Genomic DNA, 115,343 nt, shown 5'->3' with positions numbered 1-115,343 from the left:
GAAGGGGCTTTTGTGGCAGGACATAATAAATGGAGTAAAATCAAACACACTAAGGGTGCTGAAGACGCCAAACGTGCCAAAGTTTTCCAAAAATTATCACGGGAAATTTATATGGCAGTCAAACAAGGTGGGCCAGAGCCTGAATCGAATCCCGCTTTGCGGATGGTGATGGATAAAGCGAAGTCCGCCAATATGCCAAAGTCTAATATTGAGCGCGCCATTGATAAGGGAACCAACCAAAACAGTGGTGAAGATTACGACGAAGTGACCTATGAAGGCTACGGCCCTAATGGGATCGCGGTATATGTCGAAACCCTAACAGATAATACCAACCGTACCCTGACTAATGTGCGGACTATCTTTAATAAGAACGGTGGCAGCCTGGGTGAATCAGGATCAGTAGCCTATATGTTCGACCGCAAGGGGTATATTGCTATTGAACGTGAAGGTTTAGATGTGGATGAAGACAGCATGATGATGGAAGCCTTAGAGGCAGGGGCTGAAGATTTACAAGTTTCGGATGACGTGTTCGAAATTTATAGCCAAGCTGAAGATTTCGGGGATGTTCGTGATGCGCTAAAAGAAGCAGGCTACGAACTGGCCAGTGCCGAGTTAACGATGGTACCTAAGACTTTGATTGATCTACCAGCTGATAAGGCCGAAAGCTTTGAAAATCTTATCGACAAGCTCGAAGACGATGACGACGTGCAAAATGTATACTATACAACTGAATTAGCAGAAGATTAGGTAAGCGGGCCTGAACCTGGCTAGTTACAGCTTGTAAAATCCAGGATTGACTTTCCAATCAAGTCTGCTTGTGAATAGAGACTAGGCATGAAACTGGGCGCTAAGCCCAGTTTTTTCTTTTTGTCCTAGCTTGAGACCGACTTGTAAATTTGCTATCCTAGGATTAATCTTTAACGAATAGAAGGGGAGTCAGCTGGCTATGCGTGTCATTGATGTGTTGAAAGAGAATAAGGGCCGGGCTTTGACGGGTTTTGTCTTTAAAAGCTTAGAAGCTATCTTGGAGCTACTGGTGCCATTCCTGATGGCCCATATCATTAATTACGGGATTCATCCAGGCAATCTAGACTATATTAAGAGCCGGGGCATCTTATTATTTGTTCTTCCTCTCTGTGGCTATCTTTTAGCCTTAGTCTGTCAATGGTTTGCCTCGATCGTTTCTCAGTCAACGGGGACTAAATTGCGGGCCCTCTTATTCGACCAAGTCAACCGCTTGGACTTGCAGCAGAGCCAGACTTTAGGGGCGAGCTCAATCGCAAACCGCATGATTAATGATACCCATAATATCCAAGTTTGTATTGCTATGGCCATTCGTTTGGCCTCAAGATGTCCGATTTTACTTGTCGGAGCTATGGTCATGTCCTTTGTTGTTAGCCCCCAGCTTGCTCCGATCTTTATTGTGGGCGGCTTAATCTTAGGAGCTATCCTTGCTCTCATTACCCTAGCTTCTAACCGTATCCTAGCTGTTATCCAAGATAGCCTAGACTATCTGGGCCAAGTCTTCGCAGAAAATTTATCGGGCATGCGTGATATCCGCTCTTTTGCGAGTCAAAAACGTGAAATTGAACATTTTGACAGGGCCAACCAATCTCTTGAAGACCAGCAGACTTTGCTTGCTCGTGCCCAGTCCCTGGCCAATCCAGCCAGCCTCTTTGTCGTCAACCTCTTAATTGCCTTGATTTTATATTTTGGTGCGCCCTTGGTTAACCTGGGCGCCTTACAGCAAGGGGAAATCATTGCCCTAGTGAACTATATGAATACAATCCTACTAGCCCTTAATGTCTTAGTTCAGGTGCTCGTCATGATCAGCCGGGGCTTGGCCGGCATCCAGCGTGTCGATGAATTATTAGCCCTCAAACCAAGTATCCAAGACCCAGACCAAGCTAGCCAGGCTTTGGACCAGTCCCCGACCCAAGCAGTGGCGGTTGAGATGAAGGAGCTTTCTTTTGCCTATGGGGAAACGGAAATCCTTAAAACGATTAACCTCAGCTTGGCTCCTGGCGCTTTCTATGCCATTGTAGGTCCAACAGCTGCCGGAAAGACAAGTTTACTGAATTTACTTGAACGCTTCTATGAGCCTACAAGGGGGCAGATTTATTTTAATGGACAAGCTATTCAAACGCTCAGTCTTGAAGACTTGAGGCAAATGGTCAGTCTGGTTCCCCAGCGAGCTGCCTTATTGAGGGGGACGATTCGCTCTAATTTGCTTATGGGCAAGGCGGATGCCAGTGATGACGACTTGTGGCAAGCGTTAGAGGAGGCCCAGGCGGCTGATTTTGTGCGCCAGCTCGATGGTGGGTTAGATGCTAAGGTGAGCCAGGGAGGAAGAAACTTCTCTGGAGGGCAACGCCAACGTCTGACCATCGCTCGCGCCCTAGTTAAAGATGCGGGCCTTCTCATCCTAGATGATGCTCTGAGTGCTCTGGATTTTGCAACGGAAGCCCGGATCCGCTCACAGCTGGCCCAAAAACCCGCAACGGTCTTATTGGTCTCCCAGCGCCTCGCATCCGTACTTGATGCAGACCAAATTATTGTCTTAAACTATGGCCAAGTCGAAGCCGTTGGTCATCATGAAGAGCTCTTAGAGACCAGCCCCAGTTACTATGCCATGGCTAAGTCCCAAAAATTAGTGGAAGGAGGGAGCCCAGTTGCTTAGTTCCTTACGTGCCTTATTGGCCTATTTAAAGCAAGAGAGACTGCTTTTATTCGTTATTTTAGTTTTAGCCAGCTTGTCTGTCGCCTGTCAAATTTTAGTCCCAATTCAAATCGGTCAAGCTGTTAACCAGGTCCTAGGCCAGGGGCAAGTTAACTTTTCCGCCTTATACCGTCAGCTGATTTATTTACTCGTCACAGCTAGTCTAGCAGCCATCTTCATGTGGGGGCAGAACCGCCTAATCAATCGAGTCTCTTACCGGCTTATGGGACGTTTGCGGACAGATCTCTTTAAGAAAATCCACAAGTTACCCTTAAATTTTATTGACCAGCACGCCCATGGGGACTTAGTTAGCCGGGCCATTAACGATGTGGACTTGGTTGGAAATGGGCTGATTCAAAGTTTTACTAATTTTTTCTCGGGCCTAGCGATGATTGTAGGGGTTCTTCTCATGATGCTTTCAATCCATGTGAAAACAGCCCTTATTGTTATTGTACTGACCCCTTTGTCCATTCTTGTATCTAGTTTTATTGCCAACCGCACCTACCGCTTCTTTCAGACGCAATTAGCTCTTCGTGGCCAGCTGCACGCTTATACCGAGGAATTGGCAGATAACCAGCTCTTAGTAAAGAGTTTTACTTACGAGAAGCAAGCCGATGAGGATTTCACACGGCTAAACCAAGAGCTCCACGAATCCGGGGTCTGGTCTCAGTTTTATGGTGCCTTAGTTAATCCGAGTGCCCGGGTGGTTAATAGCTTAGTCTATGGGGCAGTGGGCCTATACGGCGCCTTTGCAGTGGTTTCGGGTCAGCTTTCAGTGGGTATTTTTTCTAGCTTTTTGGCCTATGCTAACCAGTACAGCAAACCTTTTAATGATATTTCAGCAGTGGTTAATGAAATGCAGACTGCCTTGGCTGCTAATGAGCGTATTTTTGATCTGCTCGAAGAGAAAGAGTCAGCTAATACCTACCAAGTTGGCCAGATAGAAGATTTTCATGGTCAACTCACTTTTGACCAGGTCTCCTTCGCTTACCAAAAAGATCAAAAACTGATCGAAGATTTCTCTCTTGAAGTCCAAGCTGGGCAAACTGTGGCCATCGTTGGACCAACTGGGGCGGGCAAGTCTACCCTAATCAATCTTTTAATGCGCTTCTATGAAGTTGATAGCGGTCGAATTCTGATTGACGGCGTCGATAGCCGGCAATTAGATAAAAACTACTTGAGACAGCTTTTTGGGATGGTGCTTCAAGATTCCTGGCTCTTTGAAGGGACGGTTTATGACAATATTCGCTATGGTAAGCCAGACGCTTCTTATGAGGAAGTCATAGCTGCCAGTAAAAAAGCCCGCCTCCACCCCCTTGTCCAGCAGATGGACCAGGGCTATGAGAGTCCAGTTCATGTCGCCGGGGCTAATTTGTCAGCTGGTCAGCAGCAATTAATTTGTATTGCTCGCATTCTCTTAACGGATTTCAAGATGCTTATTCTTGATGAAGCGACTAGTTCGATTGATAGTTTGACGGAGTCCTTGGTTCAGGAGGCTTTTGACCATATGATGCTAGGCCGGACCAGTTTCGTCGTGGCCCACCGTCTATCGACCATTCAGAACGCCGATGTTATCCTCGTTCTCGACCAGGGACAAATTGTCGAACAGGGCAGGCATGAGGACTTACTCGCCCAGCGCGGCTTCTATTATCGACTCTACAATAGCCAGTTCAGTCAATTTGATCGACATAAAAGTTAAGAAAAGCCAGGTAATCAGCTTCAAGTACTGATTGCCTGGCTTTTGTCATAGATTCTAAAGGCTTGCTATTTATTTTTCTAGGATAGTTTTGTTAACAACGTTAAGATTTTCATCTAAATCGTAAACAATTGGTTCACCTGTAGCAATTTCAACGGAAGGAATGTCTTCGTCAGAAATATTTTCTAAGTATTTAGTAATGGAGCGGAGGCTGTTGCCGTGAGCCACAACTAAAACATTCTTGCCTTGTTTTAATTCAGGAGCGATGTGATCTTCCCAGTAAGGCAGGGTACGAGCTAAAGTATCTTTCAAGCATTCACCAGCAAGTAGACGGTTTTGGTCTAAGTCGGCATAGCGTGGGTCATCAATACCTTCTTCTGCTAATGGTGGGCGAACATCGAAAGAACGACGCCAGATGTGGACTTGTTCATCCCCATATTTTTCGGCAGTTTCAGCTTTGTTTAAGCCTTGGAGGCCCCCATAGTGACGTTCATTTAGACGCCAGTTTTTGTTAACTGGTAAATAAAGACGGTCCATTTGGTCTAAGACATTATAAGTGGTTTGAATGGCACGAGATAGCATAGAAGTGTGCACGGTATCGAATTCAATCCCTGCTTCTTTAAGGTCTTGACCAGCTTTTTGAGCTTCTTTAACCCCTTTTTCTGAGAGGCGAGGGTCTAACCAACCTGTGAAAACATTGGCTAAGTTTAATTCACTTTCGCCGTGACGGATGAAAACTAATTTCATTATAAAATTCCTCCTAAAATAATTAATGAACAAGCATTATTATTCATCAAAGCAAGTTTTGCTTTGCTATCCTATATTTTACGCTATTTGAAGGGAAGGGGCAAATGCTTTTCTTAATAAGCTTAAATTAAAATCGCTTTCATAAAATATTATTAAATTTTAATAAATTTCCACGTGAAAAGTGTAGCAATCTGTTTGGTAAGCTGTTATAATAATAGACAGATCTGTTATATTGTGAAAAAAATTACAAAAGGAGATGAATTAATAATGGATACGACTAAAGCATGGAAAGGCTTCACTGGTAAAAAATGGCAGGAAGAAGTTAATGTTCGCGATTTTATCCAAAATAACTATACAGAATACAAGGGAGATTCTTCATTCCTGGAAGGCCCAACTCAAAATACCACAGAGTTATGGGACCAAGTGATGGACTTAACCAAGAAAGAACGTGAAAATGGTGGCGTCCTAGACATGGATACAAAGATTGTATCAACTATTACTTCCCACGATGCAGGCTATCTCGATAAAGATAAGGAAACAATTGTAGGGGTTCAAACGGATGAACCATTCAAACGTTCATTACAACCATTCGGGGGGATCCGGATGAGTGAACAAGCGGCTAAGTCTTATGGCTATGAAGTAGATCCTGAAATCTCTCATATCTTCCGTGACTGGCGCAAGACTCACAACCAAGGGGTATTCGATGCTTATACACCAGAAATGCGTAAGGCACGCCACAACAAGATCATCACTGGTTTACCAGATGCTTATGGTCGTGGCCGTATCATCGGGGACTACCGCCGTGTGGCTCTTTACGGTATTGACTTCTTAATGGATGAAAAATTACAAGAATTCAATGATGGTGACGGCATGGATATGTCTCAAGATGTTATCCAACACCGTGAAGAATTATCTGACCAATACCGTGCTTTAATTGAATTAAAAGAACTCGGTAAGACTTATGGCTTTGACTTAAGCCGTCCAGCAGAAAATGCGCAAGAAGCCATCCAATGGTTATACTTAGCATACCTAGCTGCTGTTAAGCAACAAAACGGGGCTGCTATGTCATTCGGACGTACCTCTACTTTCTTGGATATCTACATCCAACGTGACCTTGAAAACGGTACTTTAACCGAAAGCCAAGCGCAAGAATTAATCGACCACTTGATTATGAAATTGCGTATCGTTAAATTCGCTCGTACCCCTGAATACAATGAGCTCTTCTCTGGTGACCCAACATGGGTAACTGAATCAATCGCCGGTATGGGCTTAGACGGACGTTCTCTAGTTACTAAGAACAGCTTCCGTTACCTACAAACCTTGAAGAACATGGGGACTGCACCAGAACCAAACTTAACTGTGCTTTGGTCTAAAGACTTACCACAAGGCTTTAAGGAATTCTGTGCGGAAATTTCAATTAAGACAAGCTCAATCCAATATGAAAACGACGAAGTGATGCGTCCACAATATGGCGATGACTACGGCATTGCTTGCTGTGTGTCTGCTATGGAAATTGGTAAACAAATGCAGTTCTTCGGTGCCCGTGCTAACTTAGCTAAGACATTACTTTACGCGATTAACGGTGGGGTAGACGAAATTTCTAAGGTTCAAGTTGGCCCACGTTACCAAGCTATCGACAGTGAATACTTAGACTACGATGAAGTGATTGACAAATTCGATGACATGATGGATTGGATTTGTAAACTTTACGTGAATACTTTAAATGTTATCCACTACATGCATGACAAGTATTCTTATGAAAGTCTTGAAATGGCGCTCCATGATTCTCATGTTAAACGGACTATGGCAACTGGTATTGCTGGTTTCTCTGTAGCAGTTGACTCCCTGTCAGCAATTAAATACGCTAAAGTTAAACCAATCCGCGATGAAAATGGTATTGCGGTTGACTTCGAAATCGAAGGCGACTATCCAAAATACGGTAACAACGATGACCGTGTTGATGAAATTGCGGTTAAACTCTTGAAGAAATTCATGACTAAGATCCGTAAGACACCAACTTACCGTGGCTCAGTTCACACCACTTCCATCTTAACCATTACTTCAAACGTTGTCTATGGTAAGAATACAGGGTCAACTCCAGATGGTCGTGAAGCAGGTGTTGCATTCGCGCCAGGTGCTAACCCAATGCATGGACGTGACTCACACGGTGCGCTTGCCAGTCTTTCATCAGTGGCTAAATTACCTTATACCTACTCAATGGACGGTATCTCTAACACCTTCTCAATCGTACCTAAAGCCTTAGGTCGTGACGAAGAAACTAAGATTGATAACTTAGTATCAATGTTAGATGGTTACTCTAAACAAGGTGGCCACCACCTAAACATTAACGTCTTCGACCGTGATACCTTGCTCGATGCTATGGATCACCCAGAAGAATACCCACAATTAACCATCCGTGTATCTGGTTATGCCGTTAACTTCGTTAAATTGACACGCGAACAACAATTAGAAGTAATTAACCGGACCATGCACGAAGGGATGTAAGCTCGACGACTTAAGTAATGAAATGAGGAATCATGATGACAGAAACTATTGGCTATGTCCACTCTCTTGAAAGTTTTGGTTCTGTAGATGGTCCTGGCATACGCTTTGTTTCCTTTATGCAGGGCTGTCGCTTAAGATGTCAATTCTGTCATAACCCAGATACTTGGAAGATTAATGCGGGGACGCCTTATACAGCTGAAGAGCTCTTCCGAGAAGCTGTCAAATATCAGCCTTATTGGGGGAAAAAGGGTGGCGTCACCGTTTCTGGGGGAGAACCCCTATTGCAGATTGATTTCTTAATTGAATACTTCAAATTATGTAAGAAAAATGGTGTTCATACGACTCTGGATTCTTGCGGGGGGCCTTTCACCCGCGAGCCAGAGTGGTTGGCTAAGTTTGAAGAACTTTTGGAGTATACCGACTTAATTTTGATGGACGTCAAGCAGATTAATCCTGAACGCCATCTAAAACTAACCACAGCACCTAATGAGAATATCTTAGACCTCTTCCGTTTCTTACAGGAAAAGGGTCAACCGATCTGGATTCGCCATGTCTTAGTGCCAACTCGGACGGATTTTGACGAAGACTTACAGGGACTCTCAGACTTTATCCAAAGTTTAGGTGATATTGTTAAGAAGGTTGAGATACTTCCTTACCACACCATGGGCGTTTATAAGTACCATGAATTAGGAATCCCTTATAAACTTGAGGGTGTGGAGCCACCAACAGAGGACCGGGTGGCCAATGCTAAACGTATCCTAAAAGTTGATGACTACCAAGGCTACCGGTCCATGTAATTGCTAGGATGCTTGCATCTAATCAATTCGTAAAGACGTCTCCAAGTAAACGTAAACGGTTTGCTTGGGGATGTTTTTATCTTTAGAGAAATATGATTAAATATAAGAATATTGAGTAAATTTAAGAGATTTCTTAAAATAATCAAAACAAATTGACAAATATCTGCTATAGTTAATAAGTAATGATTAATGAATAGGAGGAATTTAATGGAAAAAGGTAAATTATTTTATGGTTGGTGGATTGTCCTAGGAGCTATTTTAATCCTAGCTTGTATGGGACCAGCTTCTGTTGCAGTTGCTAATCTTTTCCAGCCACATGTAGTTGAAGAATTCGGAATTGCTAATAGTGCTTTCGCTATTGTCAATTCTATCGTACTCGGTATGGGAATCTTTGTATCACCCTTTGTTTCCCAAATGTTTGCCAAACGTGGCAATTTTAAACGTTTTTATTTGATTGGTATTTTGGTCTACGCTATCAGCTATGGTCTGTATGGTTTTGCACCGAATATCTATGTTTTTTATTTTTTGTCTTTATTTGTTGGCTTTGGCTATACGGCTACGACAATTATTCCGGTATCCATGTTGGTTAATAACTGGTTCGTTAAATCCAAAGGGACTGCCTTAAGTTTATCTTTTGCAGGACTAGGTGTAGGCGGCATTATCTTTAGCCAATTGTTAACCTACCTGATTCAAGCAATTGGCTGGCGGATGTCTTATTTAACTTACGCTGTTATTATGCTTGTTGTCTGCCTACCGATTGTTCTCTTCCTCTTCGTTGAGAAACCTGAGGATAAGGGCATGCAAGCTCTAGGTGCGGGTCAAGCTGATACAGATACTGCAGCGACTAGCAAGCAATCAGGCGTTGCCTTACCGATGGCTGAGATTGTTAAGAAGCCATTCTTCATTATGCTTCTTGTCGGAACAGCTTTTATCGGTATTTCTAATAATGGGGGACTGGGCCAATTCCCACCAGCGGTTCAGAACTTGCATGGGGCTGAAAAGATGGCCTTGATGGTTTCGATTTATTCCGGCGTGGGAATCTTAGGGAAGCTCATCTTAGGTATCGTTAATGATAAATTTGGTGTACGTTTAGCGACTATTTATGCTTCAGCTCTCTGTGCCTTGGCTTATCTTTTGATGATGCTAGGTAGCAATTATAGCTTTGTATTGCTCATGTCTGTTTTATTCGGCTTAGGCAATGCAATCGGTACGGTCCTACCACCGCTTATGGCTTCTGCAATCTTTACTTCTGAGGATTACCCTAAGGCTTATGGGTATATGCAGAGTGCCTTGATGCTAGGGATGACATCGGGCTCTCTACTAGCAGCTACAATTGCTGACTTGAGCGGGTCTTATAATTACTCCTGGTTAACCTTAGCCATCCTATCTGTCTTGATGGGTGTCCTTTGGGTAGGCGCCTATCAACGCTCACAAAAATTCATGACCAAGTAAATAAGCTATCAAAGTAAAAAAGCGTAACAAATGAACTTGTTACGCTTTTTGTGTGGGAAATTGTGCTTGTCTCTGGTCAGGCCTCTTCAGCCTTATTGGCTAAGATTGCTTTGACGACTTTCAAGCGGGTAAATTCTTCCCTTTCTTTCTCTTCCAGAGCAGAGGAGATTGCAACTTGGGCCTCTTCTAGTTGAGGAATGGTGATATTTTGAAGGGCGTTGACCCGCTTTTGCGTTTTTTGAATATTATTAGCTAAACGGTAGGCTGAGTTCTCAATTTCAGCTAGTTTAACTTGTAATTTTTTGACTCTTTCAAAGGCAATCCGTGCTTGATCAACCGCAATAGTCGTATCAAAGAGCGAATAGTGGGGTTCTAAGCTTTCTTCAGCAAGGCGGGTCTCCGGGATCTCTGTGCCCATGACGCTACGAATTTTAATATCGAGGGCATCGGATACAGGGACACCGTAAGCCGCCTGCTCAACATTGAACATCCCAATTTCTCCCGTTGCCGTGCTTAATTGCTTGTAAGCTTCTTCGTAAGCTTCTTTTAATTCTTCTTGAACTTGACTGGCTTGCTTAGATAAGGTCATAATTTCGTTCATGAGAATCATCCGCTTGCGGTCCATTAAATTGTAGCCGTTACGGGAGAGTTTGAGTGATTTCTCTACCTGCATCAAGTTACCCCGAGTGGGGGCAGCATTAATATCCATTAGGCCTCACCATTTTCTTCACTTTCAGTCTGATGATTGTTGGGGTCATAGTAGCGGTCCAAAATCTTAGTATCCATCCGGTTCAGTTCGTCACGTGGGAAGGCTCTTAGGAGTTGCCAGCCAAGATCAAGACTTTCTTGGATGGTCCGTGTCTCATCGGCCCCTTGTCCAACAAATTCTGTTTCAAATTTTTCGCCGAATTCCAGATATTTTTTATCGATGTCAGAGAGTTCTTCTTCCCCGATAACTGAGGCTAAGCTCCGAGCTTCGGCAGCACTGGAATAGGCGGCAAATAATTGGTTGGCTACATCTTCATGGTCTTCTCGGGTATAGCCTTCCCCAATCCCGTCTTTCATTAAACGAGACAAGGAAGGGAGGACGCCAATCGGTGGAAAAATATTCTTCCCATAGAGGTCCCGGTCAAGGACAATTTGTCCTTCTGTAATATAGCCCGTTAGGTCGGGAATCGGGTGAGTGATATCGTCGTTTGGCATAGTAAGAATAGGAATCTGAGTGACAGAGCCCTTGCGTCCTTGGACGATACCCGCCCGTTCGTAAATAGTTGCTAGTTCAGAATAGAGGTAACCTGGATAACCTTTACGAGAAGGGATCTCTTGTTTGGCAGAGGAGACTTCACGTAGGGCCTCGCAGAAGGAGGTCATATCGGTTAGGATGACTAAGACTTGCTTGCCGAGATCATAGGCTAAGTACTCAGCGGTGGTTAGGGCAACACGAGGTGTAATTAGACGTTCCATGGCTGGATCATCTGCTGTGTTGACGAACATGGTGACGTGGTCAAGGGCACCACTCTCTTCAAAAGATCTTTGGAAGAATTCAGCGATATCGTGTTTAACTCCCATGGCTGCAAAGACAATAGCAAATTCTTCATCACTATTATCACCTAATTTGGCTTGCTTGACAATTTGTGCTGCTAATTCATTATGGGGCATCCCATCTCCTGAAAAGATTGGAAGCTTTTGTCCCCGAATCAGAGTCATGAGTGTATCGATGGCAGAAAAACCGGTTTCGATATAGTTTCTTGGGTAGATACGGGAGACGGGATTTAAAGGGGCCCCGTTGACTTCGCGGGAAATATTCGAGTGGATGGCACCTAGGCCATCAATCGGTTCCCCAATCCCGTTAAAGACCCGTCCGAGGATCTCTGGAGCTAGTTCAATTTCCATACCGTGCCCAGTAAAGCTAGAGTGGGTATTGTCTAAAGACATGGAAGTTGTCGCATCAAAGACTTGGACCATGGCCCGTTCACCCTCAATTGCGATCACTTGGCCTTTCTTCAATTCACTGCGGTTCACCCGAAAGTTAACAATGTCACCATAGGCAGCGCCGCGTACCCCATCAACAACTACAAGAGGGCCGTCAATGGACGCTAAACCGAGATATTCTATTGGCATGTATATTCCCCCTTATCCATTTTGTTCGATTGCTTGGTCGTAGAATTGGTCAATGCTTTGATAGTACTGGTCAAAGGCATCTAGGTTATCATTGGGCACATTAAATTTCATGTTGATGACTTCGTTAAAAATGGCAGATTTTTGTAGGTAAGACATGGGCATGCCCCACTGGATCAGTTGTTTAGACCGGTGGTGGAGGTAGAGGATCACGTCTAACATTTTATCTTGCTTTTGGATAGGCACATCTCCATCAATATCATGGAAGGATGATTGTTGGAGGAAGCCTAGGCGGATGACCTTGGCCGTCTGCAAGACTAATTTTTGGTGGTCGGGCAAGATATCTGACCCGATTAATTTAACAATTTCGTTGAGTTGGTCTTCTTCATGCAAGAGGGCCATCATTTCTGCTCGATTTTTAATGAAGTTTTCACTCACATGTTTATTGTACCAGCCAGATAGTTCGTCCACATACTGACTATAGGAATTCATCCAATTGATAGCGGGATAGTGACGAGAATGGGCGAGGTTGGAGTCGAGTCCCCAGAAGCAGCGAACAAAGCGCTTGGTATTCTGGGTAACCGGCTCGGAGAAGTCGCCCCCTTGAGGTGAAACTGCTCCGATGATAGAAACGGAACCATTCTGGTTGTTCAAGGTTTCCATGTCTCCCGCTCTTTCATAGAAGGTTGCAATCCGACTAGCCAGGTAAGCAGGAAAGCCTTCTTCAGCAGGCATTTCTTCCAAACGACCCGAGAGTTCACGCAAGGCTTCTGCCCAACGTGAGGTAGAGTCCGCCATAATGGCGACATCATAGCCCATATCCCGGTAGTATTCCGCAATGGTTAGGCCAGTATAGATGGAGGCTTCCCGAGCAGCTACCGGCATGTTAGAGGTATTGGCGATTAGGACAGTTCTTTCCATCAGTGGTGCATTAGATCTGGGGTCAATCAGTTGACTAAAGTCTTCCAGTACTTCAGTCATTTCATTGCCCCGTTCACCACAGCCGATATAGACAATGACATCGGCATCGGCAAATTTAGCAATCTGGTGCTGCATGGTGGTTTTACCCGTCCCAAAGCCCCCAGGGATAGCGGCTGTCCCACCCTTAGCGATAGGGAAGACACTATCAATAATCCGTTGACCGGTAAGGAGGGGCTTGGAGCTTTTCAGGCGTTTAGCGACTGGACGTGCTTGGCGGATAGGCCACTCTTGGTAGGCTTTGATCTCATGGATCGTCCCGTCAAAACTACGCACTTTGACTAAACTATCACTAACTTTATAATTACCGCTTGGAAGGACTTCGGTCACTTCACCGATGATCCCAGAGGGCACCATCACTTTGTGGACCAAGGACCGGCTTTCAGGAATTTCGGCAATGATATCACCCGCACTCACTTGGTCTCCAACTTCAACTAGGGGTTTAACCGGCCATGCTTTCTCTTGGTCTAAGGCATCCACTTGGACCCCACGTTTAATGTAAAAGCCAGTTTGCTTTTCAATTTCCTTCAGTGGGCGTTGGATCCCGTCATAGATGTTGCCGAGCATACCGGGTCCTAGGGAGACCTTGATTGGCATCCCTGTTCCGTGGATGAGCTCGCCGGGTTTTAGACCTTCTGTTTCTTCATAGACTTGGATGGTGGTGTAGGCTTGGTCAATCCGGATCACTTCACCGATTAAGCCTTGTTCGCCAACATAGACCATCTCTTGCATGGAGAAGTTGGTCTTGCCTTTGACCCGGACAATAGGACCATTGATTGCAAAAATCTCACTAGCCATTAATTAATCACCTCTTTGATTGTAAAATTCTCATCTTCTAGGTTAAGCAAACTTGAGAAAGAGTAGTCGAGGAGGATGTTGCGTTCACGCATGACCCCACGAATCCCTCCCAGGAATTTGCGGTCGGAGAGGCTGATTTCATGGTCAACCGCTTCTTTTAGCTCAGCTTGTAGCTTGGCGTCGGATTGGTCGATATAGATATCGCATTTCTCACCTTGGGCAAAGTCAAGAATATTGCGAATGACTTCTTTGAGCTGGTCGAGATAGGCGGTGCTTTTTTTATATTCTATAATAGCCGCTTCAAATTCTTTAAAGAGAGCTTCTTTTACCTTATTTTCACTTAAGTAGAGTTCTCTTTGTTGCTTGATTTGTAACTCCGAAATATCTTTATTATATTCTTTATGGACAGCTTGCTTATTGGCTTGTAATTGCTCATCAAAGTCCTGGTCAGTCTTTTTGATGAAATCATTGAAATCAGCCTCTAAGGTTTGGCGATATTGGTCGACTTGGTCATCCACATGCTCTTTGACTTGGAGCTTAACTTGTTGGTTGAAATAGTCGATTTTTTCATTTAATTCCAAAGGGGACACTCCTTACTAGATTGATATGCCAATAGCTTGACGGATGGTTTTTGCAATTTGGTTTTCGGCGGTTCTATACTCATTGGGACCTTGCAATTCAACGATCAGAGGGGTAGCTTGGTTAAAACGAACCTCATCAATCGCGGCTTGATTTGCTTCAATCAAAGCAGGAGAAATCATCACAATACCGTAGTCCTTATTCTTAATGACTGCATCAAAGTTAGGACGAAAGGCTTCTGCTTCTTGGACAAGAACCCCATCGATCCCTGCCAAACGCATGCCCGTTAAGCTATCGAGATTATCACTTATAACGAATTGTTTCACAGGGCAGATCTCCCTCCTAGAGTTGACCTAAGATCATAAAGGAAATAATCAAACCATACAGGGCCACACCTTCGGCCAAACCAACAAAGATCAGTGAACGACCAAAGATGGAATCATCTTCACTAATGGCGCCCAGAGCTGCACTAGCTGCACTGGCAACGGCAATCCCGCCACCTACACAAGAAAGGCCAGTGGATAGGGCAGCTGCGATGTAGCCTAGGCCAGTTGCCAAGCCATCGCTAGCTGCAGCTGTCTCGGCTGCTGCCACGCTTTCTGGGTGATAGGCTAGGATTAAGGCAATGGCAACGCCAGAGACCAATGTTAGGATATTGCTAGCAAGGGTTTTTTTGTAGCGTCTGCGTGATGCTTTGCCAGAGAAGTAGTAAGAGAAAGGAAGGACAAAAGCTAGTACGAAAGTAGCAGTAAGGGTTACTTTAATCATCATTTCAATTGTCATTTGTAAAAACTCCTTTTTAATCTAAATTATTCCAGATGCTTCTAAATTCAATGCCGTTACCTTCATAGAAATGGCTGAAAATTTCATAGAATTCAAGCCGCAAGACTTGGATGAAGACAACGAGTCCTTCGAAACCAACGACAAATAAATTGCCGAGAATAAAGACCAACCAGTTGACTTGGTCTAAACCTGCTTCGGCATTAGCGAACATAAGCACGACCCCCATCATGGCACCGTGGCTGAGCGCAAAGGCGCCGACCCGGACGAAGGAGATGGTGTTGGAGAAGTAGGTCAGTAAGGTTTCGAAACTTTCAAAGAAAATTGAAAGTAAGGTAATAACAGGGCCATCTTGACCTTGACTTTTTTGTTTTAAGATAAAGTCTTTAATTTGTTCATTAAAGGCAATGGTGATAAAGCTGAGCGCTAAGATGACTAAGAGCAGGCCTAGGGCTGGTATAGCGTGACCGCTCATATACATAACCAACATAAAGACGAGGATCCCATAGAAGATGAATCCAGCAATCCCGTTGCGGTCGAGGATAGCTTCGAGCTTTTCGCCATTCTTTAATTGTTTTTGAATATTTAAAAGCATGGTCATTAAGATGAGGAACATCCCGAAGGCCACTGATACAATGAAGACCGTATTTAATTGGCCAAAGAAAGGAACTTGGGTCATAGCCCCCATAGGACGTAGCCAGATGGCGTCTAAGATATCTTCAAAGCCAAAGATTGTCCCGTAAAGGAAGCCGAAGATCATAGAGGAAAGGCCAATGGGGATAAACATCTTGGCTAAGGCCAATTTGGGCCGTAAATAACCGATCAAACCGAGCAACATCAGGAGGAAGCCGTGTCCAACATCCCCAAACATTGCTCCAAATAGCAGTGAATAAGTAACTGCGACTAACCCCGTTGGATCCATCTCGTGATAGTTAGGGACACCGTACATGCGCGTGATCAATTCAAAGGGTCTGACGAAAAAATTGTTTTTCATTTTGGTCGGAGGTGTCATGCTGGAAGAAGAATCTTTCTCATCTTCAACATACATAGTGACTTGGTCATCCTGTGCGACGGCATTCTCAAAACTCTGTGTTTGGTCGCTAGGCATCCAACCAATGAGCAAATAGCGGGTTTCTTTTTGGGCAAATTCTTCCCGAGTGATCGCTGCATACTTTCTCACGCCATAAGCTTGAGAGAAGTCTCTCAGCCGATGTTTGGCCTTGATTAAGCCGTTGATATAGGGCTTGGTTAGGTCATGAAGGCGGTGTTTGGATTGATTTATTTTTTGTTCAAGGATGCCAAGCTCTTGACCGAGGTCATCAACAATCTCTTGGATGGTTCCACTGCCTTCTGGGAGGCGAATCCGTTCCCAGGCTAGGGAGTAGTAGAGGGCGTCCACCCGTTGCCGGGCTTCGGTGGTGGTGAAGTAGACCCCGTAGACATAGTCAGCGAGCTCTTTTGATTGGACAAATATTGAGGGAACCATGGCATCGATATACTTTTCGAATTTGTAGAAATTTTCTTTAGTAAAACGCCCAAAACGGAATTTCAAATGGGTCATCTTTAGAATGTCTTCGAGGGGGTAGTCAATGCCAGTGAAAGGTTTAAAGATATCATAGTGGTCTTTTAATTCTTGATAGGACGCTTCATAGCGAGCAAGCTCTTGGCGTTGACCCGATAATTGTTCTTCCGTTTGCTCAATCAGGTCCTTAACCCCTTCAAAGGTAAGTTGCTTATCTTGCATATTGTGATAAGTTTCTTCTTTGTAATTGGCATTTTGTAAAAGCTTATCTACCCGGTCTTCCCATGGTTGGTAGGGGTTAGGGGAAGTATAAGACTTTAAAGTTTTTATTTCAGATAATTCTTTTAGTGCATTCACTAAATGGATATCATAGTGACTGAGATACTGGTCAGCCATGCGATCAATGTCATCGCGTGGTCCAGTAATGTTCACTAGATTCATCTGTGTGATCATCTATTTAGACTCCTTTCTTATGCGGTCAGATGAGCATAGCTGATTTTTTCTAGCTCTTGAATGAGTAAACGAGCCTCTGTCTCCTTATCCTCTAAGTATTCAAAGATTGTAAGCATGGAGTGGGGCAGGGCTCGGACATAGCGCCTAAATAACTGGTCCACGAGTTGATGTTGGGCTAGGAGAGGGAAGTAAGCCTGGGTAAAATCTAAAGTTTGGCCATAGCCTAGGTCATCAACAATAGCTTGGAAACTTGCCAGGTCACTGGTCAATAATAATTGGTCAAGAACCCGGTCTGTCAAGCGATGGTGGGTTTTGAAAAGGGCCGAGCGGATGTCGTCATTTTCGTAGTGGAAGAGGAATTTTAAGCGATAGATGATACAAATATTCATCAAATCATAACTTGTTCCATCCAGCTTTTTAAAGTAGCTGAGCTCCTTAGCCTTTAAAACCCGACGCGCCTTACGATCAACATATAAAGCAATAAATTGATCGAGTGCTGATTCTAGTTCATAGTGGTTGTAGGAATCCACTTGGTTATTGAGTGAAAACTTCTCAAAAAAAGGCGCATAGATGGTATCCCTAAAGCTATGGATGACATCGTGGATAGACTGAGCAAGCAGCAACTCTGCTGTATGAAAATGACGGCTTTTATCCAGGTAATCCGTAAAGGGATTGAGGCTTAGCTTCAGCTGGTGGAGATTGTCCACTTGGTGCATGACTTCCTTAATAAAGGAGACTTCATAGCGAACGCCAAATAGTTGAAGGGCCCGTCGCTGCTCAATACTTGCAAAGCGGTAGAGTTTGATAAAATCAAGCTGGACGCCATGCATGATGATGGTTTCAAGTTCATCGCGGGGCATTTGCCTTGGTAATTGTTCAGGCATCACTTGCCGGTATGAACTTTGACTTGAAAGAAAGCGGTAAAATTCATCAACACTATTAGCTGTCAAATCTTCCTGGATAAAAGAAGGTGTCAAAAGTTTAGCACGCATGGCTCGAATTTTGCTTTCAATAGCAGTGTAATCATTCATTACGGCTTCACCCCTAGTTTTTTCACTTTTTCCATGAAATCATTAACATAACTTGCTTGTTTTTGCTCAACTAAATTCTTAATGGTATTGACTTGTTGGTTGAAATGCTGGGTGAGTGCAGCTTTTTCGTCATCACGACGTTGCAAGAATTTTTGCCGGTAATTTTCCAACTCATCTTGGTAAGCTTGTTTTTTTTCGGCTTGGTAGTTAGCCTTGCGTTCCTCATAAGTTTGACGCAATTGGACTTTTTCTTCTTGAACCTTAGCCTCACTATTTTCAGCGTTTTTTTCAATCGCGACAAGTCGTTCAATGACCTGATTCACTTACTATCGCCTCCATTTCTATTTGAGATCAACTATTCTTTTCAGAACATGAGTATATTATAGGTAATCCAAGATATGATAGCTTTGTAAAAAGGAGATAAAAATGCAAAAGCAAGCAATAAATCTCTTAACCAATAGATTTTTGCACGAAGAGCTGTTTGGTGTTTTTATCCTAAAGAAAAAGAGCTAGCGCTTGCTAGCTCTTTGCCTGTGGTATGCTTGGCTGACCAGAAGGCAGATAATTGAGTCAAAGACGGGGTTCACTTAGTAGCTGAACTGATAGGTCTCGTCATTCTTATAGAGGATGACCCGACAATGCTTAGCTTTCTCTTCTTGTCTGAGTTCTACTTCTCCTAAGTTAAAGCGATACATAACCGCTTCCTTATCTAACTTGTCGAGCTGACTGAGCATTTTTTTCAGCTCTGCTTTCTTTGCCCGGGCCTCTTTTAAGTCTTTTTTGACTTGGTTGATGTCTTTTTCACTAGCTAGCTTCTCTTGCTTCCATTGCTCTTCTAGAGCCTGGACTTCCTTACGCTCATGTTCGATACTTTGGACGAGATCATCGTGGCTGGCTAGCCAATCCGACTCTTCTTCAGTATCTATAGGAGAAGAGTTGTCCTCTTCATCAACTATGTCTCTATCATAGGCTATCGCGCTGAAATAAGCAAATTCCATCTCCAATTCCTGCAATTCCTCGTTTAAAGCTTCGATTTTGTTTTCTTTTTCAAGCTGCGCCTCTTCAAATTGGTCTTCTTTATTATTTTTTTCTTTCTCCAAGTCTCTTATATTTTCTTTTAGTTTGTCTATTCGCTTTGACTCTTCTTCTAGGAGCTCTTGCGTATTTTCTTTTTCTTCGCGCCACTTGTCGGTCTGGGCTTCTTGGAAGCTTATGGCGAGAAGTGCTAAACTTTCTGCCTTTAATCCTTCTTCCATAGTTACCAAATTTTCAAGCTTGGCTTGGTAGAGCTGGAGATTGATATGATAGAGGAGAAGGATAGAGAAGAAACAGGTCAGACTAGTTAAGAAGATGGAGGCTCTTTTATTGACTGTCCGCTTCATCAGAGCTTCCTCCCCTAAAGTATAGCCGACTTTGATAGCTTTTCCCATTAGTGAAAGTGACTTGGATTTGAATGCTTTGTGGGCCGAGCCGTTGGCAGTTAAAATCTTGGACCTCCATAAGTTGGGGTTGGTGGCCTTGACGGTTAACACGCAAGCGGATCATTTGGCTAACAGCATTCTGATAATATTCATAGCGGTAAAAACGCCCATCTGGCAGACGAAAGCTGAAGGCCCGGTCCCGGCATGCGACCAGTTCTCCCTGGTAGCTCTGCCTTTGGACCTTAATCAGGAAAAAGGTCCAATCATCTACAAAGTTGGACTGCAAGCTATTGAAATAAGTCAATTCTTGGTCTATGATCGCAGTGAAAGCATGGAGGAGGAGGGAAAAGCAGAAGAGGCTTAGGCAAGCTTCTAGGAGGGTAAAAGCTTGGCGCGATCTAGTGGGCTTCTTTGGACAAGAGTTGAATATAGACGCTTTCTTCATAGCCAAGCTCCTCTCCCAAGTTATAACCCTCTTCCCTTAACTGCTCAAGCCAGTTTGGGTCCTGACTTAGGCTTTGAAGACTTTGAAAATGATATTCTGCGAACTCAACTTGCTCTTGTGCACGATGAAGCTGTTCAAGCTGAAGCTGTGTTGAAGTGACTAGATAATGGACTAATAAACTGAGCAGAAAAAGCGAAGCGGCTGCTTCAACTAATAAGTAAGCTCGTTGATTAGTCGAATTCTCGAATAACATACTGACTCCCTCCCATCTGAATACTCACCCGAATATGACCTTGGGGATGTATGAAGTAAAGGCTAGTGGGTGCAAGCTGGGTTTGGTAACCGTCCATCATGAAATAAGCTGGTCGATTTAGCTTAAGCCCGCCCTCCAATTTGAAACTTTTAATCGGCAGGCTTTGGGCCGAGTCCTGATAGAAGCTGACCTGGTCTGCCATGGCGACCAGTATAATCCGCTCACCGTTTAAGTAGGCCCGTTTATAGCAGCGGTCGTAGTAAGACATGATGCTTTGGATTTGACTCCTGGCGTGGAACTCATGGCGCTTTGCTTGAAGGCCATGCCAAGCAGCTAGGCTAATGACAGCGACTACCAATAAAGTCAGGGCCATTTCGACCAGGGTAAAGGCAGATTTAGCGTTGGATTTCATTGAGGCGGTCAGCCTGTTCCTGGCTGAGATAACCGGTTTCAACCAATTCCTGGATGCCGTTAGCCTCTCGGCCTTCATTGGTTAGGAAGAGGGAAGATTGGGTTTCATAGGTCGTGAGCAAGGCTTCATCCCCTTGGCTGCGAATATTGTCCCTTTGCTGGGCAATATTAGGGATAATCAGTAATAAAAGGACAGCAATAACGAAGAGCACAATTACCATTTCTAGGAGCGTAAAACCGCGCCGATCGCTGGTCTTAAGCCGTTTTAGATAGTTTTTGAATGTGTGTCTCATAGGTGTAAACCTCCTAATAAATTGAGCATGGGGAGCATAAGGCTGAGATAGACTAAAAGGATTAAAAGGGCGACAAAAACAAATAAGAGATTTTTAGCTATTTGGATAGCTTGCTGACTCTTTTCGAAGAATTCTTTAAGGCAACCTTGGCTATAAAGCCGCATCTTGACTGCCAATTGATTCAGGTATTCTCCTTGCAGGACGATAGCAGGAAATTCTCTGGTAAAGATCCCTGCTCGCCTTAAAATATCATTCGTCGCCCGACCCTCTTCCAAATGCTTGGCCATAAAATTACCGAAACTTTTAAGAAAATTTGATTCATTTTGTTTTTGAAAGCTGTGGATAATTTCCTGAATTGAAAAGCCAAGAGAAAATAACTGGCTGAATTCATAAGCAAAGAAATAGGTATAGTAAAGACGAAAATATTGACCGATAAAAGGGAAGCTAACAAATATTTGCGCGCGTTTAAGGGCAGTTAATTTTTTTAAGTATAGATAGCTAGCCATGGTCACTAAACTAAGAACTAATCCCGTATAAAGAAGGACGAGGGGCAGGTTCTCTAGAAAAAAATGGAGAAAAAGGACGAAGGGAGACGCTTGGCCTAGGCTCATATCTTGGATTTGAGGGAGGAGGAAGGAGCGGATGACAAAGAGCATGCCTAGGATGAGAAAAACTAAGAAAATCGGATAAGTTAAGGTTTGACGGATGCGCTTAGTATTCTCTTCTCTTAATTTCAGATAGTTAGAAACTTCCATCAACTTCTCCGCAAAGGCGCCATGGCCTTCAGCAATCTTAATTTGAAAGCGTTGATTGCCGTGAAGCTTTAGATGTAAGCAAGCTTCAGCAAAACTTTTTCCCAAGAGAATATCTTCCTCCATAGCCTGAAAAGTAGCGGCTTGTTTAGGATAGACAATACTCAAAAAGGGCAGGGTGTCTTGTAAGGAGAAGCCTTCCTGTAACATCTCTGAAATGTAGCTAAGGACATTAGCTTGGAGCTGGCTAGTCCACGCTGAAGTGATTTCATAGTGGAGAATTTTCTTCCAGGTAATATTCTTCGAAAGTGCTTTGGCTGATGACATGGTGATCAAGGGCCTCCTTTAATTTATGGTTCAGGGTGGTCATGGTCGGAGGAACTTGGCCGTGAATAGCGACGGAAGAAATAGCTTGGCCAGTCATCCATTCGATTAAACAGATGCGGTCATTATGACCTGAGTAGTCTTTTAAGCAAGGAAGTAAACGTTGGGAAGAGACAAGGAGCAGGGTTTGAATCAATTGCTCATTACTGATCCCTAATTCCTTTAAACGTCCGATAACACCCAGGCAATTTTTGGCATGGATAGTAGCTAGAACTAAGTGACCAGTTAAGGCTGCACGAATGGTCATCCGAGCAGTCTGACTGTCGCGAATTTCCCCAATCAGCAAAATATCGGGATGGTGGCGTAAACTCGCCTTGATGAGTTGGTCATAGTCTACCCCAGCAGCTCGATTAATCTGCGTTTGGAGAAAGCGATCATCCTTAATTTCGACCGGGTCTTCCATGGTAATGACAGACCGGCGCTTTTTTTCATAGCTTTCTCGTAAAAGTTCATACATGGTCGTGGTTTTTCCTGAACTTACCGGACCGGAGAAGATGATGAGTCCGCTTTGCTTTTGCATGGCTTTTGATAGTGCATGATAGCTAGCAGGGTCTAGCCCTTTAAGAAAAGCGTGATCCCTCTTTTGGGAGTAGAGCAGGCGGATCACTAAGGATTCCTCTAGGCGGTAATTGGCAATCGTCGAGAGTCTTAATTCAAGCTGTCCCTGGCGATCTTGGTAAACGAAGCTACCATCTTGGGGGATACGGCGCTCGCCGGTATCCATATTACTGCGGTATTTCAAAAAACGGATGAGCCGCAGTCCTTTTTCATTGGATAGTGTCATCACTTCTTCGATGCCCGCAATTGTTCGTAAGAGGACCTGGTAGTGGTCCCTCTGAGGAAAAATTTGGATGTCTTCTGACTGAACGTCGCGGGCTAAGGCAATCACCTCTTCAAATAAATTTTCCATAAGAAACTCCTTTCATTTTTATCGGTCATAGATATATAAACGGTGAGCCTCATAAATTCACTAAGTCATATAAAAAAAGTAAAAGAACGATTCGATTTTTTGTCGAGGAATGATCTATGTTATAATGAGCCTATAGATGTTTTAGAGAAGAAGGTGTCTTAATGGAGAGACGAATTAATCAATTACAAGACTTACTAAAAAGTGAAGGCATCCCCGCCCTCTATGTCAGCAATCCTTATAATATCCGTTATCTTAGCGGTTTTACGGGGACCTCAGCTAAAGTTCTCGTCAGCCAAGAGAAGGCCTATATTATCACAGATTTTCGCTACCGAGAGCAGGCTGAGAAGCAGTGCCAAGGCTTAGAAGTGGTGGTGGCGGGAGGATCAGCTAGTCAAGATTCCCCGCTTGCCTTTATTCAACGCACCCTCAGCCAAGCTTGCTATGACAAGCTAGCCTTTGAAGATGAGGATGTCTCTGTGGCAGCTTATATGGCCTTAGATGAAGCTTTGGATGTTGAACTTATTCCATTTTCAGGGGCCATTGAAGTCTTAAGACAATTTAAAGATGATGAAGAAATTGCCCTGATTGAAAAAGCTTGTGACATTGCTGTTGAAACTTATGATTTTATGCTGAATACGGTCAAAGCAGGCATGACTGAAATTGAACTGGCAAATGCCATTGACTTTCATATGCGCAGCTTAGGAGCTTCAGGCGTTTCCTTTGAAACGATTGTGGCTTCGGGCTTACGGTCAGCCATGCCACATGGTGTTGCTAGCCATAAAGTCATTGAACAAGGGGACTTAATCACGGTGGACTATGGCTGTTACTACCAAGGTTATTGTTCCGACATGACTCGGACCTTTGCCTTAGGGGACCCAGGTGATAAGTTGAAAGAAATTTATGCCATTGTCCAAGAAGCTAACCGCCGGGTGAGTGAGGTAGCGCGTCCTGGTCTAACTGGGCAGGAATTAGATGCTGTTGCCAGGGACTATATCCGTCAAGCAGGTTATGGTGAGGCATTTGGTCACTCCTTAGGGCATAGTTTTGGCTTAGAAATTCATGAAGCACCTAATGCGAGTCCGTCTTATGATGAAGAACTTCAGGCCGGACAATTGATTACCAATGAGCCCGGTATTTACCTCGAAGGAATCGGTGGTGTTCGGATTGAAGATGACCTGCTCCTAACTAAAGATGGCAACCGTATCCTGACCCCAGCCTCTCGCGAATTAATAATTCTCTAATAAAATAGGGATATTTGTTCGCTAGTTAGCTTTTATATGATAAGATTAATAATAAAGTATTTGAATTGGAGGACGAGTAATGATTACAACTAATGATTTTAAAAACGGCTTAACAATTAAAGATGGCGATACGCTCTACCGTATTGTTGACTTCCAACACGTCAAGCCAGGTAAGGGGAGCGCCTTCGTTCGCTCAAAATTAAAAAACCTACGGACAGGTGCCTTATTGGATAAAACTTGGCGTGCTGGCGAAAAGGTTGAAACAGCTCATATCGATAACAATGCCATGCAATATCTTTACGCTTCTGGCGACATGCATGTCTTCATGGATAATCAGACTTTTGAACAGATTGAAATTCCAAGCGAACAGATTGAAGATGAATTGAAATATTTGTTAGAAAATATGGAAGTTCAAGTGACCTCCTATGAAGGAGAAATCTTAGGCGTCAGCCTACCAACGACTGTGGAATTAGAAGTGAAGCAAACAGAACCTGGTATCAAAGGGGACACAGCTTCTGGTGGTAGCAAGCCAGCTACTATGGAAACAGGGCTTGTGGTTAATGTGCCTTTCTTTGTCAATGAGGGTGATCATCTGATTATCAATACCAATGACGGAGAATACGTATCACGCGCTTAAGCTTGTTAAAGAAAGTGGGGAAATGAGAACATGGCAGAACGTACTGGAATGGTGACAGCTGAAGACCAAGCGTGTCTCGGTTCTTTCAACATCGCACCGAAAGTTATCGAAGACATCGCAAGTCAAGCATGCAGAGACTTTAAAGAAGTCAGCTTGCTTTCTTCCTGGCGTGCTAATTTTAATGACTGGATGAACCGTGACCAGGCGGTACTTCTCTATCAAAATGAGGACCAGGAAATCTTTTTAGAAATTGCTCTTTCCTTAAAATATGGTGTGAATGTGCCGGAAACCATGACCCGCTTGCAGCAGCACGTATTCGAAGAAGTTTATTTTATGACAGATGTGCAACTTGACGCTATCAATATTAAAGTTACCGAGCTCACGATTTAGGATAGGGTCAGAAGGTTAAAGGATGAATAAAGGAATGAAATTAGGCACTTCACAAATTCGAGAAATTGCTCTCTTAGTTCTCTACCAACAAGCCTTAAATCCCGACTTATCAGCAGAAGATTGTATGACCTTTGTCTTGGCAAATGCCGATCAATTAAAACAGGTTACCAAGTATGAAGAAGTTGATGAAGAAGGACTGGAAGCGCTCAAGGATAAGGAACAGTTTTTCGAAAACAAGCAACAAAGTCCAGCCAAAAGGAAAGATTTTGGCTCGGTTAGTTTTGAAGAGGGAGATGAACTCCCACCCTATCTTCGACAGTTAGTCTCTGGCGTCTTAGCCAACCAAGAAGCGATTGATGCTAAGCTAGACCAGTGTATCTCTGGTAAATGGTCAGTCAATCGTCTTGAAAAGATTAATTTAGCTATTTTGCGTTTAGCTATCTATGAAATGTTCTATGTTGCAGAAGACCGGGTTCCTAAGGTGGTAGCTGTTAATGAAGCCATTGAGCTTGCTAAGCGCTACTCCGATGACCGGTCCCGACGTTTTATCAATGGTGTGTTGTCAAATACAATGGAAAAATAAAAATGACCTTGAGGATTAATTCAATCACTGGCAAGTCTCAGACTGCTTTTAAAACAAAAGAAATGAGGAACGGAAAATGATTGAAATTTATTCCAAAGATTATGTCGCAGAACAAAAAGCAAAAATGGCTGATCGCGTTGAGACCTTAAAGAAAAAGGGGATCCAGCCATCGATGACGACCTTCTTGGTCCAAGGCCGGTCCGCTAATGCGCAATATGCCAAGGTAAAGGGACGTTTTGCGGAAAGCATTGGTGTGGACTACCATTTGGTGGAATTGGATGCTGATACGACAACTGAAGATCTTATTCAAGCAATCGAAGAGAAGAATCAAGATCCAAATACGCATGGGATTATGATTGAAATGCCTCTACCTGAAACAATTGATGAAAGGCAGATTCGCATTGCGATTGATCCGGATAAAGATGTCGACGCCCTCCATCCTATCCATTTAGGAAATTTATTGCAGCAACGTCCTTCGACCATTCCCAACACCCCATTAGCTGCAATGAAGCTAATGGAATTGGCGGATACCGAATTTAAGGGGAAAGACTGTGTAGTTATTGGAAATAGTGCCGTTGTAGGCCGTCCACTAGCTGAACTTTTAGAACAGAAGGAAGCGACTGTGACGCTCTGTCATATCTTTACTAAGGACACCGCTAAATTTACGCGCCAAGCAGATATTGTTTGCTCGGCAACAGGAGTCCCTCATTTAGTAACCGAGGATATGATTAAAGAAGGCGCTACAGTTGTTGATATTGGAACGACTTATACAGAAGAGGGCAAGCTCCTTGGTGACGTCGATTATGAAAATGTCGCCCCCAAAACCCGTGCCATTACGCCTGTGCCAGGGGGAGTGGGGCCAGTCACTCAAGTGATGCTCTTTGACCAAATGATTACTAGATTAGAAAAAGAGGCGGATTAATGACGCAAAGTAAATACTTGACGGTGAGCCAGCTGACCCAATATATTAAAGCAAAATTCACACGGGACCCTTACTTAGAGACAGTCTACCTGACAGGTGAAATTTCAGGCTATCGATCGCGGGGAAAGGCAAGCAATCAGTATTTCAGCATAAAAGATGATAATGCGCTGATCTCGGCTGTGATTTTTCGCGGCCGATTTCAGCGTATTCCTTTTGATTTGGAAGAAGGGATGAAAGTCCTAGTAAAGGGGCGGGTCGGCCTTTATGAAAAGCAAGGCTCCTATCAACTTTATGTGGACGATATCCAACCTGATGGCATTGGCTCATTTTATATTGCCTACCAACAATTGAAAGAAAAATTAAGTAAGGAAGGACTCTTTAATTTTGAACGCAAGCCGATTCCTACTTATCCAAAAAAAATTGCGGTAGTAACTTCTCCTACCGGTTCTGTGGTTCGTGACATCATTACGACTGTACGCCGTCGCTATCCTATTGTTGAAATTGTGGTTTATCCGACGGTCGTCCAGGGCGATCGAGCCAAAGCGAGTATTATCAAAAATCTTCAACGTGCTGACCAAAGCGGTGCCTATGATGTGATTATTGTAGGCAGGGGGGGCGGTTCGATTGAAGACTTATGGTGCTTCAATGAGGAGGAAGTTGCTCGGACGATTGCTGCCTGCCGGACGCCTGTTATTTCTTCTGTTGGCCACGAAACGGATTATAGTCTGGCCGATGAAGTTGCTGACCGTCGTGCACCGACTCCCACAGCAGCAGCTGAACTGGCAACGCCGGTGCTCTTGGCTGACCTTATCTTTCGAATTCAGGAGCTTCGCAAGGGTCTCTATACCGTCCAAGGCCAGCGCTTGAAGTATTACAGGCAGCGCTTGGCTAATAGTCAACAATCCTACATCTTTACCCAGCCACAGAAGCTTTATGATGGCTACCGGATGAAGTTATTGGGATTAGAAGGGGACCTGCAAGAAAATATCCGACAAGCGCTTCACTCAAAGAAAGACCAAGTGAGGCGTTTGGAGGAAGTATTGGCTAAGTACAATCCACGCTACCAACTCTTGCAGGGCAAACACCTCTACCAGCAGGCCAACCAGCAGTTAAGGCAAGCTTACGCTGACCAAGTCAAAAAGAAGGGACAGGACTTGCACCAATTGATGACTCAATTAGACCTCCTGTCTCCTCTCAAGCGTTTGTCAGGAGGTTATGCCTATCTGAGTAAGCAAGGACACCATGTGCGAAGCGTTCAGGAAGTTAAGACAGGTGACCAGTTAGAAGTCCAATTATTGGATGGTCGCATCTATGCCCAAGTTGAAGGAACAGAAAGCAGCCCTTTATTGAAGAAAGACGATAAAAAGGAGGACTAGAATGGCGGTTGATTTAGAGAATTTAAGCTTTGAACAAGCAATGGCGAAATTGGAAGAAATCGTGGCGAAATTGCAGAATGGCGACATTCCTCTGGCTGAATCCATGACTTATTTTCAGGATGGTATGGCCTTAAGCAAATACTGCAACGACAGCTTACAAGAAGCTGAGGAAACCATGGTGAAATTGATGAATGATAATAATGAACTTGAAGACTTTGACAAGCAGGAGTAGAAATGAAATGAATTTAAAAGATTTTAGTCAGGCTTATGCCGAAGACTTTGAGGAGGCCTTACTGGCGGAATTTCCTGACCAGGAGGCGACCAGTATTCATCCCAGCATCCGTTACAGTTTGACCAATGGTGGCAAAAGACTCCGTCCTTTCTTTATTCTGGCGACTGTCCAAGCTTTTGGTCAAGATCCCAAGCGGGCTTTTAGCCTAGCTAAGGCAATTGAATACATCCATTGCTACTCCCTTATCCACGATGACTTACCAGCCATGGATGACGATGACTATCGGCGGGGAAAACCAAGCAACCACAAGGCTTTTGATGAAGCGACAGCTATCCTTGCAGGAGATGCCCTACAAGCTAAAGCTTTCGAGGTGGTTAGCCGAGATAGTGGTTTAGCTGCTGAAAGCCGGGTGTTTTTGATTAAAAAACTGGCCCAGGCAGCGGGTGATCGGGGGATGGTAGCTGGTCAAATGAAAGATATTGCCTATGAAGGGCAGTCAGTCAGCTTGTCTCAGTTGCAAAGCTTGTATGATGAGAAAACAGGGGCCTTAATCCGTTTTAGCCTCCAAGCTCCACTTGAATTGCTGGAAGTTAATGACCAAGTTAAAGAAGAGATGGCGAACTTCGCCCAATCCTATGCCTTAGCTTTCCAAATTCAAAATGACCTCCAAGAAGTCTTATGGACAGATGAGGCTCGCGGTAAACACTCACATTCCGATCAGAACTTGGAAAAGAATACCTATCCGGCGCTATTGGGCTTAGATGCCGCCAAAGAGGCCTTGGCAGCGGAAGTTAAGCGGTGTGAGGATAGTTTGAGTCGTTTAGAAGGAGTCATGGATACGCAGCTAATCCGAGATTTTCTGGATTATTTGAAGCTTTAAGTAAGAGGAGATAAGAAGATGGGCAAAGAACGTGTAGATGTCCTAGTCGTCCGTCAAGGCCTGGCTAATTCTAGAGAGAAGGCCAAGCGCTACATTATGGCAGGACAAATTTATAATGAAAAACATGAGCGCCTGGATAAGCCGGGAGAGAAGATAGCAGATAGTTCGATATTAGAATTAAAAGGCGAAGACATGCCTTATGTCTCACGAGGTGGGCTGAAATTAGTCAAAGCCCGGGATTGTTTTGGGATTGACTTCAAGGATTTGATCCTCCTAGATATTGGGTCATCGACAGGGGGCTTTACGGATGTCGCCTTGCAATCGGGAGCTAAACAATCCTATGCCCTGGATGTAGGCACTAATCAATTGGATTGGAAGCTGCGGTCTGATGACCGGGTCATCGTCATGGAACAGACGAATTTTAGGCATGCTAAGCCAGAAGATTTTGACCAGGGCCAACCTGATCTAGCAAGCATTGACGTATCTTTCATCTCGCTCGCCTTGATCTTACCACCCTTGGTTCCTATCCTTAAAGAGAGTGGGCGTGTTATTGCCTTGATTAAACCGCAATTTGAAGCTGGGCGTGACCAAGTGGGAAAGAAAGGGATTGTTAGAGATCCCAAGGTGCACTTGGAAGTTTTGGAGCGAAGCTTTGAAATGGCTCAAGGATTGGGTTATGATATCCTCAATCTGACCTATTCCCCGATTACGGGTGGATCAGGTAATATTGAATTTCTTGCTTTGCTTGAGAATAGTCGACGAAGTCAGGGTAAGAACCTACTAGAGCTATCTGTAGAGGAGGTCGTCCAGGCGGCCCATGAGCACTTTCATGCTTAGATCTTAGTCGGAAGGGAGAGGAAGATGACATCATGCTACAGCATCTCACCATTCGCAATTTCGCGATTATTGAAGAATTAGAGATTGACTTTGAAGAAGGGATGACCGTCCTAACGGGAGAGACAGGGGCTGGTAAATCAATTATTATTGATGCAGTAGGCCTCCTGATTGGGGGCCGAGGAGCCTCGGACTTTATCCGCTACCATAGTGATGCCTTCTTCTTATCGGGAATCTTCTTTATGCCGGACTTGGCCGAAGAGGCGCGCCACTTGCTGGAGGAATTGAAGATTCCTTTTGAAGATTCCCAATTGCTGATCAGCCGGGAGATGCACCGGTCGGGTAAGAATGTAATCCGTGTCAATGGTGTTTCATTGACTGTCGCCTTGTTGAAGCAGATTGGTAGCTATTTAGTGGATATCCACGGTCAAAATGAACACCAAACTTTAATGGATGCTAGCCGTCATATTGACTTTTTAGACCACTTTGCGAGTCAAGCTATCCAGAAAGATCTAACGGCTTACCAGGAAGAATACCAGCACTATCAAGAACTCCAAAATGAATTCGACCAACTCTCTTTAAATGAACAAGAACTCGCTCAACGCTTAGACTTGCTTCGTTTTCAAATCTCAGAAATTGATGCCAGCCAGTTGACGGTGGGTGAAGACCAAGCCTTAGAAGAAGAAAGGGAAGAGCTTCAAAATTATCAAAAAATTGCCGAAGTCTTACAATTTGTCGCGGCTGGCCTTTCCTATGAAGAGCTGAATGTCCTTGACCAAGTCGGACAAATGTCAGGCGAATTAGCGCGCTTAGCTGGAATGAACCAGCAATTTGACCAATTTATTGAGCAGATGGATGCCGCTTACTATGGCTTACAAGACTTATCTTCAGATATCCACCATTACATGGAAGACATGGTCTATGACCAAGACCGGCTCAACCATATAGAGGAGAGGCTCAATGCCATTCAGAAACTAAAGCGTAAGTATGGGCAGACGATTGAAGACATTCTAGCTTACGCTGACCAGGCCCGAAGTGAACTGGAAAGGCTAGACCATCAGGAAAGCCACCAAGAAGAACTGGAAGTCAAGCTCCAAGCCTCTAAAGATCGCCTGCTCGAGTTAGGCCATAGCCTGCACGAAGAAAGAAGTCAAGCCGCTAAAGAACTGGAACAAGTGATTATGGACCAGATGAAAGAGCTCTATATGGCTAAGGCCAAATTCAAGGTGCAAATTGATCTATCCAACCGCTTCTACCAAGATGGGATGGACCGTGTAGAATTTTATATTACGACCAACCCTGGAGAACCCTTTAAAGCCTTGACCAAGGTGGCCTCTGGGGGCGAGCTGTCACGCTTAATGTTAGCCATGAAAGCTGTCTTCCAAGAGGCAAAGGGCGTGACTTCCATCGTCTTTGACGAAGTTGATACAGGCGTCAGTGGTCGCGTAGCGCAGGCCATTGCAGAAAAAATGTATCAAATTTCCTTAGGTGCCCAGGTTCTCTGTATTAGCCACCTTGCCCAGGTAGCTGCTATGGCCGACCAGCAACTCTATATCCATAAGGCAGAGAAAGATGGTCGAACGCTCACTCAAGTCAAAGACCTCAACCGGGAAGAACGGATCGAAGAATTAGCCCGCATTTTGGCGGGGGAACAGATAACAGAAAGTTCGCGCCTAGCTGCAGAAGACCAGCTTGACCAAGCCTCTAAAGATCGCAAAACTATGCATGACAGTTATGAGGAGAGACTATGACCAAAGAAAAACTTATCGTCATTTGTGGGCCAACCGGTGTTGGAAAAACAGCATTAAGTTTGGATCTCGCTCAAAAATTTTCTGGTGAGGTGGTTAATGGGGACTCCATGCAGGTTTACCGCCATTTAGATATTGGAACAGCAAAAATTACGCCAGCTGAGCGAGGCGATATCCCCCACCATCTCTTTGATTTAAAGGAAGTCTATGAAGACTATAGCGTGGCTGATTTCAAGCGGGATGCAAGCACTGCTATCGCCAAGATCCATGAAAGGGGTCAGCTGCCTATCCTAGTAGGGGGGACGGGACTCTACCTGGAAGCTCTCCTCTATGACTTTGATTTAGGGGCAGAAGTTGACGATCACCCAGAATTTAGAGAAGAAATGGCCGCCTATGCAGCGCAATACGGAGCCTTGGCTCTCCATCGAAAATTACAGGACGTGGACCCTAATGCAGCTGAAACAATCCATCCCAATAACCAGCGGCGGGTGATCCGAGCGCTTGAAGTTTGCCGGTTTTCCTCAGGTAAATTTTCTGACCAAAAGCAAGCCCAAGACCATGACAGTCCCTATGACCTCTTGCTTATTGCCCTGGTTAGGGACCGGCAAAAACTCTATGAACAGATCAACCAACGTGTCCTTGAAATGGTCAAGCAGGGGCTCTTAGACGAAGCCAAGTGGCTTTACCAACAAGGCTTGCCAGAAGATGCCCAAGCAATGAAGGCTATTGCCTATAAGGAATTATTCCCTTATTTAAGAGGGGAGGAGGGGCTTGAGGACGGCATTCAACGCTTGCAAAAAAATACCCGTCATTATGCCAAAAGACAGCTGACTTGGATCCGCCATCGCTTACCGGAAGCTGAGATTTACGATCTTGTGGACGATCCTCAAAAGACAAACTATCAGCGTTTGCAAGAAGCAGTTAAAGCTTTCTTGCAAAGTTAAGAGTGACTAAAAGAGAAAGGAAGCTTGTATGCAAGAAGTCATTGCCGTATTATTAGAAGATAAGTCAGAGCCTGCTCGCGATTTTCAGATGCGGTTGGAAGAATGTCAAGAATTGATCAAAACGGCAGGTGGCAAACTCGTTGCGACCTTGACCCAGGCTCGTGAACAGCCTGATCCTAGAACTTATATTGGTCAAGGGAAGTTGCAGGAGTTGAAATCTTTAGCAGAGACCCTATCTGCTGATCTCATTATTTTTTATGATGCTTTGAGCCCTTCCCAAGTTCGAAACATCGAGTCTGCTTTGGATTGGCCGGTGATTGACCGCGTCCAGCTGATTTTGGATATCTTTACCCTGCGTGCCCATTCCAAGGAGGCTAAGCTTCAAGTCGCTCTTGTTCAGAATGAATACCTCCTTCCCCGCCTGGCCGGTCAGGGCTTAGCTCTCTCGCGTTTGGCCGGGGGGATCGGAACTAGGGGGCCAGGGGAGAGCCAGTTAGAGCGCGACCGCCGAACCCTCCGTGATGCGATTAGTCGGATTAAGAAGCAGTTGAAAGAAGCGGAGAAGCACCGGGAAGTTAGCCGGGAGCGGCGGACGACTAGCAGTCAATTTAAGATTGGTCTAGTTGGCTATACTAATGCGGGCAAGTCTACCATCTTGAATGGCTTGACCCAAGCTGAAACTTACGAAGAAGACCAACTCTTCGCCACTTTGAGCCCTCTGACCCGGAGCTTTACTTTAGAGAATGGCTTCCAGATGACCTTAACGGACACGGTGGGTTTTATCCAAGACTTGCCTCCTATGGTCATTGATGCCTTCCATTCAACTTTGGAAGAGAGTCGAGATGTTGATCTTCTATTGATTGTGATTGATGCGTCTTCAGCTCATGCCCAAGCGCAAGAGAAGACTGTCTGCCAGCTTTTAGAGGACTTGGACATGCTCCAAATTCCACATTTATTTGTTTATAATAAGATGGACCAAGTTGAGAGAACAGACTGGCTTAATCCGTCGTCGCCTAATGTGGCGATTTCTGCGCGGTCTCCCCAGGGTCTGCTTAAGTTAGAGGAAAGTATTGTTGAACGTTTGCGCTCAATCTATGATTATTTTGAACTTAAAATTCCTAGCCAGAATGCCTCTTACTTTCTGGGAAATGCCGATCGGATATATATTGAATTATTTGATTATGACGAGGTCTCCAATGACTATTTGATCAAGGGGTATAAGCGTCCCCACACCCATTTGAATCCCTAAGAAATGAGCGGCTTAAATACAAGGCTTTGGTTTGGAATAAATGCCCAAGGAGAAATAAATTCAAGCCGGCATATCTTGCACTTTATAGCAGTCAATGCTATCCTGAGTACAGCATAAGGAGTAGTTTTGAGAAGAGGAGTTATTAGACATGAAAGGAAAATTTAAAGCCTTTTCCACTTCACTGATGGGTTCCTGGCCGCGCAGTGAAGAATTATTGGAAGCAAGCCAGGCTTATCGCCAGAAAAAAATATCTGCGGAAGATTATTTTTCTTTAGTTAATCAAGAGACAGAAAAATTAGTCAGAGCCCAAGAGGCTGCTGGAATTGATGTGATTACTAATGGGGAACTAGCCCGGGATAACTATATCTCTTTTGTCGCAGATAAGGTTGATGGCATTGATTTGATGTCTGTTGAGGAAGTTATGGCCTTAACAAATGAAGATGATAAAGACCAATTACAAAGCAGCTTAGAAGAAAGAGATGTCCATAATACGGGAATGAATAATCCTATCTGTACTGGTAAAATAGTGACAGATGTCAAGTTAGATACGGATGAAATGCACGCTCTAAGGCAGATGACCAAGCAAGCCTTGAAAGCTACCTTACCCAGCCCTTATTTATTAACCCGGTCATTGTGGTTGGAAGGGGTCTCGGATAAAGCTTATGCTAGTCGTGAAGACCTGGGACAGGATGTTTTGACCCTTATCTTAAATGAGACGAAACGTTTGATTGATATGGGAATAGAGGTTATTCAAATTGACGACCCGATTCTTGCAGAGGTTGTCTTGTCTGAGGACATGAAACGGGGCTTTTACTGAGGGGTCTTGTCAGAGAAAGTCAAGTTTGACGAAGAATTAAAATTTGCCCAGTCCTTAATTAAACCTGTTTTGGACCTTATTCGATCTAGCCAAAGCTTAAGCATGTTGCATGTCTGCCGGGGTAATTATACGCGCGATGAGTCCGGCTTACTAGAAGGCTCTTACGCTCCCTTATCTGACTTTTTTGAAGCAGTGGCTCCTGATATGTTGACTTTAGAATTTTCAACGCCAAGAGCTGGGGAATTAAAGGATCTTTTCCGGAATGAACACTTAGCTGACCATGTGATGTTAGGACTTGGTGTGGTCAACCCAAGAACGGATGAGATTGAGAGCGTCGATAGTATTGTTGCACGTGTTGAAGAAGCCTTAGCTTATTTACCTGCTGAGCGCATTTGGTTAAACCCTGATTGTGGTTTCGCTACCTTCTCTAATCGCCCAATGAACCAGGACCAAGTGATTGAAAAGAAGATGCAAGCGCTTGCCCAAGCTAGCCAGGTGCTAAGGGACAAATACGCTTAGTTAGAAGCAGTGAAGATAAAATTGAATCCAATGGCTAAAGGCTTTCTAATAGGAATTAGGGAAGGACTTTAGCCATTTTTTAGAAATGAGGGAAATTGATGATTTATTTAGATAATGCTGCGACGAGTATCCAAAAACCTGCTTGTGTCATTGAAGCGGTGGTCGATGCCATGCATCATCTAGGAAATGCCGGTCGCGGAGCCAGTGAAGAGTCACTCGAAGGGTCGCGGACCTTATTTAATTGTCGGAGTCAGTTAAACCAATTGATGCATGGGGAGTCGCCTCAGCAGATTGCTTTTGCTTTAAATTCTACAGAAGCTTTGAATACAGCTATCCGCGGGCTCTTTCAGCCTGGTGACCATGTGATTACTTCTGTGATGGAACACAATTCGGTGCTCCGCCCCCTCTATGCCTTAAAAGACCAAGGCTTGGAACTCAGCTTGTTACCCTGCGATGACAAAGGCCGCCTCGTCATCGAAGACTTGCCCGCTTACATACGTCCTAATACGAAGGGCCTTGTGCTTACCCATGCCTCTAATCTCACGGGCAACCTAAACCCTATTGAAAAATTAGGTCAAATTGCCCATAACCATGGCTTGTATTTTGTCGTAGATGCTTCCCAAAGCCTAGGGGCCATCCCTATAGATGTCCAAGCTGCCCAGGTGGATGTGCTTTGCTTTACCGGTCATAAGAGTTTGCTTGGGCCTCAGGGAACAGGAGGCCTCTATGTGCGTCCAGGCCTTAACATCCGTCCACTCAAGGCAGGGGGAACAGGGATCGATACCTACAATCATTATCAACCGCAACGTATGCCCGAGGCTCTTGAAGCTGGGACGCAAAATGGCCATGGTCTAGCGGGACTTCGTGCAGCAGTTGAGTATATTCTTGACCAGGGAGTAGCCAACATTCATGACAAAGAACTCGCTTTAATCCAATATTTTTATCAGGCCTTAAAAGATATTGAAGGTCTTCATATTTATGGAGACTTTACAGCTGATCGGGCGCCAGTTCTTGCGCTTAATATCTGGGATATCGATTCTTCAGAAATTGCTGAAGACTTAGAAGAAGACTTTGACATTGCCGTACGCTCAGGGGGACACTGTGCACCACTCATGCACCAAGCTTTGGGAACAACTGAACAAGGGGCCGTACGCTTTAGCTTTGGCTACTTTACAAGCAAAGAAGAAGTCGACCAAGCCATCACAGCACTTAAAGTTTTAGTCGACCGTTATCGTCCTGAATAGGAGGTTTTTAACATGGAATATATCCGCTTATATACCCGGCAACATGAAAATTCGCTCTATGAATTAGAGCGCACAGGATCTATTCGAAACAAAAGCATCTACGTTCGTTTGCACATGGGGCCAGATGCTGATTATTTTGCTGAAAGGTATCGCAGCTTTGTCGAGATGGCAGAAGAGCGAATTCCTAGACCAGAAGGAGTGGAATACCCGATTTGGTGTGCTATAAGTAAGGATACCGCCCGGCTGCCGATTAAAGGCGAAGTGCTCTATTGCCTAAGGGTGCCCAAAGATCAAGTTATTTTTTTCGATGGACAAAAATGGGATTATGTCTTGAACTATTTGTATATTCCAAGTGACGAGGCTGATCAATCTGCCTTCAAAAAAGAGTTACAAGCCCGAGGCCTGCCATCTGCCTATAATATTATAAAGGGTAAATATGCTGGCTTTTATCCAGATCTTGAAGAGAAAATTCGTGCCTCTTGGACAAGAATATTTGACATTGATGAGCCGTCGCGCTTTAAGGTCCAGGCTAATCTTTGGGAGATTCAAGAAGAATGGATTGAAACAATTATTTATCCAGGGGAAGACTTAGCTCAAAAAACGCAAGAAAAATTAGATGCTTTTGGACAGTGAGGTGCCTTATGCAAACAATTGCTCTTTATACCCGACAGAATGAAAAATCTTTGCAAGAACTTAAACGGACAGGGGTGGTGCGTAATAAAGAGATTTATGTCAGACTTCATATGGGTGTGGATGCCGATCATTTCTCTGAACGTTATCGCTGCTTTGTTCAGATGGCGGAAAAATTTGTGCCCCGACCTAAAGGTGTTGATTACCCAATCTGGTGTACAGCAAGTAAAAATTATTGTAAGCGTCCTATTCAGGGAGAACTTATATACTGCCTTAAAGTTCCTCGGGAAGACATCATATTTTTTGACAGCCTAAAATGGGATTATGTCCTAAATTATCAATATTGTCCTAAAAATGAAGCGGATGCCCGAGCTTTCAACAAAAAATTAGAAGCTTTAGGTATCCAAAACATTGTCAATTTATTTCAAAGAAAATATGATGGCATGTATGATGAGATCAAACAAGAGATTAAGGATAGTTGGCAGAGGATATTTGATTTAGAAACGCAAGATCCAGGGATTATTGAAGCTAACATCTGGCAAATTAAAAAAGAATGGATTCAGCATATTGTGTATCCAGGAGAGCCATTTTTTGAAATCGTTAAGGATATAGAAGACATATATTAAATGAGTAAATATTAAAAATAATACAATAAAATGTTAGAGTACTAACATTTTATTAAGCAAACATATGGTTAAATATAAGTGTAGAGGAAAACATTCGGAAAAATGTAAGCGCTATATTTAATTTGAGCCTTGCCCAAGTGTTTACTTCTCGGAGGCGCTTTCGTAATGCTGTGATATCGGCTTTTGATTTTATTAGGAGGAAAACTAATGACTGAGAAACAAAATCCAGATTACAAATATGTTGATGAGTATGGCTTCGATGAAGCAGGTTTAAAAGAAGCTTTTGAAGAAGCACGTAAGATTTATAAAGAACGTGGTTTCATGCGTGAAATGGGTGTAGGGAAAGCGCCAGCCATTACAACAGTTGATATGGCTAGGGCTTGGATGACAGAGGGCCATCCCTTCACTTGTGATCACTCTGAAGAAGTCTGTGCTGAAGCACTTAAAGTATTAAATGCTGGGCGTAAAGCCGGCATTCCAATCTTCCATACAACGACTGGCTATTGGGGTGAACAGCAATGGGATCTACCACGTTGGGATGAAAAGATTCCTATGCACACCTTAGATATTCATGATGATTACTGGATGGCTATTGATCCTAAATTAGATCCTCAGCCAGAAGAACCAGTTATTCACAAGAAATATGCTTCTAATTTCTTCGGCACCCATTTAAATCAAACCTTGAATTTCTTAGGGGTAGACACTTTGATCGTAATGGGAGCAACGGCATGTGCCTGTGTACGTCACACCGTAATGGATTCAACAGGTTATGGCTATAAAACATTAATTCCTCGTGGCACAGTTGGCGACCGTGTACCTGGAGTTATTGAATGGAACCTCTTTGACATGGAGGCTAAATTTGCTGATGTTTGGGAAGTTGATGAAGTCGTTAAATATTTAGAAGGCATTGATCCTAGCGTTTATACCAAGCATGAACGTGCTAACGATTAAATTAAGACAAATTGCATAGCACTTGGGGCTGTGCCTTAACATATGAACCCGTAAGGCCCTTAAGGCATGCTTGCGGGTTTTCTTATCTAAATATATGGCAAGAAAGGAAGGCAGAATATGGCTTTACTAATCAAGAACGGAACAATTGTTTCTTCAACAGCTGAATACCAAGCAGATATCCTCATTGAAGATGAAAAAATTAAAGCGATTGCAGAACATATTGACCCAGCAGACCACGAATTGGTTGATGCCAGTGGGAAATATATTTTCCCTGGTGGGGTTGACGAACATGTCCATATGGGGCCTTTTGATACTTACGGTTTTGAAACTTCTCACGCAGCCTTGGTAGGCGGGACGACAACTATTGTTGACTTTGCTCCCCAGGACAAGGGTGATACGGTGATTAATTCTTTCCACCGCCATAAGGATGAAAAGGCTCAGGGCATTGCTTCTCCAGATTTTTCCTTCCATGGGATGGTAATGGATACTAGCGAAGCTCTATTAGATGAAATTCCTAAGATGGTTGAGAATGGTATTGTTAACCTCAAATTCTTTATGGCCTATAATGGCACTCCCTTCCATGTAGAGGATGATTTAATTTTTAAGGCGATGCAAATCTGTAAAGACTATGGCATTACGCCTTGGGTTCATTGCGAGAATGGGGATATGATTGAGGTCCTGAAAGATGAATTAGTGGAAGAAGGCGTGACTAAGCCGATTGGTCACTATCTCTCTTCACCTCCAACAGTAGAGGATGAAGCGGTTCAGCGTTTAATTTATCTAGCTAAGTTAGCTGACTCCCCTATTTTTATTGTTCACAATACGACAGCAGGTGCATGCGCTAATATAAAACGGGCTCAAAATGAAGGACAGTCTGTATATGGTGAAACTTGCACACACTATCTAGCTATTGATACTTCTTACTTGGAAAAAGATAACTTTGAAGGGGCTAAGTGGGTATGCGGTCCTGCTATTCGTCCAAAAGAACATATTGAAGCGGTCTGGAAGGCCATAGAAGATGGCACTCTGATGAGTATTGGATCCGACCATGCAGCTGTTGTAGGGGGATTTGAGAAAGCTAAAAAGCGTGGAATAGATGACTTTACGAAAATTCCTAATGGTGTCCCTGGTATGCAGGACCGGCTTTACATGGTATGGACACAAGGCGTCGAAAAAGGACGAATTTCAAAACAAGATTTTGTGCGTCTTTGTATGGAAAATCCGGCCAAACTATGTGGAATATACCCTCAGAAGGGAGCTTTGCTTCCCGGCTCTGATGCTGATATTCTCATCTGGGACCCAAGCTATGAAGGCAAAATTTCAGTAGAAAATAGCTACGAAGGCACTGACTATAACACCTTTGAAGGTTTTGAACAAAAAGGAATTGCCGACAAAGTTTATCTTAGAGGTCAATTAATGGCTGAAAGAGGGAAGCTAGTTGGTGAGAAAGGGCAAGGTAAGTATATCCGCCCTAAAGCTTATACGGTCTGCTATGACAAATACCATAAAGGAGAATAGCAAGTTAGGAGTTGCAATCCGTGAAATATATCATTGTATCCAATAATGAAAGCTTATTAAAGCATGTTGATTATTTGCATTTTGTAGAAGGTGGCTTTTGGGATGTATTAATTGAAGTACGCAATCTGATTCATATCGGTTGGCGTCCTCTGACACATCCCTTGCCGGCTTCTCTACGGATGATGCTATCTCCTGTACGATCCGTTATCTTAGCTGATGTGAGTCACGATAAGAGCTATGAGATCATTGAACAGTCAATGGATCTTTATCAAAGGACTCTGGGAGAAAGACAAGCTGACTTTAAAAATTTAACCGACTACCAGCGACTTGACCAGGAACTTTTGATGGCAGCCTTAGCTGACCTTTAGGCCGATCATCCTGTAAAGAGGTGTGAAAATGAAACTTGAATTACAAAATGTTGTTATTGAAAAAATTGATTTTGGCAAAAAAACAGAGATCAAAGACGACCAACTCTATATTAATCGAGATGAAATGATAGCTGAATTAATGGCGATTGACCAGGTCAAAGCGATTCAAATTGACTTGGCTCGACCGGGTGAAAAAAAGCGTTTAATTCCTGTCAAGGATGTGATTGAGCCTCGCTTGAGAATAGGTCGCGGGAATCAATTTCCCGGGATAACTGGAGAAATTGAACAATTAGGGCAGGGAACTACCAAAAAAATGCAGAACGTAGCAGTAGTTACTGTGGGCGATATTGTTGGCTTCCAAGAGGGAATAATTGATATGTGGGGTGAGGGAGCTAAGTGGACACCTTTCTCACAGACATTGAATGTGGTTGTTAATATTGAGCCAGAAGAAGGCCTTGAACCGCACGAACATGAAAAAGCTTGCCGGCTAGTTGGGCTTAAGGCCAGTGAATATTTGGGAGCTGCTTTAGAAGGCGTCAGTCCAAACTCAAGGGAGTCTTTTGAGATTGAAGATGTGAAAACTAGTTTGGAAAAATACCCTGATTTACCACGAGTTGCCTATGTGGAGATGTTAATTGCTCAGGGTCTCCTCCATGATGGTTATATATATGGAGTGGATGCTAAGCAAATTTTGCCAACTTTGTTGAACCCATTGGAGGAATTGGATGGAGCGGTTATATCGGGAAACTGTGTGGCGGCTTGCGATAAGATAACGACCTACCAACACCAAAATAACTCTGTTATCTTAGAATTACTCAAACGTCACGGCAAAGACTTGGTTTTCGTTAGTTCAATTCTTGTGCCAGAATTAACCATTCTGGATGGCAAGTTTAGAACAGCTGACTATACCGTGAAATTGTGCCAGTTGCTTGGTCTGGATGGTGTCATTGTCTCTGAAGAAGGCTATGGCAACCCTGATTCGGACTTAGTAATGATTGCCGAAGGATTAGAGAATTCAGGGATAAAAACAGTCTTGATTACGGATGAGTGCTCGGGTTGGGATGGTGATTCTCAACCTCTAGCAGATGCTAAAGAAGAAGCTAAGGCAGTGATTTCGACCGGAAATGTTTCCCATCTTATCCATTTGGAAGCTGCTGAAGAGGTTTTAGGAGATGCTAAAGCCATTGCTAATCTCTCAGGAGGTTGGGAAGGTAGCTTAGATGAGGCAGGAAATATTAGTTGTGAGCTAAATGCGGTAATTGGAGCTACATCTGAAATCGGTTACCATAATCTTACTGTCGAATTACACTAGGGAGGAGGCTAATAATGAAAAAAGTACTTTATTATTTAAACCAGTTCTTTGGTCAAATTGGGGGCGAAGATCAAGCTGATATAGAACCGCGTTTAGTTGAAGGTGCCATTGGACCAGCTATGGCTTTTTCCCAGCAATTAGAAGACGGGGAAGTGACCCATACGATTATTTGCGGGGATAATTACTTCAATGAAAATTTAGAACTTGCCCAGCAATTTGTTATGGAAAGCTACAATGAGCTCCAGCCAGACTTAGTAGTCGCTGGCCCTGCTTTTAATGCTGGGCGTTATGGGATGGCATGTGCAGGTGTCGTAAATACTCTAAAAGATAAAACGACGGTTCTTACTGGGATGTACCATGAAAATCCAGCGGTAGATCAATGCCGTAGCCACGCTTATATCGTTCCCACCGGTGATTCAGCAGCTTCTATGCGTAAGGCCTTACCTGCCATGGTTGAGCTAGCAACTAAAATCTTGGCTGGTAAAGAAATTTCAGCAGAAGAAGATGGCTTTATGATGCAGGGCCGCCGTTTAACGGTCTTTTCTAATCAAACAGGAGCTGAGCGAGCTAGCGAGATGCTATTAAAGCGCTTGCGCAATGAAAGCTATGAAACCGAGCTTCCCATGCCTGAATTCGATTATGTTCAAGCAGCGAGTCCAATTACAGATATGGCGCATGCAACAATTGCTCTTGTCACGACTGGAGGAATTGTTCCTGAAGGTAACCCAGACCACTTGCAATCCGCTTCTGCCCAGAAATGGGTTAAATACGATGTCTCAAATCTGACTCAGCTTGCAGGTGAATTTATTACTGTCCATGGGGGCTTTGACCCAGTCTATGCGAATGATAAGGCCGACCGTGTTGCACCTTTAGATGAATTGCATCGTCTAAAAGAGAAGGGGATTATCGGAGATATCTACAAGTACTTTTACTCCACAACAGGAACAGGAACTTCTGTCGGAAATTCTGAGAAATTTGGTCGAGAGATCGGTCAAGAACTTTCAGATGCAAAAGTAGATGGCGTCATCCTAACCTCTACCTGAGGGACTTGTACACGTTGCGGTGCAACGATTGTTAAAGAAATTGAACGTTTTGGAATTCCTATTGTGCATATGGCAACGATTACTACTATTTCGGAGTCTGTAGGTGCTAACCGAATTGTACCAACTGTAGCTATTCCTTATCCTGTTGGTAATCCTGAATTGGATGACAGAGAGGAAGGACTTAGGGACGAATTAGTAGATCGAGCGATACGTGCCCTATCAACGGATGTCGCCTCACCGACTGTTTTTAAGAAAGAATAACTTAGAGGGGAGAGTCTGACTCTTCCCTTATTTAAATTTATTTTTAAAAAATCTATTTATAATAATAATTCAGTTTTTAAATGATAAAATAAACTTATCATTTATAAAACATTATTTTTAAAACCGGCTTAGAGGTGTGAGGATGTACTATAAGGAATTAGCAAATTTTTCACTATTTCAAAATGTGAGTAAGGAAAGTGTTGACCTAATCAATGCAATGGATATAAGAGTAAAAAATTTTAAAGAAGGTGAACGAGTTAATTTTTTGGGGGATCCGATTCAATATATCTATGTCATTGCATCGGGCTGCCTTAAAACAAATGAATATTTAATGAATGGAAAGGAAATTGTATCGTCTTATTACTTTGGCTATGATGCTTTTCCCTTGTATTTGGTCTACGGGGGAGCAACAACTTACCCTTATAATATTTATTGTCATAAGCAGGCTCAAGTATATTGCTTACCCGTTGAGGAGCTGAAAGCTTGTATTGACGCTGATCCAAAACTTATGTCAAATGTATTGGTATTTGTTTCTAAATATTGTTTAAAAAACAAGAAAGTCATTCAAACAGTTAGCTATCCTAAGGTGTCACAGCGCTTAGCTTTTTGGCTACTGACTTCGAGCGACCAGAGGGATAATTTTAGGTTACCAGGAACCCAGGCCCTTTTTTCAGACATACTTTTAGTGAATCGGTCTTCTTTGAATCAAGAACTAAAACGTATGGCTAATAAAAAAATTATTTCTATCTATGGTCGACGCATCCACATTAATGACCGGATAGCTTTAAATGAGATTTTAGAAAACGCTTAAAAATAAGGCATTAAAAAACGACTCGAAAACGAGTCGTTTTTGTGCGTATGATCATGATTAATTTAAGTTACAGTGGTTAAGAACACTTATTCAAAAATCGTTTGTTCGCTAATTTCAGTTTGAAGAGCATCTAATGCTTTATCAACTAAGCCTAGGCGAAGTTTGTGTTCGTCTTCTGGACTTAAATCAGGATTACCGAGTGGGTGAGGGATGGCAATTGTAGGTACAATCCGGTTAGCCCCAACAGTTTGTGAAATTGGGGTTACTGTACACATGTGAACAATTGGAATGCCTGCACGTTCAATTTCTTTATACATCGTTGCTCCGCAACGCGTGCAGGTACCTCAGGTGGAGGTGAGGATAACAGCATCTACGCCATCCTCTTTCAATTGTTTAGCAATTTCTTCACCGTATTGACGGGCACTAGCTACTGCTGTACCATTACCAACCGTGGTAAAGAAAGTATTGTAAACCTTACCAATTTCGCCTGCTTCTTCTTTTTCGCGTAAGATATCTAATGGCAGAACACGGTTAGCATCTTCATCGGCATAAGTGGTGTCATAACCACCGTGTGCAGATTCATAGCCATCTTTAAAGCTCTTAACACCTTCAATATTGTAAGCACCAAACTTAGATGCTGAAGAAGATTCGATGTGGTCAGGGTTTCCTTCCGGTACAACCCCACCTGAAGTTACTAAAGCAATAGTTGCTGATTTCAGGTCTTTCAAGGCTGGAGCAGGATCCACATTATCAAACTCAGGCATTGGATATTCGGTTTTGAATTCTTCGCCCTTAAGTTTCTTGATTAACATATTGACAGCACGTAAAGAACCACGCTCTTCAGCCTGATAATTTTGGCGGTGACGTGGGAAGTAACCGTCTTCATCAGGAGTGACATCTTCACCTGCTAAAATTTTGTTAACAAGAGATGTAATCGCTGGAATAGCTTTACGCATTGAAGCAGCAGAGTTACCGGTTGGGACAATATAAGCAGTCTTGCTATACATTTCCTTCCCTGGGTTTTCTTCATACATACCGGTTACAGCAGGAATGCCTAATTCTGTAATCACTTCGCTAGCAACTGCGCCGGCAGCCATACCATAACGCCCAGCATTGAAGGCAGGACCTGCAATGACAAGGTCTGGTTCATAAGATTTAATCATCTCAATAACTTCTGGTAAAGCTGTATCAATATTTTCATTAAAGTAAGAGTCACCGCAGACTACAGTGCCGACAATTTCAGCATCTTGTAAAGGACCATTTAAGCCAAGACCTGGGCCTTTAGGACCATCTTCTTTAAATGGTTTAGTGTCTGCTTTTTCTTCGCCACCAATCCCAGCATAGAACTGGTTGATGTAGTGAACAACACGTTTAGTCATTTATAAACCTCCTTTTGAATACTGGTCAGACTTATACGTAACGAGCTGATTGTTTATTAAAGCCTAATTCATTGGTAGCGCCTGTAATGGCTTGAATTTCAACCGTAATTTCGCCGTTTTCCTTCAAGCTTCCTTCAGCACCACCGGCAATAATATCAACGTATTCTGTCGTACCAATAATGCGATCCATGGCAGGTAGGGTAATCACTTCGTTCGCATTCCCGCCTGTAACAGCTGCATCAGCAAGTGGATCAGCATCTGCTAGAGATTGGGAAGAACCGTCGCGACCAGCATATTCGTCGGTAACGATAACTGTTTTAACCCCAGCTTTTTCGAGCTTGGTACAGTTCATGATCAAGTCTGTATCTGGATTACCGAATCCTTCTTGGGAAACGATAGCACCATCAAGGCCGAGATATTGAGCAAGTTTCGCCGTAAAGTCGCTCGAACGTTGCTTATCAGCCAGGTAAACAGCTTCATTAGTAATAATGACACCCATGAAGTTAATGTCTTTACCGTGACGAGCATAGAGGTCTTTAATGATTGGATTATTTAAGTGGTGGTAGGTTGTGTTTTTGTCACAAGCTGACACACAGTTCCCTGAAATAATCGCACCATCCATGATTTCAGTAGGGTAAAGAATGGTTGGGACGATATGCTTAGCATCCGTACCGTAAACGTAGGTATCATGAAGTAAGCCTTGGGTTTGTAGCATATAAACGTAACCAACTTTTGGTAGGTCAGGGTATTCATTAGCCTGTTCAAAAATAGGTTTAGTTTCATACACTTCAACATTATCTGGCTGAACATCAGTCCCTAATTGGCCTAAGTAGTTAGCTACTTTCAAACCAGCCAGGCGTAATGCTTCTTCGTGAGCATGGGTTTCAATGCCTTCAACTGGTTGAGCAACTAAAACAATATTGATATTCTTAGAGAATGGTGTTAATTCTGCGCCAGGACCACTCATATCTACGATACCTTCTTGGAAGCGAACAAGTTTACCAGCTGTCATAACTTCACAGCCTTTAAGGGCAACTGTTTTACCTTCTCCAACAGTATCTACGCGATTAATTACGCCAGGGAATACACCTGCTTTAGAGTCAACTTTAGCACGTGGCTCAATGACATCTTTAACAGGAGTAATACGAACGCTTTCCCCAGGTTTAGCAATTTCAATTTCAACCGATGCGAAGCGGTCATCTTCAAGCACTAAGTCTTTGACTTCTTGCTCATTAATGGATAGAACAGAATTTTCAATTTTAGATTCATTTGTTAAAATGACATCTTTAATTTGAATTTCTCCAAATTCTAATTTCATAAACTCACCTCTCAATTGTGTTAAAAAGTTACATAAAATGTGGCGGAATTTGCATCCGCTCGAGTGCATGTTGAATCAGATCAAAGTCAATTAAACTAAAATCTCTAAGCGTTGCTTCATTCCATTCAGGTGTTTTTTCCTGAGATAAAAATTTATCATATACAGAAAGCGCATTCTCCATCATCTCTAAGCTTTCTAAATCTATGGCTGTTTTCGCTTTGTCTGTTAGGGCGATTGACTTATAAAAGGTTTCATTGGGTTTTAAACTGCTACTTAGGGGATGAGTTAATAAAGAGACCTTGTCGTCAACGACTACCTCCCTAGCTTTCTCCAAAACATCACGATAGTCACCATCGATATAGCATATAGTTAGAGACGGAGCAGAGATTTTTTCTTTGACTTGTGGATTGTTAGTAATAATTTGCATATATACCTCTCAAATTTTAAAATTTAGCCCTTCAATTATTGAAAGGTAGAAAACGCTAACAAACTTGTTCACAAATCTGGTCAACGTGCACGACGTTTTAAATAAGTATTATTCACGGTGAGACCTCCATAAAAGTTTTATTGGTGAGTTATGAGATTTATTTAATAAATAGAGATCATGTGCAAACATAATCATTCACATAGTTATTGTAACACGAAATAAAGAATATTCAATTGCTTTATCATTTAAAAATCAAGTAATGATTGTAAAATACAGAAAGAAACCCCTTACTTAAAGGTTTTTTAGGTAATAAAATAGATAAATAATATTATTAAAAGAATCACAAAAAGCAAAGTAATTCGTTTGAGTCTGAGTGAGAAAAGTGGTAAATTAATAGGTGAGACTGGCTAAATATTTAATTATTCGGCACGATGTCTGTTAATATTATAATCAAGGAGTTGATGCAATGGTCGATCATGTGAAATACGAAGAAGATAAACTTGAAACTTGCGGAGGTTGAGGGGCAAAAATAGGTGCGGGGCACCTTTCTGATTTGCTAAGTAAGTTACCGAAGAATCACGATGATCAGTTACTGGTCGGCTATGATTCTGCTGATGATGCAGCTGTCTATCGTGTCAGTGATGACCTAGCGGCGATACAGACCTTAGATTTCTTCCCTCCAGTTGTTGATGACCCTTATTTATTTGGTCAGATCGCAGCAACTAATGCCTTGAGTGATGTCTATGCGATGGGAGGACGAGTGGCTACAGCCATGAATATCGTGGGCTATCCACGGAATAAATCTTTTTCAGATTTAGATAAAATCATGCAAGGTGGTGCTGAAAAAGTTCTTGAAGCTGGCGGGGTTTTAGCTGGCGGACATTCTATCCACAATGATTCAGTTCTCTATGGCCTGTCGGTTATGGGCTTGGTGAGTCCAAGTCGGATTTTACAGAATAATCAACCGCATAGTGGAGATGTACTCGTTCTTACCAAAAAATTAGGTGTAGGAATTATTACTTCTGCCCACAATAAAGGGGAATGCAGTTCAGCTGCTTTCGATGAGGCGGTAGAATCTATGTGTACGTTGAATAAATATGCGGCAGAAGTGATGGAAAACTTCCCAATCTCTTCCTGCACAGATGTGACAGGTTTTGGCTTCTTAGGTCATTTAATGGAAATGGTAGAAGAAAATGTTACGGCTATAATCGATAGTCGGGCGATTCCTTACATTGAAGAAGCTTACGACTGTGCCAATAAGGGGATTCGTACGGGAGGCGCTAGCCGCAACTTCAACCATTTTGGCAAAGATGTGCTTTTGAAGACGGAAGATCGTCTTTTGACAGATATTTTATATGACCCACAAACCTCTGGTGGTCTTTTAATTAGCTTACCGCAGGATAAAGCTGAAGCATTTATGGCCAGTCTAAAAGAAGCCAGAGTGCCTGCTTGGCAAGTCGGTCATTTTGTAGAGCGAGAAGACTATGCCATAGTTGTCGAATAAAGTTTAGAATTTTGAAAGGAAGATATATAATGAGTGAAAAATATATTGTTGTTGTTTCTAGCGATGAAATGGGTCACGGCGAACCTGAACTCGGCAAATCCTTAATGAAGGCTTTTATTCATAACTTAACTGAACAAGAAAGCCTACCTGAAAAGATTTTATTTTACAATACAGGTGCCTTGTTAGTTGAAGAAGGGGCAGATACGGTCGAAGATTTGGAAAGCTTAGTGGAAAAAGGTGTCTGGATTGGGACATGTGGAACTTGTGTCAATTACTTTGGCTTAGAAGATAAGGTCGCAGTTGGAGATATCTCCAATATGACAGAAATTGTCAAGAACATGTATTCATACGACCGTGTAGTTAAACCTTAAACCAGCATATGAAAGTGTTTTTATTAACTTTTGATGGGGCTCAAGCAGCCATGTCAGGAGAAAAGGAATTCAAAGAAGCGGGCTTTTCAGCCCGCTTGGTTCCTACTCCCGAATCTATTTCGGCAGCTTGCGGTTTAGCCCTAAGAATAAAAAATACGAATGCAGAAGATATAAACCAGTTTTTCCCCGAGGAAAGAAGGGAAGGAACTGGTTTATATCTTATTGAAGGTGAAGGTCGATCCAAACATTATTCAGCTTTGGACTGGAATTAGGGGGGCACGCTTTGGAAAAATTTGTCATGGGAACGGCTGGTCATATCGACCACGGAAAAACAACTTTGATTAAAGCTTTAACTGGGATTGAAACAGATACAACCGATGAAGAAAAGAAAAGGGGCCTATCGATAAATTTAGGCTTTGCCTATATGGATCTTGCGAATGGGGAACGTTTAGGAATTGTCGATGTTCCAGGTCACGAACGTTTTATCAAAAATATGGTAGCGGGTGTGAGTGGCATTGATTTTGCCCTGCTTGTTATTGATGTCAATGAAGGTATCATGCAGCAAACGCGAGAACATATTGATATTCTAACCTTGCTCGGACTTAAAGATTTTATCATTGTTTTATCTAAGGTTGATGGCGTTGATCCTGACTTACTTGAAATTGTTAAAGAAGACATTCATGAACAATTTCAAGGTACTGTGCTGGAAGAGGCGCCAATTGTTGAGACAGATGCTGTGACAGGTTATGGCATCGAAGAATTGAAAGCATTGATTACAGAAAAATGTGAACACTTAGAAAATAATGATTTAGATCTACCAGCTCGTATGAATGTGGACCGTGCTTTCTCGGTCAAAGGTTTTGGGACAGTCGTCACAGGTACCTTAATTGAAGGTCGCATCCAGGTCGGAGATGAATTGACGGTATATCCTAGCGGTCTAAAAACAAAAGTTCGTACAATTCAAATTCATGAAGAGGACCAAGAATTTGCCCAAGCAGGAAATCGTACGGCGCTAAATCTCACAAAATTAAGTTTGGATGATATTTCAAGGGGAGATGTCCTTTCTGCTGGCCCACTTGAACTATCTTGGATGCTAGATGTTAAACTGAAGTGTTTAGAAGACGCAGAACAAAGTATTGAACTTTGGGATCGTGTGCATTTAAATATCGGAACCAGAGAAGTTCTCGCCCGTATTGTGCCCCTAGGCGTAGGCGCAATCCTTCCAGGAGAAGAAGCCTTTGTTCAATTACGATTAGAAGAACAATTGACGGTAAAAAAAGATGACCGTTTTATTATTCGCTCCTATTCTCCTGTCTATACAATCGGTGGGGGAATTGTATTGGATCCAAACCCCAAGAAGCATAAACGCTTTAATGAGGAAGTCATTGAAAGCCTTAAAATTAAAGAAGAGGGCGACACTGCTGATATTTTAATGGATTTTATGAAGCACCGTGCGCATGGCTTAACCACAGTTAAAGAAATGAGCGACTACCTTAATTTACCATTGGCTTCTTGTCAAGAAATTGTAGGCGGACTCTTAGATGATGGACAGCTCTTAGCCTTTGGTCATTTTTATATGGCGGTTGACCGATATGAAGAATTAGCCAATGAAATGTGCGATAAACTGAAACAATACCATGAAAAAGAAAGCCTGCGTCGGGGCATGCCTGTGGAAGAATTCCGTTCACAGTTTAATAAACTTTCTGCAAAAGAATTAGATACTATCACGAAACAGCTTGAAAAAGATGGCAGAATAAAAGTTGAAGACGATATTATTCGCCTAGCTGATTTTGAAATTCAATTAACTGCTGAAGAAGAGAAGATTAAGGAAGAAATTCTTAAGGTATTGCAGGAAAGTGCCATGGCACCACCAGAAGTAGAAGAATTGACGCATCAAGACCCAACTTATCAAAATGTTTTAAATATGCTGGTGGGAGACCAAGTTTTCCAATTAGATCGCTACACCTATTTAGATCGGACGATTTATGACAAGGCAGTTGATCAAATTATAGCGTTCATTCGCAAAAATGGCAGCATTTCCCTTGCTGAATGCCGTGACTTATTCCAAACAAGCCGGAAGTATGCGCTGAAACTTCTGGAACATTTAGATAAGGCAGGCGTCACCAAACGGCAAGATGATGTTCGGGTCTTGAAAAAGTAAAGGAGGCTATATGAAGTCTAAACTATCTAATCTACCAGCGATGAATCGCTTACTAAGTCTAGATCAAGTGGCTGAATGGCAGGAGAAATATCCATACTATCTCATTAAGAGGTGCTTAGAAGAGAGCTTGGACGAACTTCGAACGAGGATTCTAGCAGGCGAAGATCTGCCAGTAAGTGAGGCGGAAATCCTTAAGCGGACTAAGGAAGGCTTAGCTTCTATCTATGAGCCTAGCCTGAAGCGTACAGTTAATGCGACAGGTACAGTTATTCATACTAACTTAGGACGTTCTCTTTTGGCTCATGATGCGGTAGATGAAGTGCTTAAGGCCGCAAGAAGTTACAGTAATCTAGAGTATGATTTAGACGAGGGGCACCGAGGCAGCCGTTATCATCATATTCGACAGATCATTGTGGAATTAACAGGTGCTGAAGATGCGCTTTTAGTCAATAATAATGCTGCTGCCGTTCTGTTGATGTTAACGGCTCTTACCAAGGGCAAAGAGGTCTTGATTTCGCGAGGCGAGTTAGTCGAAATCGGCGGAGCTTTTCGCATACCAGATGTTATTCGGAGTTGCGGGGCCTATCTTGCTGAAGTTGGGGCCACAAATAAAACACACTTAAAGGATTACCAAGCAGGTATTTCTGAGCAAACAGGGGCTATTTTAAGAGTCCATACGTCGAACTACCGCCTAATTGGCTTTACAGAAGCTGTTTCAGACAAAGAACTGGTTGACTTAGCTAAATCGCACGATCTGCCTATCTTTAATGATTTAGGCAGTGGTTTGCTGGTGGATATGCAAGAATATGGTCTACCTTATGAGCCAACGGTATCCGAGATGATTGAAGCTGGCTATGATTTAGTTAGCTTTAGCGGGGATAAACTATTAGGTGGAGCCCAAGCAGGCATTATCGCCGGTAAGAAAGAGTATATCGATCGCTTGAAAAAGCACCCGCTCCTAAGAGCCTTAAGGACAGATAAGATGTCGATCGCTGCTCTTGAAGCAAGCTTACGGCTCTACTTAGATAAGGACCGTGCCTTGAAAGAAATTCCTACCCTGGCTATGATTACAGCTTCACAAGAGGAACTTTTGTCCAAAGCAAAAAGACTAAAAGAAGAGATTGATCAATTAGATCTTGGCTTTAAGGTGAGTGTTACTAGCGGTAAATCTCAAGTAGGAGGGGGCGCCTTCCCAGGTGTCTATCTGGATACTTCTCTTGTTTGCCTTCAACATGACCAATATTCTGGCACAGAGCTAGAAAGGCAATTGCGTTTAAGCCCAGATCATATTATTGCGCGTTTAAATGATGGCTTACTTTCTTTTGATGTTAGAACTTTACAAGAAGGCGAAAACGCTTTGATTACAGCTTGCTTAAAGGATATCGCAGCTAAAGGGTAAGCCCTTTCTTTCAAGTAAATAAGATAATAAATTAACTATTATTCCTGTGAAAAAGTTGACATTTTAAAAATGCACGTTATAATAAGATTGTAAGATAATTTAATGGTTCACATAATTATTAACTATTGCAAGTTATTAATTATTTGAATTAAGTTTTAAAGGAGGAATTGATATGGCTATTGATTGGAACGGCAAAAAAGTTCTTATCATTGGTGACCGTGACGGTATTCCTGGCGAAGCTATGGAAGAATGTTTAGCGGATACACCAGCAGAAGTTATTTTTTCATCTACGGAGTGCTTTGTCTGAACGGCTGCGGGAGCAATGGATTTGGAAAATCAACGCAGAGTTAAAGAAGCAGCTGAAAAACATGGTCCTGAAAACCTTATCGTGTTAATTGGGGGTGCGGAAGCAGAATCTGCTGGTCTAGCAGCTGAAACCGTAACCAACGGTGACCCGACTTATGCAGGCCCATTGACAGGAGTACAATTAGGTCTGGCATTCTGCCATGCAGTAGAACCAGAATTCAAAGAATCCGTAAATGAAGAAGTTTACGATGATCAAATTGGAATGATGGAAATGGTATTGGATGTCGACGCTATTTGTGAAGAGATGACATCAATTCGCGATCAGTTCTCTAAATACTAAGATTATCACTACAATTTTAAAGTAATTTTTTAAAATGGGTGACCGGCGTGAATCTGTCACACCGGTCACCATTTTTTATTCTTAGAATTTATTAGCTTTCGATAGCGAATCATTCCACTTATTGTGAAATAAGTAACATATAGTGCAAGGAAAAATTTTTAGTGCATTTTGAATGCGCTTACGATAAATCGGCTTTAAAAGATAGGAGAATGACAATGAATTATGCAAGTTTAAAAGCAGCTGGCTATGTCTTAGTACACACGCCTGACATGATTATGGCAAATGGTTCCACCCAAACGACAGAGCGTTTAGTCAATCCTGATAGTGAATATTTAAAGAAAGCTCCAGAGCATATCCGCTCCTATGAAGAAGTGGTTAACTATGCGCCAAACCAAGTCTATATTGGTAACATGACCCCAGACGAATTAGCTGAACTTGAGTTTCCATGGTATGACAAAGCTGTTGAAGGCAAGCGTCATGGTCGTTTCGGTGAAATTTTACCTGAAAAAGAATTTTACGGCTTACTGGAAATAGCTGATGTTTTTGAATTAGTCTTCTTAGAAGAAGCTTTTGCTGAAGAAGTCAAAGAAGCGCTCAAAGCGAATGATTTGTTCAAAGAAGATGCTGATAGCATTAAACAAGTCGATAGCCTTGAAAATATTCAAAAACATATTGATGAATTCGAAGCTGAGCCATTATATTATGAAGATAAATTAGTGGGTTGCGTCCATCGGGCACACGAGTATGACGTCAATTTAAATGCGCATACCATGCTTGAAAACTTGGTGGTTAAAGCTTCTGGTATCCTAGCTTTGCGCCACTTACTTGCAGATTCTCATATCAAGCCAGAAGATGTTGATTATGTGATTGAATGTTCTGAAGAAGCCTGTGGTGATATTAACCAACGTGGTGGGGGCAACTTCGCCAAATCGATTGCTGAAAAATGTGGTTGTGCTAACGCATCCGGTTCTGACGTTCGCGGCTTCTGTGCAGCTCCAACGCATGCTTTAGTTTCAGCCGCATCAATGGTAGCAGCAGGGACTCACAAAAATGTCGTAGTGGTTGCTGGGGGCTCAACAGCTAAACTGGGTATGAACGGTAAATCTCACGTTGAAAAAGATATGCCTATTTTAGAGGATGTTGTTGGGGGCTTTGCAGTCCTTGTAGGTGAAAATGATGGAAAATCACCTATTCTCCATACAGATTTAATTGGTAAGCATACGGTATCAAGTGGCTCAAGCCCACAAAAAGTTATGACAGCTTTAGTCGGTGATGCTTTAGACCGTGCAGGTTTAACTGTCAATGATATCGATGTCTATTCTTCAGAAATGCAAAACCCTGATATTACAGTTCCTGCCGGAGCAGGTAATGTTCCTGAGGCCAATGTGAAGATGATTGGGGCCCTAGGGGTTATGCGTAAAGAAATGGAACGTTCTGAACTCCCTAACTTCTTGAAGGAAAAAGCAATTCCAGGTTGGGCACCTACCCAAGGTCATATTCCATCAGGTGTGCCATACCTAGGCTTTGCTATCGATGATTTAACCTCAGGCGATAAGCAACGCGCTATGATTATTGGTAAAGGCTCTCTCTTCCTAGGTCGGATGACCAATTTATTTGATGGCTTATCCGTCATTATTGAACGCAATAGTGGAGAAGTTGAAGGCCAAGATAACGGGGACTTCAAGGAAATCGTTAAGTCGGAATTAGCTCTTGCTTTACGTGATTTTGCAGCGAACCTTTCTGAAGAATAGGAGGTGAGACAATGTCAGAACAAGTAAAATCAACACTTAAAGAAGTTTTTGAGGAATTAGCAGAAGCACTTGAAAGCGGTCAAATGGGCCCCAAATGCAAGATTGGTCTAACAATCAATGGTTCAGAGCATGGGGACCAAGTGATGAAAGAAGCTGCTCAAGCCGCGAAAAAGGAGAATCTTTTTGACCTCGTGTTAATTGGTTCAGCTTACGACTGGACCGAGGGCTTTGAATTATATGAAGCAAATGATGAGCAGAGTGTATCAGATAAGGTTGAAGAGCTCTTAGCTGAAGGTACGATTCAGGGTTGTGTTACCTTGCATCATGCTTTCCCTATCGGTGTATCCACAGTTGGACGGGTTCAAGCCCCCGCTAACGGTAAGGATGTGTTTATTGCAACGACAACAGGAACAACAGCAACCAATCGTGAAGAAGCCATGGTGCTTAATGCCATCAATGGACTTACAGCAGCCAAAGCTTGTGGCTATGACAATCCAACATTGGGTATTCTGAATGTCGATGGCGCAAATAAGGTGGAACGCGCCCTGAAAGATTTGCAAGCAAATGGCTATGACTTTAGCTTTGGTGAGTCGAAACGCGCTGATGGCGGTGCCATCCTTCGCGGCAACGATCTCTTGCAAGCTGCTGTTGATGTTGTGGTTACGGATACCCTGACAGGCAATCTTTTAATGAAAGTCTTCTCAGCCTTCAATACAGGTGGTAGCTATGAAGCCACTGGTTATGGCTATGGTCCAAGTATCGGTGATGGCTACAAGAATAATATTTGTATTGTGTCTCGTGCCTCTGGTGCTAATGTGATTAAGAATGCTTTGAAATATGCTTATGAAGTAGCTCAGGGAGGCATCATTGCCATTAGTGAGCAAGAGTATACTGCAGCTAAAAATGCAGGCCTAGATCAGATTCGAGCTGACCTCCAAGCTAAACCAAGTCAAGCGGCAGATGAACAAGTTACTGCACCTGAAAAAGAGATTGTCTCCGCATCTATTGCTGGGATTGATGTATTAGACCTCGAGGAAGCAGTTCAAGCTTGTTGGAAAGCAGGCATTTATGCTGAAAGTGGGATGGGCTGCACGGGTCCGGTTGTTATGGTTAATGAAGCTAAAGAAAATGAAGCCAAGATAGCAATTAAAGAAGCTGGCTTCATTTAGTGGACTTGCCCTCTAAGGAGCTTCCAGAAGTGTAGTCGGACTTGTATCAAATCTGTCCATGCCAGAAACTGGCTAGGCTTTGAACAGCTAAAGTTCATCGAGCAGATTGTCAGGCTCCTTCATGGTACAAATATGCTATTAAAAAATTAAGACCTCCTAACTAGGTTTTCGCTAGTTAGGAGGTCTTTTGCGCTACTTAACAAAGGGCTTGGACTTAGTGTTAGCAATTGGAAAATGTTTATTTTTTATATAATGGTTTCTTGCTTCAAGGCCGCAATTAAGTCGAAGAATAGCTGCGCTGCTTTATTGGCGACTTGGTCCTTGTTGTCTAGATATAAGTGGGCGGGGTCTTCTTGGCTATCGGAATGGTCACTAATCGTCTTAAGGGAGAGGAAGGGGAGGTTATAGCTATAGGCTACTTGGGCGATGGCTGTGGCCTCCATATCAGCGACTTGGCCTTGGGGGAAGTGACTTTTTACCCAGTCAATGCGTTCAGGGTCAGCCATGAAGGCATCAGAGCTTAAGAGTAGACCTGTTTCTAAGTCATGTTCTTGAATGAAGCGATCAGCAAAAGCCTTGATGCTAGGATGAAGGGGGTAGGAGAGGGGCATGCGTGGAACCCGACCCAGGGGGCTCCCAAAGGCGGTATCGTCCGCGTCATGATAGCAAAAGTTATTAGGAAGGAAGACACTGCCTATTGTTAAATGGCTCTTGAGCGCACCCACAACGCCAAAGTTTAAGAGCAAATCTGGCTGGAAACGTTCGATAGCTAAAGTAGCACCCATAGCAGCATTGGCTTTGCCGATTCCAGACTCGATGACATAAATTTCTTCTTTGTCGATTTGGCCTTTTTGAACTGTGACATGGTGGAAGTGGTCCACTATGTCAAGCTGAATAGCTTGGCGGATGGGCGCAGCTTCTTCTTCCATCGCAATAATGATGGCAATTTTCATTTATTGGCCTCCTTCTAAGCTTTCATCAATGACTACCTTACTGCCTTTAAATTTGTCTTCAATAAATTTAACATTCTCTGGTGCATGGTAAATTTCCGCTAACTTTTTCAATTTTTCATCCTTAGCACGGTCTTTTTGGCTAACAATCACATTATAGTTTTCCTTAGAGCTGTGAGCAGGATCCTCTTTGAAGAGGGCATCGTTTTGGACGGACAGGCCGCCTTCCATAGCGAACGTATTCCCAATCGGGGCAATGTCGACATCTTTTAGGACACGGACACCAAGTGTGTCGTCAACTTCGATGAATTCTAAGTTCTTAGGGTTAGTTTGTATATCTTTCAAGTTAACCAGGCCTTCCTTTTTGTTAAGCTTGATCAGATTAGCGTTAGCCAAAAGCTTTAAGGCTCGGGCTTGCTGGGAAGGATTATTGGCAATGGCAACCGTCGCGCCATCCTCAAGCTCATCTAGGGAATTGATCCGTTCGGATAGGGAATTGATCCGTTCGGAGTAGATGCCCATCGGCTCGATATAAGTCGTTGCGACAGGGGCCAGGCTATTACCATGGTCAGCATTCCAGGTCTCTAAGAAATCCAAAGTTTGAAAGGCATTGACATCAACGTCTCCTTTAGCGGTATAGTCATTGAGCTGGGCATTCGACGTGATATCCTTGACTTCAATTTCTAGTCCAGCATCTTTGGCAGCTTGTGATTGGGCAACATGCTGCCATATCTCTAGGTCCGAGCCAAAACTAGCAACGCTTACCCTATTGTTTTCTTGATTTTCATCTGATGAAACTTGTTTGTGGCAAGCTGTTAGGACTAAAAGGGCTAGGCTAAGTAAAGTAAGTATTTTTCGCATAGTAACGACCTCCTTTATGCCATCTTAAGCTAAATTGAGGCCTCTGCCTAGGTTTAATCTAAGCTCATTAGATATCAAAAAGCGACCAAGGCTGATCAAAGGAGTGAAAAAGCTTCGCCAAGACCAGCTAATTAATAGTGCTAAATGGCGAAGCTTTTAAAGGAGAAAATGTTTTGAGAATGGCTTGATATTTACTTTCTAATTAAAGAGGGCGAGCTTATTGAGTCGTTTCACTAGGATGAGGACTAAGAAAGCCTTGATGGAGTCTCCAATATAGAAAACCAGGGTGCTGGCAGCTGCCGTTAGATAAGGCATATTGCCAAAATGGCTTATCCCAATTGCTCCGATTAAATTAGTGAGTAGGACACCAGGAATCCAGATTGCTAGGTATTGGATAAGGAGCGGGCGCTTAGGGCTTAGTAGCTGACGATCTCTTGCTTGGCCAATGAGAAAGGCTGTGATGAGGTAAGCAAGAAGGTAGGTGGAAGAAGGCCCATAGAAGGCTTGCAAGCCCCCATTACCACCCGTTAGGACGGGGAAGCCAATTGCTGCAAGAATAAGGAAACCAGCGACAGCGGCGCTTCCTTTCTTAGTTCCCAACAAGGCCCCGGAGAGCATAATTCCTAAATTTTGCAGGACAATAGGGACTGGGAGAAATCCGAGTGGGATGGGAGGGAAGAGACCAAGGACAATGATAATAGCGATCATAATAGCAATGCTTGTCAGGTCTTTACTGCGTTGATTATTCATTTAAGGACACCTCATATAAGTTGATGTCTATATTATAAACAGATAAACAAAAATCGTCAACCTAAAATTAAATTAAGTTAACAATTATTTGGATTTATTAGATATAGAGAAACATTTTTAAGTGATTGAATTACAATGCAGAGAAAATAAATACAAGTTGTAGGCGTCGCAGCTTGAATAAGTTGCCGACTGTGTTTTACTGCGATGGTTTTCAGACTGAGATCAAGGTGGGGAGAAGGCTTTTCTTTAAATTTGAAAAAATATTTTACAAAGGCTAAAAAAAGGCGTATAATAGAAATATCGTTTCGCTGGATTAGCTCAGTTGGTAGAGCATCGCATTCGTAATGCGGGGGTCACAGGTTCGAATCCTGCATCCAGCATAGTGTCAAACGAGTGAGGAACGCTTGACTCGTTTTTTGTAAGATTTTAATATAATTTTGATCTTGTTCTAGAAGAGAAAGGAGCCTTTATGGGACTCCTTTTTTCTTTTATCAGCTATTCTAAACAAACTAGCTTTCATCTCAGGTCCTTAAGGTTTATGCAAGGTCAATTAATGGTATAATGGGACTAAATCTTTTGCATTAGGGAGAGACCATATGACGAGTGAACATTTATCGAAACGTTTGGCGAAAGTTGCTGATTACGTGCCCCAGGATGCCTGTCTAGCGGATATCGGCTCGGACCATGCCTATTTGGCGTCTTATTTAGTAGAGGCCGGCCGAGTGCATAGGGCAATCTGTGGTGAGGTGGCCCAAGGTCCTTACCAGTCCAGCTTGGCTACTGTCCAGGCTAGGGGCTTAGAGGACCGTATTCAAGTGCGACTAGCAGATGGCTTAGCGGCTATTGAGCCAGAAGACCAGGTGACTTGCATCGTCATTGCAGGTATGGGGGGCTCGCTGATTGTAGATATTCTAGCAGCAGGTCAGGCCCAGGGAAAGCTGGATACCCGGCCACGTTTAGTTCTCCAAGCCAATGTCGGGGAATTTGAATTGAGACGCTGGTTAGGACAACATCACTATCAGATTAATCAAGAATATATACTAGAAGAAAATCAAAAAATTTATGAAATTATTGTAGCTGATTATCAGGAAGTCCCTGTTAGCCTAAGCGAAGAAGACCTGGTTTTTGGCCCTTATACCAAGGACTCTAATCCAGAAATTTTTCACAAGAAGCTCTACCGCCGGCTCAAGCATGTTCAGGGGATTAACCAGTCCTTGGCTCAGTCCACGAATGAGGATAAAAAAGAGAGCTTTAGGCACTACCAAGACTTAATTGAAGCGCAAATTCGTATGATGGAGGAGGAAACAGCCCATGACCAAAGTAACAGTTAGCGATTTGATTCAAAAATTTCAAGACTTTGCTCCAGAATCCCTAGCTATGGGGAAAGATCCAGTAGGCTTGCATTTTGGCTCTTTGGACCAGGTGATCCATAAAGTCCTTCTGACCTTGGACGTGCGACCGGAAGTGGTGGAGGAGGCGATTGAAAAAGACTGTGATATGATTCTCGCCCACCATCCGCCAATCTTTAAGGCGCCTAAACGCCTGACTGAGGATGATCCCCAGCAGGCCATGTATGCTAAGATTATCCGCCATGGTATAGCAGTCTATGCCGCCCATACCAATCTTGATGCCGCTTGGGGTGGGATGAATGACTGGTTGGCTGAAGCCTACGACATTGAAGAGACAGAGGTCTTGTATAGCTACCAGGAGAATAAGAACTACCGCCTCAAAGTTTACCTGCCCCAAGAGGATCTCGCTACTTACCAAGCAGGCATTTTTGCTGGAGGCTTTGGCCAGGTCGGAAACTATGACCATGTGGCCTTCACTTCTACTGGCCAGGGGCATTTTCGTCCGCTTGCCCAGGCCAAGCCACATATTGGGAGTCTACAAGAAGATAGCGCGGTTGACGAAGTCGTCTTTTCTTTCTTAGTGGACCAAAAGGAATTACCAGCTGCTTTAGACTTGGCACGTCGGCTCCACCCCTATGAAGAAGCGGTGATTGATGTCCTTCCCCTAGCCAACCAGGGCCAAGCCCAAGGTATTGGGCGGATTGGCCAGTTGAAGCAGCCTATGTCCTTTAGAGACTATGTGAACTTGGTGAGGGAAAGAACGGGCGTCGATGCTTTGCGTGCTGTGGTCTGGGACTGGGACCAAGAAGTCAAACGGGTCGCCGTCCTTGGCGGTTCTGGAGCCGACGAATATCCCTATGCCCTAGCTAAGGGAGCGGATGTTTATATCACAGCCGATGTATCCTACCATACCGGCCATGATATGATAGCGAACCGCTTGAATGTGATTGACCCCGGCCACCATATGGAATCGATTTGTAAGGAGAAGCTAGGCCAAGTCCTTGCAAGTTGGATTGAAGCGGAAGACTGGACCTTGACTTATACGAGCAGTCAGTTAAATACAGATCCCTTTACATTTGTTTATTAGGAGGAATTGATATGACCCCAAGTATTTCTAGTCAAAACATTATTGATCGTTTTATCCGTTACGCTAAAATTAATACCCGCTCAGACGAAAGCTGCGCGGACCAAGTGCCTTCCACCGAAAGACAGGTGGTCTTTCTTAAGGACTTAGCGGAAGAGTTGAAGGAGCTGGGCCTATCAGATGTTGCCTACCATAGCGATGATAGCTATGTAACAGCTTTATTGCCAAGCAATGATCCAGACCACACGTATCCTGTGATCGGCTTCTTTGCCCATGTGGATACAGCTGATTTTAATTCAGAAAACATCCAACCCCAATTGGTTAAAGCCTATGATGGGGGAGTCCTTCCCTTAGGCAATAGCCCTTATCGCTTAGATCCTGAAGTCTTTCCTAGCTTAAAGAACTATGTTGGTGACAGTCTGATTACAACAGATGGGACCACCCTCTTAGGGGCAGATGATAAGGCAGGGATTGTGGAGATTATTGAAGCTGCATGCTATCTCCTCGACCATCCTGAGATTAAGCATGGCGATATTAAGCTCGCCTTTGGACCAGACGAGGAAATTGGTATGGGAGCGACACGCTTCAACGTGGAGCGCTTCGGGGCTGATTTTGCCTATACGATGGATGGAGGACCCCTGGGGGAATTGCAATATGAAACCTTTAATGGGGCGAGCGCCCTCTTGCGTTTCAAGGGTAAGAATGTTCATCCAGGAACCGCTAAGGACCAGATGATTAACGCCTTGCAGGTGGCGGTGGACTTCCATTCCGCCCTACCAGAAGGGGCGCGTCCCGAGAAGACGGAAGGTCGGGAGGGTTTCTACCATCTCTTGTCCTTGTCCGGAACGGTGGAAGAAGCAGAGGCGGCCTATATTATTCGTGACCATGACCGTCATGCCTTTGACGCGAAGAAGGAGAAAATGCGATACTTGGCCAAGGCATTCAACGCAGGTTTTGACCAAGAAGTGGTCCAGCTTGACCTAAACGACCAGTATTATAATATGGGCAGTATCCTTGCTGAAGATATGCGGCCAGTTAAACTTGCGGAGCAGGCCTTCCAAGCAGTTGGCATTGAAGCCAAAATTGAGGCTGTTCGTGGGGGAACAGATGGGTCCATTTTGACCTATCGTGACTTGCCCACTCCTAATATCTTTGCTGGCGGAGAGAATATGCACGGGCGTTATGAATATGTGTCTGTCCAAACCATGGAGAAAGCAGTCCAGGTCATCTTAGCTATCGTTTCTTTGGCCAAGGACTATGACCAATTCAGTAAGGAGGCTTAGGAATGACCTTGCAATTCCTGCGTATGACCGATACCTATTCGGATAAATCAGCGGTCTATGCAGATCTTGTTGCTGACCTGACGGAGCATCCAGACCGCCAAGTTTATTACTTGGTGCCTGACCATATGAAGTTCGATATGGAAGTCAAGGTCTTGGAGGCTATCCAGGGCCTGCGGGTTAAAGAAGGGATAGAAGAAGATGGGGCGAGTGGGATGATGCGCTTGCAGGTTTTAAGTTTTGAACGACTTGCCTGGCTCCTGCTTAAGGACGACTGGCCCCATGACAAAACAAGCTTGTCCTCAGTGGGGACCATGATGCTCTTGCGGAAGGTTCTCCATGATGTCTTTGATGACCTCAAACTCTACCGTGGCGAATTCAATAAAATAGGCTTTCTAGGGGAGTTGGCAGAGCTCTTCCATGAACTAGAGATGGGCAATATCGATCCCGATACTTTGGATGAGATTTTGAGCCAGGAAGATTCAAACAGCTCCAAGTTAAAGGCCCGGCAATTCGATAAGTTAAAGGAATTGGCGATGATTTACCGCCGTTATGAAGCGGACCAGGGGCGTTTTACCCTGGCTAGCCATGCGGTCTATGAGGCTTTGGATGCTTATGTCCGGACGGAAGATATGAGTCAGGTCCGAGTAGTGATCGATGGCTTCTACCGCTTTACAGCCCGGCAATTACAGGTCATTGAGGCCTTCCTGCTTAAAGTTCCTAAGCTTGAGGTCTTCCTTACAGCGGACCGGGCCTATCGCAAGTCTGGTCCTGCCTGGGATGACCTCTTTACCATTACTGGAGAGGCCTACCACCAAGTCTATGCCTTAGCTAAGAGTCACGATATTCCAGTTGCTGATGACCAGTTAGCAGGGCCTAACCTAGCTTTTGCGCCAGCCTTTGCAGATTTGGATGCTTACTTGCGCCAGCGCAACCGTCAGACAGGGCTGCCAGCGGCTAGGTCTTCTACGGTATGGGATGACCACTTAGAAATCTGGAAGTGTGAATCGCCCTATGTGGAGAGCGAGCAAGTTGCTAATAAAATTTATCAATTGGTGGCTAGCGGACGCTATCGCTACAAGGATATTCAAATTCTCACTCGGGATGTGGACAAGTACCGCTATCAAATCTTGCCCTATTTAGAGCAAAACGAGATTCCCTACTTTATCGATAATGCGGAAAGTATGCAGCGCCATCCCTTGTCCCGCTTCTTGGACAGTTTGTACCGGATTTGGCGCTATAATTGGCGCTACCAGGATGTCTTTAATCTCTTGCGCAGCGAACTCTTAATGCCGATGAACTTCCTAGAAGAGGAAGACCGGCAGGCTAGTCAAAAGGCTTTTCGGCGGGTGGTTGACCAGACCGAGAATGTTGTTTTAAAGAACGGCTATGAAGGGCGTCGCTTTTGGCAGGCGGACTATGAATGGTCTTATTTGCAATTAGATGACCAGGGTCAAAAAATTGCTCGTCCTGCTGACAAACGGATTGAAGAGGAAGCCAACCGCTTAAAGAATTTCCTCTTTAGGAGTTTAGATCCTTTGTTTAAAACTTGGGAATCTTCATCTTCAAGCCAAGATGTCTTGACCACTTTTTATCGTAGCTTGGAAGATTTGGGTATCCCTCGCCAGCTCTTAAATTGGCGGGATGACCTGGTGGATGCGGGTGATCTTGAGCTAGCCCGCCACCATGAACAGGCTTGGCAAGCTTTTATTCAGATTCTAGATGAATATGTTTTACTTTTTGGAGAGGAAGACTTTGATAGCGACCTCTTCTTTGATCTGATGCAGGTTGCCTTCCGTGAGGCTAAATATAGTATTGTTCCGCCTAGCCTGGATAGTGTCAGTATTTCAGGTTTGGATAGTCAGCGTTCTAGCGCTAAAGCAGTGACCTTTGTACTTGGTTTAACCCGGCAGACCCTGCCTCGTCAATATGAGAACCACAGTCTTTTTAGCGATGAAGATCGTGATTTGATTAGCCAGGGCTTGACAGAGCTCCAGTCCCTCGCAGCCTCTACCCAACAAAAAACGGTGAACGAAGCCTTCATTGCTTATAAGACTTTCTTGTCAGCTTATGATAGGCTCTTTCTTAGCTATCCTTATAATGAATTAGGGGAGAAAGCTTCAAATATCTCACCTTTCTTGGACCAGGTGCGTGAGGCTTGTGGCTTGGAAGAGAAGATCCATACTTCCCAGAACCTGCAGCTTCAGGCTCATGAAGAAGTCTATTTGGGCAATTGGCGGAGCCAGCTCCATCACTTGGTGACTAAGCTTTCCCTTGCTAAGATGCGTCGGGAAGGCTTACCAGCAACTTACACGCCCCTCTATCATCAGATTCAAGGTCTGGTCCAGACTCATCCAGAGATTAAGCAGGTCATGGCAGGGCTTAATTACAGCAACCAGGTCAAAAACTTGCCTGCTGACCTGGCCCAAGCCCTTTATGGCCAGCCTTTATTTACCTCTGTCTCCCAGTTGGAGCTCTTTAATAAGGATCCTTTTTCTTATTACTTGGTTTATGGACTGAGACTGCGCGAAAGGGAGCGGATGCGCTTGGATGCAATCCAAACAGGAAACTACTACCATGGCTTGCTCCAGGCTTTCTTTGACCAAGTGCTCAGAGACCAAGTAGCTCTAGAAGACTTAAATTCTGAACAAATTGCCAGCTTACTTGAAAAACTAGTCAAACAAGCCCTGGAAGATGAAGCTAATACCATCTTTACAAGCAATGCGCGCTTTAAGTGGATGAATCAGTCACTCAATCGCACCCTCTACCAAGTGATCCAGCAAATTATTCGCCAGCAGCGGGTAACTAAACCGCGCATTCAAGCTAATGAACTTTCCTTTGGCTTAGCAGGGGCTTCGCCTAATGACTTGCCCGCTTATGAGTTGATCTTAGATGGGGGACAGTCTGTCTTTTTACGCGGAAGGATTGACCGTTTGGATAGCTGGCAGTATGAAGGAGTGGACTATTTACAGGTAGTGGATTATAAGTCATCCAAGCAGACTTACCAGTTCAGGCATATCTATGAAGGTTTGTCTCTTCAACTCTTTGCCTATGCCCAGGTCGCCTTGGCTGCTGACCAGGGAGGGACAGGAAGTGCGATCTTTGGGACCTTCCACCAGCTTGTGGCTGACCAGCTTCGCCCCATAAAGAAAGAAGCTGACTTCCAAGGGACAGCCCTGGAAACCATGCCGAAAGATTACCAGCTAGCTGGCTACTATTTAGCTGATCCAGACTTGCTCCAAGCCATTGACCCAAGCACGGATGAGAAAGAATCCTCACTCAGCTATCCTTATAAGTGGAACAAGAATTTTGTCTTGAAAAAGAATACGAACGGTCTGGACCGGCAGGAATGGACCTGGCTTTTAGACTTTGTAGATACGAAGATCAAAGAAACCGCCCAAGCCATATTAACTGGTGAGATTTCCCTGGCTCCCTTGCGTCAAGATAAGGAACTTCTCTATATTCCATCCCTCCAGTATCCCCTAAATGCCATCGCTTGCTTTGATCCCATTGATGGCGGTAATCGTTATCGGGATTGGCGGCTAAGGGACAATGACCGGCAGAGTTTTTTTGAGCAGGTTCAAGAAGCACTAGAAGAGAAAGGAGCCTCAGACGATGAAAGATCCTAAGCGTTTAAGCCAATTGCCCTTGCAGAATGACGGGGACCGGCAGACGCCCGAACAATGGCAGGCGACCTACCAAGAAGGGGACAATCTGCTGGTCGCTGCTTCTGCCGGATCAGGAAAGACCCGAGTCTTAGTAGAACGTATCTTACAAAAAATAAAGCGTGGCTATGGGCTCCTTGATTTCCTTGTCGTGACCTTCACGGAACTCGCTGCGAGTGAAATGAAAGATCGGATTGAGGGAGAAATTCAATCAGCGATTAACCAGTCAACAGATGAAGAGATGCGGCGCCATCTCACCGTGCAGTTGGGACAAATTAGCCAAGCTAATATTTCAACGATTGATGCCTTCTGCCGGCAAGTAATCCAGCGCTTCTATTATTTAATTGACATGGACCCTAACTATCGCTTGGTAACAGACCTGACAGAGAACTTCCTCATCAAAGATGAGATCTGGCAAGGCTTAAAAGAAGAGCTTCTGGCAAGCAATGATGCGGATTATTTGTTAGTTGCTGAAAATTTTAGCGATGGCCGCCGTGATGATGGCATTGACCAATTAATCTTTGACCTCTATGATAAGGCGCGTTCACACGCTGATCCCAAGGCCTGGTTGGAGTCCCTAGTCAGCTATTATGAAAGTGCTGATTCCTATGAGCAAAGTGCGCTCTACCAGGAGGCGGTGAAGCCGGAGATTGAACGTCAGCTGACCGATCTCAAGCTGCGTTTGATGCAAATCGATAATGACCTGCCGCGTCATTTGGCAGTTGGCTTTGAGAAGATGTCTAAAGACGGCATCCAAGTCCAGGTCCAATATTTGACTGCCTTATTGGAGGGTCTGGATCAGAAGACCTATCAAGAGCTCTTTGAAAGTTTTCAAGCTTCTTCCTGGCCCTCGCTTCCTAGAAGAAGTAAAAAAGACTTCGAGGAGGATGAAGCGCTTTATGACCTGAGCAAGAGCTATAAGGACCGGGTCGACCAGGTCAAGGCAGATTATGAGAAATTACAAGCGGATTGGTTGGCATTTTCAGACCAGAGCCAGCGATGGATGCTCGACCAAGCTGGCCAGCTCGCTAAGGCCTTGCTGGCTACCGTCAGTGCCTTTATCGATGCGATGGCAGCCTACCGCGACCAAGAAGCAGTCTTAGACTTTGCGGAAATTGAGCTGAAAGCCTATGCCATTTTGACCGCTAATGGGGGTGAAAATGAAGCGAGGGCATATTATCAAGAGCGCTTTTCCGAAATTATGGTAGATGAGTATCAGGATGTCAATGAACTCCAAGATGCGATTCTGACAACTATGTCCCGCCAGGGCTACGATAATAATATGTTCATGGTAGGGGATGTTAAGCAGAGCATCTACCGCTTCCGCTTCGCTGAACCGGGACTCTTTGTTAGAAAATACAAGGCTTATGCTGAGGGGGAAGGGGGACAGCGGATTGATCTTTTGAAGAACTTCCGTAGCCGCCATGATGTGCTCCACCTGACCAATTATGTCTTTAGGCAGGTGATGACAGATGATATTGGCCAAGTCCTCTACGATGACCAAGCCCAACTGATTACTGGTTTTACCGATTATCCAGACCAGGCTCAGATGATTCCAGAGCTACTAATCTTTGATAGTCAAGACCTGGACCAGGTTGGGGATGAATTAGAGGATAGTGATGCTGGTCAAGCTGAATTGATTGCCCAGCGGATTCAGACTATGATTCAGACGGACTTTCCGATCTATGATAAGGCGCTCGGTCAAGAGCGGCCGGTGCGCTATGAGGATATCGTCATCCTGAGCCCAACACGCAAGCACCACTTACAAGTAGAAGAGGTCTTTAAACGCTATCGAATTCCCTTAGCACTGGATAAGATGACCAATTATTTTAAGCGGACAGAGATTATGATCATGGTCAACCTGCTCAAAATCATTGACAACCCCTACCAGGATATTCCCTTGGTTTCAGTCTTGCGTTCAGCCATTGTCGGCTTAGATGAAGTGGACCTAGCTAAGATACGCTTGGTCGATAAGTCGGTCAATTACTATGAAGCTCTCTTGACCTATTTAGAGACGGCTGACCGCCGGACTCGTCTATTTAAGAAGGTTAAGCAGTTCAGTGAGTCCTTGGAAAGCTGGCGGCAGTATTCGCGCCAGCAAGCCATTGCCGCTTTAATTTGGCGGATCTACCAGGATACGGGCTTTCTCTCTTACGTGGCGGCCATGCCTAATGGAATTCAGCGGCAGAGTAACCTCCATGGTTTCTATAAGCAAGCTGAACAGTTCGAAGCCCAGCAGTATCGAGGTCTCTTTCAATTTATTCGCTTTATCGAGATGATCTATGAGCGGGATAATGACTTAGAGAGCCCCCAACTTGTAGACCCAGAACAAAATGTGGTTCAATTAATGACGGTCCATGCTAGCAAGGGACTGGAATTTCCTGTGGTCTTCTACTTGAACTTGTCCAAGGGCTTTAACCGCCAAGATTTCCAAGCCAACGTAATTCTGAATGACAAGATAGGACTAGGTATTAAAGTGAATGACCGCCAGCAGCAGATTAGCTATAGCAGTGCCTTGCATAAAATGGCTAGCCTTGAAGCCAAGGAGGAGAGCCTTGCTGAGGAAATGCGTAAGCTCTATGTCGCCTTTACCCGGGCTGAACAGAAACTAATCCTAGTCGCCAGTGTTGACAATGCTGAGAAGAGTCTAGAAAGTTGGGCTCAGGCTGCACTGGGTGGTGAGCAATTGTCTAAAAGTTACCGATTAGGAGCTCGAAGCCCCTTAGATTGGATTGGCCCCGCTTTAGTGCGTCATCCCGATATTAAGGCGGACTTCAGCCAGAGCCTTAGCGATTTGCAGTCCCTAAGTCCTCGCGACCCCTTCCATATTAAATTAGCTTTTCTCACGAGCCAAGAGCTGGTCGCCGATCGTGACCGCTTCCTTTATGCTGGCCCTAAGGCAGAGGACCAAGAAGAGAAATCGCTAGGGTCTGAACAAAGCTTGTATGTACCTGAAGCGGATTATCAGTATCCCTACCAGCTAGCGACTCAAACAGCCTCTTACCAATCGGTTAGTGAATTGAAACGGCTCCTGCAAGAACCGCTAGACCATGAAATGGCGGTTTGGGAAGATGGACAAGTCCGACCCCGTAAGGCAGCCCGCCGTTATGTGACAGAAGATTGGGAACGTCCTCACTTTATCCAAGCTGAAGACCAATCAGATCCACGGGCGATTGGATCTGCTGCCCACTTGCTCATGCAGTGGGTAGCCCTTGATCAGAAGCCTAATGCCCAAACTTTTGAAGCACTTTTTGACCGTCTGGTAGACCAGGGGGCTCTTGAAGCTTCGCTTAAGGCTGACTTGGATTTTGCAAGTTTGGCTGCATTTTATGAAACCGAGACAGGGCGCTGGCTGCTCAGTAGAAAAGCTCACTTGCATAGGGAAAAAAGCTTTTCCCTCCTTTTGCCGGCGAGAGAAATCTTCTATGACTTAGAAGCTTCAGATAATTTACTGATCCACGGGACGATTGATGGCTTTGTCATTTTAGAGGATTCCATTGTACTCTATGATTTTAAGACGGACCGATTGGCCTATCTTTCCATGGACCAGCAAGCCGAACGCTTTGCGGAACGCTATCAGGTGCAAATGGATATCTATGCTCGAGCCCTGGAAAATATCTACCAAAAGCCGGTTCAGGAGAAGTGGATCATCGCCTTAGAAAATTTAAAAACATTTTCTTTAAAATAGACTTGTTTTCATAAAAGTATATGTGCTATAATACACTTGTTGTTATTTATAGCACATGCGGGTGTAGTTTAGTGGTAAAACAGTAGCTTCCCAAGCTATCGTCGCGAGTTCGATTCTCGTCACCCGCTTAATAAGACGGATACAAGTGAGGAAGACTTCCTCACTTTTTTTCATAGGAGGAGGCTTTTGATGAAATATTATGCTGTGCGTAAAGGGCGAAAGCCGGGCATTTATCGTTCCTGGCCGGCTTGTCAGGACCAAGTATCGGGCTATCCTAATGCAGAGTATAAAGCTTTTAAGGACCTGGCCGAAGCTGAGGCCTTTTTGGGCGAGGCAAGTGAGAATAAAGCAAGCTCCGCTGAGATGCACGCCTATGTGGATGGCTCTTACCAGCCGAAGACAAAGACTTATGGCTATGGGGGAGTCATTCTCTACCAAGGTCAGGAACTGACTTATAAGGGTGGGGGACAGAAAGCTGAATTAGTTAAGATGCGTAATGTGTCGGGAGAGATGATTGCTTCCATGAAGGCTGTTGTTTATGCTATTGACCAGGGCGTCAGCAGTCTAGCCATCTACTATGACTATGCAGGAATTGAAAAATGGGCGACTGGTGCTTGGCAGGCTAAGAATGCCTATACCCAAGCCTATCGCGACTTTATGCAGGAGAAGGGAAAGCAGGTCCAGATTGACTTCCATAAAGTTGCTGCCCATAGTGGAAATCATTATAATGAAATGGCAGACCAGCTGGCTAAAGCAGGTAGTCAGGAAGTCTAGTTGAAAGAGCGAAAGGAGCAAAAAGATGTGGATTGCTTGCTTAATTATTGCCTTAAGCCTTGTCCTTGACCAAGTCGTAAAGGCATGGACTGTGAATCATCTGGCCCTACTTGAGAGCCAAAGCTTAATTCCCCATGTGCTTTCCCTGCAGTATATTCAAAATCGTGGGGCAGCTTGGGGTATGCTTGAAGGTCAGATGGGCTTTTTCTTTATCATTACCTTTGTTGTCGTAGGGGTTCTGACCTATACCTTATATAAAGAAAGAAAACAGTCTCTCTTGCTAAGGACAGCCCTCAGCCTCATGATTGGCGGGGCCTTGGGCAACTTTATTGACCGACTCAGATTAGGCTATGTGGTGGATATGTTCCGCCTGGACTTTATCGATTTTCCTATTTTTAATCTGGCAGATGTCTGCTTGACCCTTGGTGTTTTTCTTTGCCTGATCTATTTATTATTTTTTGAGGAGGCTGACCATGGCAAGCATTCACGATAAATTTTGTGTGGACCAAGATCAGGGACGCTTGGACCGCTACCTGGCTGAGCTTTATCCCCAGCATAGCCGTAGCGCAATTAAGACTTGGATCCAAAAGGGGGAGGTTAGGGTTAACCAAGAAAAAGTTAAGGCTTCCTATCGCTTAGAAGCTGGCGACTGGGTGTGTGTGGACTTGGACCAACAAGAAGACAGCCTGCACTTAGAAGCTGAAGCTATCGATTTGGATATTGTTTATGAAGATGCTTCGATTCTAGTGGTTAATAAGGCCCAGGGGCAGGTGGTCCATCCTTCGCCAGGCCACCAAAGCGGAACCCTGGTCAATGCCTTGCTCTATCACTGTGACCACTTATCTGACTGCGGGGAGAGTTTTCGTCCTGGCATTGTTCACCGCATTGACAAGGATACCAGTGGCCTCCTTGTTGTTGCTAAGACCAACCAAGCCCACCAAGCCCTCAGCCAACAAATTCAAGCCAAAACGCTCAAGCGGGAATACTTGGCCTTGGTCTATGGCCAAATTTTTGAGCGTACAGGGACGATCGATGCAGGCATCCGCCGCCATCCCGTCCACCGCACCCGCTTTGAAGTAGCGGAAGAGGGGCGACCTGCACGCACACATTTTCGCTCGCTCAAACAATATGCTAAATACAGCCTGCTGGCCCTAGCTTTAGAGACAGGACGCACCCACCAGATTCGCGTCCATCTCGACTTTATCGGCCATCCAGTGGTAGATGATCCGCTCTATGCTAGAGACCATAAGCAAGATTTTTTTGATCAAGAGGGGCAACTGCTCCATGCCCACCGCCTGATCTTACAGCATCCTGTTTCAGGGGAAGAAATGAGCTTTGAAGCGGAATTACCTGAGCATTTTAAAAAGATTTTAGCCAGCCTCTAAGGGCTAAATTCATTTTACAAGTCTAAGGAAGTTTAGTAGAATAATGAAGAACATGTTTTGTAGAGAGGAGAGAAAAGAATGACAACAGGAGTTTGGATTTTAATTGTAATTTTGGCCTTAGTCGCTGGAATTGCTATTGGTATTTATATTGCACGTCGCACGATGGACAGCTATTTTGAAAAAAATTCACCCATCTCAGAAGATATGATTCGTCAAATGATGGCATCTATGGGCCAAAAACCATCTGAAAAACGCGTACGCCAAATTATGAATTCGATGAAAACAAGCCATAAAAAATAAGAATGGATCACTTGCCAGGCTGTAAGCTTGCCTTAAGCCCAGTTTGCTTGCCAAGTGGATGTTCTTTAATCAAAAGGGGGCCGGTCACTGATGTACCGTTTTTTTGTGATTTTGATTCGTTGCCTTTTGCGCGTGGTTAATGGTAAGCCGCATTATGAATTTCATCCGGACTATACAGCTGATGAAACTTATGTGGTGGTGAGCCCCCACCGCTCTTTATTGGATCCGCCGGTGATTGCTGCTGCCTTATACCCAGATACTGTTTTCTTCTTAGCCAAGAAGGAACTCTTTGATATTCCGGTATTCGGTTGGTTGATCCGCAAGGCGGGTATGATCCCTATCGACCGGTCGAAGCCAGGGCGGGCGGCAATGAAAGAATGCTTGACTGCCTTAAAAGAAGGCCACAATATAGGTATTTTTCCTACCGGTTCTCGCTACTCTTCAGAAATTAAGGCCGGCGCCTCTATGCTAGCAGGCCTAAGCAAAAAGCGACTCTTACCAGTTGTCTACCAAGGCCCTCTGCAAGTCAAGGGGCTCTTTAGCCGTAAAGCGAAAAACCGGGTTAAAGTGCGTGTCGGAGCACCAATTGACTTGCCTGATAAAAAACGCTTAAAAGATGATGATTTAAAGGCCTTGGATGAAGCGATTGCGAGGGCTTTTGAAGCAACCGATGCGGCTCTCGACCCAAATTATTACTATGATATCGAAGCTGCCAAAGCCCAGCATGCCCAAAAGAAAAAATAACATTCAGCCAGTTTCTCAAAACGAGGAACTGGCTTTTTAGCTTTTTGCCTATTCTCAGGCTAGCGCCAGGGCCTTCTATTTGTGTTATAATGAATTAATAGGAATAGAATTTGGGGGAATGAGCATGAAGTGGAGTATTCCGACGAAAACTATAGCAGAAGGACGTAAACTCTCAGATGAAGGCCGGGTAACTAAAGTTTATCCGGTAGAATCAGAAAATATTTGGCGGGCAGAAGTGATTGACGACCAAAAATACTATGTGATCTTGGATGGCTCGGGCAAGGAGGAAGATATCTGCCAGTGTGACGAGTGGTTTAAGAAGCATTTTTGTGTCCATACCGTAGCCGTTGAGTTATTCTTACAAGACCATTCAGTGGTTCGGGCCATGAAATTTAGCCAGCGGCCCTTGTTCTATTATCCAGAGGACCTCTATGATGAAAGCGAGACGAGTGACCAGGTCTACCAGGAATTCTACCAACGCTTTATTGAGGAAGAAACAGCCGATTACTTTGGACCCCTCATGGTTGAAATCGAACTTTATGATGAACAAAACTTGCCCTTCACCCAAGATAGTGATAGTCTCTTCTATCTGCGTCTGCGGCTAGGGATTGATAGCAGCTATTATGTTAACGATTTGGAGAGTTTTTTCTCAACCTTTCTTAGCGGGGGGACCTTTAACTTACAGAACCACAATAATGACCAAGTCTGCTTGCGTCAGGAATGCTTCGAACCGGAGATCTATAATTTCTTAAAGAGTCTAGCTGGCGACTTCTTACGCCATAAGCACTGGGAGAATACCATTGCTCATGTGCCTTCGACCAAGAAGAACCAGCAGCGTCTCTACCTCAATGAGGAGGAATTGATTGACTTGCTGAGTCGTGACCTCGCGGACCATGTCTTTATTGCTGACCAGGAAGTAGAGGACTTCAGCTTAATCGAAAATGACCGTCCCATCCTCTTTAATATTGCCTATGATGGTGAGATTTACCGCTTGAGTCAAGTTCAATCGGCTAAGTGGTACCGTTACTACGGTTTAATTTTTAATGGCAAAGATTTTTATCATATTGAAGCGGATGATCAATATTTTGATGCCATGTCGATTATCCAGGATAATTTTGTTCTGAACCGCTTTAAACTCGACTTTAAAGCAGAAGAAATGAAGGCCTTTTTCTCCTTATTTGGCCGTCTCTTACTTGAACACAGCCTGGTCAAAAATGTGACGGTTTTGGATTTTGCTCCGCTCTACGACTTGGAATGCCAATTAGAAATTGGTGCCAGCCAGGGGCGCTTGGAACTCGCCTTAACCTTCCACTATGGCGACTATAGGCTGTCGGATGACCCGATAGCAACCCAGCTGCCTGAAGATAAAATTCTTTTGCGTCAGCTAGGGGATGAATTAGATGCTGAAGCTTTCTTGCGGGCCTATGGTTTTACTAAGGAAAACTACTATTACTGCAAGGACTATCTTTCTATTGACCAAATGATGAAAGACCTGCAGCGCTTCGAAGGCTACTTACCGGAAAGTTGGAAGATTAGCTATACCAAGAATTTGGAAAGCTGGCAGTCCAATGACATTGAAGTTGAGGTCGTTACAGAACAGAATAAACAGCACCGCTTCTTGACGATTGATTTCGAAACCGATGATATCAATGAACATGAAATCGACCGTATCATCGAACGCCTCCAGGCTAATGAGCGCTTTATGCAGCTTGAAGATGGGCGGATTATTAATGTCAACCAAGTTTTTTCAGAAGACCAAAATCGCATGCTAAAACAATTAAAACAGCAGAATAAGCAATGGAAGAATGGAGACCCTATCCCTATCTACCAGAGTCTGCTTTTCGCCGACCTATTGAACAGTCAGAATGATTTTGAAGCCTTCTACCAAGATATCATGCATCCGGATAAGGAAGAATACCAACCTAATCCACGACTCAAAACAGAGCTCTCAGATTATCAACAATATGCCGTCCAGTGGTTTAAGGTCCTGGCCAAGTACCAGCTGGGGGGGCTCTTAGCAGATGAAATGGGCCTCGGTAAGACTGTCCAAACGATTGCCTTCTTACTCGATTATCTGGAGGAACATCCTTCTGGCCAGGTCCTTATCGTCGCCCCCGCCTCGGTGCTCTACAATTGGTACCATGAACTGGACCGTTTTGCGCCGAGCTTGGAAGCTGTGGTGATCGATGGATCAGCCGAAGAGCGCGAGCAAATGCGCAAAGAAGGGCAAGGAAAGATTTGGATATCTTCCTACTCTTCCTATCGCAATGACCAGACCGCCTACCAGGAGTATTTCTTCGATGTCTTAATTCTGGACGAAGCCCAAGCTTTGAAAAATAATCGAACGGTTCTCTACCAATCCTTCATGCAACAAAAATCAGGCCTACGAATTGCCTTGTCGGGGACGCCTTTAGAAAATAACCTGCAAGAATTTTGGTCCTTGATGCAAATTATCCTACCGGGCCTCTTGCCCAACCGTCATGATTACCAACAATTATCGGTCGATCAAATCCGTAAACGGGTCCAACCCTTCGTTCTCAGACGGACCAAGGCTGACGTTTCTCTCGAACTGCCAGAAAAACGCAGTTCTGACCGCTATGCAGGGATGACGCCTGAACAAAAAAATATCTACTTGGCCTATCTTAAAGATATCCAAGAACAGCTGGCAGAAGGTAACTTTGATAGTGGCCGGACGCGGATGGAAATGTTAGCAGCCATTACCCGCTTGCGGCAGATTTGTTGCCATCCTCGCTTAATTGATCCTGAAAGTGAAGCGGGTTCGGGCAAATTCGACTATTATCGTAATCTGCTGGACCGGGTTCTCCAGGATGAGAAGCGGGTCTTGGTCTTCTCCCAATTCACCTCCATGCTAGATATTCTAGAAGAAGACTTAAAGGCTGAAGGGGTGACTTATTTTAGGATCGATGGTCAAACCAAGAAGGGGGACCGGCAAGAACAAGTCGATGCCTTCAACCAAGGCGAAGGCTCCGTCTTTCTCATCTCCTTAAGAGCTGGGGGTGTGGGGATTAACCTGACGGGGGCCGATACGGTCTTTCTCTACGACTTGTGGTGGAATCCTTCGATTGAAGAGCAAGCCATTGGTCGGGCCCACCGCATCGGGCAGAAGAAGAACGTCCAAGTTTATCGGATGATTACTGAGGGCACAATCGAACAAAGAATTGCCGAACTTCAAGAAGAAAAACGGAATCTCTTTGAGCAGCTCTTCGACGAAGGGGCTAAGGAAAGCGACCGCCTCTCCATGGAAGAACTGAAGTATATCCTCGATTTTGAAGAAAAATAAAAGGAAGGCTTGCCTTCCAATTCCCTTTATGCTATAATCTTTTAGTGCCTTTGAGGCATCAAATGTCACACCCTATGGATTGGAACGCATGGTGCTCACTGAGAGTTGCGTTCAATTGAAGTAGGGGCGGAATAAAACCAAATAGGAGGAATTTTTAATGGCAGTTGTAAGTATGAAACAATTATTAGAAGCAGGGGTTCACTTCGGACACCAAACACGTCGCTGGAACCCAAAAATGGACCGTTACATCTTTACCGAACGTAATGGAATCTACATCATCGATTTACAACAAACAGTTAAATTAATCGATGAAGCCTACAACTATGTACGCGACCTTGCAGCAAACGATGGTGTTGTTCTCTTCGTAGGGACTAAGAAACAAGCCCAACAATCTATCGAAGATGAAGCCACACGTTGTGGTCAATTCTACGTTAACCATCGTTGGTTAGGTGGGACCTTGACTAACTGGGAAACCATCCAAAAACGTGTACGCCGCATGAAAGATATTGACCGTATGGAAGAAGACGGTACTTTCGATGTTTTACCTAAGAAAGAAGTTCTTGAACTCGAAAAAGAACGTGAAAAATTACAAAATAACCTGGGCGGTATCGCAGACATGCCACGCATTCCTGACGTTATGTTTGTGGTTGACCCTCGTAAAGAACATATTGCAATTAAAGAAGCACATAAGTTAAATATTCCTGTTATCGCTATGGTTGATACCAACTGCGACCCAGATGAAGTTGACTATGTGATTCCTTCAAACGATGACGCTATCCGTGCGGTTAAATTAATTAGCCAAACAATGGCTGAAGCTGTTATTGAAGGACGCCAAGGCCTTGACGATGAAGAAGCTGTAGAAGAAGCTGCTGTATCTAGTGAAGACCTTGAAGCCGTTGCAGCTAAGATGCAAGGCGAAGAAGAAGCTGACCAAGACTAATTGAGCCTAAGCTACAGGCTGTTAATCTTGAAGTCTGTAGCAAAATAGAGTAAAATTAGTTTGGAGTATAGAGCTATCTTGTAAGGACGATGAAGCTGGGACTAGGCTGTACTTATAAGATAGCTCTTTTTAAAAAGATGACAAAGAACCGAGGAGGATTTATAGATGGCAATTACTGCAAAACAAGTTAAAGAATTACGTGATAGAACTGGCGTTGGGATGATGGACGCTAAGAAGGCCCTCCAAGAAGTAGATGGCGATATGGATAAGGCTATTGACTACTTGCGTGAAACTGGCCAAGCTAAGGCTGCTAAGAAGGCAGGACGTATTGCTGCTGAAGGTTTAGCTAAAGTTCTGATTAAGGGTAATGACGCAGTGATCGTTGAATTAAACGCTGAAACTGACTTCGTTGCTAAAAACGAAAAATTCCAAAACATGTTAAATGCAATTGCTGAAGCACTCTTAGAAGCAAAACCTAGCTCATTAGAAGACGCTATGGCTAATGTTCAAGTAGAGGGCACTCAACTTGAAGAATACATGAGCCAAATGATTTCTGTAATTGGCGAAAACTTAAACCTACGCCGCTTCACCATCTTCTCAAAAGAAGATGGCCAACACTTCGGTCAATATTCCCACTTAGGGGGTAAAATCGCTGTATTAGTTACAGTTGACGGTGGTGACGATGAAGTAGCTAGCAATGTGGCTATGCATATCGGCGGAATTAACCCACAATACATCGATGAAGATTCTGTACCAGAAGAAGTGGTTGAACATGAACGTGAAGTTCTTACCGAACAATCACTTAACGAAGGTAAACCAGAAAAAATTGTTCACAAGATGGTGGAAGGCCGTCTCCGCAAATTCTTCTCAGAAATCTGCTTAGTGGACCAAGACTACCTATTAGATGGTGATCAAACAGTGGGACAATACCTCAGCTCAAATGCAGCTTCAGTTGTTGACTTCCGTCGCTATGAAGTAGGCGAAGGTATTGAAAAAGAAGAAGAAGACTTTGCCGCTGAAGTTCAAAGTCAAATGGGTAAATAATTAGATGTAATCAGCCGTTTCGACGGTAGCAGATGGGTTGGGAGTTCTTTCCCAACCTTTTTCATAAGGAGATTGAAAAATGGCAGAACCAATGTATAAGCGCGTCGTATTAAAGTTAAGTGGTGAAGCTTTGGCTGGGGATGAGGGCTTCGGCATCAACCCCGCCGTTATGAAAAAAATCGCCAGTGAAATTAAAAGTGTCCATGACCTAGGCGTTGAGATCGCTATTGTTGTTGGTGGTGGTAATATTTGGCGTGGCGTGACGGGTGAACAGATGGGCATGGACCGGGCCCAAGCCGACCATATGGGAATGTTGGCAACAATTATGAATGCCCTGGGTCTCCAAGACTGTCTACAAAATGTCGGGGTACCTTCTCGCGTCCAAACCTCTATTGAAATGCGGGAGGTTGCCGAGCCTTATATCCGCTTGCGCGCTATCCGTCACCTAGAAAAAGGCCGTGTGGTTATTTTTGCAGGGGGAACCGGTAATCCCTTCTTCTCAACCGATACAGCTTCAGCCCTTAGAGCGGCTGAAATTGAGGCGGATGTCATCTTAATGGCCAAGAATGGCGTAGATGGGGTCTATTCAGCTGATCCCCAAGTGGATACAGATGCGATCAAGTATACGGACTTAACCCATCTCGATGTGATTAACAAGAACTTACGGGTGATGGACTCCACTGCTTCAACGCTGAGCATGGATAATGACATTCCTCTTGTCGTCTTTAATTTAAATGAAGCCGGAAATATTCGCCGAGTTGTTATGGGCGAACCAATTGGTACAACAGTAAAGGGGTAGAAATTATGGCAATCAATACATTAATCAAAGATACTGAAAATCGTATGAAAAAGTCTGAAGAATCTTTGCGTGGCGAACTCGCACGCATCCGGGCAGGGGTTGCGAACGCAAGCTTACTGACAGGTATTGAAGTAGATTATTACGGTGCGGCAACACCCTTACAATCTATCGCTTCCATTACCGTTCCAGAAGCTCGGATGCTAGTAGTGACACCTTATGATAAGTCTGCCTTAGAGAATATTGAACATGCTATTAATGCGTCGGATATTGGCATTGCACCAACTAACGATGGGGATAAAATTCGTTTAGTGGTTCCCGCTTTGACGACTGAACGCCGTAAAGAGCTTTCTAAATTAGTTGGTAAGGACTTAGAAGAAGCTAAGGTAGCTGTCCGTCACATTCGCCGTGATGCGATCGATACCATCAAACAGGCTGAAAAAGATAGTGAAATTACGGAAGATGACCAACGTCGGATGGAAGAAGATATCCAGAAGGTCACAGACCAAAGCATTGCACGCTTAGAAGATATTGCTAAAGAAAAAGAAGAAGAAATTATGAACGGCTAATTGTTTGAAGAAGAGAGTGTGACAAAAGTCGGTTAGCCCTGAATCTGCTAACGCATACTATATCTGTAACTCGCTTCGCTTCGAACAGCTATAGCAACTGTCCGCGAATTATGGAAGAACCTTGTCAAAGGATCTTCCATAATTCGTAGTTGGGTTCACAAAGGCAAAAAGGGAGTGACTTCAGCAAAGTGGAATGATCGGCTAAAGCCGCTCTTATCCTCTTTGCCTCCAGTCATCCCTTTTTTTGACGCCTTTGTTCACACCCTGTATGAAGTGGATGTCAGGGCTGACTTTTGGAGCACGTTTTTAAAGAATAATTCGTATTTTATATAGAGGCCGGGACTTTTGTCCCAGCTTCTTTTTAATTTTCAGTAAATTTCGCTTAAAAGTTTAAGAATAATTTTTTTTGCTAAGAATCTATGGTAAGATAGACAAGATATAAGCAAGCAGCTTTTAATATTTTTAGCAAAGGATGGATGATCAATGACACAGGCGAAAGAATTAAACCCAGAACTTCCCTTGCCTCAACATGTGGCCATTATTATGGATGGTAACGGGCGTTGGGCAGAAGAGCGTGGCCTGAAACGGACAGAAGGTCATAAGGAAGGACTGAATGCTCTCAAACGGACCATTGTGGCGGCTGCTAAGTTAAAGCTGAAAGTATTAACGGTTTATGCCTTCTCGACTGAGAACTGGGCCCGTCCCAAAAAAGAGGTTCAATACCTGATGTCTCTTCCTCACTTGCTCAATCAGAAAGTCTTGCCTGAATTAATGGAAAATAACGTCCGCGTGTGCCTGACCGGGAACCGTGAACATGTGCCTGATAAGACCTGGTCTTATATTGAGAACGCGGTGAAGAAGACAGCTAACAATGATGGGATGCTTCTGAATATCGCCTTTAACTATGGCTCACGCCTAGAAATTGTTAAAGCCTGCCAAGCTTTGGCCAAAGAGGCAGCGGCAGGAGAATTAGACCCAGACCGTATAGATGAAGAATACTTTAGCCAGCACTTGCAAACCGCTTTCTTAGGAGACTTACAGGATCCTGATTTATTGATTCGGTCAAGTGGCGAAATTCGCTTAAGCAATTACTTGCTCTGGCAATTAGCCTACAGTGAATTTGTCTTTACCGATACCAAGTGGCCAGATTTTGATGAAGCGATCTTTTATGACTGTATCGCTGAATTCCAGCAACGCCAGCGCCGTTTTGGTAAAGTTTAAGAGAATAGGAGACCGCTATGCGATTAAGAATACTGACAGCCCTAGTGGCACTTGCTATTTTCCTTCCTTTATTGGTAATGGGCGGTAGCGCTTTTGAAGTGCTCGTGATGCTTATAGCAGGGATCACCCTCTTTGAATTACTCAATTTACTAGCTGTCAATTTTTTTACTTTAGAAACTTTATTTGCCTATTTGTTGATGTATCTCGCCTTGCTTCCCCAGCACTATCTGGCTTTCTTACCCGAGCAATTAGATCAAATGACCCTCTTTTATACGGCCGTTGTGATCTTTCTGTCTTCAATGGTCTACCGTCCCCAGCAATTGGACTTTGGCTTGATTGCTAAGTTAACTCTGGCTGCATTGTATGTTGGCCGTGGCTATCATTTTTTAATTCTAGGCCGAGAGCTAGGTCTATTACCGATTCTTTTTGTCTTAGTGGTTATCTGGTCTAATGATAGCTTTGCTTATTTGACTGGACGTGCGATTGGCCGCCGTCCCTTAGCGCCAGCCATATCTCCTAACAAAACGATCGAAGGTTCAGTCGGGGGGATCTTGGGAGCCTTCCTAGTCTCCTTAGTTTTTGACTTTTTTTTCAATATTTACCAACTTAGCTTTTGGGGGAACTTAATCCTGGTGGTCCTCCTTTGCCTGGCGGGACAGATGGGAGACTTGGTGGAGTCTTCGATTAAAAGACAGTATCACGTAAAGGATTCAGGTCATTTACTGCCCGGTCATGGGGGCTTTTTAGATCGTTTTGACAATATCTTATTTGTCCTGCCTATTTTTTATTTTTTGATGGCCTTCTTTTAAGTCGGTTAAACGAAGGGAGTTTTTTATGAAAACCATTATTACTTTCTTGCTTATATTCTCAGTCATTGTGATTTTTCACGAATTTGGCCACTTCTATTTTGCTAAGAGAGCGGGTATCCTTGTCCGTGAATTTGCCATTGGGATGGGGCCCAAGCTCTACCAATACCAAGCCGAGGAGACGACCTATACGCTCCGCCTCTTACCCATTGGGGGCTATGTCCGAATGGCAGGCTTAGAGGAGATAGCTGACAGTGTCGAAGCGGGGATGCAAGTTTCCCTGACCTTTAATGAGGCGGGGAAAGTCAAGGAAATCTCCCTGGCTGAGGATGAGCTGGCTGCTGAAGCCTTGCCAGTGGAAGTGATCCAAGCTGATCTTGAGCGCGATTTGATTCTCCAAGCCATTCCTTATGGTGAGACAGAAGCTAAGACCTATCGCATTGACCGCCAAGCGGACTTTGTCGAAGCCGATGGCACCCACTTAAAGATTGCACCCATTGACCGGCAATTCCAATCCGCTTCTATTCCCCAACGGCTGATGACAAATTTTGCGGGTCCTATGAATAATTTTATTTTGGGGATCCTAGCCTTTACCGTCCTAGCTTTTGCCCAGGGAGGCGTTCCTTCTTCGGAAGCAATTGTGGGTCAGGTGGTGGACGATTCACCAGCCCAAGCCGCCCAGTTAAAAACCGGTGATCAGATCCAAAGTATTAATGGCCAGGAAGTGGCTTCCTTTGCGGACATGCAGGCCATGGTTTCCGCTTCAAAGGGCCAGCCCATGGAAGTGACCTACCAACGGCAGGGTCAAGAGCGAGAAACACGCTTGCAAGCTGAAGCAGTGGACTATAATGGCCAAAAAATTTACCAAATTGGGGTGGGCCGCTATAAAGACACCCGCCTGCTATCCAAGCTAACTTATGGCTTTAAGGCCAGCTGGGCCATGATAACAGGAATATTGACGACTCTCGCAGGGATGTTCAAGCATGGCTTTAGCCTCAATCAATTCGGCGGCCCGGTCTTTATGTACCAAGCCACGGGAGAAGTCGTTAACCAAGGGGCCTTGGCCCTTATTTCCTGGACCGCTATGTTAAGCTTAAACTTGGGGGTAGTAAACCTCCTCCCAGTCCCAGCCTTAGATGGGGGCAAGATCCTCTTTAATTTCATTGAGGGGATTCTGGGCCGACCTGTCGACCAAAAAGTCGAAGGCGTGATCAATTTAGCAGGGGCAGCTTTATTATTCCTTTTAATGATTGCTGTGACTTGGAATGATATTCAACGTTTATTTTAAATGAAGTAAAGTAGAGCGTGAGACAAAAACTTGTTTCGTCCGGATGCTTTCGTGCTATCGGGCAAGACCGTGTTAACGGTTAGTTTAACTGGGTCGATTGACTCACGCCCTGCCTTGCCATGACTCGAGTCAAGGGTAGGAGATGGAAGTAGTTGATGAGTGTAGCTTATCCTAGGACCAGGCACCTACCCTTCTTTTATTCAGGAAAGGAGAGCTCCATTGGAAGAGAAGAAAGAAGCTTTTAACCGTTTGCTTAAGCAAATTAATTTTATGGATTCAGATGCCAATTTCCAAGCAGGTTGGATTGACCAGGTGACGGTCCACACCAAGTCCCGACTATACCAATTTAGCCTAGCTTTCCCCAAGCAATTAAAGGCTGGTCAATTTAAGGCTTTGGAAGCTGCCTTAGAGACAGGCTTTAAATCGATTGCCAGAGTGGACTTGCGGATAGCTTGCCAAGAGGCGGGAACTTGGGAGGAAGAGGAGGTCTTAGCCTATTGGCCTCTCGTTGTCGAACGGAGTCAGATTTCTAATGGCCTGGCCCAACAGATACTGACCCAACAATTGCCAACTTTTGAACAGGGGAAGTTTATCTTACGGGTAGATAACCCACAAGTCCAAGCTTTCTTAGAAAGTAACTACTTAGATGTCATCAAGCAGAACTATTTTGTTCTGGGATTTGCAAACTTAGCTTTCCGGGTGATTGTGGATGAAGCAACGGCTAATGACCGCCAGGCTCAATTTGACGCCCGCCAGGAAGAAATTGAACGCCAACAGCAAGAATTGGCTAAGCAGGCTAGTGCCCGTCAAGCCAAGGAAGCTAAGGCCAAAGCAAGTCCTAGCAAGCTAGCCATTGGCCGGCCTGTCCCTGTCGATAAGCTCCAACCGATGCGCTCTTATGTGGAAGAACAGTATGGCGCCGCTATGGAAGGGGTCATTTTTGATGTGGAAGTTCGTGAGTTGAAGACGGGTCGACGGATCTTATCGCTGAAGTTTTCAGACTATACCTCGGCTTATTTAGTGACCATGTTCTCACGCAATGATGAGGATATTGCGGTCTTTGAGGCCCTCCAAGAGGGCATGTGGGTCCGTGTCCAAGGCGAAATTCGCATGGATGATCGTTTCGCTCGTGATTACGTGCTCATGGGACGTGACCTCGAAGTCATCCACAAAGAAGGGCGGAAGGACCAGGCTGAAGAAGGGAAAAAACGGATTGAGCTCCACCTCCATTCCAACATGTCCGCCTTGGACGCTACGAATACAATTTCGGACTTTGCGGCCCAAGCTAAGGCCTGGGGACATCCGGCTATTGCTGTCACAGACCATGGCAATGTTCAAGCCTTTCCGGAAGCTAGCCAAGCAGCTAAGGCCAATGATATCGCGATGATTTATGGCTTGGAGGCTAATGTAGTGGATGATGGGGTGCCGATTGCCTATAATCCCCAAGACGTCGACTTGAGTGAGGCGCACTATGTGGTCTTTGACGTGGAAACGACGGGCCTATCTGCCGCCTACAACCATATTATTGAATTGGCAGCGGTGAAGATGTACAAGGGTAATGTGGAAGAGACCTTTGAGGAATTTATCAATCCTGGCTATCCCTTGCCCCCACATATTATTGAACTGACCAAAATTACCGACGCCATGCTCCAAAATACGCGTACCGAAGAGGAAGTCATGACAGACTTTAAGGCCTTCTGTGAGGGCTGCATCTTAGTAGCTCATAACGCTTCTTTTGATATGGGCTTTATTAATAAGGCCTACAGTCGCCATGGCTTAGCAGAAGCAGCTAACCCTGTCATTGATACCTTAGAGTTATCCCGTTTCCTTCATCCTAATATGAAGTCCCACCGTTTAAATACCCTGGCCAAGCACTACAATGTCTCTTTGGAGCAGCACCACCGGGCAATTTATGACTCGGAAACAACGGGGGCCCTGGCCTGGATCTTTATTAAAGAAGCCGCTAAGAACCACGGCATCCATTCCCACAAAGAACTCAACCAGGATGTCGGCAAGGGAGATGCCTATAAGCACGGCCGTCCCTTCCATGTGACGATCTTGACTAAGAATCAGGCAGGCTTAAAGGACCTTTTCAAGCTAGTGTCGGCTTCTAATGTGGACTATTTTTACCGTGTGCCCCGGCTACCCCGCTCTCTTCTGGCAGCCCACCGGGAGAACCTCTTGCTGGGCTCAGCCTGTGCATCCGGTGAATTCTTCGAAGCTGTGATGCAGAAGGGCAAGGAAGAAGCTAAACGCATCGCAGAATTCTATGATTATTTAGAGCTGATGCCAAAAGGCGTTTATAAACCTCTCATTGAAGATAACTTGATCCACAATGAATCTGAATTAGAAGAAATCATGCGGACGATCATTGAGATTGGCGAAGAATTAGACAAGCCAGTAGTTGCGACTGGGGATGTTCATTACCTGAACCCCCAAGATAAGCTCTACCGGGAAATCTTGATCAATTCCATTAAGTCTAACCGCACCAAGTTCTTCCCTGAAGCTCATTTCCGGACGACGGATGAAATGCTGCATGACTTCGCCTTCCTGGGAGAAGACAAGGCCTATGAAATCGTGGTTGAAAATACCCATAAAATTTTTGACCAGATTGAATTTGTGGAACCCCTTAAAGATAAGCTCTATACCCCTAATATTGATGGGGCAGAGGACGAAATCCGTGAAACGTCTTATCGTGAGGCTCATGCCCTTTACGGCGAGGACCTTCCTGAGATTATTGAACAGCGCTTAGAGAAGGAACTAACCTCGATCATAGGTAATGGTTTCTCAGTGGTTTATTTAATTTCTGAAAAGCTGGTTAAAAAATCGAATGCAGATGGCTATATTGTGGGGAGCCGGGGTTCGGTAGGGTCTTCCTTCGTAGCAACCATGTTAGGGATAACGGAAGTGAACCCCTTGGCGCCACATTATGTTTGCCCAAATTGTTTTTATAGCCACTTCTTTACAGATGGGAGTGTCGGCTCGGGCTTTGACCTGCCGGATAAGGCATGTCCGGAATGTGGCCATGCCCTCAATAAGGATGGCCACGACATTCCTTTTGAGACCTTCCTCGGTTTTGCTGGGGACAAGGTGCCTGATATCGACCTGAACTTCTCTGGGGAATACCAGCCCCAGGCCCATAACTTCACCAAGGTGATGTTCGGTGAGGACCATGTCTACCGGGCGGGAACTATCTCGACAGTGGCGGATAAGACGGCTTTTGGTTATGTCTTGGGCTACGACCAGGACCATAACTTGAACCTCCGCCGAACTGAGAAAGATTTTCTTGCCAAGCAAACAACTGGCGTTAAGCGGACCACTGGCCAGCACCCAGGGGGGATTATTGTTATTCCCGAATACATGGATGTCTATGACTTTACCCCGGTCCAATACCCTGCGGATGACCTGAATTCAGAGTGGAAGACGACCCACTTCGACTTCCACTCTATCCATGATAATGTGCTGAAACTCGATATCCTGGGCCACGATGATCCGACCGTTATTCGGAAATTGCAGGATCTATCAGGTATTGAACCTAAGGACATTCCCATGGACGATCCCGACGTTTACCAGCTCTTTAATGGGACTGAGATACTGGGAGTTAGTGAGAAGGATATCTTCTCGAAGACAGGCACTCTTGGGATTCCTGAATTTGGGACTTCCTTCACCCGGTCCATGCTTGAAGCAACCCATCCTTCTACCTTTGCAGAGTTGCTACAAATTTCGGGTCTTTCCCACGGGACGGACGTCTGGTTGGGGAATGCAGAAGTCTTAGTTCGTGAGAAGGGGATGCCCCTGTCTGAAGTGATTGGCTGTCGGGATGACATCATGGTCTATCTCATCCACCAGGGAGTTCCCGAACGCGACTCTTTCCAAATCATGGAGAAGGTCCGTAAGGGGAAGGGGCTCTCTGATGAACATAAGGCCATTATGAATGAGCACCAAGTCCCCCAATGGTATATGGATTCCTGCGAGAAGATTAAATACATGTTCCCTAAGGCCCACGCCGCAGCTTATGTTATCAATGCCATCCGTGTGGCCTGGTTCAAGGTCCACCATCCCATCTGGTATTACTGTGCCTATTTGAGTGTGCGCGCTAATGACTTTGACTTGGTCGCTATGGCGAACGGGCTCCAGTCGACGAAGACGGCCCTGCAAGCCATCTATAACAAGGGCAATGATGCTACCGTTAAGGACCATGCTGTCCAAGTTGTCTTAGAGATTGTCAATGAGATGTGGGAACGGGGCTTTAAATTCAAGATGGTCGACCTTTATAAGTCGGATGCTCAAGACTTTGTTATTGAAGGAGAGGATACCTTGATTGCTCCCTTCCGAGCCATTCCAGGTTTGGGGCTCAATGTAGCCAAGCAGATTGTCAAAGCCCGGGAAGAATCCGAATTCTTATCGAAGGAAGACCTTAAGAAACGCGGCAAGGTTTCCCAATCGACCATTGACTTTATGTCCGAGCAAGGGATTCTAAAGGATCTGCCGGAAGAAAACCAACTGTCTCTCTTCTAGGCAATGCCCGAGCGGATTGTTCGCTTTTGATCAAATATGTATGCTATGATAGTTACGTAGGTCTATTAATAAAAGAAAAAGCCAATTTTTAGGCTGAGATTAAAAAAGTAAAAGAAAGGAGTTGTGAAGGTGAGCGCAGATAAAGAAATGCTCATGGTCATCGTAGACCGTGATAGCAGTGATGAAGTGATTGAGGTTGCCCGCCAGGCAGGTGCTAGAGGGGCAACCGTTCTCCATGGCCGGGGAACCGGAGAAGAGGATAAGTTATCGGCCTTCCATATCCATGTGGAACCACAAAAAGAAGTGGTTATCATGGCGGTTGAAGCCGACCAGGTCGATACGATCAGCCAAGCAGTAGCTGAAGCTCTTGACTTTAGTGAGCCAGGCACTGGGATCCTCTTTAGCCTACCGATCAATGAAACCACCGGTCTGTATGAAGGATAAATTGAAAGACGATGAGAGAAAAAGGAGGACTTTATGGATGTTTTAATCGATAAGTTCAAAGAGGTAGCTTTTTCTGTCATTCCGCTAGTTGTTATTGTGTTGTTAATATCAATGTTTGCTGTTAACGTACCATCGACGATGATGATGAGCTTCGTTATTGGGGCAGTATTGATTTTAGTGGGATTGACCATCTTCCTCTTTGGCATTGAAATTGGGATGACCCCTATTGGTAACCACCTAGGGGCCCATGTAGCTGGGAATCCCTCGCGCTTAGCTATTGCCGTCTTGAGTTTTATTATTGGTTTTGCTGTAACTATTGCGGAACCGGACTTACTGATTCTCGGTCAGCAGATAGAAAATGCGACGTCGGGGGTCCTACCGGGTACAGTGACCGTGGTCTCTGTTTCCGTTGGGGTAGGGGTTATGATTGCCTTTGGTGTATTTAGGCTCTTGAAAAAATTTCCCTTGAAATATTTCTTTGCAATTGTCTATGCTTTGATTTTAATCCTAGCTATTTTTTCGGATAATTCAGCGATTGCCATGGGTTTTGATGCGTCAGGAGCCACAACAGGCGCCCTAACGACCCCCTTTATCTTGGCCTTATCTGGTGCGCTAGCAGCGAAAGCTGGGGGGAAGGAGGCAGAAGAAAACTCTTTTGGTCTAGTTGGGGCTATGTCAACCGGACCGATTCTAGCTGTCCTCTTCTTGATCCTCTTTTCACAGACGGAATTAGAGGCTGCCCAGTCTACCGTCGAGTATTCGAATAGTGTCATCGGACCGATCCTCGCTGCTATCTGGCCGACTTTAAAGGAATCGCTCATTGCCCTCGTCCCAATCGTTCTCTTCTTTATTTTTATGAATTGGCGTTACTTTAAACTGAAGGGACAGGAGCTGGCTGATATATTCAAAGGGATTCTCTATACTGTTGTCGGCTTGACCCTCTTCTTAGTCGGTGTTAACCAAGGCTTTATGGATATGGGTCACTTCCTAGGACAAGCGATTGCGGAAATGGGCGACTGGTGGTTGATTGCTGCCGGCTTTATCCTCGGTATGGTTGTAGTATTAGCTGAACCTGCCGTTCACGTGCTCGGTGAGCAAGTGGAAGATATCACAGGGGGCCACATTCACAACAAGGTCCTGATGGGGGCCCTATCGATCGGGGTTGCCTTAGCAGTTGGCCTTTCCATGGTAAGAATCCTAAACAGTAACTTGGCTATCTGGCACTTCTTATTGCCTGGCTTCGGTTTAGCCATCATCCTAGCCTTTATGGTGCCAAACCTCTTTACGGGGATTGCCTTCGATGCGGGTGGGGTTGCCTCAGGACCGATGACAGCCACCTTTATCTTGGCTTTCGCTCAAGGAGCTGCAGATTTCTTACCGAATGCCGATGCCCTCGATGCTTTCGGCGTGATTGCTTTTGTTGCCATGGTGCCGGTTGTTATGGTAGAATTACTCGGCTTAGTCTTCAAGATGCAAACGAAGAAGACAGGTATTGAAGAATAGAAAGGGGTTGTCAATTAGCCTAATGGAAACCGTATTATTCTTAGCAGTTGTCAAGGCCGGCAATGCCAGCCAACTGATTAAGGCGGCCAAAGCAGTTGGGGCGCCGGGAGGAACCGTTATCCGCGCAGAGGGAACGATTAGCAGCCCTCTTGCTCACGCCTTGGGCTTTCATGATTCCAAGCGTGAAGTTGTTCTGATCGCTGTCGATAAATCACTTGAAGCCCGCCTTCACGAAGAATTGAATGATAAATTGAAACTCGACCGCAAAGGTAAAGGGGTTCTCTTTTCCTTTGATATTTCGAGCTTCCAGGGGAGTAAGCAGATCAACTGCTCATTTGATGCGAGCCAGGTTGACCCCACGACAAGCCAGCTGATGACTGTCATCGTTGACCGGCAGATGGGGGACCAGGTAGTTGAAGTCTCTCGACAAGCTGGCGCTCAAGGGGCAACGATTCTGCACGGGCGCGGCACAGGTGTGCACGAAACCGGCAAGGTCTTTAATTTCCCCATCGAACTTGAGAAAGAGATTGTCGTTATGGTCCTGCCAAGTTCTCTGGTTCAATCAGTTTCAGACCATATCATTGCTGAAACCGAACTTTGCAAGCCGGGACGCGGGATCTTATTCACAGTCCCAGTGAATTCTAAGCGTGGCCTAGTCCCGCTTAAAGCTACAGATGACGCCAAGCCATAGCTTTAAAGGTAAAAACATTGCTATTTGGAGCGTATCATGTTAAACTATAAATGTAATTAAGGGACCAGTGAGGAGTGAGCGGGAACGCTCACTCTTTTTCATGAAATAGAAAGTGGGGGATTGTGTGGCAAGAGTCATTGATGAAGTCAGAACATTAATCGAACCTAAGTTAGATGAACTAGCTTATGATTTGTTCGATATGGAATATACAAAAGAAGGAAAGAATTGGTATCTGCGCATTTATATCGATAAGCTCGGCGGCGTCACCATCGAAGACTGTGTGACGGTTTCTGAAGTTTTATCGGATATTCTAGACCAAGCGGATCCCGATCCAATCCCTGGCGCTTATTATCTGGAAGTATCTTCGCCCGGTGCTGAACGCCCATTGAAGAATGAGGAAGATATCCAAGCTTCCATCGGCAAGTGGGTCCACCTCAAGCTCTACCAAAATTTTGAAGGTAATAAAGAACTGGAAGGGCGGCTCCTTCAAGCTGATGAGGAAGCTTTTACAATAGAAATTAAAGACAAGACGCGCCGCATTGAAAAAACGGTTCCGCGTCAACTTGTGGCCTTAATTCGCTTGGCCATTGAATTTTAATTGAGGTAAAGGGGATTAGAATGGGAAAAGAATTAATTCAAGCCTTTGAAACATTAGAAACTGAAAAAGGCATTTCAAAGGAAGTTATTATTGATGCCTTGGAAGCTGCCTTGGTTTCTGCTTATAAGCGTAACTATAAGCAGGCACAGAACGTAGAAGTTCACTTTGATGAAAAGAAGGGCGAAATCAAGGTTTATGCGGTCAAAGAAGTCGTTGACATGGTCATGGATTCGACCTTGGAAGTTTCCCTGGAAGAGGCCCATGAACGCAATACGGCCTACGAAGTGGGGGATAAGATTCGCTTTGAAGTTACCCCTAAAGATTTCGGCCGGATTGCTGCTCAAACGGCTAAGCAAGTGGTGACCCAACGTATTCGTGAAGCTGAACGCACGATTATTTATAATGAATTTATCGATTATGAAGATGACTTATTGACAGGGACTGTAGAACGTCAGGACCGCCGCTATGTCTATATTAACTTAGGGAAGATTGAAGCTGCTCTTACGCCAGAAGGTCAGATTCCTGGCGAACACTTTGAATCCCATGACCGGGTCCAAGTCTATGTGGAACGGGTTGAAAATACGACAAAGGGGCCACAAATTTATGTCAGCCGGAGCCATCCGAATATGTTGAAGCGTCTCTTTGAACAAGAGGTACCTGAAATTTATGATGGCACGGTTGAGATCAAGGCGATTGCGCGTGAAGCTGGCGACCGGTCCAAGATGGCCGTTTACTCCCATGATCCTAATGTGGATGCTGTAGGGACCTGCGTTGGGCCACGGGGATCACGGGTTCAAACCATCGTAGATGAGCTCCATGGAGAAAACATGGATATTGTGGAATGGACAGAAGATCCAGCCCAATTAATTAAGAATGCCCTGAATCCGGCAGAAGTCCTAGAGGTTCACTTTGTTCCTAATGAGCGGTCCTGTGTCGTGGTTGTCCCTAACCATCACCTCTCTTTAGCGATCGGTAAACGGGGACAGAATGCCCGCTTGGCAGCTAAATTGACCAATTATAAGATTGATATTAAGTCTGAAGAAGAATTCGATGCTTTCCAAGGAACAGAAGAATATGAAGCCCTCTTCCATCCTGAACTAGTCGAAGAAGAAGTGACAGCGCCAAGTGCAGAGGAAGAAGGGCTGACCCCTGAAGAACCAGCAGAAGGCGGGGACCTTTTGGCAGTTGCAGATGAAGTTGAAGCGATCGAAGACGAAGTAGCAGCTGAAGACTTAGATGACCAGGCTCTACGCGCTGATGATATCGAAGAAGGTAATCTTGGGCCTGACCAAATGGAAGACGCAGTTGCGGATATTGAAGCTGACAGTGAAACCTCGTATGAAGAACTTCAAGAAGACTTTGAAAATTAGAGCAAGCTTTAGCTTTTGAAGGAGGGACAGCCTTGAAGAAGAAAAAAATTCCCATGCGTAAATGCGTGGTATCCAATGAGCAAGTTCCAAAGAAAGATTTGGTGCGTGTGGTCCGGACGCCTGAACAGAAGGTAGAGATTGATCCGACAGGCAAGATGAATGGTCGGGGGGCTTATGTCAGCTTGGACCCAGACCTGGTACAGAAGGCTTGGGACAAACACCTCCTGGACCGCCATCTCAATGTAGACATCTCAGATGAATTCTACGAAGAATTAAAAGCCTACGTTGCCCACCAAAAAGCACGTAAGGAATTATTTGAAAATGAAGCATTCTAAGTTGAATCGTTTGGGCCTAGCCCAAGTGGCGGGGAAACTGGAGAGTGGTGAGGACCAAGTGCTCAAGGCCATTCGTTCTGGCCAAGCCAAGCTCGTCTTTGTCGCCCAGGATGCCAGTCCACGCACACAAAAGAAATTTAAAGATAAATGTTCATATTATAAGATACCTATTAACTTAGACCATGATACGCTAGCCATTAGCCAGGCATTGGGCAAGAAACGATCAATTTGTGCCTTAACTGATCCTGGTTTTGCTAAAGCATTTTTGGACTAAGCTTGATTAAAGTAAGTATAGGAGAGAAAAATATGAGTGCATAGATAAAGGGAAGGTGATGACATGTCAAAAAAACGTGTCTATGAGTACGCAAAAGAAAAAAACTTATCCAGTAAGGAAGTCTTGAAGAAAGCCAAAGAAGCTGGGCTAGAATTCAAGAGCCATATGTCTTCGATGTCTGATGACCAAATCAAGCAACTTGACCAAGCCCTGGCTAAGAAGAAAGACCAGGACAAGCCTGCTCAAACTAAGAAAAAGACCCAGAAAAATGTTAAGCAGGCCAGCGGGAAAGACAATAAGAGCAATACAAAGAAAGATCAGGCAAAAGGGAATATGAGCAATAACAAAAACAAGAAGAAAAATCAAAATAAAGGTCAGCGTAAGCAGAACAAGAACCACAAGAACAACCATAAGCATCCTAACTACAATAAACGTAAGAAGATCCACCATGACCAACCGAAGAACAATAAACCTAAGGAACTTCCAGAAAAAGTGGTCTTCACCGATGGGATGACCGTTGCAGAACTGGCTAAGAAGATTAAACGCTCACCAGCCGATATCATTAAGAAACTCTTCATGATGGGAATCATGGCAACACAAAACGAATCCTTGGAACGTGATGCCATCGAATTAATCCTCGATGACTATGGCATTGAAGCAGAAGAAAAGGTGATTGTCGACCGCTCCGACTTCGACCACTACTTCGAAGAAGCCGCTAATGAAGAGGAAGATAAGCTAAAGAACCGCCCAGCAGTGGTTACTATTATGGGCCACGTTGACCATGGGAAAACAACCTTATTGGATTACTTGCGTCAAGCGAATGTGGTTGAAGGTGAAGCAGGGGGCATTACCCAACACATCGGGGCCTATCAAGTCAAGGCCAATGATGAATTGATTACCTTCCTTGATACACCAGGGCACGCGGCCTTTACGACAATGCGGGCTCGTGGAGCGGATGTTACTGATATTGTTATCATTGTTGTGGCAGCTGATGATGGCGTGATGCCTCAGACCGTAGAAGCCATCAACCATGCCAAAGCAGCGGATGTTCCAATTATTGTGGCAGTTAATAAGATTGATAAGCCAACAGCTAATCCTGACCGAGTAAAAAATGAACTGATGGAATACGGTTTAGTCCCTGAAGAATGGGGTGGCGATACCATCTTTGTCAATATTTCTGCTAAGTTTGGGGAAAATATTGATGAATTATTAGAAATGGTTCTGCTGATCTCTGAAGTAGAGGAATACAAAGCCAACCCAGATACCTATGCAATCGGATCAGTTATTGAAGCCCGCCTGGATGCTCATCGCGGAGCCATTGCAACCGTTCTGGTTCAAAACGGGACCCTCCATACTGGAGATGCTATTGTGGTTGGGGATACTTACGGCCGGGTACGGACCATGGTCAATGACCAAGGGCGTCGTATCCATGATGCAGCCCCATCCACACCAGTTGAAATTACTGGCTTACAAGAAGCCCCTTCAGCTGGCGACCGCTTCGTCGTCTTTGAAGATGAGAAGACAGCGCGGACGGTTGGAGAAGAGCGTGCCTCTCGGGCCCAAGAAGAGCGTCGCCAAGCCCATACTAAAGTTACCCTTGATAATCTCTTCGATACCATTAAGGAAGGTCAAATGAAGACCGTTAATGTGATTATCAAAGCGGATGTTCAGGGGTCTGCTGAAGCCTTGGCAGGTAGTCTGCGTAAGATTGATGTTGAAGATGTCCGTGTTGATATTGTCCACAGTGCTGTGGGGGCAGTCAACGAAAGTGATGTCACCCTAGCCTCTGCTTCTAATGCCATTATCATCGGCTTCAATGTGCGGCCAACGCCTCAAGCGAAGACCCAGGCCCAAGCTGAAGATGTTGAAATCCGTCTGCACAATGTCATCTACAATGCCATCCAAGAAATTGAAGATGCTATGACAGGTCTCCTCGATCCTGAATACGAGGAACAAGTAACGGGCGAAGTGGTAATCCGTGAAACCTACAAGGTATCTAAAGTCGGCACTATCGGCGGGGCCTATGTGACCAATGGTGTGATTCGCCGGTCCAGTAAAGTCCGTGTCATCCGTGACAACATTGTCATCTATGACGGTGAATTAGCTTCCCTGCGTCGCTTTAAAGACGATGTCAAAGAAGTCAGCAAGGGCTTCGAATGTGGCTTAATGATTGAAAACTACAACGATATTAAAGTTGATGATATTATTGAACCCTATGAAATGGTCGAAATTAAACGCAAATAAGAGGTGAAAGTTTATGGCTAAGTACCGTGTAGAACGTGTCGCTCAAGAAATTCTCCGAGAAGTCAATGACATTCTGCAAAAGCGTGTGAAAGATCCACGGGTTGAGAATGTGACAATTACTGATGTTGACTTGACAGGAGACCTCCAACAAGCCACTGTTTACTACTCTACTTTAGACAAGTCTGAGCGTAAGCGAGAAGAGGTACAGAAAGGTCTAGACAAGGCATCTGGCCTCATCCGCAGTGAAGTTGGCAAGCGACTGCAGATCTATAAGACACCTGAATTAAGCTTCAAGCGCGATAGCTCCCTAGAATACGGTGAGCATATCGACGCCTTGTTGAACAAAATCAAATCAGAAGAAAAATAAAAAGCCCAAGGAAAGTTGAGGGGCCTGAAATAGCTAAGCTATACTTCTTAACCGCTCGGCTTATCGGACTAGATACGTTTCTGAATGAAGGTATAGAAAAAGCAAGCAGGGGCTGGTGAAATCCAGTCGTCTGCTTGCTTTTTTGCTTTTAGGCCTGGGCTAAATGGTCATAGATTAACTGATAAGACCGCCGTCTGGCTGCTTGGTCCGCCAGTGGGGTGTAGACCATTATTTCATCAAATTGATAGCGTTCCTTCTCTTCGAGGAGGATGTCGCGAACTTCTTCGGCGCTTCCCTTAACTAAGATGCGTCTTTTGCTTTGCTCTTGGATAAATTGCTGGGCCTGGGCTGATAGCTTAATATCTGCCGCTTCTTCAGCCGATAAGATGGGATTAAAGCGGTTTTGTGCTTGTTCAAAGCGGGCGATTTCTAAAGCTTTAGCCTGGTAGTCCGCCTCTTCTTTGCTATCCGCTGCTATGACCATATAGGTTGACATGGTTTGAGCTTCTTGGTGGAAAGCACTCGGCCTAAAGTTTTGACGGTAATGGGTAAAGATATCGTCTGGCGCCTTGACCCCGAAGAACTTAGCAAAGCTATAGCCCATACCCAAGCGACCAGTATAGGCGGCTGAGTTACCACTTGACCCTAGCATCCAGGCTTGGGGGAGGTAGTCAAGGCCACGGGGGGAGGCTTCAATTCTCTGATAAAGAGGATCTGTCCTTTCCTCTTCGCTAATCAATTGGAGGATGGTGGCTGTCTTCTGGTAGAGGTCATCTGGCCAGTGGGGGTCTCCCTGGCCCAAGGCATAAATCGCTTCAGGCCCTCCCCCTGGAGCCCGACCGATACCAAGGTCAACACGGTCAGGGGCGAGCGTGGCGATGGACTTGAAGACTTCTGCGACCTTTAGAGGGGAGTAGTGCATAATCATGGTACCCCCAGTTCCCACCCGGATTTTCTGGGTAGCGGCTGCTATATAAGCAGCGAGGATTTCGGGAGCAGAGGAGCCATGGGTGTTTGAGCCGTGGTGTTCGGCGTACCAGATGCGCTGGTAGCCCATTTGGTCTAGGGCTTGGGCGAGTTGAACACTATCTTGATAGGCTTGGCCTAGGCTCTTAGCCTTGGGCCGACTGATGAGATCGAGAGCAGATAATTGCATGTATAGGCCTCCTTACTTTTTGATGATTGTAACAGTTTATCTGTTTTTAAGCAAAAATCTCAATTCCTTAGCAGATGCCTTCAGCTTTTTTGACTAATTTGTTATAATGGCCTAGATACGGTGAAGGAGGACGATTTATGGACGGGATTATTGCACTATGGAAAGAAAAAGGGATGACCAGTCATGACTGTGTCTTTAAACTAAGGAAGATTTTACAGACGAAAAAGGTTGGCCATACGGGGACCCTGGATCCGAATGTGGATGGGGTCTTGCCTATTTGTGTGGGCAAGGGGACCAAGTTGGTTGACTTTATGATGGACAAAGACAAGGTCTATCGGGGTGAAATTTGCCTAGGTTTTGCAACGGATACCCAGGATTTAGATGGCCAAGTGATTGCTGAAAGTTTCCTTGACCGTCCACTCAGTCAAGCCGAACTCGCTGCAGGCTTGAAATCTCTGGAGGGCTGGATTAAGCAGGTCCCTCCCATGTATTCGGCGGTCAAGGTAAAGGGAAAACGGCTCTATGACTATGCCCGGGCAGGGGAGACGGTTGAACGTCCCGAACGCCAGGTCCGGGTCGATTATTTTGCGCAGACCGGCCCCATGGCTTACAATAAAGAAAAGGGGCGCTTGACTTTTCCTTTTGAAGTGAAGTGTGGCAAGGGGACCTATATCCGAACGTTAGCGACAGACTTAGGCGCCTATTTCGGCCAAGAAGCAACGATGACCCAGTTGACCCGGATAGCATCGACACCCTTCCAGGCGAGCGATTGTTACCGCCTGGATGAGATCGCCGACCTAATGGCAGCCGGTAAGAAGACCTTCCTCCACCCGCTCGATGAGCTCCTGGTCCAATATCCCACTTGGCAGGTACCCGCTCAGCTTACTAAATTAGTAGCCAATGGAGCGGTTTTGAACCAGGAAAACTTGCCTGCTGACCTAGCTGGTCGCTTGCCGGTGAGAGCCTATATAGATGGCCAGCTGAAAGCTGTCTATGGCCAGCACCCAGACTTATCAGAACAAATGAAACCATTAAAAATGTTTTAGTGAGGGATTCTATGAAGACAATTAAATTGCACCACCCATTCTCTGAAGACCAAGTCCTAAAAGGCCCTATTGTCTTAGCTCTGGGCTTCTTTGACGGGGTCCACCGTGGCCACCAGCGTGTCCTGGCGGCTGCCCGGCGTGAAGCCAGTAAGCGTCGCCTGCCCTTAGTGGCGATGACTTTTGACATGGCGCCGAGCATCATGTACCAAGAACTCAAGCCTAGTGAGGTAAAATACCTAACGACAATCGAGGCAAAGGAAAGATTGATGGCCCATCATGGTGTGGACTACCTCTACCTGGTGCAATACACCAGCAAGTTTGCCTATCAAAAGCCACAAGAATTTGTCGACAACTATATGGTAGGCTTGCATGCAGAAGTAGTGGTTGCAGGCTTTGACTATACTTATGGCAAGAAAGATATCGCCAATATGCAAAAGCTAGGAGACTATGCTAGGGGGCGTTTTGACATCATTGAAGTGCCTGAACTTGCCTTCCAAAATGAAAAAATTGGTACGGGTCGGATTAAAGGCTTGCTCGAAGAAGGCCTGCTTGAAGCAGCTAACCAGGCTTTGGGACATCCTTACTTCTTTAAGGGCACAGTGATCCATGGCGAGAAGCGGGGGCGGACTTTAGGCTACCCTACAGCTAATCTGAGCTTTAGCGATGAAATTCTAATTCCTGCAGTTGGGGTTTATGCGGTTGAATGCGAGCTCAACCACCGGCTTTACCGGGGTATGGCCTCTATTGGCTATAATATAACTTTTGGTGATAACCGGGAACAAACGGTGGAAATCAACTTATTGGATTTTGAAGAGGAAATCTATGGGGAGACGATGACTGTTTTCTGGCATGCCTATCTGAGACCAGAGTTGAAGTTTGATTCAGCTGAGGCCCTAGTTGACCAGCTCCACCAGGATGCCCAAGATACAGCAGCTTACTTCGACCAACAGAATTTAGAAGAAATGAATGAGGGATAAGTTTGGCACAATCGATTTATATCCATATCCCTTTTTGCAACCATATTTGTTATTATTGCGACTTTAATAAGGTCTTTATTGAGAACCAACCCGTGGATGACTATGTCTCTGCCCTAGGGCGAGAATACCAGGCCTTTGCTGAGGACTTGGGGCAAGAGACGATCCAAACCATCTATGTGGGTGGGGGAACGCCATCCAGTCTAAATGAAGAACAGATTGCTCAGGTTTTTGAGCAACTCTATCCCTATATCCAGCTGAGTCCAGAGCCGGAAATTTCTTTTGAAATCAACCCAAATGATATTACTCAAGACAAGTTGGCCATGCTCAAAGCCCAGGGGGTTAACCGCTTGAGCATCGGCGTCCAGACCTTTAACAATGAGCTCTTGAGAAAGATTGGGCGTAAGCATACAGCAGAAGAAGCGATAGCAGGGATCCAATTAGCTCGCGACATGGGCTTTGATAATCTCTCCATGGATTTGATCTTTGCCTTACCGAATCAGACCCTAGCGGACTTCAAGCAGTCTTTGCGCCAGGCTTTGGCCCTAGACCTTCCCCATTATTCCATTTATTCGCTAATTTTAGAGAAGAAGACGGTCTTTTATAACTTGATGCGCCAGGGCAAGTTGCCCCTGCCTAGTCAGGACCTAGAAGCCGAGATGTTCCAAGTGGCGATTGATGCTATGGAAGAGTCAGGCCGCCGTCATTATGAGATTTCGAATTATGGACTGCCAGGCTATGAATCCCGGCATAACTTGGCCTATTGGGATAATGCCGAGTATTTTGGTTTTGGGGCTGGCGCTCATGGTTACCTGGATGGTTGGCGCTACCAGAATCATGGCCCTATCCAGCACTATCTTGAAGCGGTGGCTGACCAAGGCCAGGCGGTCTTAAGAAGGCAGGAGTTATCCTTAGAACAGCGTATAGAAGAAGAAATGTTTCTCGGTTTGAGAGAGGCGGGAGGCGTTTCCCGGGCCCGCTTTAAGGCAGATTTTGGTATCGATCTCTATGACTTGTATAGTGAGCCTATCGACCAGCTCCTTGATATGGGCTTGATTACTTTGGACGAGGACCACATTGCCCTAAGCCATCACGGACTCTTCCTCGGCAACGAGGTCTTCCAAGCTTTTCTACTGTCGGATGAGATGGACTAACGACTTATTAGCAACAAAACAAAAAACGTATCCAATTTTCCTCGACGGATTTGGATACGTTTTTATTTTTAATTAGACTTCTTGCTTACCGGCAGGTACGCGGATAGGCTTTTGGTCGTTTAAGAGGGGATCGTCTGGGCTCAGATAGGCTTTTTGACGCTTGCCAGAGATCCAGTAAAGCGCGAAGATAACGGCTGTAATGATCGCACCAACAATATAGGTCGTGGTTGATAGAGACATTCTGAAGCCGATCGGTTCGCTCAAGATATAAACAACGACTGCCAATAACATGAAGAGGCTTGGAATAAGTGTAATCAAGTAGTTGCGGCTCTTAAGGTAGAGGTAGCGGGTGGATACCAAGAGGGAGATTACAGCAGTTACTTGGTTGGCCCAGTTAAAGTAACGCCAGAGCACTTGGAAGTCCACAAAGGTGAGGACAAAGGAGATGGCGTAGAGAGGGAGGGTAACCGCAAGTATCTTCTTCAAGGTATCTTGCTTGATGTTGAGGTAGTCAGCTAAGATAGCCCGCAGACTGCGGAAGGCAGAGAGTCCAGAAGATAGCGGGAGAACAATAACCCCCATGATCGCTAAGGTACCGAAGATATTACCAAGAAGGAGGTAAGAGACCTTATTGACAACTACGGATGGGGTACCTGAGGCAATCATTTCGCTTAGGGTTTGCCCATCAAATAAGGCCATCGAAGCAGCTAACCAGATCATAGCAATGACACCTTCTGCAATCATCATGCCGTAGAAGGTATAGCGCCCTTCGCGTTCATTGGTCATGGTCCGAGAGACCATAGGCGCCTGGGTCGCATGGAAGCCAGACAGGGCCCCACAGGAGATGGTAAAGAACATCCCTGGGAAGATGGCTAATTTATCTGGGTGGAAGTTTTGTAAAGTAGCCAGGCTCAATTCAGGCATGGACGCATGGTCCACCATGATCAGACGTAAGCCAATAGCAGCTGTCGAAATAATGAGGATAGCACCGAACCAAGGATAGACCTTACCCAGGGCTTTATCGATTGGTAAGATCGTTGAAATCAAGTAATAGATGAAGATGGCAATGACAATACCCATCAGAGGAACGCCAGCTGGCAGGATTAATTTAATCAGACTAGCCGGGGACATGACAAAGACTGTACCCACTAAGAGGAGTAAGAGCATGGCGAAAATATTAACCACGTGTTTGACAACATTGCCTAAATAACGACCGGTCAGTTCTGGTAAGTGGGCCCCGTTATTGCGCAGGGAGATCATCCCAATCATATAATCGTGGACAGCACCCGCAAAGATACAGCCTACCACAATCCAAATATAGGCTACTGGACCGTAGAGGGCCCCCATAATCGGACCAAAAATAGGGCCCGTACCGGCAATATTCAGTAATTCAATGATGGCATTCTTCTGTTTGGACATCGGAACGAAGTCTAAGTTATCCCGCAGTGCCTCAGCCGGGGTGGTCCGGTTGGGCTCAATTTGGAAGTTCCGTTCGACAAAGCGCCCGTAAACAAAGTAACCAACGAGTAACAGCACAATGCCAGCTAGAAATGTAAACATATAAAGTGCTCCTTTCTGATGTAATCGCTTTATATGTTGTTAGAATAGCATGCTTTAAAGAAATTTAAATCTTTTTTGGCTGAAATGACTAGGAGGGCTTGCGAATTAACTAAATAGGCCAGTGAAATGCGGCCGCTTTTGATCGCTTATTTAGCCGTTAAAAGCCCAGTTTCTCGCGGAAAATTTTAGTATAGGAGCGACTAACGGGAACCTTTAATTGGTCTAGGCTGAGCATATAAGTTTGGTTGAAATAGGGCTCAATCCGCTTAATGGCTGACAAGCGAACGATGTAAGAGCGGTGGACTTGGAGGAAGTCTTGACCGGATAATTTTTCTGCAAAACTTTTCAGGGTATCGGAACTGCTATAGGTCCCAGTGCTGGTGTAGAGAATGGTATTACCTGCTTCCGCAACAATGGCCTGGATATCTGTTTGGTCGAGCAGGACGATCGCTTCATCTTCCTGGACGGGAAAACGTTTAGGTCCCGATTTTTGCACGGAACGGGGGCGGTCCAAGAGCTGTTCGATCTTATGGATACACTGTTGGATCCGCTCTTCTTCAAAAGGTTTCATAATATAGTCGACAGCATCCAGGTTGAAGGCATCGAGAGCATATTCCTGGTAGGCGGTAGCAAAAACGACCAGAGGCGGCTCTGGCATCGACCGGATCACTTCAGCAATTTTGAGTCCGGTCTCGCCGACTAACTGGACATCCAAAAAGACCAAGTCAATCTTCTGGCTCAAAAGGACAGTCAAAGCCTCTTCAACGCTAGCTGCTTGGTCAATTTGCCAATCCTTGCGTTCTTTTAGGATAAGGAATTGAAGTTCATCGCGGGCTAGGGGTTCGTCATCAACAAGTAACAGATGCATTAATCATTCTTCCTTTCGATAGGGATCAGGCAGTGGACCCGGGTGCCAGCTGGGGAACTGTCGATCTTGAACTGGGCCTGGTCATTGTAGAGCGTCTTTAGGCGCTGGCGGATATTATTCAGGGCAGTCCCATTGCCCTTGCTCGGAACGCTCTCATTATTAAAAATAGCAGCCAATTTAGCCTCGGCAATGCCGGTCCCATTATCACTCACACTCAAACTTAAGGCCTGGTCTTGCAGGTGAACCCTAATAAGCAAAGCTTGGTCTGCCTTGTTTGCTTTATTTTCAAAGGCGTGCTGGATGGCATTTTCGACGAGCATCTGCAGGACAAATGGCGGAATCAAGAGGTCCAGGCAAGCGGGATCTATTTCCTTGGTCACTTGATAGCGGTCAGGAAAACGGGCTTGGATGATGGAGAGATAAGCTTGGACATGTTCAAGTTCCTGGGTCAGACTAATTTTTTCACTGCGAGCGCCATTTAAATTGGCGCGAAAATAATGACTTAATTCAATTAAGAGTTGCCGAGCGCGGTTGGGATCTAAGCGGACCAAGGAGCTAATCGTATTCATAGCGTTGAAGAAGAAGTGGGGATTTACCTGAGCCTGGAGGGATTTAATTTTTGCATCCTTCAAAAGCCGGGTATTCTCTTCCGCTAGCTTTAATTCATACTGCATGGAGAAGATTTGGGACAAGCCAATAAGGATTTCTTCAAGTAAGGAGCTCACATCAGATAAGGCCTTGAATTCAAGGATGAAGAGGGTTTTTAAGTCTTTTTTGACAAAAATGGGCAGGGCCAGGAAATTTCCTTTCTTCAGTAATTTTTCAATCTGTTCTTGGTCTTGGTAGCTTTGCCAAAAGTGTTTAATGGCTTCAGGCCCTAAGTCTAGGGACTTGGGGTAGGCATAGAGCTGACTCATCGAACTATAGACAGCAATCGCTTGGAGCTTAAAGTTTTCGTAGAGTTTAAGCGAGATGACTTCAGCGCTCTCCTGGCTCATCTGCTGGGAAAAATAAGGCAGGATCTTTTGGGTCATACGGAATATATCTTTTGTTTGGGAAATCTTTGCCCATTCTAAGTCGCGTAAGCTCTGCTGGATGATGCTCAAAAAGAGCCAAACCCCCATACCATCGGTCACTAGCATGGGCAGGGCAATGACTTGGAGGAGGCTGTTAGCTTCCTGGCTAGAAGGAGAGAGAAGGGCAATCAAGCCCAATTGGATCAATTCCAAGCTCATTAAAGAGAGGGCTGCCCGGTTGCTATTCATTGTCTTGAGTGAGGATGGGAAAAAACGAGCCAAGTAAGCGCTGGCCAGACCAATACAGAGAGAGGAAATGACATAGATATAAGCAGTATCCCCACCCTGGAGCCAGCGGATACCAGCCGACAAAGCAGCAATTGGTAGGCTCAAGGCAAAGCCGCCAATTAAACCGGCAATACCGATAATGACCACCCGGAAGTTGGCAATGGCAGAGCCTGCCTGGATAGACCAGGTGTGAACGGGGACAATGTCTCCCGAGCTTAGAATTTCAATGCCACTCAGATTAGCGAAGACAGCAAAAGCAGCAAAGACTAGTAACAAGAGCAAGTAATCTTTCTTGGCTTGGCGGTTAACCAGGGCCTCTTTGAAACGGGGAATATAGAGCAAGACATAGGCCAGGAGGACCATCAAGCCAGCGCGCTCCATTAATAAGAGAAAAAGTTCAAGCATAAAGCAAGCCTCACTTCTTAAGGATTAGCTAAAGGGCAATCAAGAAAGAAGAGGCGAAAAAGCGGTTTAAGGTCTCTCGTCCTCTGATTTCTTCCATCTAACAGTCCTAAGTTTAACAGATTCCTAGCTAAGCAGCTAGCCGCTGTCAAAAAGAGATTGCCTCTTACAATTTTTAGCTTTTTCATTATAATAGAACTAAAGTGTTCATTAGAAAGGAATGATGGTATGCTAAGAAAAGGCTGGCACTTGCTTGTCCTCCTTTCCCTGCTTTTCTTATTGGGAGCTTGTCAAGGACAAGGGGGGCAAAAGAAGGTTTTAATTGGCTCTAAGGCTTCAGATGCTGAAATTTGGCGCTATATTGCCAAGTCTGACGCGGCCAAAGAAGCGGGCTTTGCGATTGAGGTGAAGGACTTTGTGGAAGGTCCGGTGCTCAATACAGCAACAGCAGAAGGAGAGGTTGATCTGAATGCCTTCCAGAACTTCGCTTACATGAATAGCTTCAACCAAGAGAAGGGGGATTCCCTAGAGGCCTTGGGAACGACTTATTTTGAACCCATGGGCTTGTATTCGGCCAAGTTAGACCGCTTGGAAGACCTGGACAAGGGAGCTCATATTGGTTTAGCAGACTATCCTTCTGACCAGTCCCGGGCTTTAATCATGCTCCAGGCAGCCGGCTTGATTCAACTAACAGATGAAGAGAAGAATCTCTACAGCGTCGATGATATCCAAGCCAATCCCAAAGACTTGCGCTTTGAGGTGATGAATGAGAATACCCTGCCGCGCAGTTTAACTGACTTAGATGCGGCCTGTATTGGGAATACGATTGCCATGGAAGCCGGTTTGTCCTTGGCAGAGGATACGATTTATAAGGAAAGTGTTAACGATGAGACGCTATCGAGTGTTAACATCTTAGCCATTGCCAAAGACCATCCACAAAAAGAGGATTACAAGAAACTTCTCGACCTCTACCATTCGGAGGATGTTCAAAATTTTATCAAGGAGAAGTTTAAAGGCAGTAAACAGCCTGTTAAATTAAATGAAGACGAGATAAAAGCAGCAAGTCACTATTAAGATAAAGGCCTGGCCCTGCCGCTCTTGGTAGACTAGGGCATTGAAGCGTGCGTTTCCATTGGTTTTGCCGACGAATGGAGACGCACGCTATTTTTATTATTTCTTATAGGAAAAGGTCAAAAAAATGTTTGACTATTGTTGACATTCATTTGGATCCATGATATATTATATGTGTTAGCAGTTGAAGTCGCCAAGTGCTAAAGAGGTGAAAACATGTTAACGGAAAGACAAATGCTAATCTTGCAGGCTGTTATTGATGCCCATGCATCCTTAGCGGAACCAGTGGGCTCTAAAAGCCTAGCTGAGGATCCGCACATCAATGCAAGTTCGGCAACTATTCGTAATGAAATGAGTTATTTGGAAAAGCTTGGTCTGTTAACCAAGATGCATTCGTCTTCAGGACGGGTGCCAACGGAGGCAGGCTACCGCTACTATATCAATTACATTTTGCCCCGCTACGGTGGGCTAATTGATCGCGGTTTGAGCCGGGACCAGGCCAAAAGGGTGGAAGAAATTTTTGCTTCCCCTTATACCCAGCTGGCAGAGATTATTGCTCGGTCAACTGAGGCGATGGCTGAATTAACTTCTTATGTAGCTATCGCTTTGGGCCCCCAAGTTACCCACCATCGCTTAGCAGCCTTTCGTATTGTTGGCATGACCCAGCACAAGGCCATGGCGATTCTAATTACTGACCAAGAAGCAGTTGAGAATCAAGTCTTCACGATTCCTGAGGGATTGGACGAAGGAGCGCTTGACCAACTCGTTCGTTTAGTGAATGAGGAACTTGTGGGACTACCCCTCTATGAAGTGGTCCTGCGTTTACGCCAAGACTACCTCCATTACTTGGATCGTTCAGTCCAACATTTACTTGAGGAAGAATTACTGATCCAAAGCTTGCTGATGAAATTGGATGAAGAAAGGCTCAATATCCAGGGCACAGATAAGTTTTACCAAACTTTATCTGAGAAGGAAGAGATTGATCAAATCTTAAGCCTCAATGCCTTGTTGAGCGACCAAGATGTGCTGACCCAGTTGATGGAAGAGCCGCATACAGGCATCCAGATTCGCATTGGCAAGGAGTTAGAAGACAAAAGGCTCAAACATATGAGCCTAATGACTTCAACCATCGGTGAAGAAGACCCTGCTAATCAAATTACATTTGCTATTCTCGGTCCTGAAACCATGTCTTACCTGCAGGTAGCCCAGCTTTTTAATGGGATGCGATCTGCGATTCGTCGGTATTTGGACGAGAGCAATGAATTTAGAAAAAACTAAAAAGGAGGCTTTACTCAAGTGTCAGATCAGGAAAAAGATTTCGAAACAGAAGAAGAAAAAGAGAAAGTTTCTAATGAAGAAGTCGATGAACAAAGAGAAGAAAAGCTAGAAACAGAAGATCAAGAAGACAAGCAAACAGATCCGCTGGCGGAATTAGAAGATAAAGTCGCTCAAAAAGACGAGCAAATCTTGCGCCTATCCGCTGAGATTAAAAATATCCAGCGCCGGAATGCAAATGAGAGGCAAGATGCCGCCAAGTACCGGTCACAGAGCTTAGCTCAAGCTATCCTACCTTCTTTAGATAATTTGGAACGCGCATTAGCTATTGAAGCGGATGATGAAGCGTCCAATAACTTGAAGAAGGGGGTTGAAATGGTCCACCAAAACCTGTTGGAAGCCTTGAAGGCAGAAGGGGTTGAGGTGATCGACCCAGTTGGTGAGCCCTTTGACCCGAACTTCCACCAATCCGTTTCTTCAGTCCCAGCTCAAGAAGGCCAGGAGGCTGAAGAAATCGTTGAAGTTTATCAAAAAGGCTATGTCTTGAAGGACCGCGTCTTAAGACCTGCAATGGTTATCATTGCACAATAAAGAGCTTATTCTTAAGCGGTCAAGTAAAATAATCGAAGAAAAGGAGAATTTAAATTATGGCAAAAATTATTGGTATTGACTTAGGGACAACAAACTCAGCCGTTGCAGTTCTTGAAGGTGGCGAACCTAAGATTATCCCAAACCCAGAAGGTAACCGGACCACACCATCAGTTGTATCCTTTAAAGATGGCGAATCTTCAGTGGGTGAAGTAGCTAAACGTCAAATGGTAACGAACCCTAACTCTGTGGCTTCTATCAAGCGTCACATGGGGGAATCTGGTTACAAAGTTCACTTAAACGATAAGGATTATACGCCTGAAGAAATCTCCGCAATGATCCTCCAATACTTGAAGAAATATGCGGAAGATTACTTAGGCGAAAGCGTCAGCAATGCGGTAATTACCGTTCCTGCTTACTTTAACGATGCCCAACGTCAAGCGACTAAAGACGCTGGTCAAATTGCTGGCTTGAAAGTTGACCGGATTGTTAACGAACCTACCGCTGCAGCCTTAGCTTATGGCTTAGACAAGACCGATTCAGAAGAACAAGTCCTCGTCTTTGACTTAGGTGGTGGGACCTTCGACGTTTCCATCCTTGAATTAGGTGACGGCGTCTTTGAAGTCCTATCGACTGCTGGTGATAATGAACTCGGTGGGGACGACTTCGATAACAAGATTGTTGACTTCTTAGTTGAAGACTTCAAGAAAGAAAATGGGATTGACCTCTCATCTGATAAGATGGCTATGCAACGGCTAAAAGATGCTGCTGAAAAAGCTAAGAAAGACTTATCTGGTGTCACTTCAACCCAAATCAGCTTACCCTTCATTTCAGCTGGTGAAGCCGGTCCTCTGCACTTAGAAACGACTTTAACCCGGGCTAAATTCAATGAATTAACAGCTGACTTGGTTGAACGGACCAAGAAACCTGTCCAACAAGCCTTGGCTGATGCAGGCCTCAAAGCTTCAGATATTGATGAAGTCATCTTAGTTGGGGGTTCAACCCGTATTCCTGCCGTTGTTGATGCTGTGAAGACCCAAACAGGTAAAGACCCTAACCGTTCAGTGAACCCTGATGAAGTAGTGGCTATGGGTGCTGCTATCCAAGGTGGGGTAATTACTGGTGACGTGAAGGACGTTGTACTCTTAGACGTTACGCCATTATCACTCGGTATCGAAACCATGGGTGGTGTCTTCACTAAGTTAATTGATCGGAATACGACAATTCCAACTTCTAAGTCACAAGTCTTCTCAACAGCTGCGGACAACCAACCAGCCGTAGACATTCATGTTCTCCAAGGGGAACGTCCAATGGCTGAAGACAATAAGACTTTAGGTCGCTTCCAATTAACCGATATCAATCCAGCCCCACGTGGTGTGCCACAAATCGAAGTAACCTTCGACATTGATAAGAACGGGATTGTTAACGTTAGCGCCAAAGATAAAGGGACTGGTAAGGAACAAGCCATTACAATCCAATCCAACTCCGGCTTAACGGATGAAGAAATCGATCGCATGATGAAGGATGCAGAAGCTAACGCAGCTGAAGACGAAAAACGTAAAGAAGAAGCAGACTTGAAGAATGAAGTGGAACAATTGATCTTCCAAACTGAAAAGACGACGAAAGATGTGGAAGGCAAGGTTGACCAAGCTGAAATCGACAAGGCAAATAGTCTTAAGGATGAATTGAAGGCTGCCCAAGAAGCCAATAACTTGGATGACATGCGTGCTAAGAAAGATGAATTGAATGAAGTCCTTCAAAATCTAACCGTTCAACTTTACCAACAAGCTCAAGCAGAAGCCGAAGCTCAAAACGGTGAAGACGGTGGACAAAATGATGATGGTTCAGTTGATGCTGACTTCGAAGAAGTTGACAACGACTAATTCATTCGAAGATTATCCCCTGTTCTGCGCTAAGGGCAGGGGCTTTTCTTTTGAAAGTTAAGGGATAATACAGTGAGATAGGAGGGAAGCTTGTGGCAACACAACGTGATTATTATGATATCCTAGGCGTTTCTAAAGACGCCAGCCAAGCAGAAATTAAAAAAGCTTACCGGAAGCTATCTAAAAAATACCATCCTGATATCAGTGATGCCCCCGATGCTGAGGAAAAATTTAAAGAAGCAACCGAAGCTTATGAAGTGTTAAGTGACGAACAAAAACGTGCCCAATACGACCAATTTGGCCATGCAGGAGCCCAGGGCGGCTTTGGTGGTTTCGGTGGTGGTGGCCAGGGCAGCTACCAATCATATGGCGGAGCAGACTTCGATGATATCTTCTCCCAATTCTTTGGTGGCGGCTCCAGCTTTGGTGGTTTCGGTGGCTTCTCATCTGGTCAGCGCCGGAATCCGAATGCTCCACGCCAAGGTGACGACCTTCAATACACAATTGACTTAAGCTTTAAGGAAGCTGTCTTTGGGGTAGAGAAGACCATCAAGTACAAGCGTGAAGAAGAATGTCACGTATGTAATGGTAAGGGAGCTAAGCCAGGGACAGCTGCCAAACGCTGCCAACAATGTAATGGCTCTGGCGTTGTCAACCAAACCCGCGATACACCATTCGGTCGCATGCAAACGCAAACGACCTGCCCCAACTGTGACGGAGAAGGGGAAATTATCGAACACAAGTGTGACAACTGTCATGGTTCTGGCCGTGAAACGGTTACACATACGGTGAAGGTCAATATTCCTGCCGGGGTAGATGACGGACAAAGTATGCGCCTAGCTGACCAAGGGAATGCTGGCTATAACCGAGGGCCAAAAGGAGACCTCTATGTGGTCTTCAGGGTCCAAGAAAGTGATATTTTCGACCGTCGAGGGGCGGATATCTACTTTGAGTATCCTATCAATTTCGCCCAAGCAGCTCTCGGTGATGAGGTCGAAATTCCAACGGTTCACGGCAAGGTCAAGATGAAGATCCCAGCTGGTACCCAGTCCGGAGATAACTTCCGCTTGCGGGGGAAGGGAGTGGCGAAAATTAACTCCAATTCTACGGGCGACCAACACGTTACTGTCAAAGTCGTCACACCGAAAAACCTTAATGATAAGCAAAAAGAAGCCCTCCGCCAGTTTGCTCAAGCTTCAGGTGACAATATCACTGAAGAAGAAGAGAATTTCTTTGAGAAATTAAAAAATCGCTTTAAAGATTAAGGCTTTAAAGTTAAGGCAAGACAGCCGCCAACATTGTGTCGATATGGCACAGTGGTGGGGGCTGTTTTTCTTGTTAAATTTTTCCTTAGTTTAGCGCTGGATTTTATGACTAAGCTTCTCATCTAAGCTAGATATGACCAGCTGGACAGCTAGCTTGTCCCCCAATTCTCCGGAGATTCCAACTTCAGTCAGATAGTCTGTATGAGGATTCACTAAGAAAGTGACAGAGCATCTTAACTTTCATTTTTTTCGATCAAGGCTTAACGAAAATTGATAGTTTAAATGCTGATAAGTTTGTACTATGATTTAATTAAACAGTTTGAATTAAATTTTAAAGGAGGCTGAGTGATGGCAGAAGAAATTAACGAGGAATGGCTCAGTCAGTTGAGTGAAGCGGACCTTAAAGATCTAGAAGCTAAGCCCAAGAGTCAAGCAGAGAAAGCTTGGAACCGGCTAGTCTGTTTCTTTCCCGTCCTAGCCAGTTTATTGCATCTATTGGAATACCTCTATGTCCCCAACCATCCGGGGAATGCCAATACTTATTTGTATGCAGGCTTTATTGGTATTTTTCTGGCTTACTTTTTAGTCCGAGGCATTTGGGCACAGGTCAGTGACGACCAATTTAGACGCTGGCGGAGAGCTGCACCCTTTCAAAGTTTGATCTTTATCCTCTTAATGATTTACGACTTGTTAACTTTGAAGACAGCTACTTTACTCTTACCCTATTTCCCTTGGGCGGATAAGATTCTGAACGCCATGATTGCAGATGCGGCGTTTTTAGCTGAATCGGCCAGCGCTTCGATTAGCCTGCTCTTTCAAGGCTTCATTATTGGTGCAGTCTTAGGGATTGTGACGGGCGTTTTCTCTGGTTATAATAAGAAGATTAATTATTGGATCTCACCTTTCGTGACAGTAATTGGGTCGATTCCGACGACCACCTGGATCCCTATCGTTATGGTCTTAGCCGCCTCACTTCAGAAAGGGGCCATGTTTATTATTGCTTTGGGCGTTTTCTTTTCCTTACATAATGCCACCTTCTCAGGGGTTAACCAGATTGATAAGGCCTACTATTCTGTCGCCAAAACCCTAGGAGCGAGTCAAAGGCAACTGATTAGCTCAGTCACAGTCCCCGCTATGTTGCCGACTGTTTTTTCAGGCTTGATTCAAGGGATGTCAACAGCTTGTACTTCTTTAATTGTTGCAGAAATGATGGGGGTTGAGTCGGGCCTAGGTTTCTATATCACCTGGCAAAAAAATTGGGCCGAATACGATAAAATGTACGCTGGTATTATTGTCATCTGTGTCTTGTTCCTCGCTGTGCATTTCATCCTCAATTGGCTGTCTGACCGCACCTTGAAATGGAAGGAGGATTAGATGACACAATTAAGTTTAGAAAATATTTACAAGGCCTTTCCCAAAACGGAGGGGGGCATCCAATTAGTCTTAGCAGATATTAATCTTAAAGCAAGTGACCAAGAGTTTATCTGCATTGTGGGTCCCTCTGGATGCGGTAAGTCGACCCTCCTGAATATGATTGCAGGCTTAACCCCCTCGACTAAGGGGGAAATCCGCCTGAATGATCGACTGGTTGAGGATACGGATCCTAACCGGGGCATGGTCTTTCAAAATCCCACTTTATTTCCCTGGCGGACGGTGGAAGAGAATATCAAGTTTTCACAAGATATGAAAAAAGAAGTGGACCAGGCTGAAGTCGACCGCATCATTCAACTGATTGGCTTAGAAGATTATAAGAACTATTACCCGCATCAATTGTCGGGTGGTATGGCCCAGAGAGTCAGTCTAGCGCGCACCATGATCAACCAACCGGAAGTATTTCTCCTAGATGAACCCTTGGGCGCTCTAGATGCTTTTACTCGGGCAAGCCTTCAAGATGAATTGATTAGTTTGTGGCAATCCAGCCAGAATTTAATGATTATGGTGACCCACGATGTTGAAGAAGCGGTTTATATGGCGACGCGCGTGGTGATCATGCAGCCCCATCCTGGGCGTTTTAGTCAGATCGTTAACATTGACCTGGACTACCCGCGCCGACGGACCAGCCAAGCCTTTATCAATTACCGTAATGAAATTTTACAAGCACTCGATTTTTAAGTAGTAGGAAAGGAAGAGATCGTAATGAAACGTTCAATCAAGCAATGGTTAACACTTGGCCTTTGTGGGCTCGCCTTGGTGGGCTGCCAGACTTCCGTTAATGAGAGTCAATCAGCAGGCCAAGAAACAAATGAGACCAGCCAAACCACTGCGTCTAAGCAAGAGGGACAAGCAGGAAGTGCAGAAGCAGGTGGCGGCACGGAAGCTGTTGCCTTAGAGCAAGTTAATGTTGATGATGACGACGCCTGGAAGAAGGAGCCGGCTTACGGGCAAACCATCAAAGTGATTAACTCAACGGGGTGTACGGCTCCAGTTAATGTGGCGGAATTGAAGGGCTACTTCGATGACGAAGGCTTAGATGTTGAAGTTGTTAAAAGCCAGCAAACAACAATTGATGCTGTGGGAACAGGCCAAGTAGCACTGGGAGCAGGTTTAATTACACCAACTTTAATCCCTATTATCAATGGGGTTAATGCCCAATATTTGGGGCCTATGCATACAGGCTGTAAGGGACTCTATGTTGCAGCTGATTCGGAGGCTGAGTCTTCTGCTGACCTCGCTGATTCTAAGATTGGGATCCACGGTGGCCTCGGTGAATCCGACCATAACGTTGGTTTACGTTTCTTCTTAAAATCAGGCGTCGATACTGACTCAATCGATTGGGTGAGCACAGATTCAAGTGCATCCCCACAAGCCATAGCCAATGGGGAATTAGACGGGGCCATCTACGATGAGAACGTAGCTGATCCTTTCGTTAAGAATGGGACACTTAAAGAATTAGATTCGACGACTGAGACGCCAGAATTTAAAGATGAAGTATGCTGTGCTTATTATATTAATAAAGATTTTGCGCGAGAAAATCCCATTACCGCTAAGCGCCTAGCCCGTGCGCTCTACAAGGCCAATGCTTGGGCGGAAGAAGATTCCGATGCCTATATTAACTATCTCTTTGAAGAGAACCTCCTAACGGGTGATAAAGACATTTCCTACGACTTTATCGATTCCTTAGACTACCATCCAAGCCAAGATCAAATGTCTGAGACCGTTAAGGAAATTGTTGCTGACTACCAAGAGCTAGGTATCGTTGATCAGTCGCTAAATCCTGATGACTTATACCGTCAACTCTATGCCCCGGTAGGCTTCAATATTGAAGACTTTGTTGGTCAAGACTAAGCAGCTTTAAAGGCGGCTTCTCATTTTGGCAAAAGCTCTGCCACCAGGCTAAAGACTAGCCTAAGAAAACTGAGCAGACAATAAAAAGTCCTGATTTAAAAGGAGACTGAAATTTTTCAGCCTCCTTTTTTCCATAAAAGTCAGAAGATGTTAAGGCAATACTTGCCTAATGCTGCCTGTTTACATTAAAATAGAGTTTAGTTATTAACGAACAATGCTTATAAGGATGTGAATATTTAGGTGTCAAATCAATTAGATATCCAAAAGTTAAAAGAAAGGCAAGAGCGGATTCGAAACTTCTCGATTGTGGCCCATATCGACCACGGCAAGTCTACCTTGGCTGACCGTATTCTCCAACAGACAGGGACAGTTTCCGATCGTGAAATGCACGACCAGCTGCTTGATTCGATGGATCTCGAACAAGAGCGGGGAATTACCATTAAATTAAATGCTGTTGAATTAGAATACCAGGCAGAGAATGGGGAGACTTATATCTTCCATTTGATCGATACGCCTGGTCACGTCGACTTCTCATATGAGGTATCCCGGAGTCTAGCCGCCTGTGAAGGGGCCATCCTGGTGGTGGACGCTGCCCAAGGAATTGAAGCTCAGACCCTGGCCAATGTCTACCTGGCCCTAGAGAACGACCTGGAACTATTGCCTGTTATTAATAAAATTGACCTGCCCGCAGCAGATCCGGAGCGCGTTCGTAGCGAAATCGAAGACGTTATCGGCTTAGATGCCAGCGAAGCGGTCTTGTGCTCTGCTAAGGCAGGCATCGGGATTCCTGAAATTCTCGAACAGATTGTCCATAATATTCCTGCGCCTCAAGGTGACTTGGAGGGCCCCGTTCAGGCCTTGATTTTTGACTCGGTTTATGATGCTTACAAGGGCGTTATTCTGAGCATCCGTGTCCAAAATGGTATTATCCAAAAAGGGGATACCATTCAGCTGATGAGTAATGGCAAGACCTTCGATGTGACGGAGTTGGGGATTATGTCTCCCCAACCGATCCCAAGAGATTATTTGATGGCTGGCGATGTGGGCTATCTTGCAGCTAGCATCAAGACGATCCAAGATACCCAGGTGGGGGATACCGTGACCTTAGCTTCTAATCCGGCTGCCGATCCTCTACCAGGCTACCGGGAGATGCAGCCGATGGTATACTGTGGCCTTTATCCTGTCGACTCTTCAGAATATGTCGACCTGCGCGAAGCTCTAGAGAAATTGCACTTAAATGATGCCTCCTTAGAGTTTGAAGCAGAGAGTTCGACAGCACTCGGATTTGGTTACCGCTGTGGCTTCCTCGGTCTCTTACACATGGACGTGACCCAGGAACGATTAGAGCGTGACTTCGGCCTGGACTTGATCATGACAGCACCGTCTGTTATTTACCAGGCCTACAAGACGGATGGCGATATGGTTTTAGTATCCAATCCTTCCGAAATGCCGGACAATACGGAAGTCGACCATGTGGAGGAACCCTATGTGCGGGCTGAGATCATGGTTCCCCAATCTTTTGTTGGGGCGGTCATGGAACTTTGCCAGCGCAAGCGTGGTGAATTTGTAACCATGAACTACTTGGATGATATCCGTGTGACCGTTATCTATGACATGCCCCTAGCCGAAGTGATTTATGACTTCTTCGACAAATTAAAGTCCAATACCAAGGGCTATGCTTCCCTCGATTATGAAATCACGGGCTACCGTCCGAGTCAGTTAGTGAAGCTAGACGTCCTCCTAAATGGTGAGGTTGTCGATGCCTTGTCGATTATCGTTCACAAGGATTTCGCCTATGAGCGTGGCCGTCAATTAGTCAGCAAGTTGAAGGAAGTCATTCCTCGCCAACAATTCGAAATTCCTATCCAGGCCGCTATCGGCAATAAGATTATTTCGCGGACGAATATCAAAGCCCTACGCAAGAATGTTCTTTCCAAGTGCTACGGTGGGGACGTGTCGCGGAAGCGCAAACTGCTCGAAAAACAAAAAGAAGGTAAGAAGCGGATGAAGGCCATTGGTTCAGTCGAAGTCCCTCAAGAAGCCTTCCTCGCCATCCTCAATATGGATG

The 115,343-nt window shown here is 44.7% G+C and carries 103 protein-coding genes and 2 tRNA genes (1 of these 105 running past the window's edge); 78 read left to right on the top strand and 27 right to left on the bottom strand.

Going from position 1 to position 115,343, the window contains the following annotated elements:
- Nucleotides 1-12: 12 nt before the first annotated feature.
- The 3 genes from F6I03_RS02285 (at nucleotide 13) to F6I03_RS02275 (ending at nucleotide 4,418) form a co-directional block, all read left to right on the top strand.
- Nucleotides 13-747: a YebC/PmpR family DNA-binding transcriptional regulator gene (locus F6I03_RS02285; protein ID WP_070431781.1), complete on the top strand. Its 735-nt coding sequence runs from the start codon at nucleotides 13-15 to the stop codon at nucleotides 745-747.
- Between the two features lie 199 nt (nucleotides 748-946).
- Nucleotides 947-2,680, top strand: coding sequence for an ABC transporter ATP-binding protein (locus tag F6I03_RS02280; protein ID WP_070431780.1), 1,734 nt, complete (start codon nucleotides 947-949; stop codon nucleotides 2,678-2,680).
- Complete coding sequence (locus F6I03_RS02275) at nucleotides 2,673-4,418, top strand: ABC transporter ATP-binding protein (protein ID WP_070431779.1); 1,746 nt, start codon at nucleotides 2,673-2,675, stop codon at nucleotides 4,416-4,418. The genes F6I03_RS02280 and F6I03_RS02275 overlap by 8 nt, the downstream gene beginning before the upstream one ends.
- 69 nt (nucleotides 4,419-4,487) lie before the next feature.
- On the opposite strand, the gene gpmA is transcribed toward F6I03_RS02275, so the two are convergent.
- Nucleotides 4,488-5,165: a 2,3-diphosphoglycerate-dependent phosphoglycerate mutase gene (gene gpmA, locus F6I03_RS02270; protein WP_070431821.1), complete on the bottom strand. Its 678-nt coding sequence runs from the start codon at nucleotides 5,163-5,165 to the stop codon at nucleotides 4,488-4,490.
- Nucleotides 5,166-5,429: 264 nt separating this feature from the next.
- Between gpmA and pflB the strand changes: the two genes are divergently transcribed.
- The 3 genes from pflB to F6I03_RS02255 all read left to right on the top strand — a co-directional run bounded on the left by pflB (nucleotide 5,430) and on the right by F6I03_RS02255 (nucleotide 9,916).
- Nucleotides 5,430-7,667: a formate C-acetyltransferase gene (gene pflB / locus F6I03_RS02265; protein WP_070431778.1), complete on the top strand. Its 2,238-nt coding sequence runs from the start codon at nucleotides 5,430-5,432 to the stop codon at nucleotides 7,665-7,667.
- Nucleotides 7,668-7,699: 32 nt separating this feature from the next.
- Nucleotides 7,700-8,464: a pyruvate formate-lyase-activating protein gene (gene pflA / locus F6I03_RS02260; protein WP_141737888.1), complete on the top strand. Its 765-nt coding sequence runs from the start codon at nucleotides 7,700-7,702 to the stop codon at nucleotides 8,462-8,464.
- 207 nt (nucleotides 8,465-8,671) lie between these two features.
- Nucleotides 8,672-9,916, top strand: a complete 1,245-nt coding sequence (locus F6I03_RS02255) for an MFS transporter (RefSeq protein WP_070431776.1) — start codon at nucleotides 8,672-8,674, stop codon at nucleotides 9,914-9,916.
- A 76-nt stretch (nucleotides 9,917-9,992) separates the two neighbouring features.
- Here the strand turns inward: F6I03_RS02255 and F6I03_RS02250 are convergent, their stop codons facing one another.
- The 16 genes from F6I03_RS02250 to comGA all read right to left on the bottom strand — a co-directional run bounded on the left by F6I03_RS02250 (nucleotide 9,993) and on the right by comGA (nucleotide 23,044).
- Entirely contained in the window at nucleotides 9,993-10,625 is a 633-nt protein-coding gene (locus F6I03_RS02250) for a V-type ATP synthase subunit D (RefSeq protein WP_070431775.1), read from the bottom strand.
- On the bottom strand, nucleotides 10,625-12,037 hold the full coding sequence (locus F6I03_RS02245; RefSeq protein ID WP_070431774.1) for a V-type ATP synthase subunit B: 1,413 nt from the start codon (nucleotides 12,035-12,037) through the stop codon (nucleotides 10,625-10,627). Before F6I03_RS02245 ends, F6I03_RS02250 begins: the two co-directional genes overlap by 1 nt.
- A 12-nt stretch (nucleotides 12,038-12,049) precedes the next feature.
- On the bottom strand, nucleotides 12,050-13,810 hold the full coding sequence (locus F6I03_RS02240) for a V-type ATP synthase subunit A (protein ID WP_070431773.1): 1,761 nt from the start codon (nucleotides 13,808-13,810) through the stop codon (nucleotides 12,050-12,052).
- Nucleotides 13,810-14,391 carry a hypothetical protein gene (locus F6I03_RS02235; protein WP_070431772.1) on the bottom strand — a complete coding sequence of 194 codons (582 nt, stop codon included), beginning with the start codon at nucleotides 14,389-14,391 and terminating at the stop codon, nucleotides 13,810-13,812. The genes F6I03_RS02240 and F6I03_RS02235 overlap by 1 nt, the downstream gene beginning before the upstream one ends.
- A 15-nt stretch (nucleotides 14,392-14,406) precedes the next feature.
- Nucleotides 14,407-14,715, bottom strand: coding sequence for a V-type ATP synthase subunit F (locus tag F6I03_RS02230; protein ID WP_070431771.1), 309 nt, complete (start codon nucleotides 14,713-14,715; stop codon nucleotides 14,407-14,409).
- A 16-nt stretch (nucleotides 14,716-14,731) separates the two neighbouring features.
- Nucleotides 14,732-15,172 carry an ATP synthase subunit C gene (locus tag F6I03_RS02225; protein WP_191622017.1) on the bottom strand — a complete coding sequence of 147 codons (441 nt, stop codon included), beginning with the start codon at nucleotides 15,170-15,172 and terminating at the stop codon, nucleotides 14,732-14,734.
- Between the two features lie 16 nt (nucleotides 15,173-15,188).
- Nucleotides 15,189-17,144 (bottom strand): V-type ATP synthase subunit I, encoded by a 1,956-nt coding sequence (locus F6I03_RS02220; protein ID WP_070626071.1) that lies wholly within the window; start codon nucleotides 17,142-17,144, stop codon nucleotides 15,189-15,191.
- A gap of 17 nt (nucleotides 17,145-17,161) precedes the next feature.
- The gene (locus tag F6I03_RS02215; protein WP_070431769.1) at nucleotides 17,162-18,175 is read right to left on the bottom strand and encodes a V-type ATPase subunit; all 1,014 of its coding nucleotides are present in this window, start codon (nucleotides 18,173-18,175) and stop codon (nucleotides 17,162-17,164) included.
- Nucleotides 18,175-18,498, bottom strand: a complete 324-nt coding sequence (locus tag F6I03_RS02210; protein ID WP_070431768.1) for a hypothetical protein — start codon at nucleotides 18,496-18,498, stop codon at nucleotides 18,175-18,177. The genes F6I03_RS02215 and F6I03_RS02210 overlap by 1 nt, the downstream gene beginning before the upstream one ends.
- Before the next feature lie 264 nt (nucleotides 18,499-18,762).
- The gene (locus F6I03_RS02205; protein WP_070431767.1) at nucleotides 18,763-19,557 is read right to left on the bottom strand and encodes a hypothetical protein; all 795 of its coding nucleotides are present in this window, start codon (nucleotides 19,555-19,557) and stop codon (nucleotides 18,763-18,765) included.
- Nucleotides 19,538-20,041: a competence type IV pilus minor pilin ComGF gene (comGF, locus tag F6I03_RS02200; RefSeq protein ID WP_070431766.1), complete on the bottom strand. Its 504-nt coding sequence runs from the start codon at nucleotides 20,039-20,041 to the stop codon at nucleotides 19,538-19,540. Before comGF ends, F6I03_RS02205 begins: the two co-directional genes overlap by 20 nt.
- Nucleotides 19,995-20,294, bottom strand: coding sequence for a hypothetical protein (locus tag F6I03_RS02195; protein WP_070431765.1), 300 nt, complete (start codon nucleotides 20,292-20,294; stop codon nucleotides 19,995-19,997). The genes comGF and F6I03_RS02195 overlap by 47 nt, the downstream gene beginning before the upstream one ends.
- Entirely contained in the window at nucleotides 20,272-20,706 is a 435-nt protein-coding gene (locus tag F6I03_RS02190) for a type II secretion system protein (RefSeq protein ID WP_070431764.1), read from the bottom strand. The genes F6I03_RS02195 and F6I03_RS02190 overlap by 23 nt, the downstream gene beginning before the upstream one ends.
- On the bottom strand, nucleotides 20,690-20,998 hold the full coding sequence (gene comGC / locus F6I03_RS02185; RefSeq protein ID WP_070431763.1) for a competence type IV pilus major pilin ComGC: 309 nt from the start codon (nucleotides 20,996-20,998) through the stop codon (nucleotides 20,690-20,692). The genes F6I03_RS02190 and comGC overlap by 17 nt, the downstream gene beginning before the upstream one ends.
- The gene (comGB, locus tag F6I03_RS02180) at nucleotides 20,995-22,077 is read right to left on the bottom strand and encodes a competence type IV pilus assembly protein ComGB (protein WP_150983044.1); all 1,083 of its coding nucleotides are present in this window, start codon (nucleotides 22,075-22,077) and stop codon (nucleotides 20,995-20,997) included. The genes comGC and comGB overlap by 4 nt, the downstream gene beginning before the upstream one ends.
- Nucleotides 22,019-23,044, bottom strand: a complete 1,026-nt coding sequence (comGA, locus tag F6I03_RS02175; protein WP_070431761.1) for a competence type IV pilus ATPase ComGA — start codon at nucleotides 23,042-23,044, stop codon at nucleotides 22,019-22,021. Before comGA ends, comGB begins: the two co-directional genes overlap by 59 nt.
- Before the next feature lie 161 nt (nucleotides 23,045-23,205).
- On the opposite strand from comGA, the gene F6I03_RS02170 reads away from it, so the two are divergent.
- The 22 genes from F6I03_RS02170 (at nucleotide 23,206) to F6I03_RS02060 (ending at nucleotide 44,180) form a co-directional block, all read left to right on the top strand.
- The gene (locus tag F6I03_RS02170; protein WP_070431760.1) at nucleotides 23,206-24,285 is read left to right on the top strand and encodes a M24 family metallopeptidase; all 1,080 of its coding nucleotides are present in this window, start codon (nucleotides 23,206-23,208) and stop codon (nucleotides 24,283-24,285) included.
- Between the two features lie 79 nt (nucleotides 24,286-24,364).
- The gene (gene efp, locus F6I03_RS02165; RefSeq protein ID WP_070431759.1) at nucleotides 24,365-24,922 is read left to right on the top strand and encodes an elongation factor P; all 558 of its coding nucleotides are present in this window, start codon (nucleotides 24,365-24,367) and stop codon (nucleotides 24,920-24,922) included.
- 30 nt (nucleotides 24,923-24,952) lie between these two features.
- Nucleotides 24,953-25,312 carry an Asp23/Gls24 family envelope stress response protein gene (locus F6I03_RS02160; protein ID WP_070431758.1) on the top strand — a complete coding sequence of 120 codons (360 nt, stop codon included), beginning with the start codon at nucleotides 24,953-24,955 and terminating at the stop codon, nucleotides 25,310-25,312.
- A gap of 22 nt (nucleotides 25,313-25,334) precedes the next feature.
- Complete coding sequence (nusB, locus tag F6I03_RS02155; protein WP_083290645.1) at nucleotides 25,335-25,895, top strand: transcription antitermination factor NusB; 561 nt, start codon at nucleotides 25,335-25,337, stop codon at nucleotides 25,893-25,895.
- Between the two features lie 76 nt (nucleotides 25,896-25,971).
- The gene (locus tag F6I03_RS02150; protein WP_070431757.1) at nucleotides 25,972-26,817 is read left to right on the top strand and encodes a bifunctional 5,10-methylenetetrahydrofolate dehydrogenase/5,10-methenyltetrahydrofolate cyclohydrolase; all 846 of its coding nucleotides are present in this window, start codon (nucleotides 25,972-25,974) and stop codon (nucleotides 26,815-26,817) included.
- Complete coding sequence (gene xseA, locus F6I03_RS02145) at nucleotides 26,817-28,193, top strand: exodeoxyribonuclease VII large subunit (RefSeq protein ID WP_070431756.1); 1,377 nt, start codon at nucleotides 26,817-26,819, stop codon at nucleotides 28,191-28,193. Before F6I03_RS02150 ends, xseA begins: the two co-directional genes overlap by 1 nt.
- Nucleotide 28,194: 1 nt before the next feature.
- Nucleotides 28,195-28,425 (top strand): exodeoxyribonuclease VII small subunit, encoded by a 231-nt coding sequence (locus F6I03_RS02140; protein WP_070431755.1) that lies wholly within the window; start codon nucleotides 28,195-28,197, stop codon nucleotides 28,423-28,425.
- Between the two features lie 7 nt (nucleotides 28,426-28,432).
- Entirely contained in the window at nucleotides 28,433-29,305 is an 873-nt protein-coding gene (locus tag F6I03_RS02135; protein ID WP_070431754.1) for a polyprenyl synthetase family protein, read from the top strand.
- 18 nt (nucleotides 29,306-29,323) lie between these two features.
- On the top strand, nucleotides 29,324-30,142 hold the full coding sequence (locus tag F6I03_RS02130) for a TlyA family RNA methyltransferase (RefSeq protein ID WP_070431753.1): 819 nt from the start codon (nucleotides 29,324-29,326) through the stop codon (nucleotides 30,140-30,142).
- Between the two features lie 32 nt (nucleotides 30,143-30,174).
- Nucleotides 30,175-31,890, top strand: a complete 1,716-nt coding sequence (gene recN, locus F6I03_RS02125) for a DNA repair protein RecN (protein ID WP_070431752.1) — start codon at nucleotides 30,175-30,177, stop codon at nucleotides 31,888-31,890.
- The gene (gene miaA, locus F6I03_RS02120) at nucleotides 31,887-32,831 is read left to right on the top strand and encodes a tRNA (adenosine(37)-N6)-dimethylallyltransferase MiaA (protein ID WP_070431751.1); all 945 of its coding nucleotides are present in this window, start codon (nucleotides 31,887-31,889) and stop codon (nucleotides 32,829-32,831) included. Before recN ends, miaA begins: the two co-directional genes overlap by 4 nt.
- A 28-nt stretch (nucleotides 32,832-32,859) precedes the next feature.
- Nucleotides 32,860-34,080, top strand: coding sequence for a GTPase HflX (gene hflX / locus F6I03_RS02115; protein WP_070431750.1), 1,221 nt, complete (start codon nucleotides 32,860-32,862; stop codon nucleotides 34,078-34,080).
- A 148-nt stretch (nucleotides 34,081-34,228) separates the two neighbouring features.
- The gene (locus tag F6I03_RS09955; protein WP_284886249.1) at nucleotides 34,229-35,416 is read left to right on the top strand and encodes a cobalamin-independent methionine synthase II family protein; all 1,188 of its coding nucleotides are present in this window, start codon (nucleotides 34,229-34,231) and stop codon (nucleotides 35,414-35,416) included.
- Nucleotides 35,417-35,514: 98 nt separating this feature from the next.
- Nucleotides 35,515-36,660 carry an aminotransferase class V-fold PLP-dependent enzyme gene (locus F6I03_RS02100; RefSeq protein WP_070431747.1) on the top strand — a complete coding sequence of 382 codons (1,146 nt, stop codon included), beginning with the start codon at nucleotides 35,515-35,517 and terminating at the stop codon, nucleotides 36,658-36,660.
- A gap of 12 nt (nucleotides 36,661-36,672) precedes the next feature.
- The gene (locus F6I03_RS02095) at nucleotides 36,673-37,293 is read left to right on the top strand and encodes a DUF3841 domain-containing protein (RefSeq protein WP_070431746.1); all 621 of its coding nucleotides are present in this window, start codon (nucleotides 36,673-36,675) and stop codon (nucleotides 37,291-37,293) included.
- A gap of 8 nt (nucleotides 37,294-37,301) precedes the next feature.
- Nucleotides 37,302-37,916 carry a DUF3841 domain-containing protein gene (locus F6I03_RS02090; RefSeq protein WP_070431745.1) on the top strand — a complete coding sequence of 205 codons (615 nt, stop codon included), beginning with the start codon at nucleotides 37,302-37,304 and terminating at the stop codon, nucleotides 37,914-37,916.
- Between the two features lie 207 nt (nucleotides 37,917-38,123).
- Nucleotides 38,124-38,867 carry an isochorismatase family protein gene (locus tag F6I03_RS02085; protein WP_070431744.1) on the top strand — a complete coding sequence of 248 codons (744 nt, stop codon included), beginning with the start codon at nucleotides 38,124-38,126 and terminating at the stop codon, nucleotides 38,865-38,867.
- 117 nt (nucleotides 38,868-38,984) lie between these two features.
- Nucleotides 38,985-40,385, top strand: a complete 1,401-nt coding sequence (gene hydA, locus F6I03_RS02080; protein ID WP_070431743.1) for a dihydropyrimidinase — start codon at nucleotides 38,985-38,987, stop codon at nucleotides 40,383-40,385.
- 20 nt (nucleotides 40,386-40,405) lie between these two features.
- A complete protein-coding gene (locus tag F6I03_RS02075; protein ID WP_070431742.1) occupies nucleotides 40,406-40,753 on the top strand; it encodes a GrdX family protein in 348 nt (115 codons plus the stop codon).
- Between the two features lie 28 nt (nucleotides 40,754-40,781).
- Nucleotides 40,782-42,065, top strand: coding sequence for a glycine/sarcosine/betaine reductase component B subunit (locus F6I03_RS02070; protein ID WP_070431741.1), 1,284 nt, complete (start codon nucleotides 40,782-40,784; stop codon nucleotides 42,063-42,065).
- Nucleotides 42,066-42,079: 14 nt separating this feature from the next.
- The gene (locus tag F6I03_RS02065) at nucleotides 42,080-43,369 is read left to right on the top strand and encodes a glycine/betaine/sarcosine/D-proline family reductase selenoprotein B (RefSeq protein WP_083290643.1); all 1,290 of its coding nucleotides are present in this window, start codon (nucleotides 42,080-42,082) and stop codon (nucleotides 43,367-43,369) included.
- A gap of 142 nt (nucleotides 43,370-43,511) precedes the next feature.
- The gene (locus F6I03_RS02060; RefSeq protein WP_070431739.1) at nucleotides 43,512-44,180 is read left to right on the top strand and encodes a Crp/Fnr family transcriptional regulator; all 669 of its coding nucleotides are present in this window, start codon (nucleotides 43,512-43,514) and stop codon (nucleotides 44,178-44,180) included.
- An 86-nt stretch (nucleotides 44,181-44,266) separates the two neighbouring features.
- Here the strand turns inward: F6I03_RS02060 and grdB are convergent, their stop codons facing one another.
- From grdB to F6I03_RS02045, 3 genes are read right to left on the bottom strand one after another with little or no spacing between them, the layout of a single operon-like run.
- A complete protein-coding gene (gene grdB / locus F6I03_RS02055) occupies nucleotides 44,267-45,559 on the bottom strand; it encodes a glycine reductase complex selenoprotein B (protein ID WP_083290642.1) in 1,293 nt (430 codons plus the stop codon).
- A 31-nt stretch (nucleotides 45,560-45,590) separates the two neighbouring features.
- Entirely contained in the window at nucleotides 45,591-46,877 is a 1,287-nt protein-coding gene (locus F6I03_RS02050) for a glycine/sarcosine/betaine reductase component B subunit (RefSeq protein ID WP_070431736.1), read from the bottom strand.
- 28 nt (nucleotides 46,878-46,905) lie between these two features.
- A complete protein-coding gene (locus F6I03_RS02045) occupies nucleotides 46,906-47,304 on the bottom strand; it encodes a GrdX family protein (RefSeq protein ID WP_070431735.1) in 399 nt (132 codons plus the stop codon).
- A 529-nt stretch (nucleotides 47,305-47,833) separates the two neighbouring features.
- On the opposite strand from F6I03_RS02045, the gene selD reads away from it, so the two are divergent.
- The 8 genes from selD to grdD all read left to right on the top strand — a co-directional run bounded on the left by selD (nucleotide 47,834) and on the right by grdD (nucleotide 56,305).
- Nucleotides 47,834-48,808, top strand: coding sequence for a selenide, water dikinase SelD (gene selD / locus F6I03_RS02040; RefSeq protein WP_070431734.1), 975 nt, complete (start codon nucleotides 47,834-47,836; stop codon nucleotides 48,806-48,808).
- A 29-nt stretch (nucleotides 48,809-48,837) separates the two neighbouring features.
- A complete protein-coding gene (gene yedF, locus F6I03_RS02035; protein ID WP_070431733.1) occupies nucleotides 48,838-49,179 on the top strand; it encodes a sulfurtransferase-like selenium metabolism protein YedF in 342 nt (113 codons plus the stop codon).
- Between the two features lie 8 nt (nucleotides 49,180-49,187).
- Entirely contained in the window at nucleotides 49,188-49,451 is a 264-nt protein-coding gene (locus F6I03_RS02030; RefSeq protein WP_083290640.1) for a DUF3343 domain-containing protein, read from the top strand.
- 11 nt (nucleotides 49,452-49,462) lie between these two features.
- Complete coding sequence (selB, locus tag F6I03_RS02025) at nucleotides 49,463-51,340, top strand: selenocysteine-specific translation elongation factor (protein WP_070431731.1); 1,878 nt, start codon at nucleotides 49,463-49,465, stop codon at nucleotides 51,338-51,340.
- Between the two features lie 10 nt (nucleotides 51,341-51,350).
- Nucleotides 51,351-52,739, top strand: coding sequence for an L-seryl-tRNA(Sec) selenium transferase (gene selA, locus F6I03_RS02020; protein WP_070431730.1), 1,389 nt, complete (start codon nucleotides 51,351-51,353; stop codon nucleotides 52,737-52,739).
- A 172-nt stretch (nucleotides 52,740-52,911) separates the two neighbouring features.
- Nucleotides 52,912-53,385 (top strand): glycine/sarcosine/betaine reductase complex selenoprotein A, encoded by a 474-nt coding sequence (gene grdA, locus F6I03_RS02015; RefSeq protein ID WP_083290639.1) that lies wholly within the window; start codon nucleotides 52,912-52,914, stop codon nucleotides 53,383-53,385.
- A 215-nt stretch (nucleotides 53,386-53,600) separates the two neighbouring features.
- Nucleotides 53,601-55,136, top strand: coding sequence for a glycine/sarcosine/betaine reductase complex component C subunit beta (gene grdC / locus F6I03_RS02010; protein ID WP_070431727.1), 1,536 nt, complete (start codon nucleotides 53,601-53,603; stop codon nucleotides 55,134-55,136).
- Between the two features lie 11 nt (nucleotides 55,137-55,147).
- Nucleotides 55,148-56,305, top strand: coding sequence for a glycine/sarcosine/betaine reductase complex component C subunit alpha (gene grdD, locus F6I03_RS02005; protein WP_070431726.1), 1,158 nt, complete (start codon nucleotides 55,148-55,150; stop codon nucleotides 56,303-56,305).
- A gap of 245 nt (nucleotides 56,306-56,550) precedes the next feature.
- Here the strand turns inward: grdD and F6I03_RS02000 are convergent, their stop codons facing one another.
- From F6I03_RS02000 to F6I03_RS01990, 3 genes are all read right to left on the bottom strand, one after another.
- Entirely contained in the window at nucleotides 56,551-57,258 is a 708-nt protein-coding gene (locus F6I03_RS02000) for a 5'-methylthioadenosine/adenosylhomocysteine nucleosidase (RefSeq protein ID WP_070431725.1), read from the bottom strand.
- Nucleotides 57,259-58,116 carry a MetQ/NlpA family ABC transporter substrate-binding protein gene (locus tag F6I03_RS01995; protein ID WP_070431724.1) on the bottom strand — a complete coding sequence of 286 codons (858 nt, stop codon included), beginning with the start codon at nucleotides 58,114-58,116 and terminating at the stop codon, nucleotides 57,259-57,261.
- Between the two features lie 198 nt (nucleotides 58,117-58,314).
- Complete coding sequence (locus F6I03_RS01990; RefSeq protein ID WP_070431723.1) at nucleotides 58,315-58,866, bottom strand: biotin transporter BioY; 552 nt, start codon at nucleotides 58,864-58,866, stop codon at nucleotides 58,315-58,317.
- 307 nt (nucleotides 58,867-59,173) lie between these two features.
- On the opposite strand from F6I03_RS01990, the gene F6I03_RS01985 reads away from it, so the two are divergent.
- From F6I03_RS01985 to rbfA, 30 genes are all read left to right on the top strand, one after another.
- A tRNA-Thr gene (locus F6I03_RS01985) sits at nucleotides 59,174-59,246 on the top strand.
- A gap of 216 nt (nucleotides 59,247-59,462) precedes the next feature.
- On the top strand, nucleotides 59,463-60,197 hold the full coding sequence (locus F6I03_RS01980; protein ID WP_070431722.1) for a tRNA (adenine(22)-N(1))-methyltransferase: 735 nt from the start codon (nucleotides 59,463-59,465) through the stop codon (nucleotides 60,195-60,197).
- Nucleotides 60,178-61,302: a Nif3-like dinuclear metal center hexameric protein gene (locus F6I03_RS01975; protein WP_070431721.1), complete on the top strand. Its 1,125-nt coding sequence runs from the start codon at nucleotides 60,178-60,180 to the stop codon at nucleotides 61,300-61,302. The genes F6I03_RS01980 and F6I03_RS01975 overlap by 20 nt, the downstream gene beginning before the upstream one ends.
- A gap of 11 nt (nucleotides 61,303-61,313) precedes the next feature.
- Entirely contained in the window at nucleotides 61,314-62,582 is a 1,269-nt protein-coding gene (gene pepT / locus F6I03_RS01970) for a peptidase T (RefSeq protein ID WP_070431720.1), read from the top strand.
- Nucleotides 62,583-62,584: 2 nt separating this feature from the next.
- On the top strand, nucleotides 62,585-66,208 hold the full coding sequence (locus F6I03_RS01965; RefSeq protein ID WP_070431719.1) for a PD-(D/E)XK nuclease family protein: 3,624 nt from the start codon (nucleotides 62,585-62,587) through the stop codon (nucleotides 66,206-66,208).
- Nucleotides 66,195-69,932, top strand: coding sequence for a helicase-exonuclease AddAB subunit AddA (gene addA / locus F6I03_RS01960; protein ID WP_070431718.1), 3,738 nt, complete (start codon nucleotides 66,195-66,197; stop codon nucleotides 69,930-69,932). Before F6I03_RS01965 ends, addA begins: the two co-directional genes overlap by 14 nt.
- 57 nt (nucleotides 69,933-69,989) lie before the next feature.
- A tRNA-Gly gene (locus tag F6I03_RS01955) sits at nucleotides 69,990-70,060 on the top strand.
- Between the two features lie 61 nt (nucleotides 70,061-70,121).
- On the top strand, nucleotides 70,122-70,706 hold the full coding sequence (locus tag F6I03_RS01950) for a viroplasmin family protein (protein ID WP_070431717.1): 585 nt from the start codon (nucleotides 70,122-70,124) through the stop codon (nucleotides 70,704-70,706).
- 25 nt (nucleotides 70,707-70,731) lie between these two features.
- Nucleotides 70,732-71,199, top strand: a complete 468-nt coding sequence (gene lspA / locus F6I03_RS01945; RefSeq protein ID WP_070431716.1) for a signal peptidase II — start codon at nucleotides 70,732-70,734, stop codon at nucleotides 71,197-71,199.
- Nucleotides 71,180-72,091 (top strand): RluA family pseudouridine synthase, encoded by a 912-nt coding sequence (locus tag F6I03_RS01940; protein WP_070431715.1) that lies wholly within the window; start codon nucleotides 71,180-71,182, stop codon nucleotides 72,089-72,091. Before lspA ends, F6I03_RS01940 begins: the two co-directional genes overlap by 20 nt.
- Nucleotides 72,092-72,169: 78 nt before the next feature.
- A complete protein-coding gene (locus tag F6I03_RS01935) occupies nucleotides 72,170-72,391 on the top strand; it encodes a YneF family protein (RefSeq protein ID WP_070431714.1) in 222 nt (73 codons plus the stop codon).
- Nucleotides 72,392-72,481: 90 nt separating this feature from the next.
- Nucleotides 72,482-73,135 (top strand): lysophospholipid acyltransferase family protein, encoded by a 654-nt coding sequence (locus F6I03_RS01930; RefSeq protein ID WP_070431713.1) that lies wholly within the window; start codon nucleotides 72,482-72,484, stop codon nucleotides 73,133-73,135.
- Nucleotides 73,136-73,259: 124 nt separating this feature from the next.
- Complete coding sequence (locus F6I03_RS01925) at nucleotides 73,260-76,436, top strand: DEAD/DEAH box helicase (RefSeq protein ID WP_070431712.1); 3,177 nt, start codon at nucleotides 73,260-73,262, stop codon at nucleotides 76,434-76,436.
- Nucleotides 76,437-76,593: 157 nt separating this feature from the next.
- Nucleotides 76,594-77,376: a 30S ribosomal protein S2 gene (gene rpsB, locus F6I03_RS01920; RefSeq protein ID WP_070431711.1), complete on the top strand. Its 783-nt coding sequence runs from the start codon at nucleotides 76,594-76,596 to the stop codon at nucleotides 77,374-77,376.
- A 165-nt stretch (nucleotides 77,377-77,541) separates the two neighbouring features.
- Nucleotides 77,542-78,420, top strand: coding sequence for a translation elongation factor Ts (gene tsf, locus F6I03_RS01915; protein WP_070431710.1), 879 nt, complete (start codon nucleotides 77,542-77,544; stop codon nucleotides 78,418-78,420).
- 79 nt (nucleotides 78,421-78,499) lie between these two features.
- Nucleotides 78,500-79,219 carry a UMP kinase gene (pyrH, locus tag F6I03_RS01910; protein ID WP_070431709.1) on the top strand — a complete coding sequence of 240 codons (720 nt, stop codon included), beginning with the start codon at nucleotides 78,500-78,502 and terminating at the stop codon, nucleotides 79,217-79,219.
- Between the two features lie 5 nt (nucleotides 79,220-79,224).
- Complete coding sequence (gene frr / locus F6I03_RS01905; protein ID WP_070431708.1) at nucleotides 79,225-79,785, top strand: ribosome recycling factor; 561 nt, start codon at nucleotides 79,225-79,227, stop codon at nucleotides 79,783-79,785.
- Nucleotides 79,786-80,268: 483 nt separating this feature from the next.
- A complete protein-coding gene (locus F6I03_RS01900; protein WP_070431707.1) occupies nucleotides 80,269-81,006 on the top strand; it encodes an isoprenyl transferase in 738 nt (245 codons plus the stop codon).
- 17 nt (nucleotides 81,007-81,023) lie between these two features.
- Complete coding sequence (locus F6I03_RS01895; RefSeq protein WP_070431706.1) at nucleotides 81,024-81,815, top strand: phosphatidate cytidylyltransferase; 792 nt, start codon at nucleotides 81,024-81,026, stop codon at nucleotides 81,813-81,815.
- Between the two features lie 25 nt (nucleotides 81,816-81,840).
- Nucleotides 81,841-83,100: an RIP metalloprotease RseP gene (gene rseP, locus F6I03_RS01890; protein ID WP_070431705.1), complete on the top strand. Its 1,260-nt coding sequence runs from the start codon at nucleotides 81,841-81,843 to the stop codon at nucleotides 83,098-83,100.
- Between the two features lie 219 nt (nucleotides 83,101-83,319).
- Nucleotides 83,320-87,618 carry a PolC-type DNA polymerase III gene (locus F6I03_RS01885; RefSeq protein ID WP_070431704.1) on the top strand — a complete coding sequence of 1,433 codons (4,299 nt, stop codon included), beginning with the start codon at nucleotides 83,320-83,322 and terminating at the stop codon, nucleotides 87,616-87,618.
- A gap of 129 nt (nucleotides 87,619-87,747) precedes the next feature.
- Nucleotides 87,748-88,062, top strand: a complete 315-nt coding sequence (locus F6I03_RS01880) for a P-II family nitrogen regulator (protein ID WP_083290636.1) — start codon at nucleotides 87,748-87,750, stop codon at nucleotides 88,060-88,062.
- A 33-nt stretch (nucleotides 88,063-88,095) separates the two neighbouring features.
- Complete coding sequence (locus F6I03_RS01875) at nucleotides 88,096-89,565, top strand: DUF1538 domain-containing protein (RefSeq protein ID WP_070431703.1); 1,470 nt, start codon at nucleotides 88,096-88,098, stop codon at nucleotides 89,563-89,565.
- A gap of 22 nt (nucleotides 89,566-89,587) precedes the next feature.
- A complete protein-coding gene (locus F6I03_RS01870; protein WP_070431702.1) occupies nucleotides 89,588-90,256 on the top strand; it encodes a P-II family nitrogen regulator in 669 nt (222 codons plus the stop codon).
- A 124-nt stretch (nucleotides 90,257-90,380) separates the two neighbouring features.
- Nucleotides 90,381-90,854, top strand: coding sequence for a ribosome maturation factor RimP (gene rimP / locus F6I03_RS01865; protein ID WP_070431701.1), 474 nt, complete (start codon nucleotides 90,381-90,383; stop codon nucleotides 90,852-90,854).
- A 20-nt stretch (nucleotides 90,855-90,874) separates the two neighbouring features.
- Complete coding sequence (nusA, locus tag F6I03_RS01860) at nucleotides 90,875-92,224, top strand: transcription termination factor NusA (protein WP_070431700.1); 1,350 nt, start codon at nucleotides 90,875-90,877, stop codon at nucleotides 92,222-92,224.
- A 32-nt stretch (nucleotides 92,225-92,256) separates the two neighbouring features.
- Entirely contained in the window at nucleotides 92,257-92,559 is a 303-nt protein-coding gene (rnpM, locus tag F6I03_RS01855) for an RNase P modulator RnpM (protein ID WP_070431699.1), read from the top strand.
- Complete coding sequence (locus F6I03_RS01850) at nucleotides 92,546-92,833, top strand: L7Ae/L30e/S12e/Gadd45 family ribosomal protein (RefSeq protein ID WP_070431698.1); 288 nt, start codon at nucleotides 92,546-92,548, stop codon at nucleotides 92,831-92,833. The genes rnpM and F6I03_RS01850 overlap by 14 nt, the downstream gene beginning before the upstream one ends.
- A 63-nt stretch (nucleotides 92,834-92,896) precedes the next feature.
- The gene (gene infB / locus F6I03_RS01845) at nucleotides 92,897-95,077 is read left to right on the top strand and encodes a translation initiation factor IF-2 (protein ID WP_070431697.1); all 2,181 of its coding nucleotides are present in this window, start codon (nucleotides 92,897-92,899) and stop codon (nucleotides 95,075-95,077) included.
- A 13-nt stretch (nucleotides 95,078-95,090) separates the two neighbouring features.
- A complete protein-coding gene (gene rbfA, locus F6I03_RS01840) occupies nucleotides 95,091-95,444 on the top strand; it encodes a 30S ribosome-binding factor RbfA (RefSeq protein WP_070431696.1) in 354 nt (117 codons plus the stop codon).
- Nucleotides 95,445-95,592: 148 nt separating this feature from the next.
- Here rbfA and F6I03_RS01835 read toward each other — a convergent pair whose 3' ends face one another.
- Nucleotides 95,593-96,600, bottom strand: coding sequence for an MsnO8 family LLM class oxidoreductase (locus F6I03_RS01835; RefSeq protein ID WP_070431695.1), 1,008 nt, complete (start codon nucleotides 96,598-96,600; stop codon nucleotides 95,593-95,595).
- A gap of 137 nt (nucleotides 96,601-96,737) precedes the next feature.
- Here F6I03_RS01835 and truB point away from each other — a divergent pair, with 137 nt between their 5' ends.
- From truB to hemW, 3 genes are read left to right on the top strand one after another with little or no spacing between them, the layout of a single operon-like run.
- Complete coding sequence (gene truB / locus F6I03_RS01830; protein ID WP_070431694.1) at nucleotides 96,738-97,646, top strand: tRNA pseudouridine(55) synthase TruB; 909 nt, start codon at nucleotides 96,738-96,740, stop codon at nucleotides 97,644-97,646.
- Nucleotides 97,647-97,657: 11 nt separating this feature from the next.
- The gene (gene ribF / locus F6I03_RS01825; RefSeq protein WP_070431693.1) at nucleotides 97,658-98,623 is read left to right on the top strand and encodes a riboflavin biosynthesis protein RibF; all 966 of its coding nucleotides are present in this window, start codon (nucleotides 97,658-97,660) and stop codon (nucleotides 98,621-98,623) included.
- Nucleotides 98,620-99,774: a radical SAM family heme chaperone HemW gene (gene hemW / locus F6I03_RS01820; RefSeq protein ID WP_070431692.1), complete on the top strand. Its 1,155-nt coding sequence runs from the start codon at nucleotides 98,620-98,622 to the stop codon at nucleotides 99,772-99,774. Before ribF ends, hemW begins: the two co-directional genes overlap by 4 nt.
- Nucleotides 99,775-99,846: 72 nt before the next feature.
- Here hemW and F6I03_RS01815 read toward each other — a convergent pair whose 3' ends face one another.
- The 3 genes from F6I03_RS01815 to F6I03_RS01805 form a co-directional block, all read right to left on the bottom strand.
- A complete protein-coding gene (locus F6I03_RS01815; protein WP_070430679.1) occupies nucleotides 99,847-101,334 on the bottom strand; it encodes a carbon starvation protein A in 1,488 nt (495 codons plus the stop codon).
- A 157-nt stretch (nucleotides 101,335-101,491) separates the two neighbouring features.
- A complete protein-coding gene (locus F6I03_RS01810) occupies nucleotides 101,492-102,202 on the bottom strand; it encodes a LytR/AlgR family response regulator transcription factor (protein WP_070430680.1) in 711 nt (236 codons plus the stop codon).
- Nucleotides 102,202-103,911: a LytS/YhcK type 5TM receptor domain-containing protein gene (locus F6I03_RS01805; RefSeq protein ID WP_070430681.1), complete on the bottom strand. Its 1,710-nt coding sequence runs from the start codon at nucleotides 103,909-103,911 to the stop codon at nucleotides 102,202-102,204. The genes F6I03_RS01810 and F6I03_RS01805 overlap by 1 nt, the downstream gene beginning before the upstream one ends.
- 225 nt (nucleotides 103,912-104,136) lie before the next feature.
- Here F6I03_RS01805 and F6I03_RS01800 point away from each other — a divergent pair, with 225 nt between their 5' ends.
- From F6I03_RS01800 to lepA, 9 genes are all read left to right on the top strand, one after another.
- The gene (locus tag F6I03_RS01800; protein WP_070430682.1) at nucleotides 104,137-104,982 is read left to right on the top strand and encodes a MetQ/NlpA family ABC transporter substrate-binding protein; all 846 of its coding nucleotides are present in this window, start codon (nucleotides 104,137-104,139) and stop codon (nucleotides 104,980-104,982) included.
- Between the two features lie 213 nt (nucleotides 104,983-105,195).
- Nucleotides 105,196-106,257, top strand: coding sequence for a heat-inducible transcriptional repressor HrcA (gene hrcA / locus F6I03_RS01795; RefSeq protein WP_070430683.1), 1,062 nt, complete (start codon nucleotides 105,196-105,198; stop codon nucleotides 106,255-106,257).
- Between the two features lie 18 nt (nucleotides 106,258-106,275).
- Nucleotides 106,276-106,845, top strand: a complete 570-nt coding sequence (grpE, locus tag F6I03_RS01790) for a nucleotide exchange factor GrpE (RefSeq protein WP_070430684.1) — start codon at nucleotides 106,276-106,278, stop codon at nucleotides 106,843-106,845.
- A 56-nt stretch (nucleotides 106,846-106,901) separates the two neighbouring features.
- Nucleotides 106,902-108,725 (top strand): molecular chaperone DnaK, encoded by a 1,824-nt coding sequence (gene dnaK / locus F6I03_RS01785; protein WP_070430685.1) that lies wholly within the window; start codon nucleotides 106,902-106,904, stop codon nucleotides 108,723-108,725.
- Between the two features lie 92 nt (nucleotides 108,726-108,817).
- The gene (gene dnaJ, locus F6I03_RS01780; RefSeq protein WP_070430686.1) at nucleotides 108,818-109,990 is read left to right on the top strand and encodes a molecular chaperone DnaJ; all 1,173 of its coding nucleotides are present in this window, start codon (nucleotides 108,818-108,820) and stop codon (nucleotides 109,988-109,990) included.
- A gap of 348 nt (nucleotides 109,991-110,338) precedes the next feature.
- Nucleotides 110,339-111,364 carry an ABC transporter permease gene (locus tag F6I03_RS01775; RefSeq protein ID WP_070430687.1) on the top strand — a complete coding sequence of 342 codons (1,026 nt, stop codon included), beginning with the start codon at nucleotides 110,339-110,341 and terminating at the stop codon, nucleotides 111,362-111,364.
- Nucleotides 111,365-112,102 carry an ABC transporter ATP-binding protein gene (locus F6I03_RS01770; protein WP_070430688.1) on the top strand — a complete coding sequence of 246 codons (738 nt, stop codon included), beginning with the start codon at nucleotides 111,365-111,367 and terminating at the stop codon, nucleotides 112,100-112,102.
- A 24-nt stretch (nucleotides 112,103-112,126) separates the two neighbouring features.
- Complete coding sequence (locus F6I03_RS01765) at nucleotides 112,127-113,275, top strand: ABC transporter substrate-binding protein (RefSeq protein ID WP_070430689.1); 1,149 nt, start codon at nucleotides 112,127-112,129, stop codon at nucleotides 113,273-113,275.
- Nucleotides 113,276-113,515: 240 nt separating this feature from the next.
- Nucleotides 113,516-115,343, top strand: the 5' portion of a protein-coding gene (gene lepA / locus F6I03_RS01760; protein WP_070430690.1) for a translation elongation factor 4. The gene runs 11 nt beyond the window's last position; 1,828 of the gene's 1,839 nt are visible here — the first part of the coding sequence; the start codon lies at nucleotides 113,516-113,518; its stop codon lies beyond the right edge, outside the window.

Origin of the sequence: Aerococcus sanguinicola, assembly GCF_008726925.1 — a bacterium.
Taxonomy (GTDB): domain Bacteria; phylum Bacillota; class Bacilli; order Lactobacillales; family Aerococcaceae; genus Aerococcus.
The sequence above is the reverse complement of the archived record's forward strand: the minus strand, read 5'-3'. Positions and strand labels throughout refer to the sequence as shown.

What these genes read in the sequence shown, in the direction of transcription:
- F6I03_RS02280 (WP_070431780.1), top strand. Translation starts at nt 947, where the DNA reads ATGCGTGTCATTGATGTGTTGAAAGAGAATAAGGGCCGGGCTTTGACG.
- pflB (WP_070431778.1), top strand. Translation starts at nt 5,430, where the DNA reads ATGGATACGACTAAAGCATGGAAAGGCTTCACTGGTAAAAAATGGCAG.
- pflA (WP_141737888.1), top strand. Translation starts at nt 7,700, where the DNA reads ATGATGACAGAAACTATTGGCTATGTCCACTCTCTTGAAAGTTTTGGT.
- F6I03_RS02255 (WP_070431776.1), top strand. Translation starts at nt 8,672, where the DNA reads ATGGAAAAAGGTAAATTATTTTATGGTTGGTGGATTGTCCTAGGAGCT.
- F6I03_RS02250 (WP_070431775.1), bottom strand. Translation starts at nt 10,625, where the DNA reads ATGGATATTAATGCTGCCCCCACTCGGGGTAACTTGATGCAGGTAGAG.
- F6I03_RS02245 (WP_070431774.1), bottom strand. Translation starts at nt 12,037, where the DNA reads ATGCCAATAGAATATCTCGGTTTAGCGTCCATTGACGGCCCTCTTGTA.
- F6I03_RS02240 (WP_070431773.1), bottom strand. Translation starts at nt 13,810, where the DNA reads ATGGCTAGTGAGATTTTTGCAATCAATGGTCCTATTGTCCGGGTCAAA.
- F6I03_RS02225 (WP_191622017.1), bottom strand. Translation starts at nt 15,172, where the DNA reads ATGACAATTGAAATGATGATTAAAGTAACCCTTACTGCTACTTTCGTA.
- F6I03_RS02220 (WP_070626071.1), bottom strand. Translation starts at nt 17,144, where the DNA reads ATGATCACACAGATGAATCTAGTGAACATTACTGGACCACGCGATGAC.
- F6I03_RS02215 (WP_070431769.1), bottom strand. Translation starts at nt 18,175, where the DNA reads ATGAATGATTACACTGCTATTGAAAGCAAAATTCGAGCCATGCGTGCT.
- F6I03_RS02205 (WP_070431767.1), bottom strand. Translation starts at nt 19,557, where the DNA reads ATGAAGCGGACAGTCAATAAAAGAGCCTCCATCTTCTTAACTAGTCTG.
- comGF (WP_070431766.1), bottom strand. Translation starts at nt 20,041, where the DNA reads ATGAAGAAAGCGTCTATATTCAACTCTTGTCCAAAGAAGCCCACTAGA.
- F6I03_RS02195 (WP_070431765.1), bottom strand. Translation starts at nt 20,294, where the DNA reads ATGTTATTCGAGAATTCGACTAATCAACGAGCTTACTTATTAGTTGAA.
- F6I03_RS02190 (WP_070431764.1), bottom strand. Translation starts at nt 20,706, where the DNA reads ATGAAATCCAACGCTAAATCTGCCTTTACCCTGGTCGAAATGGCCCTG.
- comGC (WP_070431763.1), bottom strand. Translation starts at nt 20,998, where the DNA reads ATGAGACACACATTCAAAAACTATCTAAAACGGCTTAAGACCAGCGAT.
- comGB (WP_150983044.1), bottom strand. Translation starts at nt 22,077, where the DNA reads ATGTCATCAGCCAAAGCACTTTCGAAGAATATTACCTGGAAGAAAATT.
- comGA (WP_070431761.1), bottom strand. Translation starts at nt 23,044, where the DNA reads ATGGAAAATTTATTTGAAGAGGTGATTGCCTTAGCCCGCGACGTTCAG.
- F6I03_RS02170 (WP_070431760.1), top strand. Translation starts at nt 23,206, where the DNA reads ATGGAGAGACGAATTAATCAATTACAAGACTTACTAAAAAGTGAAGGC.
- efp (WP_070431759.1), top strand. Translation starts at nt 24,365, where the DNA reads ATGATTACAACTAATGATTTTAAAAACGGCTTAACAATTAAAGATGGC.
- F6I03_RS02160 (WP_070431758.1), top strand. Translation starts at nt 24,953, where the DNA reads ATGGCAGAACGTACTGGAATGGTGACAGCTGAAGACCAAGCGTGTCTC.
- nusB (WP_083290645.1), top strand. Translation starts at nt 25,335, where the DNA reads ATGAATAAAGGAATGAAATTAGGCACTTCACAAATTCGAGAAATTGCT.
- F6I03_RS02150 (WP_070431757.1), top strand. Translation starts at nt 25,972, where the DNA reads ATGATTGAAATTTATTCCAAAGATTATGTCGCAGAACAAAAAGCAAAA.
- xseA (WP_070431756.1), top strand. Translation starts at nt 26,817, where the DNA reads ATGACGCAAAGTAAATACTTGACGGTGAGCCAGCTGACCCAATATATT.
- F6I03_RS02140 (WP_070431755.1), top strand. Translation starts at nt 28,195, where the DNA reads ATGGCGGTTGATTTAGAGAATTTAAGCTTTGAACAAGCAATGGCGAAA.
- F6I03_RS02135 (WP_070431754.1), top strand. Translation starts at nt 28,433, where the DNA reads ATGAATTTAAAAGATTTTAGTCAGGCTTATGCCGAAGACTTTGAGGAG.
- F6I03_RS02130 (WP_070431753.1), top strand. Translation starts at nt 29,324, where the DNA reads ATGGGCAAAGAACGTGTAGATGTCCTAGTCGTCCGTCAAGGCCTGGCT.
- recN (WP_070431752.1), top strand. Translation starts at nt 30,175, where the DNA reads ATGCTACAGCATCTCACCATTCGCAATTTCGCGATTATTGAAGAATTA.
- miaA (WP_070431751.1), top strand. Translation starts at nt 31,887, where the DNA reads ATGACCAAAGAAAAACTTATCGTCATTTGTGGGCCAACCGGTGTTGGA.
- hflX (WP_070431750.1), top strand. Translation starts at nt 32,860, where the DNA reads ATGCAAGAAGTCATTGCCGTATTATTAGAAGATAAGTCAGAGCCTGCT.
- F6I03_RS02100 (WP_070431747.1), top strand. Translation starts at nt 35,515, where the DNA reads ATGATTTATTTAGATAATGCTGCGACGAGTATCCAAAAACCTGCTTGT.
- F6I03_RS02095 (WP_070431746.1), top strand. Translation starts at nt 36,673, where the DNA reads ATGGAATATATCCGCTTATATACCCGGCAACATGAAAATTCGCTCTAT.
- F6I03_RS02090 (WP_070431745.1), top strand. Translation starts at nt 37,302, where the DNA reads ATGCAAACAATTGCTCTTTATACCCGACAGAATGAAAAATCTTTGCAA.
- F6I03_RS02085 (WP_070431744.1), top strand. Translation starts at nt 38,124, where the DNA reads ATGACTGAGAAACAAAATCCAGATTACAAATATGTTGATGAGTATGGC.
- hydA (WP_070431743.1), top strand. Translation starts at nt 38,985, where the DNA reads ATGGCTTTACTAATCAAGAACGGAACAATTGTTTCTTCAACAGCTGAA.
- F6I03_RS02070 (WP_070431741.1), top strand. Translation starts at nt 40,782, where the DNA reads ATGAAACTTGAATTACAAAATGTTGTTATTGAAAAAATTGATTTTGGC.
- F6I03_RS02060 (WP_070431739.1), top strand. Translation starts at nt 43,512, where the DNA reads ATGTACTATAAGGAATTAGCAAATTTTTCACTATTTCAAAATGTGAGT.
- F6I03_RS02050 (WP_070431736.1), bottom strand. Translation starts at nt 46,877, where the DNA reads ATGAAATTAGAATTTGGAGAAATTCAAATTAAAGATGTCATTTTAACA.
- F6I03_RS02045 (WP_070431735.1), bottom strand. Translation starts at nt 47,304, where the DNA reads ATGCAAATTATTACTAACAATCCACAAGTCAAAGAAAAAATCTCTGCT.
- yedF (WP_070431733.1), top strand. Translation starts at nt 48,838, where the DNA reads ATGAGTGAAAAATATATTGTTGTTGTTTCTAGCGATGAAATGGGTCAC.
- F6I03_RS02030 (WP_083290640.1), top strand. Translation starts at nt 49,188, where the DNA reads ATGAAAGTGTTTTTATTAACTTTTGATGGGGCTCAAGCAGCCATGTCA.
- selA (WP_070431730.1), top strand. Translation starts at nt 51,351, where the DNA reads ATGAAGTCTAAACTATCTAATCTACCAGCGATGAATCGCTTACTAAGT.
- grdC (WP_070431727.1), top strand. Translation starts at nt 53,601, where the DNA reads ATGAATTATGCAAGTTTAAAAGCAGCTGGCTATGTCTTAGTACACACG.
- grdD (WP_070431726.1), top strand. Translation starts at nt 55,148, where the DNA reads ATGTCAGAACAAGTAAAATCAACACTTAAAGAAGTTTTTGAGGAATTA.
- F6I03_RS02000 (WP_070431725.1), bottom strand. Translation starts at nt 57,258, where the DNA reads ATGAAAATTGCCATCATTATTGCGATGGAAGAAGAAGCTGCGCCCATC.
- F6I03_RS01995 (WP_070431724.1), bottom strand. Translation starts at nt 58,116, where the DNA reads ATGCGAAAAATACTTACTTTACTTAGCCTAGCCCTTTTAGTCCTAACA.
- F6I03_RS01990 (WP_070431723.1), bottom strand. Translation starts at nt 58,866, where the DNA reads ATGAATAATCAACGCAGTAAAGACCTGACAAGCATTGCTATTATGATC.
- F6I03_RS01980 (WP_070431722.1), top strand. Translation starts at nt 59,463, where the DNA reads ATGACGAGTGAACATTTATCGAAACGTTTGGCGAAAGTTGCTGATTAC.
- F6I03_RS01975 (WP_070431721.1), top strand. Translation starts at nt 60,178, where the DNA reads ATGACCAAAGTAACAGTTAGCGATTTGATTCAAAAATTTCAAGACTTT.
- pepT (WP_070431720.1), top strand. Translation starts at nt 61,314, where the DNA reads ATGACCCCAAGTATTTCTAGTCAAAACATTATTGATCGTTTTATCCGT.
- F6I03_RS01965 (WP_070431719.1), top strand. Translation starts at nt 62,585, where the DNA reads ATGACCTTGCAATTCCTGCGTATGACCGATACCTATTCGGATAAATCA.
- addA (WP_070431718.1), top strand. Translation starts at nt 66,195, where the DNA reads ATGAAAGATCCTAAGCGTTTAAGCCAATTGCCCTTGCAGAATGACGGG.
- F6I03_RS01950 (WP_070431717.1), top strand. Translation starts at nt 70,122, where the DNA reads ATGAAATATTATGCTGTGCGTAAAGGGCGAAAGCCGGGCATTTATCGT.
- lspA (WP_070431716.1), top strand. Translation starts at nt 70,732, where the DNA reads ATGTGGATTGCTTGCTTAATTATTGCCTTAAGCCTTGTCCTTGACCAA.
- F6I03_RS01940 (WP_070431715.1), top strand. Translation starts at nt 71,180, where the DNA reads ATGGCAAGCATTCACGATAAATTTTGTGTGGACCAAGATCAGGGACGC.
- F6I03_RS01935 (WP_070431714.1), top strand. Translation starts at nt 72,170, where the DNA reads ATGACAACAGGAGTTTGGATTTTAATTGTAATTTTGGCCTTAGTCGCT.
- F6I03_RS01930 (WP_070431713.1), top strand. Translation starts at nt 72,482, where the DNA reads ATGTACCGTTTTTTTGTGATTTTGATTCGTTGCCTTTTGCGCGTGGTT.
- F6I03_RS01925 (WP_070431712.1), top strand. Translation starts at nt 73,260, where the DNA reads ATGAAGTGGAGTATTCCGACGAAAACTATAGCAGAAGGACGTAAACTC.
- rpsB (WP_070431711.1), top strand. Translation starts at nt 76,594, where the DNA reads ATGGCAGTTGTAAGTATGAAACAATTATTAGAAGCAGGGGTTCACTTC.
- tsf (WP_070431710.1), top strand. Translation starts at nt 77,542, where the DNA reads ATGGCAATTACTGCAAAACAAGTTAAAGAATTACGTGATAGAACTGGC.
- pyrH (WP_070431709.1), top strand. Translation starts at nt 78,500, where the DNA reads ATGGCAGAACCAATGTATAAGCGCGTCGTATTAAAGTTAAGTGGTGAA.
- frr (WP_070431708.1), top strand. Translation starts at nt 79,225, where the DNA reads ATGGCAATCAATACATTAATCAAAGATACTGAAAATCGTATGAAAAAG.
- F6I03_RS01900 (WP_070431707.1), top strand. Translation starts at nt 80,269, where the DNA reads ATGACACAGGCGAAAGAATTAAACCCAGAACTTCCCTTGCCTCAACAT.
- F6I03_RS01895 (WP_070431706.1), top strand. Translation starts at nt 81,024, where the DNA reads ATGCGATTAAGAATACTGACAGCCCTAGTGGCACTTGCTATTTTCCTT.
- rseP (WP_070431705.1), top strand. Translation starts at nt 81,841, where the DNA reads ATGAAAACCATTATTACTTTCTTGCTTATATTCTCAGTCATTGTGATT.
- F6I03_RS01875 (WP_070431703.1), top strand. Translation starts at nt 88,096, where the DNA reads ATGGATGTTTTAATCGATAAGTTCAAAGAGGTAGCTTTTTCTGTCATT.
- F6I03_RS01870 (WP_070431702.1), top strand. Translation starts at nt 89,588, where the DNA reads ATGGAAACCGTATTATTCTTAGCAGTTGTCAAGGCCGGCAATGCCAGC.
- nusA (WP_070431700.1), top strand. Translation starts at nt 90,875, where the DNA reads ATGGGAAAAGAATTAATTCAAGCCTTTGAAACATTAGAAACTGAAAAA.
- F6I03_RS01850 (WP_070431698.1), top strand. Translation starts at nt 92,546, where the DNA reads ATGAAGCATTCTAAGTTGAATCGTTTGGGCCTAGCCCAAGTGGCGGGG.
- infB (WP_070431697.1), top strand. Translation starts at nt 92,897, where the DNA reads ATGTCAAAAAAACGTGTCTATGAGTACGCAAAAGAAAAAAACTTATCC.
- rbfA (WP_070431696.1), top strand. Translation starts at nt 95,091, where the DNA reads ATGGCTAAGTACCGTGTAGAACGTGTCGCTCAAGAAATTCTCCGAGAA.
- F6I03_RS01835 (WP_070431695.1), bottom strand. Translation starts at nt 96,600, where the DNA reads ATGCAATTATCTGCTCTCGATCTCATCAGTCGGCCCAAGGCTAAGAGC.
- truB (WP_070431694.1), top strand. Translation starts at nt 96,738, where the DNA reads ATGGACGGGATTATTGCACTATGGAAAGAAAAAGGGATGACCAGTCAT.
- ribF (WP_070431693.1), top strand. Translation starts at nt 97,658, where the DNA reads ATGAAGACAATTAAATTGCACCACCCATTCTCTGAAGACCAAGTCCTA.
- F6I03_RS01815 (WP_070430679.1), bottom strand. Translation starts at nt 101,334, where the DNA reads ATGTTTACATTTCTAGCTGGCATTGTGCTGTTACTCGTTGGTTACTTT.
- F6I03_RS01810 (WP_070430680.1), bottom strand. Translation starts at nt 102,202, where the DNA reads ATGCATCTGTTACTTGTTGATGACGAACCCCTAGCCCGCGATGAACTT.
- F6I03_RS01805 (WP_070430681.1), bottom strand. Translation starts at nt 103,911, where the DNA reads ATGCTTGAACTTTTTCTCTTATTAATGGAGCGCGCTGGCTTGATGGTC.
- F6I03_RS01800 (WP_070430682.1), top strand. Translation starts at nt 104,137, where the DNA reads ATGCTAAGAAAAGGCTGGCACTTGCTTGTCCTCCTTTCCCTGCTTTTC.
- hrcA (WP_070430683.1), top strand. Translation starts at nt 105,196, where the DNA reads ATGTTAACGGAAAGACAAATGCTAATCTTGCAGGCTGTTATTGATGCC.
- dnaK (WP_070430685.1), top strand. Translation starts at nt 106,902, where the DNA reads ATGGCAAAAATTATTGGTATTGACTTAGGGACAACAAACTCAGCCGTT.
- F6I03_RS01775 (WP_070430687.1), top strand. Translation starts at nt 110,339, where the DNA reads ATGGCAGAAGAAATTAACGAGGAATGGCTCAGTCAGTTGAGTGAAGCG.
- F6I03_RS01770 (WP_070430688.1), top strand. Translation starts at nt 111,365, where the DNA reads ATGACACAATTAAGTTTAGAAAATATTTACAAGGCCTTTCCCAAAACG.
- F6I03_RS01765 (WP_070430689.1), top strand. Translation starts at nt 112,127, where the DNA reads ATGAAACGTTCAATCAAGCAATGGTTAACACTTGGCCTTTGTGGGCTC.